This window comes from Pseudarthrobacter sp. SL88 (assembly GCF_026672455.1).
Taxonomy (GTDB): Bacteria; Actinomycetota; Actinomycetes; order Actinomycetales; family Micrococcaceae; genus Arthrobacter.
On record NZ_JAPPRD010000001.1, the window covers coordinates 2,680,240 to 2,795,582 of the forward strand.

The following is a 115,343-nucleotide window of genomic DNA, read 5'->3' on the forward strand; positions in this document are numbered from 1 at the left end:
CGTCGTTGAGCACACTGCCGAGATGCTGGGCGTGGCGCCCGAAACCCTGGACCCGGTGTACCGGCGCCGCTACTGAACGCGCAGGCGGGTCAGTAGCCCAGGGCTACAGGGACCGTTTCCTGCCCGGCGGCTGCAGGCTGGAACGGCAGCGACGAGACGTCGCTCCGGCCATCCTGTCCCACCAGGACCGCACCGTAGGCGGCATCGCCGGATGCTGACACCACGTAGCCCACAACCCCGGCACCGTCTGCCTCATTGGGGACGGTGATGGAGGCCGTCGTTCCGCCGGCGATATCGGCGGTGGCCGGTGCCTTTACCTTGCCGTCGGCGGTGATCGCGGCGTAGGTGATGGTGGCCCTGGCATCGAGGGCGCCAAATACCAGCTGGCGGGTTCCGCCCTTGGGCACGGCCACCACGTGCTGGCTGCCCAGCCGGATTCCGGATGCCGCCCAGGCGAGGTCCGAGGGTTGGTTCGCCTGCAGCCCGCGGGTGATGCGCGTTGCCGCCACAAACGAAACGTCGGACGACGCCGCTACCGTGTAGTTCCCGGCCGGCACCCCTGCCAGGGATACTTCGGTGATGGAATTGGCTTTGGCTGTGATCACGCCGCCGGACGGGAGTGCCTTTTGGCCGTCCCGTCCATAGAGCTTGACCTCGACCACGGCGTCGGACGGCCCCGGGACGGTGATCTCCAGCGCGGGCGCGGCGTCTGCGTATCCTGGCTTAGAGGTCAGCGCAGCGATGCCGGCAGCGTCCTGGATGTCAACGCCGGTCATCACCTGGCGGACAGCGGGCGCAGTGCCCGGCGTAATGAAGTCCACTCCCCCGGGTGTCAGGCCGCGCAGGACACTCTGCTGGATGGCCGCCGCAATGGGACCGCCAGTGCTGCGGACACGGACACTCAGCTGTTCCTCGCCCGGCGCCAGCCCGGCCAGCACCACTGAACGCGTGGTTCCCGGCGCCACCAGCAGGCCGCGGCTTCCCGGCGCCTGGATCTGCCCCTTCCCGCCGAACAGCTCGAGGCTGACGGTGGCCGGGCTGCTGGATGCATTGCTTAGGACCAACACCGATGTCCGGCCCACGGTGGTACTGGCTCCGGCAAGCCATTGGTCGTTGGAGGGCTGCAGGCAGTTGGCCGCGGCCGAACCCTGCAGGTCACCGTCGGTTGCCCTGAAGATCATGGCCCCCGCCGCGGAGGCCTTCTGGTTTGCCACGGCGTCGGCGCTGAGGACAGTGACCGAGTCCACCCCACGGCCTGACACCGTACCGGCCAGCAGTTCCTGCCGCGGACCTTCGGATGCCGGTGCGCCCGGAGCCTTGGCGATCTCGACGGCGGTAGCCCCTTCCAGCCGCGACAGCCGGCTTCCGGGTACTACACCCGCAGTCCCCAATACCGCGCCGGTCACGATGGTGGCGGCGGTGTCCGACTCCGGGCTGAACTGCGGATCGGTACCTGCTTCGGTACCCTCCAGCAGGCGCGCCGGGCCCGGGCACACACCCACGCTGGTTCCGGCGGGAACAGAGGCAGCAGCAGGCTGGACGCTTCGGCTGGAGGCGGCGTTGGGCAGCAGCGAGCCTGCGGCAACGACACCTCCGGTGCAGGCCAGGACAAGGATGGCTGTGGCGGCCCCTGCAAGGGCCGTCGTCCGCCGCTTCCCTCCGGCGGGGACGTCAGCCGCGCCGGAGTCCTTCCGGCCTTGAAGTCCGTTCCGGTCCTGCCCGGATGCGGCATCGGCTGCGGCGGGACGGGTGGGGTGCTCATGCATTCTGCTTTTCCTTACGCAGGGCGCCTTCGTCGCGTGACAGACCGGTCCTGGGCCTGTTGACCGGCATGGGGACGGCGAGCATGACCGTCAGGCCGATGATGGTGAACTGGGCTGCTCCTACCCACCAGGACCAGGGGTTCTCGTAGCGTACTGTCAGTTGTCCGCCGGACGCCGGCAGCGTGAACGCCTGCGCCCATCCTGACGTGGTGGATGTGAGCTTCCGGCCATCGAGCCAGGCGGTCCAGCCAGGATCGGCGCGTTCGGCCAGGACAACCAGGCGGCCTTCCGGGCCACCGGCAACGGATGCGTCGACATCGTTCAGGCCCGATGGCACCATGGCCAGCGTGGTGCCGTTGCTGTCCGTAATCCTGACGCGGTGGGCAACTTCCGCTGCCTGTGTGGCGGACTGGTTCCGGGACGTAATGCGCCAGAGCCAGCCGACGTCGGTCTGTCCCACAGCCACAAGCCCCGGGACGGCGTCCATCCGGCTTGCGGTCAGTTGAGCCGCGGTATCTGCCGAGCGCAGGACCACGAATCCGGCGCCGAGCTTCTCAAGGTCTTCGCGCGGGTCAACGCCCTGCCCGGCAACCAGTGTGGCCACTACCCTGCGGACGGACGCTGTGACGTCGTCGTCGCCGCGCACAGTCTCGGCTCCCGCAGCACCAGTGATGCTCCGGGCCGAGGCAATAGCGGACAGGCTGTCCAGGGTGGTTCCCGCACCACGCATCAGGGAAGCGTCGTAGGTGCCGTCCTCGCGGGTACCGATCAGCAGTGTCCGTGTCTGCTCAGCACCGGTTCCGCGGTCGATTGCGGTGGCTGGAAGGGTGCGGGTGCCGGCAGCCTCTATGAGCCTGGCGGTACCGAGCCCGGGTGTCCCGGACTCTTCGGGAACGGCGGGCGCCGCAGTCGCTGGGGCGGTCCGCAGCAGGTTATGGGCAGACCATGCGGCCATGCTGGCCAGCGGGCCCACAAGAAGGACCGCCATGCCCACTGCTACCGCCGCATTGGCCACCGTGGCACGGCGCGGCTCTTTGGCGGCTGCCCGGCCAGCCGCGTTCAGGAGCCGTTCCGCTCCGAGCAGTCCGGCACCCAGAAGGGCAAACGCAGCGGCGGAAACGGCCGGTCCGGTGAACGGGGTAACGAGACTGTCCGCAGTGGCACCGGTGGCCACCTGGGTGGCCAGCCATCCGCAGGCCAGCGCCACAGTGGCCGCTGCCCACAGCGTCCGCACCGTCCCGGACCCGCGTCCCGGGGCGAAAAGCGCCGAGACGGCAAGGATCAGTACCGGTGCTGCCAGGAGGACCGCCAGCACCAGGGCCCACGGCAGCGCGCCGTCTTCGAAGAGCGGCAGCCCCACCAGCCCCTTTACGGGGTCGAACGCCAGCGGCTGGCCCAGGAGCTGCTGCCAGAGCGGGGCAGCCTCGAAGGGCAGGGGCATGCCGGGGTCGGCAAGCAGGGCACGCGGCCTGTCGAGCACCGAAATGCCGAACGGAATGAACAACGCAGCGCTCGGCAGGAGGGCCCACCACACGGTCCGGCCGCGCCGGCCCATCCGAAGGCCACAGATAATGATGACCAGGGCTGCCGGGACCAGGAGGGAGGGTGCGGCAGCAACTGCGACGGCCAGGGCGAGGCCCGCCGCGGCCGCGGCAGTCCAGGAAGGCGTTCCGTTGATTCCCGGCCGGACGGCCGGTTTCTCGGCTGCGCGCTGACCCGATTGCTGTAACGCGTGCCGGCCGTGGCCCACAGCGGAACCCGTAGCCCGCAGCAGGGCCAGGACAACCAATGGAACCATCAGGTGCGCCACCAGGGCTCCGGCCCGCCCTTGGTTCAGGGCAACCTGCAGTGCTGGCGCAGCCGACCAGAACAGTGCGGCGGCCAGGCGAAGTCTCCGCCGGGTGGTCAGCCCGCCTGCGGCGAACCACGCCGTCAGTCCGGACAGTGGCGTGCCAAGGATGATAAGCCAGGCCATGGCCGCGTTCGCGTTGCCGCCGCCCAGTACCCCCAGGACCCACAGCACGTAATCGAAGGGGTCTCCGTGGCCGGGAAGTCCCGCCCCAAGATTGATCCACCAGCCGGAGGCGTTCTGCCAGATGTCCCCCAGGCCAGTGGAGATGGGGATGAGGCCACCGCCGGCCACAGCCTCCGCACGGAGAAGGCCCGCCAGGCCCAACAGCGAGGCAAGGGAAGCGATGATGAAGGCGGCCAGGGCGCCGTTGCCCACCCAGCCGCGTTTCCGGGTCGCCAGCGCGGCGAAATCGTCTGCGGAGTCACCGGTGGGCTGGTGCGCCAGGGGGTCCTGTTCAAGCTCGTCCGCGGGGTTGTCATCCGCGCCAATGGCTTCCATGAGGGAACGCCGGTGGCTCCAGACTTCCCGTCGCGGGGTCTGGAGCTTGCGGATCACGGACCGGCGGATGCGCCGGGTCTGCCGGGCCGACTTCCTGGCGCGGGCAAGGGCACGTGGCCGTGCCAGGGCGGCGAACGTGGCAGCGAGTTGCGTGATTCCATGGGCCGGGTCCTTCACCACGACGCTCAGGACCAGCCTGAAGAGGCTTCCGAGCAGGGCACCTAGGGCATGCACCGGAACCATCCACAGCGGCGAGTGTTTCAGCCGCAGGTGCACCTGGGCCTTCCTGGCTGCTGCCGGGTTTCCCAAGCCATGCGGCCTGTGCGCCACATGGAACATTCGGGCCGCCGGCACTACGACAACACGGTGCCCTGCCAGCCGGTTGCGCCAGCAAAAGTCGACGTCGTCTCCGGTGCCCGGAAGCCCGGGGTCGAATCCGCCCAGCTGATCCCACACGTCCCGCCGCACAAGCATTCCCGCCGAGTTGACGGCGAAAGTGTCGCTGCGGCCGTCGTACTGTCCCTGGTCGAGCTCGTCGGCGTCGATGAGCGTCAGCCGTTCCGCCCACCTGCTGGTGGACAGCCCGACGTCGATGAGCTTCCGTTCCTCGTGCCAGTCCAATTGCTTGCAGCCGGCAACGGTCACCGAGGGCGCACGTTCCACGGCGCCGAGCAATTCGGCCAGGGCCTCCGGGGCCGGGGCGGCGTCGTCGTGGAGCAGCCAGATCCACTCCGGCTTGCCGTCAGGCCTGGCTGCCCCGCCCGGGGCCAGTTCCGAAAGGGCTGCGGACACAGCGGCGCCCATGCCGCCCTTCCCGTGATCATGGGAGACGACATGGGCTCGGCCCAATGTGTTTTCGAGCAGGGTCCGGGAGTCGTCGCCGGACCCTGTATCGACGCCTAGTGCATAGTCGACCGGTCGGGTCTGGTCCGCTAAGCCTGCAAGCGTTCTGGGGAGATAGGCACTGCCGTTGTGGGCAACCACAACGGCAGTGACATGGACATCCTGGTGAATCAGACCGCTCGCTTCCTCAGTCGTCGGCGCTCACGCTCGGAAAGGCCTCCCCAGATGCCGAACCGTTCGTCATTGGCCAACGCGTACTCCAGGCACTGTGAGCGGACATTGCACGCACCGCAGACCTTCTTGGCATCACGGGTGGAACCGCCCTTTTCCGGAAAGAAAGCTTCAGGATCGGTTTGGGCGCACAGGGCGTCGGTCTGCCAGCCCAGTTCCCCTTCGTCGTCGAAGTCCTGCTGGAGCGGCAGGCCGATCCACACCGGCTGCACCGTTCCCGGAGCTGCCAGTTCCATGGGCGGGTCAAGTTCGTCTTCGGGTTCCGCGCCGCCATCGAGAAGGGCTTCGTGGGCTGCCAGGAATGCGGTGGCCTGGTCTTCAAGAGCAGTGCCGGTGTTGCTGTTGTAGCGGTCCGCGGCGGCAGGATCGGCGGGATCCACGTACCAATCGCTGGGCACCCCCCGGGCACGGTACCTTGCCGTAGCCTGTCCGGCCACGACGGCATCTTCCTGGATACGCTCTGCTTGCCCCACGGCGACCCTCCTGGTGTTGCAGCCACTGCCTGGATACGTGGACACTCGGTTGTGTGCCGGTATTTACGCAGTTGCCTCTAGACATCTAATTACACGTGTGTAACTAAGGCGAGTCAAGCCGCAGCCGGGATAATAATCAGTGACCTCGGCGAACCACGTGCACGCCACGCCCGGGAATTTTTACCCACTGGAGCCGCTTCCCCCTCTCCCGCCGGCCAAAAGGACGGAAAACGGACCGGAAACGCTGTCCCCGCGCGAAAGTAACGCCCTTCGCGGTAAATAGCAAGCCCGCTTACTACTTCATGTGATAAAGATCTCATGCGGCGCCGATCGCCTCTGCTGCCGCCACACCCGGGCCGGATGACCGGCACGGGTGCCAGTGGCAGGATGGAGGCATGACTACTCCGGCAATCCAGCTGATGAACAGCCTCCGCTCAGGCAACTCCACCGCACCGCGGCTGACGTGGTACGGGCCGGAGGGCGAGCGGGTGGAACTTTCCGGCCGGGTCCTGGACAACTGGGTAGCAAAGACCAGCAACCTGCTGCAGGATGAGCTCGATGCCGGGCCCGGCATGAAGATCAGGCTGGCCCTTCCCGCGCACTGGAAAACAATGGTGTGGGCACTTGCCGCCTGGCAGCTGGGCCTCGAGACCGTCCTGGATGGTGGGGGCGCCAACTTCCTCGTCACTGCCGACCCCGACCGGCTGAACGGCGGGACACCCGGGCAGGAACCGGCAGACGGAACCTACGACGCCGTGATCGCCGTCGCGCTTCCTGCCCTGGCGATGCGATGGCCGGGTGAGCTCGCCGGCGGCTGCCTCGACTACGCGGCCGAAGTGCGCCTGCATGGAGATGTTTTCCTGGCGCATGCCGATCCCGATCCCCTGGCGCGGGCCATCTCAGGATCGGATGGCCGTGAGCACCTCCAGCAGGACCTGCTGGAGGGATTCGCCGTCAGCCATGACGACGGCGTTCGGCTGCACATTCCGGCCGGGGATGGCCTGGAGGCGGCACTTGCCAATGCCCTCGGGGCATGGAAGCAGGACGGGTCCGTGGTGATCACCCACCCGGACGTCCAGCTGACCGACAGGCTGCTGGCCGCCGAACGCATCCACGGCAACTAGCACCGTCAGGCACCGCCCGGTACCCCTGCCATTCCGGAAGGGGGCGGTAACGTCCCCCTAGGACTTCGCCGGACCGTCCGCGGACGGCTGGCGCTCGTTGTCTGCCGCCACCGGCGCACCGTGGTGGTGCACTTCGATGAGCTCGTGGTCATGCGAGAACTCCGGCTCTTCGTCCAGTTCCTTGTTGAACACGAGGAAGCGGTAGGCGAAGAAGCGCACCACGGTGGCCACCAGGATGCCGACCACACCGGCCAGGAACAGCAGGTTCTTATCAGTGACGCCGAGCCCGTACTTGGCCAGCGCCGTGAATCCGGTGGAGATGCCGATGCCAATGCCGTTGATGAGGACGAACATGACGAACTCGCGCAGGACATTGTCCTGGCGGCGGTGGCGGAAGGTCCAGAAACGGTTGGCGATCCACGAGAAGACGGTGGCCACCGTGGCGCCAACGAACCGCGCCTTTGCTTCGCTGTCCGTCATGGGACCGTGCATCAGGTAGTACGTCAGGCCGTTGTCAATGACGAAGGCCACACCGCCCACCGCCCCAAATTTGGCAACCTCGCGCCAAAACAGCGACGCCAGGCCCCGGATGCGGTCTGCAAGTGCGGAAATCATGACCCTCCAAGGCCGTATAACGTGTGGGCCTTTTGGCCAGAGATCCATTTTAGCGCCTCGAACCTTGGAGCAGCCTCCCAATAATCCCCGCTGGAGGGGCCGCGTTACCTCGAATATCGCTTCCCGCCACAGCCGGAAGCCGGGTTATCGGGCGGTTTTCGGTAGGCTGGCAGATGTGACTTTTCCAGTAATAGGTGTTGTTGGCGGCGGCCAGCTTGCCCGAATGATGGCCCCAGCCGCGACTGCCCTCGGCTTCGAACTCCGAGTCCTGGCGGAAGGTGAGGACGTCTCTGCCGTCTCCGCGGTGTCCACATCCCCGGTGGGGGACTACAAGGACCTGCAGACGCTCCTGGACTTTGCCAAGGACCTCGACGTCATGACGTTCGACCATGAGCACGTCCCGGCTGCCCACCTCCGGGCACTCCAGGAGGCCGGGGTCAACATCCAGCCAGGCCCCGACGCCCTCATCCACGCCCAGGACAAACTGGTGATGCGGGCAGCCATTGACCGGCTGGAACTGCCCAACCCGGTGTGGGCCTCCGTTGACGACGTTGATGCGCTGGTGCGCTTCGGCGATGACACCGGCTGGCCCGTGGTCCTGAAGACTCCGCGCGGCGGCTACGACGGCAAGGGCGTCAGGATCGTCGGGTCGGCGGACGAGGCGGCCGGAACAGCCGACTGGTTCGCCGCAATGAGCCCGCTCTTGGCGGAGGCCAAGGTGGAGTTCACCCGGGAGCTTTCAGCGCTGGTGGCACGGACCCCGGACGGTGAGGCCCGCGCCTGGCCCGTTGTCCACACCATCCAGGTGGACGGTGTGTGCGACGAAGTCATCGCCCCCGCCCAGGACATCCCCGTGGAGGTTGCGGCAGCAGCCGAGGACGCCGCGCTGCGGATCGCCGCAGAACTTGGTGTGACCGGTGTGCTGGCGGTGGAACTCTTTGAAACTCCCGGGGCCGGGGCGGGCTTCCTGATCAATGAATTGGCGATGCGCCCGCACAACACCGGGCACTGGACCCAGGACGGCGCCGTGACCAGCCAGTTTGAGCAGCACCTGCGTGCGGTCCTGAACCTTCCGCTGGGCGCTACCGACGCGCTGGCTCCGGTAACAGTCATGAAGAACTTCCTGGGCGGCGACAACCAGGACCTGTATGCGGCATTCCCGCAGGCCCTGGCCAGCGAACCTGCGGCCAAGGTGCACTGCTACGGCAAGTCGGTGCGGCCCGGACGCAAGATCGGCCACGTCAATCTGGTGGGCGCCTCCACCACGGAAGTAGAGTCAGTGCGGCGCCGGGCCGGGATTGTGGCTGGCATCATCCGTGACGGGCGGGCACCGGCAGAAGAGCCGCCCATGACATTCGAGGAGAACGCATGAGCGCCCCCATCACCCCGGCCAACGGATCCGCGGCAAGCCCCCTGGTGGGGCTGGTTATGGGCTCCGATTCGGATTGGCCCGTCATGGAAGCGGCGGCGGAAGCACTGGCAGAGTTCGGCATCCCGTTCGAGGCCGATGTGGTGTCAGCGCACCGGATGCCCACGGAGATGATCCGGTATGGCCAGACCGCCCACGAGCGCGGGCTTCGCGTCATCATCGCCGGCGCCGGCGGCGCGGCACACCTGCCCGGCATGTTGGCCAGCGTCACTCCCCTGCCGGTCATCGGGGTGCCTGTTCCGCTGAAGACGCTGGACGGCATGGACTCCCTGCTGTCCATCGTCCAGATGCCCGCCGGCGTGCCCGTAGCCACGGTATCCATTGCCGGAGCCCGCAACGCAGGCCTGCTGGCCGTGCGCATGCTGGCTTCCGGGACCGACGAACTCGCCGCGTCCCTCCGCGCGGACCTGCTCGAGTTCGCCGCGGACCTCAACGCCGTGGCGTCCCGCAAGGGTGCCAACCTCCGGCAGAAGGTCAGCGAGGTCTTTGCCGGGGGCAGCGGAACACTGCGGGGCAACCGTTAGGACCGCCGGAATGTCCAGCAGCAAGGTCCCCCAGTCCGGGTCTGACACGTCCCTGATAGACCCCGTCCGCTACCCGGTGAGCGCGTCGCCGCCGGTGCGGACCAAGCGCGCGTTCGTCCTGATCCTGCTGACACTGTTCGTTCCGGGCAGCGCACAGCTCGTGGCGGGCGACCGTAAACTTGGGCGGACGGCGCTGCGCGTGACGCTCTGCGCCTGGGCGGCAATCGTCCTTGCACTCCTGCTGCTGCTCTTCAACCGGCCCCTGCTCATCAACGTCATCACCAACCAGTTCGCCTCGCTGGTGATCATCCTCGTCCTGGTGGCCCTCGCCGTCGGCTGGGCTGTCCTGTTCATCAATACCCTGCGCCTCATCCGGCCTGTGCTGCTGGTTCCCGGCGCGCGGCCGGGCGTCGGCATCGCCCTTGTCCTGGCACTGGTGATCAGCAGCGGATCCCTGGGCTACGCGGCCTATCTGCTCAACGTGGGGCGCAACGCCATTGGCAGCATCTTCTCCTCCGGTCCGGCCATCGATCCCGTGGACGGACGCTACAACTTCCTCATGATGGGCGGCGACGCCGGTGATGACCGCACCGGCCGTCGGCCGGACAGCCTGTCGGTGCTCAGCGTCGATGCCAAGACCGGGCAGACGGCCATCATCTCCATTCCCCGCAACTTCCAGAACGCCCAATTCAGTGAGGGCTCGCCCATGCGTTCGGTCTACCCGGACGGCTACAACTGCGGCGACGAATGCCTGATCAACGCCATCAACACCGAAGTCACCAACCAGTACGCGGACCTTTACCCGGGAGTGGCCGACCCCGGCGCCCAGGCCACCATGGAAGCGGTGTCTGGAACGCTGGGGATGCCCATCCAGGCATACGTCCTGGTGGACATGGAAGGCTTCTCCACGCTCATTGACGCCATGGGCGGGATCAGGATCAAGGCAGGCGGCTGGGTTCCCATGAGCGGATACTTCGACGAAGCCACCAAGACGCACGGCATGCCGCTCGGCTGGATCCCGGCCGGCGAGCAGACCCTGAATGGCGACCAGGCACTGTGGTACGGACGGTCCCGCGAATACGTGGACGACTACGCCCGGATCCAGCGCCAGCAGTGCGTGCAGCAGGCCATGCTCAAGCAGCTCGATCCGGCCACCCTCCTCGCCAAGTTCGAGGATATTGCCAAGGCCGGAACCAAGGTGGTGGACTCCAACATCTCCTCCTCGCAGCTGGGCAGCTTCGTGGACCTCGCCATGAAAGCCAAGGGCAAGGAGGCCAAGCGCCTCACCCTCGGCCCGCCGGACTTTGACGCGTCGTTCTCCACCGTGCCTGACTTCGACCAGATCCACGAGCGGGTGGACCAGTTGCTGGCCTCCGCATCCGGTGCCCAGTCGGCAGGAACGGCCGACGACGTCATGGCAGTACCAGCCGCAGGCGGCGGGCACGTCCAGGCATCCGGCAGCCGCTCCCCCGGAGTGCTGCAGGCCGGCGGGAGCACGGCGCAGCAGGCCACCCCTGCGCCGGCGGACTTCACCCCGGTGACCACCACGCCCGAGGGCGAACCGATCACTGCGGAGATGCTGAACCAGCTCAAGAGCGAAGGCAATGAGGAAGCCATCCGGCAGCTCGTGGCAACGAACGGCCAGTGCGCGCCGCTTTAGCGCGCGTGCCCGGAAACGTCCTGACAGCCCTACCCAAGAAACGGAACGGTTTTGTACGAGATTGACAACGTCCTCCGGGACTACGCGTGGGGATCCACCACAGCCATCGCAGCCCTCCTTGGCCGGCCGGAGTCCGGTGCCCCCGAAGCTGAACTCTGGATCGGCGCCCATCCTGACTCGCCGTCCACCGCCCATGTCCCGGAGGACCGGAGCACAACGCCGCTGGATGCGCTGATCACCTCGGACCCGGAGCATTTCCTGGGGGCGGAGTCCGTGGCACGTTTCGGGCCGCGCCTGCCGTTCCTGGCGAAGATCCTTGCCGCTGCCCAGCCGCTGTCCCTCCAGGTCCACCCCAGCCTGCAGCAGGCACAGGACGGGTTCGCCCGTGAAAACGCTGAGGGCGTGGCCCCGGACGCCCCGCACCGGAATTACCGCGACGACAACCACAAACCGGAAATGATCCTGGCGCTGACGCCGTTCGAGGCCCTCTGCGGCTTCCGGTCCTTAGCGGCCACCCGTGAGGTCCTGCAGCATGTTGCGGACGCGGTTACCCGTGAAGCGGGGTCCTCCGGGGATTCCGGGCGTGAGGGCGCTGCCCTGGTGGCGGCCCTGCTTTCGGATCTCGACGACGGAGCCCACAGTGGTGATGAAGGCGCCGGCCTGCGCAGGGCCTTCGAACGGCTCATCACCGGCGGGGAGACCGTCGCCACGGCCACGTCCCAGGTGGTTGCCGCACTGATCGGCGGCAGCCTTGCGCCTTATGAGGCCGAACTCGGCACAGTCATCAGCCTGAACGAGAAGTACCCGGGCGACCCGGGCGTGCTGATTTCCCTGCTGCTGAACCGCCTCTCGCTGCAGCCGGGCGAGGCCGTATACCTCCCCGCGGGCAACGTGCATGCCTACCTGCACGGCCTGGGGGTGGAGGTGATGGCGTCCTCAGACAACGTGCTGCGCGGTGGCCTCACGCCGAAGTACGTTGATGTTCCCGAACTGCTGCGCACCATCGACTTCAGCCCGGTGGCGGTCCCCATGCTGGGCGCCGAACGGTCGGAGCTGGGCCAGGAACTCTTCCGGCCGCCCTTCGCGGAGTTCCAGCTCCAGCGGATTGAGCTCTCCCCCGGAGACGGCCCGGTGCCGCTGGCACAGTCCGGCGCAGCAGTGGTGATCGTGGTGGCCGGAGGAATCTACCTGGACTCACCGAAGGGCGACCTGCGCCTGGACCGCGGTGCCAGCGCCTTCCTCGCCGCTGCCGAGGCTCCGGTGAACGTGCACCTGGCCTCAGACAGCGCCGAGGCGGCCCTGGCGTTCGCTGTGACGACCGGCCTTTAGCCCCGGCGCAGCAGCGTCCGTGCCCGTCCGGCGGCGGCTTTTGCCAGCCGCCGGGCCGTCTGGAGCCCGCGGCGGGCCAGCGGCATCGCTTTTGAGTAGGCCGGGTAGAACGGTGAGAGCGGTTTTTCCCACGTTCCCAGCAGCATGTTTTCGTGCTTCGCGAACTGCTTCTTGAAATCGGAGATGCCGTCGTTGAGCAGGCCGTTGAAGTCGTACCGGGAGCATCCGTCCTCCCGCATCGACTGCAGGGCGGCCCATTTGACGCCGTAGTTCACGCGCTGCTTCTGCCCTTCGGCCGAGACGCCGCCGTAGAGTTCGAACGCTGTGGTGCCGCTGCGGGCGAGCCAGACGAAGGCCAGCAGCTGCTCGCCGTCGAACGCTCCAATGACGGGTGAGCCGTCACCGAGGTTCCGGAAGATGTCGCGGTAGTACTGGTCCTCGTGGATGCCAAACCCGGCGCGCTCGGCTGTCTCGTGGTAGATGGCCAGGACCTGTTCGAGCTCGGACTCGTTCTTGATCTTGCGGAATTCGACTTCGCTGCGCATCGCCTTCCGGATGTTCGCCCGGGTCGATTTGGACATTTCGGCCATGAGCTCGTCATCGGTCCGGGTGAGGTCCAGGATCAGGGTCCTGGGAATGAGCACGGTGTTGGTGGTTTCCCGGAAGCCTGCCCCGGCCACGGCCCCGGCGTAAGCCGAGTCCCTGTCCCAGTCGGGTTCGATGCTCAGGGCCACGCCGCGGTGCCGGATGGCGGCATGGTCAGCGAGGCTGTTGAGGACGGCCTGGGTGTCCTCAACAGAGCACATCGGGCCCCTGGGGAGGTAGACCAGTGCCCGGAAAGGCAGCGGCAGCGGGCGGACCAGCAGCTGGGCGGCTCCGACAGTGGTCTCGCCGTCCTTCAGCAGCACCCGGTCCACCGACCAGCCATGCATGGCCTTGGTCTCTCCCCAGCCCCACAACTGCTGCGGATGCCCGTTGAACGTGTCGACGGATTCGTCCCAGAGGGCGCGGTCAGTACAGGGCACAACAGCAGGAATCATGGCTTAAACCCTATACCAGCCTTGAACGCCGAAGCCCCGGAGCGCCGTTGGGCACTCCGGGGCTTCCCGGGAACTGCGGTCAGCTCTTGCGGGCGTAGCCTTCCCACTTGCTGGCCTGGTGCTCGCCGTCCACGAAGCGGATGGTGCCGGACTTGGAACGCATCACGATGGACTGGGTCAGGACCTTGTCCTTGGAGTAACGCACGCCGCGCAGCAGGTCGCCGTCGGTGATGCCGGTTGCCGCAAAGTAGCAGTTGTCGCTGGAGACGAGGTCGTTGGTGGAGAGGACCCGCTCAAGGTCGTGGCCGGCGTCGATCGCCTTCTGCTTCTCTTCGTCGCTCGTGGGCCACAGGCGGCCCTGGATCACGCCGCCGAGGGACTTGATGGCGCAGGCAGCGACGATGCCTTCAGGGGTGCCGCCGATGCCCATCAGGGCGTCAACACCGGTGCCGGAACGGGCTGCGGCGATGGCGCCGGCGACGTCGCCGTCCATGATGAACTTGGTGCGGGCGCCGGCTTCGCGGATCTCCTCGACCAGCGGGCGGTGGCGGTCGCGGTCCAGGATCATCACGTTGAGCTGGTTGACCTTCACGCCCTTGGCCTTGGCGATCAGGTGCAGGTTCTGCTTTACCGGCAGGCGCAGGTCCACCATGTCGGCAGCCTCCGGCCCGGTGACGAGCTTTTCCATGTAGAAGACGGCGGAGGGGTCGAACATGGAACCGCGTTCCGCCACGGCGAGGACGGCCAGGGCGTTGTTGATGCCCAGGGCGGTCAGCCGGGTCCCGTCGATCGGGTCAACGGCAACGTCGCACTCGGGGCCGGTGCCGTCGCCGACACGTTCACCGTTGAACAGCATGGGGGCTTCGTCTTTTTCGCCTTCGCCGATGACCACTACGCCGTTGAAGTGGACGGTCTGCAGGAAGGAGCGCATGGCGTCGACGGCTGCACCGTCGGCGGTGTTCTTGTCGCCGAAGCCCACCCAGTGTCCGCCGGCGATGGCTGCTGCCTCGGTGACGCGGACGAGCTCGAGGGCAAGGTTGCGGTCCGGCTCATCGTTGCCCACAGCAAGGGACGGTGAGATCGTGGAGTACTTCTGGGTCATGGACGCTGGTGACACGTTAACCTCTTCTTCGAGTGGCGATCATTGAACCCGTCCCGCCGGAGCAGCTGGACGGTGATTCCTCTGCTTTCGATCATAGTCGCGGGAGGCCGTGCCGGACGGCGGATGACGCACACCCGCAATGTGCACGCAGTGTGCAGGACTCCCTCCGGCAGCCGCCGAATGGAAGTCCCATGCCGGCATGGGCGACTATGGAGGGGTGAATGAGATGCAGGAGAAGACCAGCCCCACCCCTGACCCGGCAGGAACCGGAGGCAGCGGCGGGGCCGGCGCCGGGGACGCAGGCGCCCCCGTAAAGCCTGTCATTCCGGCAGCAGCGGCCAAGCGGGCGAACGCTTCGGTCATCGGCATGGTCATCGCCCTGGCGGTGAGCATCGCCGCGTTCCTTCCCGTCATCCTCATGAACCCGCTGCCCAAGAGTGACGGATACCGCCCGGACATCGACGTCGCAGGCATCTCCCAGCGGGCTGCCGATGTGGCGGGATTCACACCCGCGGCGCCGGATACCGGTAACGCGTTCCGCCCCAACTATGCGCGGTGGGAGGCAGGGACGGGCAGCGGCGTTCCCACGTGGGAGGTGGGCTTCCTGACCCCCAAGGAGTCCTTCATCGCCCTGGTGCAGACGAACAAGGCCAACCCCACCTGGCTCCTGCAGCAGACAAAGAACGCCCCGGTGACCGGGACCCGCAACGCGGGCGGCCAGGAATGGGAGCTCCGGGACACCGGCAAGGGCGAGAAGTCGATGGTGCTGGATTACCGCGGCACCACCGTGATCCTCTCCGGCGCGGCGCAGCTGGACGAGTTCGGCACCTTGGCCGACGCCGTCGTTAAATCCATGGACAGCAACCCGGCCGTCACAGTTTCACCGTCGGCGCCTGCCGCACCTTAATGTAGTAAGCGTGGCTACTAATCTGACTCCTGCACTGGCCTGGCGCCGCCTGCGCGAAGGCAATGAACGATTCGTCAACGGCGAGTCCTCGCATCCGAACCAAAACGCCGACCACCGGTCGTCCCTGGTGGAGACCCAGCACCCGTTCGCTGTCATCTTTGGCTGCTCCGACTCCCGGCTCGCCGCGGAAATCATCTTCGACGTGGGCCTTGGCGACGTTTTCGTGGTGCGCACCGCCGGCCAGGTCATCGACGACGCCGTGCTGGGCTCGCTCGAGTACAGCGTCGGTGTGCTCGGGGTGCCGCTGATCGTGATCCTTGGCCACGACAGCTGCGGAGCGGTCACAGCCACCAAGTCGGCTGTCGAGACCGGCGAGATGCCCACCGGCTTCATCCGCGACCTCGTGGAGCGCATCACGCCGTCTGTCCTGACCTCGCTGCGCAACGGCCAGCCGGAGGTCAACGACATGGTGGTGGAGCACGTCAAGCAGACGTCCCAGCGCCTTGTGGACAGCTCGCGTGTGATTTCCGACGCAATCGAGGAAGGCCGCACTGCGGTCATCGGCCTTTCGTACCGGCTGGCCGAGGGCCGCGCCGACCTTGTTTCCGGAATCGGCGAGCTCTAGCAACCATTGGCGGACCCGTGAGGCGGGTCCCGGGACGGCCGGGCAGGCCGCTCCGGGGCCCGCTTCACGGTTTTCGATGGGGCGGCCGGGAGCCATAAGCTAGCCCCATGACTTCCACTGAAGAGTTCCGCATTGAACATGACACGATGGGCGAAGTCCGCGTCCCCGTGAACGCACTGTACCGCGCGCAGACGCAGCGGGCAGTAGAGAATTTCCCCATCTCCGGCAAGACCCTGGAGCGCACCCACATCGAGGCGCTGGCACAGGTCAAGAAGGCAGCTGCCCAGGCCAACGCAGAACTGGGCGTGCTCGACGGCGAGCTCGCCAAGGCGATTGCCGACGCTGCTGATGAGGTGGCAGCCGGCAAGTACGACGGCGACTTCCCCATCGACGTCTTCCAGACCGGTTCCGGCACCTCCTCGAACATGAACACCAACGAGGTCCTGGCAGAGCTGGCCACGCGCGCACTGAAGGCCGCCGGCAGTGACAAGGTGGTCCACCCCAACGACCACGTCAACGCTTCACAGTCCTCCAACGACGTGTTCCCCACGTCCGTGCACGTGGCCGCCACGTCGGCGCTGATCAACGACCTCATCCCCGCCCTCGGCTACCTGGCCGAGTCGCTGGAGCGAAAGGCCGTTGAGTTCAAGGACGTCGTCAAGTCCGGCCGCACGCACCTGATGGACGCCACCCCGGTGACCCTGGGCCAGGAGTTCGGCGGCTACGCCGCACAGGTCCGCTACGGCATCGAACGCATCAACGCCGCACTCCCCCGCGTCGCAGAGGTTCCGCTGGGCGGCACCGCTGTGGGCACCGGCATCAACACCCCCGCCGGCTTCCCGGAACGGGTTATCGAGCTGCTCGCCACGGACACCGGCCTGCCTCTGACAGAGGCCCGCGACCACTTTGAAGCACAAGCCAACCGCGACGGCCTGATCGAGGCGTCCAGCCAGCTGCGCAACATCGCGATCTCGTTCATGAAGATCAACAACGACCTCCGCTGGATGGGTTCGGGCCCCAACACCGGCCTCGGCGAAATCGCCATCCCGGACCTGCAGCCCGGCTCCTCCATCATGCCCGGCAAGGTCAACCCGGTCATCTGCGAGGCATCCATCATGGTGGCGGCCCAGGTCATCGGCAACGACACCGCCATCGCCTGGTCCGGCACCAACGGCGCTTTCGAGCTAAACGTCGGCATCCCGGTGATGGCCGCCAACCTGCTCGAGTCCATCCGCCTGCTGGCCAACACAAGCCGCGTGATGGCGGACAAGATGATTGACGGCATCACGGCCAACGTGGAGCGTGCCCGCTTCCTGGCCGAGGCCTCCCCCTCGATCGTCACGCCGCTGAACAAGTACATCGGTTACGAGAACGCAGCCAAGATCGCCAAGATCGCGGTCAAGGAGGGCCTGACCATCCGCCAGGCCACCGAGAAGCTCGGCTTCGTCGGCGAAGGCGAAGGCAAGGTCTCCGAGGCCGACCTCGACAAGGCATTGGACGTCACTACCATGACGGCTCCGGCGCACAAGGCCTAAAGAACTTAACGCCCGACGGCGGCCGCCCACCTTCCCAGCGAAGGCGGGCGGCCGCCGTCGTACTTTAAGGCCTTCCCGCCCAACCGCAGCAAAAATTTGCACCATTGCCAAATTAGTGCAAAACTTTACTCTGTGATTGATGGTGCAAATTCAGATCCGGGCCTGCGCGAACGCAAACGGGCCGCCACCCGGACCGCCATCACCGCCGCCGCCAGGGCCCTGACCTCGGCGAGGGGCCTCAATGGCTACACCGTGGAGGAAGTCTGCGAGGCGGCCGGCATTTCACGCCGGACCTTCTTCAACTATTTCCCCACCAAGGAAGACGCCATCATCGGCCACGCCGAGGACGATGTTCCGGCGGACGTCATCGAAGAATTCGTCGCCGGCGCCGAGGGCTCTCCCGCGGGCAGCATCTCCCCCACGCTGTTCCAGGACCTGGTGAGACTGTCCCTGCGGCTGGCCGAAGGCATGTCGGCCTCCGAAGAGGAAACCCGTCAACTGATCGCCGTGGTCAAGAAGGAGCCCCAACTCATCGTGCGGATCATCGGGGTGACAGAACAGCGCGAGGCGCAGTTCGCCCGCGACGTCGCACGGCGTGAAGGAGTGGCTCCGGACCACCCCGTGGTGCAGATGGCCGTTGTGCTGCTGGGCACCATCGCCCGCAAAAGCAGCATGGCCTACTTCTCCGACGGCAACACCCGCAGCTACCCGGAGCTGCTGCTGGAAAACATTTCGGCAGCGAGCCTCCTCTTCTCCCAACCATTCGACAGCACGGCCACCGCCGCAGCAGAAGGAAACGCATGAGTACCGCAACCGCCACACCGCCGGCAGGGCCCCTGCTGCTGACCCAAAAACGCATCTGGATCATCTTCTCGGCCCTGATCGCCGGGATGCTGCTGTCCAGCCTTGACCAGACCATCGTCTCCACTGCGATGCCCACCATCGTCGGCAAGCTCGGCGGTGTGGAACACCAGGCCTGGATCACCACCGCCTACCTGCTGGCCACCACCATCGTGATGCCCATCTACGGAAAATTCGGTGACATTCTGGGCCGGCGCAACCTGTTCCTTGTGGCCATCGCCCTGTTCACCCTGGCCTCCCTTGGCTGCGCCCTGGCCACGGACTTCTGGGGCTTCGTCATCTTCCGCGCCATCCAGGGGCTGGGCGGCGGCGGACTCATGATCCTCTCCCAGGCCATCATCGCCGACATCGTGCCGGCCAAGGACCGCGGCAAGTACATGGGCCCGCTGGGCGCCATCTTCGGCCTGTCCGCCGTGGCCGGTCCGCTGCTGGGCGGCTTCTTCGTGGACCACCTCACCTGGGAATGGGCCTTCTACATCAACATCCCCGTTGGCCTGGCCGCCTTCGCCATCGCCTGGTTCGCCCTGACGCTGCCGAACAAGAAGGCCGAGAAGCGGATCGATGTCCTGGGCGTTGTACTGCTCTCCGTCGCCACCACCTGCCTGATCTTCTTCACCGACTTCGGCGGCAAGAAGGATGAGGGCTGGGATTCGCCCCTCACCTGGGCCTTCGGCGCCGGCCTGCTGGTATCCGCCGCCGCGTTTGTCTTCGTGGAGCGCCGCGCGGAAGACCCCATCATCCCGCTCAGCCTGTTCCGCAACCGCATCTTCATCAACGCCACCGCCATCGGCTTCACCCTGGGCCTCGGCATGTTCTCCGCCATCGCGTTCGTTCCCACGTTCCTGCAGATGTCCTCCGGCACCTCCGCCGCCGAGTCCGGGCTGCTCATGCTCCCCATGATGGCCGGCCTGATGGGTACCTCCATCTACTCGGGCATCCGGATTTCCAAGACGGGCAAGTACAAGATGTTCCCCATCCTGGGCGCTGCGCTCACGATGGCCGCCATGCTCTGGATGACCACCCTGGCCGCGAGCACACCCATCTGGGTGATCTGCGTGCAGCTGTTCGTGTTCGGCGCCGGCCTGGGCCTGATCATGCAGGTAGTGGTCCTCGTGGTGCAGAACTCCGTCCCTGCCGAGCAGATCGGCACCGCCACCAGCACCAACAACTACTTCCGCGAGGTGGGCGCCGCCATGGGCGTGGCGATCTTCGGATCCCTGTTCACCACCCGCCTGTCCGAGTCGCTGACCAGCGCCTTCACCGGTGCGGGCGCATCGGCCGAGCAGGCATCGCAGTCCACCAGCACCCTGGACCCCCAGGCCATGAACCAGCTTCCGGAACAGCTGCGGGATGCCATCGTCAACGCCTACGCTGATTCGCTGGCCCCGGTGTTCTGGTACCTGGTGCCGTTTATCGCCATTGCCCTGCTGTTGGCCATCACGCTCAAACAGATCCCGCTGTCCGATACGGCCGGCATGGTGGCCCGCGGCGAAGCCGTCGGCGGCGAAGAAGCCGAGCGGCTGGCCGCCGGCCTGCCCGGCGTTTCCGCAGGGCAGCATGCTCCCGCCGGGGAAGCCGTGGACGCTGGCGACACGGCCATGGCGCGGGACGACGACGGCGAGCTGGTCCCGCAGGGCCGCTGACCGCCGTCGTACGCACCGCTGCCGCGCCTGGTCCGGGTGCCGCGGATGAACAACAGGGACGCCGCAATCTTTGGGGGTTGCGGCGTCCCTGTTCCTGTCGGCGGCCTGTCTGGGGTTTGCGGCCCGCGGCTCAGGGCTCGTAGTGGACGGCGTCATGGGGCGCCAGCGCCCGTTCGATGCTCTCCCGGTCCCTCGGCCGGATATCCGGCAGGCCGTCGAGGGGGAACCAGCCCACGGCAAGGGATTCGTCATCGTTGACCCGGGGCTCACCGGACACATGGCGGCACCGGAACACGATGTCCAGGAAGTCGCACACGTCCCCGTTGGGGAAGGTGACCGGGCCGGAGACACCAACAGAAACCATGCGCTCGGTCTCTGCCACCACCGCGGTCTCTTCAAAGATCTCCCGCACCAACCCGGGGCCCGGGTGCTCCCCCGGATCCAGCAGGCCGGAAATCAGGGCCCACCGGCCGTTGTCAGATCGCTGCCCCAGCAGGATGTGCCCGTCGTCATTGACCACCACTCCCCGCACTGCAGGAATCCACAGGGGATCGTGGCCGATTTTTTCACGGAGTTTAAGGATGAATTCGGGCGCTGCCATGGCTTCAGCCTAGCCGCCGCACGGCGTGGCCAGACCCTTCGGTGGCGTCAGGCGGCAGGCAGCAGGAGCATCGCGGCGGCGGATCCGGCCAGCATGAACGGGCCGAACGGAATGGCGGATTTGAGGCTGCCGCGCCGGGTGGCGAGCAGTCCGAGGCTCCACACGCCGCCCAGGAGGAAGGCTGCGAACGTTCCGGCGAACACGTGCCCCCAGCCAAGGTAGCCCAGGTACATGCCCAGCACACCGGCCAGCTTCACGTCACCGAAACCCATGCCGGGCGGATACACCAGGCGGAGGAGGAAGTAGAACAGCCACAGCACCGCTCCCCCGGCGAGGATACGGCCGCCGGGCAGGCCGAAAAGCCTGGCACCGCCGTCGGGTACGGCCGCAGAGTCCGCCCCTGCCACCAGGACCGTAGCCACCGCAGCGAGCAGGAGCACCCCGGCCACCCCATAGGAGGGGAAAACGATCCGGTTGGGCAGCAGGTGGTGGCGGACGTCGATCACCGTGAGGCGGACTGCCATCACCGCAAAATAGAGGCATGCCGCCAGCACCAGCCAGAACGCGAGGGGGGTGTCCAGCCACAGGTCGCCGAGTCGTCCGATCACCCTTCGGATGCTACTGGAATTCCCCTGCCCGCCCCACCGGGTCCGCGTAAACTGTGGATATGTCAGCCTGGGATTCCCGGCGGCGCCCGGACCCCGCCGGCGGCGCCTCCCCTTCAGATCCCCCCGCCATGTTCCGCAGCCTGTGCCGGTCCTCTCCGTGGAAGTGGCAGTCACTTCGCTTTGAGTACTGGGATGAGCCATTCGACGCAGCACCGGCTCCGGGGGCTTCCCTGGTCCGGGCGTGGCTGCGCCGGCCCGGTGCGCTGCGGCTGGAGAGCCCCGAAGGACTGGTCCTCCACAGCACCACGGGAATCAACGATTCCCGTGACGGCCTCTACGTCAGTTCCACCCGCAAGTCCTGGCTCCTCCCGCCCCACCTTGTCTCACCGGTGTACGGCGCGGCCGGACTGGTGAAACGGCGTCCGGAGGCAGCGTACGGCGAGCCCGGGTTCGGCAACGGACGGTTCTCCGCTGCACTGGACCCGGTGGAGCTTGCCGGCAGCGCCCCTGCGCCGCTGGAGTTTCCGGGCAGCAATCCGGTACTGGTGGAGGACGTGCGCACCCTGGACCACGAGGGCAGGCCTGCCGTGGAGGCCGTGGTGGTTCCCACCCCCGCATACCAACCCTGGGATCCGGCGGCTCCCCTGTGCCTTGCGGGCCGCACCCTGATACGGGTGGACCTTGGCACGGGCGTCTGTGTGGCCAGCCGTTCGCTGGAGCACGACACCGGGGGCTACGGACACTGGCTGCGGATCCTCGGCGTTGACGAATACATGCTGGACGACCTCTTCCTCGCCGAGTCGATGAACCTCACCGATGTCCGACGCCACATCAGCTGGGATGTGCCCGCCTGACGTGACAGGCAACGGTGAACGCCATCGGCTAGGCTTCGCGGATGATTAGCATGAGCTCCATCTGGCCGCTGTACGACCTGAAGCTGACCACTCCACGGCTGGAGCTGCGGCCCGTCACTGAACAGGACATCCCGGCAGCCGTCGACGCCGCCCGCAGCGGCATCCACGAACCCGGCCGGAACCCCTTCAGCACGGCATGGGCAGAGGCTCCGCTGGCGGAAATGGGGCCGCGGATGGCCCAGTGGCAGTGGCGTCTCCGCGCCGAATGCACCCCGGAGTCCTGGACTCTGCTCCTGGGTATCTGGCACGAGGGGCAGTTCATCGGCTGCCAGGACGTGGGCGCCAAGGACTTCGCACTGTTGAAGACCGTCTCCACCGGATCATGGCTCAAGCAGTCCGTGCAGGGCCGGGGCCTGGGCGCAGAGATGCGTGCCGCCGTCGTGCTCTGGTCCTTCGACTGGCTGGGCGCCGACGTGGCCGAATCCGAAGCCGCGGACTGGAACGCGGCTTCCCTCGGCGTCTCCCGCGCCCTCGGCTACAAGCCCAACGGAACCACCCGGAAGGCGTGGGGCACGCAAGTGGAGACGGTCCAGAAAGTCCGGGTCACGCCCGAAACCTTCAAGCGCCCCGACTGGACCCTCCAGGTAGAAGGCCACGAAGCAGCGGCCAAGTTCCTGCACGTCACCTGAGTGCAGGCCAGTGGTTCGGCTCGTCCGCCCCGAGTCCTTCGCCGTCGCTTAGACACCTCCCGACGCGCTGCTTCGGTCGCTGGGCGACCTGCACACCGCTCTAGTCGGCGATGCGCTCCTACACGAAGGACTCGAACCGGACGTGTGCGCGGGTGCGCCTTCCGGCAGCGTGCGTCAGAGGCGAGGAACGAGCCAGCACGCAGGGGAAGGGGCACCCGCGCACACCCAGCTACCCCTCTAGGAGTTCCGTTACCAGGGCTGCGATCGGGGACCTTTCCGAGCGGGTGAGCGTGATGTGGCCGAAGAGCGGGTGGCCTTTCAGGGTTTCGACGACGGCGGCGACTCCGTCGTGGCGGCCGACGCGGAGGTTATCCCGCTGGGCGACGTCGTGGGTGAGCACGATCTTCGAGTTCTGGCCGATGCGGCTCATGACTGTCAGCAGGACGTTCTTTTCGAGGGACTGGGCCTCGTCCACGATGACGAATGCGTCGTGCAGGGAACGGCCGCGGATGTGGGTGAGGGGCATGACCTCGAGCATTCCGCGGTCCATGACTTCCTCCACCACTTCCTGGCTGACGAGCGCGCCCAGCGTATCGAAGACGGCCTGGGCCCAGGGGTTCATCTTTTCGGACTCGGAGCCGGGCAGGTAGCCGAGTTCCTGGCCACCCACGGCGTAGAGGGGACGGAATACGATCACCTTGCGGTGCTCGCGGCGTTCCAGAACTGCTTCGAGGCCCGCACACAGGGCCAGGGCCGACTTGCCGGTGCCGGCCCGCCCGCCGATGGAGACGATGCCGACGGAAGGGTCCATCAGCATGTCGATGGCCAGCCGCTGCTCGGCGGACCTGCCATGAAGTCCAAACACGTCCCGGTCGCCCTTGACAAGGCGCACCTGCTTGTCGGCACCCACCCTGCCCAGGGCGGAGCCCCGGTTGGACAGCAGGACCAGCCCGGTGTTGACCGGCAGTTCCGCGGCCGCGGGAATGAACACCGGTTCGTGGCCGTAGAGGGTGGAAATCTCCTCCTCGTTGGCCTCGACTTCGGCAACCCCGGTCCAGCCGGAGTCCTTGACCAGCTCGTTGCGGTACTCATCCGCTGTCAACCCCATCGCTGAGGCCTTGACGCGCATCGGCAGGTCCTTGGACACCACGGTGACGTTCTTGCCTTCGTTGGCGAGGTTCTTCGCAACGGCGAGGATGCGGCTGTCGTTGTCGCCGCTGCGGAACCCGAGCGGAAGCACCTCGGCGGAGATATGGTTGAGCTCCACAGTGAGGGTCCCGCCGTCGTCCCCGATGGGGATGGGCTGGTTCAGGCCGCCGTGCTTGACCCGCAGGTCGTCGAGGAGCCGCAGGGCCGTGCGGGCGAAGTAGCCCAGTTCGGGGTCGTGGCGCTTTGCTTCGAGCTCAGTGATGACCACGATGGGGACGATGACTTCGTGTTCTGCGAACCGCAGCAGCGCCCGGGGGTCCGAGAGGAGGACGGAGGTGTCGATCACGAAGGTGTGGATCAGGGAATCCCTTCCGGAGACGGCAAAACCGGCCGCAGCATCAGTTGCTGCGCCGGTTTTTTCAGTGGCTCGCACAGTGCGAGAGGTAGCTGTTCCTGCCTGGCCTGAAAGGACCTCATGCAGTTTTTCAGAAGTAGCCACATCGACTCCAGCCCCGGGCCCCAGCCCGGCCTTGTTATTGGTGAGGCGGCTCGGCCATGAGGCCGGGTCCGGCCTCCCATACAACCGGTGCGATGTTCCGCTCCATGTACTGGCCTCCCCGATCAGCCGGCGGTTTGCCTGCTGATGGATATAACGTAAATCCACCCCCCGGCATTTCCGCAACCATTACGCGGCGATTCCTGTTGCGGTGTTGTGAACACCGGGTGAACCGGGAGTGTCAGGAGCCGAAGCGCCGTTGCCGGCCCGCGTAATCCCGCAGTGCCCGCAGGAAGTCGACCTTGCGGAACGCCGGCCAGAGGGCCTCGCAGAAATAGAACTCGCTGTAGGCGCTCTGCCACATGAGGAACCCGGAGAGCCGCTGCTCGCCGGAGGTGCGGATGACCAGGTCAGGGTCAGGCTGGCCGCGGGTATAGAGGTACCGCGAGATGTCATCAACGCTGAGTTCATCGGCAAGCTGGTTGATGTCGGCACGCTTGGCCACGGCGTCATGCAGCAGTTCACGGACTGCATCCACGATCTCCCGGCGACCGCCGTATCCCACGGCCACGTTGACATGGATCTTTTCGTGGACGGGCGTCCGTGCCGTCAGTTTGTTCAGGCGCTCGGCAAGGTAGCCGGGAAGCAGCTCCGGCGCACCCATGGCGTGAACGGAAATGTTCTCGTCCTCGTCCAGCCGGTCCAGGGTGTTGGCGATGATGCCCATGAGGAGGTCCAGTTCCTCACTGGACCTGTTCATGTTGTCCGTGGACAGCATGTACAGCGTCACCACTTTGACGCCGAGCTCCTGGCACCAGCCCAGGAACTCATGGATCTTATCCGCGCCCGCCTGATGGCCCTGGCTTGTGGGTGCATTGAACTGCTTGGCCCAGCGACGGTTCCCGTCCACCATCACACCGATGTGCCGCGGGATGCGGTCCCGGGAAAGGTCCTTGAGCAGCCGCCGCTCGTAATAGCCGTAGAGGAACCCGGGCAACTCCACGCGTCCACTCACCTGACTTCCTCGCTGTTCGTACTTGCACATCCTAGGCTACCGCCCGGGCGGCGCATGCCGGCCGAAGGGGCCCCGCGGGGGGCTGCAAGCGCAGTTACCGATGAGTAACTTACCGGAACGTAGGTTATTCTGGACTCATGAACAGCGACTCTTCCGAGGCTCCGCGCACGCCGCAACCGGAGGATGAAAAGCCCGCTCCGCCGGAAAACACTCCGATGGACGATGCCGCCGTCCGGCTGGCCGAGCTGCTGATGATCAAACCGAAGTGGCGCGGCTGGATCCACACCGTAGCGGCCCCGTTTGCCCTGGCCGCGGGTATCGTCCTGGTGATCCTGGCCCCCACCGCCGACCGAAAAATCACATCGGCCATCTACGCCGCCACTGGCGTGCTGCTGTTCGGCGTCAGCGCCGTGTATCACCGCGGCAACTGGTCACCGGTGGTGAAGCGGGTCCTGAAGCGGCTCGACCACACCAACATCATGCTGGTCATCGCCGGCAGCTACACTCCCCTGGCTTGGACCCTGTTGGAACGGCAGCAGGCCGTCCTCCTGCTCTGGATCATCTGGTCCGGCGCCATCCTGGGGGTATTGTTCCGGCTGCTGTGGACTGATGCGCCGCGCTGGCTGTACGTGCCCATCTACATTGCGCTGGGATGCGGCGCGCTGTTCTACTTGCCGCAGTTTTTCCAGGCGAGCGTTCCAGCAGCCATCCTCATCTGCGTGGGCGGCGCGCTCTACATCACGGGGGCTGTGTTCTACGCCCTGAAAAAGCCGAACTTCAGTTACAACCACTTCGGCTTCCACGAGCTTTTCCACGCCTTCACGGTCTTTGCCTTCGCCGCCCATTTCACGGCCATCGCCATAGCCGTACTGGGCTGACCGTTACGCCCCGCCAGGGTCCGTGGGGAAGCGCCTAATCCCGTGGCAGGGAGTTGCCCTGGGTGGAGCCGTTTCCATTGGTGTCCCGGGATGCCTGCGGAGCCGTGGGTTCTTCGCGGGCTTCCTCAGCCTCGATGTCCGCTTCGGCAGCAGCAGCGATGCGCTCCTCCTCCACCTGCGCCCGGTACCGGACGCGCCGGATCCGCCGGACCATGTCCACGATGAGCAGCGCCGTGGCCACAACGAAAAAGGCAGTCATGATGAAGCCCAGCAAGCCGGGCGTCACCTGGTCCTCCGTGATCCCGTCGCGCAGGGTTGGAGTGGGCATCGGCGTGGGGGTTGTGGCCAGTCTGAGGAGCAAGTTTTGCACGTGTAATACCTTCAAAGGATCGGGTTGCAGCCGGACATATGTCACGCCCGAAGCGCTGGAGGCTCACTTCTACGCGGCATAGAAATCGCTGCCGTTTCTATCTTAGCCCGGCAAACAGGTCCGTCTCGGGCAGTTCGGAGGAGACCCGCGACTTGATCAGGGAGTAGTCCTCCCATGGCCAGGTCCGCCGCTGCATGTCTGCTGACACGGCGAAGAAGAACCCCAGGGGGTCCACCTGCGTGCGGTGGGCGCGGAGGGCGTCGTCGCGCACCTCGAAAAAGTCTCCGCAATCCACCTGCGTGGTGGTGGCATGTGCTGCGGGCGGCGGAGTGTGCCCCTCCGCATCGGACTCCAGCCACGCTGCGAGGCGTTCCGCATACGGTGACTGCAGCCCGGCTTCCTCGAGCGCGAAATGTAACGCACGGAAGCGTTCCGGGCTGAACGCGCGGTCGTAGTACAGCTTTCCGGGCTCCCAGGGCTCCCCCGCTTCGGGGTACCTGCCGGCATCGCCGGCGGCATCGAACGCTTCCACTGCCACTTTGTGCGCCATGATGTGGTCCGGGTGGGGGTAGCCGCCGTTCTCATCATAGGAGAGGATGACGTGCGGCTTAAAGGACCGGACCAGCCGCACCAGAGGTGCCGCGGCATGGTGCAGCGGCAGCGTGGCGAAGGAGCCTGCCGGAAGGGGCGGAAGCGGATCGCCTTCGGGCAGGCCAGAGTCCACGAACCCCAGCCAGCGCTGCCGGATGCCAAGGATCTTTGCCGCCCGGTCCATCTCCAGGCGCCGCGTGCCCGCCATGTCCCGCTTGGGGTGCGGCTCGCCTTCCACGGCAGGGTTCTGGATGTCGCCGCGCGATCCGTCGGTGCAGGTGGCCACCATGACCTCTACGCCGGCGGCAGCGTACATGGCCATCGTGGCAGCGCCCTTGCTGGACTCGTCATCCGGATGGGCATGCACTGCGAGCAGCCGAAGCGGTGCCGGGGATGTGCTGGACGCTGTCATGGAAGGACGGCTCCTCATTCTTCGTGGTGTGTGGCGGTGCAGGGTTGTGGCGGTATGCGGGCGGACGGACAGCGCCGTCATGGCCGGTGCAATTGGCCACCACAGGATGGGCACTAAACTGGTCTGGTGACTTCCCCGGACCAGCCGGCCCCATCCGCGCCCGCAGACTCTAGCCTAGCCAATCGATATGGTGGCCAAAAGCGCAGCCTGACGCCCGGCGTCAAGCGCGCCATCGCGGGCGGGGCCCTCGCCGTCGGTATTGGTTTCCTGGCATGGGTCTCCACGTCGAATTCACTGTCGGCGGTCAGCTTCAAGGACGTCGGTTACAGCACACCTGATGCCACCGTGGCCGAGGTGGACTTCCAGGTGACACGCGAGCCCGGCACTCCCGTCAAGTGCGCCGTGAAGGCCCTCGATTCCAGGTACGCGGTAGTTGGCTGGAAGGTGGTGGACATTCCCGCCGATGCTCCTGAGGGAACACAGGGAACGGCCGACGGCGGCAGGACGGTTTCCCAGCGGGTCACGGTCCGCACGGAGTCGCTGTCCGTGTCCGGCGTTGTGGACAGCTGCTGGGCCACGAACGGATCCGGCCAGAAGGTGTGATGTGGGCCGCTTGCTTGTTGGGATAAATCCGGGGGTTTGACTACAATGGATCAATACCTTCACCCCGCTGAGCTGGTTGCTGTTCCACAAGTGGCCACCGTGGCGGGGTCTTTTGCATGTAGGACCACTAGAGGAGAAGTCCGTGTCTACCACCAACAGCGCAGCTGCAGCCTGGCTCACCCAGGAAGCTTTTGACCGCCTGAAGGCAGAGCTGGACCACCTTTCCGGCCCCGGCCGGGCGGATATTGTCCAGAAGATCGACGCTGCCCGCCAGGAGGGTGACCTCAAGGAAAACGGCGGCTACCACGCTGCCAAGGAAGAGCAGGGCAAGATCGAGGCCCGCATCCGCCAGCTGACTGTGCTGCTTCGGGACGCCCACGTGGGTGAATCTCCCGCCGATGACGGCATCGTTGAGCCCGGCATGATCGTAGTGGCCCGGATTGCCGGGGACGAAGAGACCTTCCTGCTCGGATCCCGTGAGATTGCCGGCGATTCGGATTTGGACGTCTTCAGCGAGAAGTCCCCCCTGGGTTCTGCCATCCTTGGCCACAAGGAAGGCGAGACGCTGAGTTACGTTGCGCCCAACGGCAAGGACATCAAGGTGGAAATCCTGTCCGCAAAGCCTTACGCAGCCTAGTTTTTCCTGAGCTGCCAAAGCGCCTGCCGCCCTTGGGGCGGCAGGCGCTTTTCTGTTTTCGCTGATCGGGCGGCAGCTACAGGGGAATTGCGCGGTCCCGCTGCCTGTCGGCGCCCGAACGCGGGCGGAGGATCAGTGCGGCAACCACTCCCCCGGCGGCTCCGCCAAGGTGGGCCTGCCAGGAAACGAGGCCGGACACGATGGGCAGCAGGCCGAACAGGATGCTGCCATAGCCCATGAACAGGACCACGGCCAGGAGGATCTGTTTCCAGCTGCGGTTGAAGAAGCCGCGGACCAGGAGGAAGGCAAAGAGTCCGAAGACAAGGCCTGAGGAGCCTACGGTGATTCCGCCGTCGCCGATCAGCCAGACGGTGATTCCCGATCCCAGCCAGCTGAGCGCGAGGGCAGTCAGGAAAACCCGGAGACCGGAGAGGAACACCAGGAAGCCAAAGATGATGAGCGGCAGGCTGTTGGACAGCAGGTGGTTCAGGTTGGCATGCAGCAGTGGAAACGTGAAGATGTCGAGGAGCCCGTCCGCGCTCCGGGGCCGCAGTCCGAACGTGCGCGTCAGCGACCCCAGCGTCAGCGTGTTGAACAGCTCAATGACAAAGAGGAGTGCCACGAACCCGCCCAGGACGAGCAGCCCGCCCTTGGCGCGCGCCGCCGTCGTCTGCCGCTCCCGGAAGTCCCCGCTCCGCATCAGGCCAGCCACGCGTACTCCTAGTGCACCACGATGGGCTGGAATCCTTCGGCACGGAGCGCGCTGAGGACTTGCTCACCGTGCTGGTGGCCCTTGGTCTCGAGGTTCACGGTGATGGAGACGTCGCCCATGCTGATGGAGCCACCCACGCGGGTGTGGTCCAGGCCGGTGACGTTGGCATCGTTTTCGGCGATGATCCTGGCGATGGTTGCCAGCGAGCCGGGACGGTCATCCAGCATCATGCGGACGGTCATGTATCGCCCGGCTGCGGAAAGGCCGCGCTGGATGACCTTGAGCATCAGCATGGGGTCGATATTGCCGCCGGACAGTACGACGGCGGTGGTCCCCGGGTTTTCGATCTTGCCGTCCATCAGGGCTGCTACGCCGACAGCACCGGCGGGCTCCACGACCATTTTGGCGCGTTCCAGCAGGAAGATCAGCGCACGGGCCAGCGAATCCTCGCTGACCGTCACAACGTCGTCCACGAGTTCGCGGATGATGCTGAACGGCAGCTGCCCTGGCCGGCCCACGGCGATGCCGTCAGCCATGGTGGACACCTTCTTCAGCGGAACCAGGGCGTCGGCGGCCAGGGAGGGAGGGTAGGCCGCGGCGTTTTCCGCCTGCACCCCGATGATGCGGATGTCCCGGCCGAGTTCCTTGGCCCGGGCTTTGATGGCGACGGCGACCCCGGCCAGGAGACCGCCGCCGCCAACGCCCATCAGGACGGTGTCCACGGTGGGGATCTGCTCGAGGATCTCCAGGCCAACAGTGCCCTGGCCGGCCACCACATCAACGTTGTCGAAGGGGTGGACGAAGACTGTCCCCGTTTCGTTGCTGTACCGCTGGGCCTCGGCCAGCGCCTCGTCCACGTTGTGGCCGTGCAGGATCACTTCGGCACCGTGGCTGCGGGTGGCTGCGAGCTTCGGCAGCGCAACACCGAGGGGCATGTAAATGCGGGCCTTGATCCCCAGGCTTTTCGCTGCCACGGCAACGCCCTGGGCGTGGTTACCTGCGGACGCCGCCACGACGCCGCGTTTCTTCTCTTCGGGCGACAGGCGGGCCATGCGGACGTAGGCGCCGCGGACCTTGAAGGACCCTGCGCGCTGGAGGTTCTCGCATTTGAAGTAGACCTCGCCGCCCACCTGCGCGCCCAGCGCACGGGACGATTCCACTGGAGTGCGCGCAATAATCCCGTCAAGCAGCTTCTGCGCCTCAAGGACATCGTCCAGCGTGACGGGAAGGGTTTGCAGGATGTTCACGTACTACTCTCCTCTTGGTTCGTCCCCGGCGCCCCGATGGGATGCGGAGTGGGCACCGCGGTGTTCAGCTGTGGTGCCGGCAGACGTGCCGCCTTCGCCGCCAAAGTCCTTGGGCGGTTCAACGTCTTCAATGGTGTTGTCCTCGCCAGCCGGAGCTGTCAGGGGCCTCCCGGCAATCACCGGCACCTGTTCATGTTCCCATGTTCTGGCTGCGATGTAGCGAATGGCCGAGTTTGCTACGGCCAGGATGGGTACGGAAAACAGTGCACCCGGGATGCCGGCAAGGTACGAACCGGCGGCAACGCTGAGGATAACGGCTACCGGGTGGAGCGAAACGGCCTTGCCCATGACCAGCGGCTGCAGGATGTGGCCTTCCAGCTGCTGGACCGCAAGGACGATGGCGAGCATGATCAGCGCATTCACGGGGCCGTTGGCAACCAGCGCCAGCAGGACGGCAATCACACCGGTCACCAGGGCACCCACCACCGGGATGAATGAACCCAGGAACACCAGCACGCCCAGGGGAAGAGCCAGCGGGACACCGATGATCGCGGCGCCCACGCCGATGCCGATCGCATCCACAGCGGCAACGAACATCTGGATACGTGCATAGCTGACCATGGAGGCCCAGCCCTTGCGTCCGGCGCCGAAGGTGGCGGCCCGCGCCCGCCGCGGAAGCAGCCGCACCAGGAACGCCCAGATCCGGTCTCCCTCGAGCAGGAAGAAAATGAGGATAAACAGGGCCAGGAGCAATCCGGCGGCGAAGTGTCCGGCGGTACTGCCAAAGGAGAGGGCGCCACTGAGGATGCTGCTGCTGTTGTTCTGCAGTGCGTCGCTGGCTTCCTTGACGTACTGGTCGATCTGGGCCGCCGTCAGGTGCAGCGGCCCGTCGGAGAGCCACGTCTGGACCTGCCGCACGCCTTCGAGCGCCTGCTGCCACAATTCACCGAAGCCGATGACCAACTGCCGGCCGACGAGGGCCAGCGCACCGGAGATCACGGCGATAAAGCTTAGGACCGTGACGGCGACGGCAAGGCCGGCGGGCAGTCCGCGCCGCTTCAACCAGACCGTGACCGGGCTCAGCAGCCCCGCGAGGAGCGCCGCCACCATCACCGGGATGATCAGGAAGGTGATGTGGCTCAGGAGCCAGATCAGCGTGCCGGCCATCAGGAGGATGAGGCCCAGGCGCCAGGACCAGGATGCGGCAATCCGCACACCGTACGGGATGTCCCGGTCCAGCTCACGGTCCGTCAGGACGCGGAGGGGTGCCGCCGCGGCGGGGGCTGGAGATGGCCTGGACTGGGTGGCGTCGTCCTCATTGGGCGTCATAAGGAAACTCTAACCGCCCGTGGCGGCGTGGTAGTCGATTCCCCACTCCATGGCGAAGGACTCCCCGGGTTCGAGCCAGCGCAGGCCGTCACCGGAGTTGAAGGCGTTGGCCGGACCGGTCATCGGCTCTACGGCGAGCGCCCGGCTGCGGCCGGGGTAGACCGTGCTGACGAAGACGTGGACGTACTGGCAGGATTCGTCCTGCCAGAGGCTGACGCTGCGTCCGTCCGGACCGGCCAGCACGTGGCGGGCCTTGCCATCCTCATACCCGAGGCCGGTGAGTGCGACGTCGACGCTGAGGCCGCCGATGGTGCGGCCGGCGCGGAAGTCGGTGTCGCCGTCCACGGGTGCGGAACTGCGGGGTATCAACCGCTCATCGGCGATGAGCTGGGTGTCGGCCTGGACGGTCAGTACCAGTTCCTCGGCCGGTGCGTCTCCCAGCCGCAGGTAGGGGTGCGCGCCGAGGACGAACGGCGCAGCTGCTGCGGCATGGTTGGTCAGGCTCTGGCGGACTGCGAGTCCCAGGTCTGCGGTCAGCTCGTACCGCACGAGGTGCCGCACCAGGAACGGGTACCCGTGCTGCGGAAAGACCGTGGCTTCCAGGGAAACGGAGTATGGCGATTCGTCCACCAGGGTGTAACCGACATTTCTGAGCAGGCCGTGGCTGGCGTTGTTCCGGGATACCTCAGTGATGTCCAGCTGCTGCTTCTTGCCGTCCAGGACCCAGGCGCCGTCCTCCACCCTGTTGGCCCAGGGCGCCAGGGTGATTCCTGCGCCCCCGGGCGGGATGACGTCATCGCCGTAGGTCTCGGTCAGGAGCACGCCGCCCCGGCTGTAGGAGCGGAGTCCGGCGGCGAGCTCGGTGATGACGGCAACGGCGTCGCCGCGGCGAAGTTCGTATTGGCGACCTGAGGCAAAGGCGCGCAACTGCGGACTGGTGGTGGCGTCCTGGGACGAAGACTGGGTCATGTGCCTTACCGTACCGCGCGCCACCAGTCGCGCCGAACGGTCAATGTTGCTTTTTGTTCTTAACTATTCTTTTTTGGTTGAACATGCGAAAATATTTCCCATGACAGCGATCACCAGCACCAGACTCTCCGACGGCCGGGAGCTGATCTATTTTGATGACCCGGGCACCAATGCGGCGAGGGCCACGGGGCCCACCGACCAGCGCGGCCTGCCACCCCGGGGCGAGCCCGGTGAGGTCCGCTTCGATGCCCTTACGGACGAATGGGTGGCAGTGGCGGCGCACCGCCAGACCCGTACCCACCTTCCGCCTGCGGACCAGTGCCCCATCTGCCCCACCACGCCTAACAACCCGTCCGAGATTCCTGCGGCCGACTACGACGTTGTGGTCTTCGAGAACCGTTTCCCGTCCCTCGGCCCCGCACTCGGTCCGGTTCCGGAAAACGCTGCCTGGGGAACCAAGGGCCCGGCCTATGGCCGCTGCGAAGTAGTGTCATTCACGCCCGAGCACACGGGCTCCTTCAGCACCCTCAGCGAAACCCGCTCCCGGACGGTGATTGAGGCCTGGGCCCAGCGCACGGAAGCGCTCAGCTCACTGGCGGGCATCAAGCAGGTGTTTCCTTTCGAGAACCGCGGCGCAGATATTGGCGTCACCCTCCACCACCCGCACGGCCAGATCTACGCCTACCCCTATGTCACTCCCCGGGCGGGCGTGCTGGGTTCAGCCGCCCTGCGCCATTACGGGAAGCACGATGGCCGCGAAACCCTGACCGGTTCCCTCCTCAAAGCAGAACGGCAGGACGGCAGCCGGATGGTCATGGAAGGCGAGAACTTCAGCGCCTACGTCCCCTTCGCCGCCCGCTGGCCGCTTGAAATCCACCTGGTCCCCCACCGCCACGTTCCGGACCTGGCGGCCCTGAGCGGGGAGGAGAAGGACGAGCTTGCCCAGGTCTACCTGGACCTGCTGAAGCGCGTGGATGCCCTGTACCCCACGCCCACCCCGTACATCTCCGCCTGGCACCAGGCTCCGCTGGAGCCCGAACTCCGCGCCTCCGGATACCTCCACCTTCAGCTGACCTCACCCCGGCGCGCTGCGGATAAGCTGAAATACCTTGCCGGATCCGAGGCAGCCATGGGCGCCTTCATCAACGACACCACACCGGAAAGCGTGGCCGAGCGGCTGCGCGCAACGGTTCCGGCACCTGCCACTGCGGCCGCCGAGGCCGCTCCGTCCCAAGGAGTTCCCGCTTGAGCGCCGCACCCCACCCCACCGCCGATTCAGCCGCCCCAGGTACACAGGACCTGGCTGCCCGCTTTGCCCGGGAGTTCGGCGCCTCCCCGGCAGGCATCTGGCAGGCACCGGGCAGGGTCAACCTGATCGGTGAGCACACTGACTACAACGAGGGCTTCGTGCTGCCGTTCGCCATCGACCGGACTGCCCGGGTAGCGGTGGGCATCCGCCCGGACTCCACCGTGCGGCTGCTGTCAACGTACGGTGACCAGGGCATGGTTTCCACCACGCTCAACGCCCTGGAGCCGGGCTCGGCCAAGGGCTGGACCAAGTATCCCCTCGGCGTGATGTGGGCCCTCCGCGAGCGCGGCATTGACGTTCCCGGAATCGACCTGCTGCTGGACTCGGATGTTCCGCTCGGCGCAGGCCTGTCCTCGTCGCACGCGATCGAGTGCGCGGTGGTCACCGCCCTCAACGAGCTCACCGGCGCAGGCCTGGCAGCGGAAGACATGGTCCTGGCCACGCAGCGGGCCGAAAACGACTTCGTGGGGGCTCCCACCGGCATCATGGACCAGTCCGCGTCCCTTCGGGGCGCCAAGGGCCACGCGGTCTTCCTGGATTGCCGTGACCAAAACGCCACCCTGGTGCCGTTCGAAACGGAACCTGCGGGGCTGGTCCTGCTGGTCATCGACACCAAGGTCTCGCACTCTCACGCCGACGGCGGGTACGCCTCGCGCCGCGCATCCTGCGAACTCGGCGCCGAGGTCATGGGGGTCAAGGCGCTGCGCGACGTCCAGGTCGGTGACCTTGAGGAAGCCAGCGGGCTGCTGGACGAGGTGACGTTCCGGCGCGTGCGCCACGTAGTCACGGAGAACGACCGCGTACTGCAGACGGTCGAGCGCCTGGCCGCCGAGGGGCCCGCCGCTATCGGCACCCTGCTGGATGCCAGCCACGCATCCATGCGGGATGACTTTGAAATCTCCTGTCCGGAGTTGGACCTCGCCGTGGACACCTCGCGCGCCAACGGGGCCATCGGGGCGCGGATGACCGGGGGCGGTTTCGGGGGTGCGGCGATCGCACTGACACCCGTCGCTTCCGAAGAAAAGGTGCGTGCCGCCGTCGTCCGCGCTTTCGCCGGGGCAGGCTATGCCGCACCGGACATCTTCACTGTCTCCCCTGCAGCGGGCGCCATGCGCGTCGCCTGACAACCTGACCGGCCGGCCGGCCAACGGTTAGTCCTTTAAACAGAACAGGCCCACCGCAAGGTGGGCCTGTTCTGTTTAAAGGATCGGACGACGGCGGCCGCCGCCTTCGGTGCTAGTCGTCTCCGCGGAGGATGGCCAGCAGGCGGATGATCTCCACGTAGAGCCAGACCAGCGTGACCGTCAGGCCGAAGGCCGCGGTCCAGGAGAAGCGCTGCGGGGCGCCGCTGCGGACGCCGGCTTCAATGCTGGTGAAGTCCATGATCAGCGAGAAAGCGGCGAGGCCAATGGCAAGCAGGCCGATAACAACGCCAATCACTCCGCTGCGCAGGCCGAACGGCTCCTGAGTGACGCCGGTCAGCATCATGACCAGGTTGACCACCGAGAACAGGGCGTAACCGCCAAGGGCGATCATGAAGAAACGCATGGCCTTGGGGGTCGCACGGACCTTGCCGCTCTTGAACAGCAGCAGGGTGACGGCAAACACGGAGAGCGTGCCCACCACTGCCTGCAGGCCAACGCCCGGGTACTGGGTATCAAGGATGCGGGTCAGGCCGCCAAGGAAAAGTCCCTCAAGGCCGGCGTACGCAAGGATCAACGCAGGGGAAGGCTGCTTCTTGAACGTGTTGACGAGGGCAAGGACGAAGCCGCCGAGGGCGCCGACGATCATGAGCATCGACGCGAGCCCCAAACCGACGGTCAGGGTGACTGCCGCGCCGAGGATGACAACGCCGAGGCATGCCGCCGTCTTGACGATCACGTCATCGAAGGTCATCCGCCCGGTATCCGCCGGGCCCGCCGACGGCTGGTTGTACATGTCCTGGAGCTGGTTGTCCGTCATGCCCTGCGGCTGGGTGTTCCAGGACTGCTGGCCATAGGGTGCCTGGGCGTACGGCTGCTGGCCGTAAGCCTGCTGGCCGTAAGCCTGCTGGCCGTAAGGGGCGCCGCCGTAGGCCTGCGGGGCAGGCGGTGCCTGGGTGGCTCCACGGAAGCTCTTTCCGTTGAAGATCGGGTTTCCGCCAAGTGCCATTGCGGGATTCCTCCATGCTGGGTGTGTGATGGATCTTAAGGTTTACGCTACCAATTCCCACGTAGCCGGCTCCCCTAAAGTTCCCGCCGCCCCTCCTTGCAATACAACCGTGACCTGCGGGTGGACAGGCTGCGTGCCTGGAGACACCGCTACTCAACAAAGGTTGTTTCCCACGATCCGCGCCACATCGCAGCCGCAGGCCCCGCAGTTGTTATCCGATCGCTACCAATATGGCCTGGACCACGGCATTCACCGGTTCTGATGCGCTGTAGCATAAGCCAAGCAGGGTGACGGAACTCACACTCGTGGGTGTCGGGCGTCATGGCATTTTTCCCCGCCCTGCGACCGTTCGCAGCGGCTGCAATGGCGCGGCCTAGACCGCCCCCAAGTGGAGGTTATCAATTTGAGAAGTACACCCCAAGGCCAGCGGGCCGGAAGGCGCCTCGGTTTGCTGAGACTGTTGGGAGCCATTGGCGCTTCCATCTTCGCAATCCTCCTGGTGGCCGGACCGGCGAGTCAGGCCGCTTCCCCGTCACCGACACCATCCCCGTCGAATCAGACCTTCCAGAACAACATCAGCGGGTTCCTCCGTGACGACTCCCGCGCACCCCTGGCGGATGTGACCATCACGGCAAAGAAGGGTGATTTCACCGGCACTGCCAAGTCATCGGCCAACGGTGCCTGGAACATCGGCGTGCCGGAGCAAGGCACCTACACGGTGGAACTGGATGAATCCACGCTTCCCGAGGGCATCAAGCTGGCCGACGGCCAGGATAATCCCCGCGACGTGACGTTCAGCCAGACCTCCAACCTCTCGGTGATCTTCGCCTTCGGCAAAGGCATCGTGGTGCAGCAGCAGGACTTCGGCCAGAACCTCCTCAACCGGCTGGTGGCGGGCCTGAGCTTTGGCCTGCTCCTCGCCCTGGCATCGGTTGGCCTGTCCCTGATCTTCGGCACCACCGGCCTCACCAACTTCGCCCACGGCGAGATGGTGACCCTTGGCGCGGTCCTCGTTTTCGGCTTCAACGCCATCGGGCTTCCCTTCTGGCTATCCCTGATCCTGTCGCTGGTGGGCGGCGGCCTGTTCGGTTATGCCCAGGACCGCGGGCTTTGGCGGCCACTGCGCCGCCGCGGCACGGGCCTGGTCCCCATGATGATCGTCAGCATCGGCCTGGCCCTCGCGGTCCGCTACGTGATCCAGTTCTACTTCGGCGGCGCCACCCAGCAGCTGCCTTACGCCCAAAGCCCCGAGGTTCAGATCGGCCCGGTTTCCATTTCGCCGAACAACCTGTGGTCCCTGGGCATCAGCGCGGTGGTCATTGCCCTGATCGGCATCGTGCTGCTGAAAACCAGGCTTGGCAAGGCCACCCGCGCAGTGGCGGACAACCCCGCGCTGGCTGCCGCGTCAGGCATTGACGTGGACGCTGTCATCCGGCTGGTGTGGATCACCGGCGGCATGCTCGCTTCCCTTGGCGGCATCCTCTGGGCCTACTACCGGCCGGGCGTCACTTTCGACATGGGCTCGGCCATCCTGCTGCTCATCTTCGCCGGTGTGACCCTCGGCGGCCTGGGAACCGTCTTCGGCGCCCTGATCGGTTCCATCATCGTCGGCATTTTCGTGGAGCTGACCACCGTGTTCGGCCTCGCCGCCGACCTCAAATACGTGGGAGCTTTGTTCATCATGATCGTTGTCCTCTTGTTCCGGCCACAGGGCATCCTGGGCCGCCGCGAGCGCGTGGGTTAGGAAACAGACATGGATTTTGGCTTCATTCTTTCCAGCGCCGCCGGCGAGATCTTCAGCCCCACCACGGCCGCCTACGCCATGGCTGCCCTCGGGCTCGCCGTCCACTTCGGCTATTCGGGCCTGCTGAACTTCGGCCAGGCCGGCTTCATGGCCGTGGGCGCATACGGGTTCGCGATCTCCACCCTGACCTTCGGGGTCCCGTTCTTCGTGGGACTGCTCATCGCCATTGCCGCCTCCGCGGTCTTTGCACTGCTGCTCGGTATCCCCACCCTCCGTCTCCGGGCCGACTACCTGGCCATCGTGACCATCGCCGCCGCGGAAATCGTGCGCTACATCGTCACCACCAACCAGCTCACTGCGGTCACCGGCTCGGCCAACGGCCTGGCGGCGTTTGAAGGCAGCTTCTACGCCATGAACCCGTTCCCTGAGGGCTCGTACTTCGGCATGAACAACCGCGACTTCTTCATCCGCGTGGTGGGCTGGGCCCTGGTGGCCATCTGCTGCACCCTCGTGTGGCTGCTGATGCGCAGCCCCTGGGGCCGGGTGCTGAAGGGCATCCGCGAGGACGAGAACGCCGTCCGGTCCCTGGGCAAGAACGTCTACGCCTACAAGATGCAGGCCCTCGTCATCGGAGGCATCCTCGGTGCCTTGGCGGGCATGATCTTCACGCTGCCCCGCGGTGCCGTGCAGCCTGCCAACTACGGCACGGAACTGACGTTCTTCCTCTACACCTGCCTCCTGCTGGGCGGCCTGGGCACGGTCCTTGGCCCGGTCATCGGGGCCATGATCTTCTGGGTTGTCCTCTCCCTGACACAGGGCATCCTCTACGGCCTCATTGAGTCCGGTGCCGTTACGTGGCTGAACACCGTCCAGGCCGGGCAGCTGCGCTACATCCTGGTGGGCGTGGCCCTGATGCTGTTGATGATCTTCAGGCCGCAGGGCGTCTTCGGAAACAAGAAGGAGCTGGCGTTCGCGTGAGCATGCACAATGAAATCCCTGAAACGTCCGGTGCCGCGGCGCCGGACTACATGACCGACAGCCGCCCCATCGCAGCGGGTGAAACCGGGCCGGGCTGCAAGAAGCGGGATCCGATAGTGGTGGCGGAGAACGTCACCCGCAGCTTCGGCGGCATCAACGCCGTGGATGTGGACTACCTGGAGATCCCGCGGCACAAGATCACCGCCCTGATCGGCCCGAATGGTGCCGGCAAGACCACCCTCTTCAACCTGTTGACCGGCTTTGATACCCCCAACACCGGGAAGTGGCAGTTTGAAGGCCACAGCCTCGCGGGGGTATCGCCCTACAAAGTGGCCCGCATGGGCATGGTCCGCACGTTCCAGCTCACCAAGGTAATGGGCAAACTGACAGTCATGGAAAACATGCGTCTGGGAGCGTCCAACCAGCCCGGCGAAAGCCTCGCCAAAGCCCTGTTCAAGGGCATCTGGGGCGGCCGCGAAAAGGAGATCACGGCCCAGGCGGACGTCCTGCTGGAGAAGTTCAAACTCGACGCCAAGAAGGACGACTACGCCGCGTCGCTCTCCGGCGGACAGCGCAAGCTCCTGGAGATGGCACGGTCCCTCATGGTGCGGCCCAAGCTGGTGATGCTCGACGAACCGATGGCCGGCGTCAATCCGGCACTGACGCAGTCCCTGCTGGACCACATCAAGAACCTGAAGGCCGACGGCATGACCGTCCTGTTCGTTGAACACGACATGCACATGGTCCGGCACATCGCGGACTGGGTGGTGGTCATGGCGGAGGGCAAGGTTGTCGCCGAAGGCCCGCCCGGCGACGTCATGAAAAATCCCGCCGTCATCGACGCCTACCTCGGCGCCCACCATGACGTGGACCTCGGTGACGCCGAGGGCATCAAGGAGCTCGCTGCCGAACTCGTGGCCGACGACGAGTCCATTGTTGGAACCGAAAACGCCGGGATCATCTCCCTGGACGTTGTCGGGGACGAGGCCGGCACCGCCAGCCCGGAGGAACCGTCCCCCGGTGACGGACAACGCGGCAGGCGCGCGCACAGGGACGCCGAAACCGATGGGAACGACCACACAGACAGGGACACCCAATGAGCAGCACCAGCGCGGCACCGGCCGCCCAGCCCGTGGACGACGGCGAAGCAGTCGTCAAGGTCACCGACCTCGTGGCCGGATACATTCCGGGCGTCAACATCCTGAACGGCTGCAGCATTGAAGCCCGGAAGGGCGAGCTGATCGGCATCATCGGGCCCAACGGCGCCGGCAAGTCGACCCTCCTCAAAGCCATGTTTGGCCTGGTGAAGGTCCACTCCGGCACCGTGGTGGTCCGCGGCCAGGACATTACCGGGCTGAAGGCCAACAAGCTGGTGACCCGCGGCGTCGGCTTCGTTCCGCAGACCAACAATGTCTTTGCGGCCCTCACCATCGAAGAGAACCTCCAGATGGGCATGTTCCAGCGGCCCAAGGACTTTGCCGAGCGGTTCGGCTTTGTCACCGGGCTTTTTCCGGAACTCGGCAAGCGCCGCTCCCAGCGGGCCGGTTCCCTCTCCGGCGGCGAGCGCCAGATGGTGGCCATGGGCCGCGCGCTGATGATGGATCCCGCAGTCCTGCTGCTGGACGAGCCCTCAGCCGGGCTCTCCCCCGTCAAGCAGGATGAGACCTTCCTCCGCGTTCATGAAATCAACCGTGCCGGCGTTTCCGTGATCATGGTGGAACAGAACGCCCGCCGCTGCCTGCAGATCTGCGACCGCGGCTATGTGCTGGACCAGGGCCGGGACGCGTACACCGGTACCGGCCGGGAGCTGATGAAGGACCCCAAGGTGATCCAGCTGTACCTGGGCACCCTGGCGGACACCGTCGAGTAGTTCGAAGCACAGGCACAAAGAAGCCCCCGTCCGGATGGACGGGGGCTTCTTTGTGCCTGCGAAAGGTTAGAGCTTGCCGAACTCTTCCTTGACTGCCGTGTACTTGTTGTCGTCCTGGTACTCGTAGATACCGATGTACGCCTCGGTGGGGTCACCGGCGTCGGAGAAGGTCACCGGACCGGACTGGCCGTCGTAGTCGATGTCCTTGCCCTCGCGGAGCAGGGTGACGCAGGCGGCGTAGGACGTGCACTTCTCGCCGCCCTCCGAAACTTCCTTCAGCTTCGCGGCGATGTCCGTCCCCTTGGTGCTCCTGGCAGCTTCAGCGGCCAGGGAGATCAGGTTGACGGCGTCGTAGGACTCACCGGCGTAGCTGTAGTCCTTCAGTGCCGGATCAATGGCGAGGAGCTTCTTCTTGAAGGCGTCCTGCGCGAACGTGCCGGGGATGGTGCCCCGGGCGCCCTTCAGGGTGCCGGCCTGGAAGTCCTTGCTGTAGTCGGAGGTGTTGCCGTCCACCAGGAACATCTGGGTGGGCTTGACTCCCTTGCCGGTCATCAGCGGAACGATGCTCTTGGCCTGGTCGAAGGTGATCAGGGCGATGGCGTCCGGCTTGGCGGCAAGTACCTTGTCCACCTGGCTGCTGAACTGGCTGTCACCTTCATTGAAGAGCTCCTCGGCAACAACCTGGCCGCCGGCCGCCTCGAAGGATTCCTTGATGTTCTTGGCCAGGCCGGTGCCGTAGGCATCGTTCAGGACCACCATGCCGACGGTCTGGGCGCCACACGTTGCCATGTAGTTGCCCAGGACCTTGCCTTGGAGGACATCGGACGGTGCGGTGCGCCAGTACAGGCCCTTGTCATCCCAGGTGGTGAAGTCCGGGGAAGTGTTGGCCGGCGAGAACTGGATAACGCCTGCACCGGTGATCTGGTTGATGACCGTCTTGGATACGCCCGACGATGCGGCGCCAATGACGGCGCTGACACCCTGGCCGAGCAATGCGGAGGTGGACTGGGTGGCGATGTCCGTCTTGGTGTCACCGGAGTCGCGGTGAATCACTTCCACCGGCTTGCCCAGCACGCCGCCGGCGTCATTGACTTCCTTGATGCCGAGGTTCACACCGGCGATTTCGGGCGGGCCGAGGAAGGCCAGGGATCCGGTGGTGGGCAGCAGCGAGCCGATCTTGAGCGGAGTCTCCGTGCTGCCGGTGGACGGCGGAACAGCTGCCGGCGCCGCGCTCTGCGTGGCTGCGGCACCCCCTCCGGTTTCCGGTGCGGGGCACGCGATGCCTCCGGCTGATGCGGAGGAAGCGGACTCGGACGTCGTGGGTGTGGACGAACCGCCGCACGCTGTCACCATGAAGGCGACGCCGATGCCAAGCGCTGTCAGCTTGGCAGCGCGGGTTCCCGCCTGGGGGAATAAAGTCATTTACGAGCTCCTCGATCTAAAGGTGCGAACGGCCTTTGACGCGAAAAATCAGGTGTTCCTGATTTAGCTTCAAGCTAATGCAAATCGCAGGCGAAGATAAGTGACTGAGGTCACATCCTTATAACAGTCGTTGCATATGCGAAATTAAACAAAGGAAGCCGCCCGCAGTGCGGGCGGCTTCCTTCGATTCGGTGCCGCTTGGAGGGCATCCTCTGCCCCGTACCCCAGGTGGGACTCGAACCCACAACACGCGGATTTTAAGTCCGATGCCTCTGCCAATTGGGCTACTGGGGCGCCGGATCAATGGTATCCCGTCAGAAGCGCTCGAACGGTTCGGCGTACCGGAACGTCCCGTGCACGCCGCCCGGCCACAGCGCCAGCGGCAGGAGCTGGAAGTGCCCGCCCCACGCCTCATCCGGCGGCAGCACACCGAGGGACGCCGCCGGCACGAATCCGAACCTGGGGTAGTACTCGGTGCTGCCGAGGAGCGCGATGCCGCTCTCCCCCGCAACGTTGGCCCTGGCGATGCTCTCCGTCATCAAGGCTGACCCGATGCCCTGGCGCTGGAGCCTGGGCGTCACGCTGATCGGGCCCAGTCCGAGCAGTTCATGGCTGCCCACCCAGCCCCGGGTGCTGATGACGTGGCCCACCACTTCGTCGCCCAGCACAGCCACCACGCTGAGTTCCGGAAGGTATTCATCAGCGTCGAACAGCGCCCGCAGGATCTTCACTTCGACGGGCTCCCCTACTGCAGGAAGTCCGGTTGCCGGGGAGACGGCAAATGCCTCGGCGGTCAGCGCCAGGATGGCGTCCCGGTCCGCGGGGGTTTCGGTGCGCAGCCGCAGGCCGGGCCGCGGCGCCTCCCGGCTTTCGGCGGAAAGATCGGCCAGCACCTGCAGGGCCCGCTGCGCGTCTGCCGCTGGGACCAGGAGATGGTCGTGATGGAACCCGGCCAGGACATTGCAGCTGATGCCGGCGTCCGTCAGGGCCCTTGCCACTGCGGCGGTGAGGCCTACGGCTTCCAGTGCCGAGTGGATTTCCAGCGTGATCCACGCTGCCACGAAGTCGTAGGGAAGGCCCAGCCGGTCCGCCTCCGCGCGGGGCAGGACCACAGTCAGCCCTTCGGCCTCGCGGACGGCCGCCTCAATAAGGCCCTCAAGGGGCCTGCCGTGGGGCCAGAGGACGTAGACGTACTCGCCGTCCCGCTGTACGGGGCGCATCCCCGCCAACAGGGACTGGAGGTTCTTTTCGGCTGTCATGAGGCCAGTCTAGGAGGCGGGTCCGGCCGCGCAGCACAAACGCAAACGGCGGCTGCCCCCGTTGGGGGGCAGCCGCCGTTTGCGTTTGTGGTGCGAAGCCGGTTACTTGGCCTGGGCCGCGACCGGTTCCTTCGGTTCCACCACGGAGGAGCCGGCGGCCGGGGCCGCAGGAGCAGGAGCCGCAGCGGGCTTGGGTGCCGGGGTGGCGGCAGCAACGAAGGCGCCACGCGGGTTGTCCAGGTCCAGCAGCTGCGTGGTGTCGCGGCCGGCGAAGAAGGCGATGATCCAGTTCAGGACCACGCGGAATTTGCGCTCGAACGTGGGCATGGCCATGCCGTGGTAACCGCGGTGTGCCAGCCAGGCCAGCGGGCCCTTCAGGCCGATGCGGCCCAGCAGGTTGATGTTGGCGACGCCCTTCCATTCGCCGAAGCCGGCCACAGCACCAAGGTTCTTGTGCTTGTAGTCCTTCAGCGGCTTGTCCCAGCGGGAGGCCCACAGGTTCTTCGCGAGGCGCTTGGCCTGGCGGAGTGCATGCTGGGCGTTGGGGACGCAGGTGCCGTCAGGCAGGCCCTTGCCGGTGAGGTCCGGAACGGCCGAGATGTCGCCGGCAGCCCAGGCATTCTCGACGATGCCTTCGTCGCCGCCGATGCGCAGGTCCGGGAGGACGCGGACGCGCCCGCGGGGTTCCAGCGGGAAGTCGGTGGAGCGGACCATGGGGTTGGCCTGGACGCCGGCGGTCCACACGAGGGTATCGGCTTCGAATTCCTGCGCCGGGCTCTTGTCCGGGAGGTTGATGAGCTTCAGGGCGCCTTCAGCGCTGTCCAGCGAGGTGTTGAGCAGGACCTCGATGCCGCGGCTGCGGAGGTGCTCCACAACCCACTCTGCCTGCGGGGCCGTGACCTCGGGCATGATGCGGCCCATGGCCTCAACCAGGACGAAGCGGACTTCCTCCTGCTTCACCCGGGGGTTGTTGCGGACAGCGGCGCGGGCCATGTCCTCCATCTCGGTGATGCATTCGATGCCTGCGAAACCGCCGCCGACAACGACGAAGGTGAGTGCCTTGGCCCGGGCCGCAGGATCGGTCATGGTGGAGCCGAGCTCAATGCGCTCGAGGACCTTGTTGCGCAGTGCAACGGCTTCCTCGATGGTCTTCAGGCCGATGCCCTTGTCCGCGAGGCCCTTAATGGGGAACGTGCGGGTGATGGCGCCGGCAGCCAGGACGACGTCGAAGTAGGGAACCTCGAAGGTCTCACCACCGTCGGACGGAGCCACCACGGCCGTGCGGTTGGCGTGGTCGATCGCGGTGACGCGGCCCTGGATCAGTTCGGACTGCTTGAGGTGCTTGCGGTGGGACACCACGGCATGGCGGGCCTCGATGTTGCCGCCTGCCACCTCGGGAAGGAACGGCTGGTAAGTCATGTAGGGCAGCGGATCAACGACGGTGACGATGCCACCTGCATTCGCGATCTTCTTCTGCAGTTTGAGTGCTACGTACAGGCCGACGTACCCGCCGCCGACGACGAGCACCCTGGGACGGTCCTGGAGCTGTGGGGTGGTTGCCATGCCTTCAAGGATAGCCCAGTTTGTGAAAATCTTCACTAACTGCGTCAGCCACCCGTAACGCTACGGCTTCCGTTCGGAATCCACCCTGTCCAGGACCCCCGTTTCGGTATCGTCACGCGCCAATGCGGGGTTCTTGGCCGCCCTGGTCAACTGGACGGCGGCCGCGGCGATGATCGCGAGGAATAGAACCCCGAAACCGATCACGACGGCGGCGCTGATCGCACTGTCCCGCTGCGAGGGCGCCTCGGCCGCGGGCACCGTCGCTTCGGGAAGCGTGGGCACCGCGCTGGGCACGTCCGCGGTGGGCAGCGGCGCAGGGGTGGCCAGGTTGCCGCGGCGGTGGACGCGGATCCATTCGGCCACCGAACCCAGCGGGTTGCTGGACGCCTGGGGCACGTCGTCCTTGAGCGCGGCCTCGGCGTTGAGGATCCCGTAGCCGTACAGCGGGTCTTTCCCCGGAACGCCGGCGTCCTTGGCGGTGGTGACAATGCGGTTGATGACCTGCTCGGCGCTCATGGACGGCCATTTGGACCGGATCAGCGCTGCCACGCCCGAGACGATGGGCGTGGAACCGGACGTTCCTGCCCATTCCGCGTAGCCGCCCCCCGGAAGCCCGCCCAACAGGTCCTCGGCGGGGGCTGCGACGCCGATGCTGATGCCCTGGGATGACGCGTCCACGCTGGCCGTGTTCTTGCGGTCCAGCCCGGCAACCGTCAGGACACCGGGAATGGTGGCGGGCGCGCCCACCTGGATGTTGCCGCCCACGCGGTTGCCGGCAGCCGCCACGATGACCACGTCTTTCTGTTCGGCGTAGAGGAAGGCGGCGTCCCAGCTCTGCGGCCACTGCGGGGTGGTGCTGCCGAGGGAAATGTTGATGACCTTGGCTCCGTTGTCCACGGCCCAGCGGACAGCCTCCGGGATCTGGTCCTGGTCGCTCTTGCCCGAGGGGTTGGTTGACCCCAGCCAGGTGGAGACGGAGAGGATCTCAGCCTCCGGGGCCACACCCACGATGCCGTCCGGCCCCTGGGTGCCAGCACCGGGCGACGGTTTGGGGCTGGCGGTGGCAGGCTGGTGGCCGCGTCCGGCCAGCATAGTGGCTACAAGGGTGCCGTGTTCCGGCTTGGAGCCGACGCTCTTCTGCCCGTCGGGCTGGCCGGCGCCGGAGGCGTCATAGCCTCCCACCACGGCGCCTTTGAGGTCCGGGTGCTGGGCGTCCACGCCGCTGTCGATGACGGCCACCTTGACGCCGGCTCCCTTGGACACCTCCCATGCCTTGGTGACGCCGGACTCGGCAAGCCAGTATTGCTTGTCGCGCCAGTCGTCGGCGTGGGCGGCCGGAGCGGCCACGAGGCCGGCGAAGAGGCAGCAGGCCACCAGGACAAGGGCCAGCACCGCCGACCCCGACCTCCGGAGTACGGATACAGGTGAGGAAACCATGGAATCAGCCGATGCTCAGGGCAATGCCGTCGAGGATGTCGTGTTCACTCGCCGTTGCGGTGGTGACCCGGCCGCCTGAGAGCCCGTTCACCTGTTCCAGGATGCGGCGCCACACCAGTCCCCCGGCGCCGATGACGTCCACCCGCCCGGGATGCATGTACGGCAGCGCTGCACGGTCCGCGCGGACCATGCCCAGAAGGTCCGACGACGCGTCCCGCACCTTGTCGATGGGCAGTTCGGCGCCGTGGATGGCGTCCGGCGAGTACTCGGTCAGCCCGAGCGCGTGCGCCGTGATGGTGGTGATGGAGCCTGCAACGCCGACGACGGCGGTGGCGCGTTCCAGCGGCACCTCGCGGCCGGCGAGGGCAATGGCTTCGTCCACGTCGGCTTCCGCAGCGGCTATTTGTTCGGGGGTTGGCGGATCGTCCCGCAGGTGCCGCTCGGTCAGGCGGACGCAGCCGATATCCACGGACCGGGCCGCGGTGACGCCGGCTGCGGTACCCAGCACAAACTCGGTGCTTCCACCGCCGAGGTCAACTACCAGCACCTCATGGCCGTCCAGGATGGGCAGGACGCTGCTGGCCCCGGCGAAGGACAGCGCGGCCTCCTCGTTTCCGGAGATCACCTCGGGGGCCACGCCCAGCAGGTCTCGGATGCCGTCCACGAAGACGTCCCGGTTCCGGGCGTCCCGGCTGGCGGACGTCGCCACGAACCGGATTGTCCCGGCGCCGTGCCGGCGGATGAGCGCCGCATAGTCAGCGGTGGCCGCGAAGGTGCGTTCCAGTGCGCCCTGGGTGAACTCTCCAGTAGCGTCCACGCCTTCCCCGAGCCGGACCACGCGCATTTCCCGGACGACGTCCGTGAGGCGGGGGGTGCCGGTGCTCCGGTCAATGTCGGCGATGAGCAGGCGGATGGAGTTGGTGCCGCAGTCGATGGCGGCCACACGGGTCATTCCGGGGCCTCCGCGGCTGTGGCGGATTTCCGCACCGGCGCCGGCCGGCCCACGATGCCGGGCAGGCCCTGAGGTCCATGCCGGCTGAGGTCCTTCGACGGAGCCTCCCCCGTGGAGTCCCAGGCGCCGTCGCAGTAGCAGCGGTCCGCGGTCCACCATTCCTGGATGCGGACCAGCGCCTCGTCACCGAGGGGGTTGACGCCGGGTCCTGCGGCCAGGGAGTGGCCCACCAGGACGTGGAGGCACTTGACGCGGGTGGGCATACCGCCGGCGGAGACGCCGTCGATTTCGGGGACGGCGCCGATCCCGGACCGCTCCCCGATGGCATCGCGGGCGGCCAGGTAGGCCTCATGGGCGGAACGGTAGGCGGCAGCAAGCTGGTCGTCGCTGGCCAGTTCGCCGTTCATCTCGTTCATGACGCCGGCCGCCTCAAGCCGCGAGACCGCGGACGTGATGACGGGGTGCGTCAGGTAGAACGTGGTGGGGAACGGGGTGCCGTTGCCCAGCCGAGGGGCGGTGGCCGCCACCAGCGGATTGCCGCAGACGCAGCGGGCAGGGATTTCCACCACATCGCGGACGGGTCGTCCCAGCTGCCGGCTCAATACGTCCAGGTCATGTGCGGATGGTTGGCGGGAGTTCTCCCGGGCGGCTGCCGTGCTGTTTTCCACTGTCGCGGGCCGTCCTTCCTGTTGCGTTTATTCAGTCGCCGCGCGCGTAATGGACTCCCACAGGGAATCCACCCACGGCAGGTCTGCGGGGTCTTGGGCGGCTGCGGCACCGGGCTGGCCGCCGGTTTCGTCGGCCGGCAAATCGCTGCCGAATACCCAGTAGCCGGTTTCGCCCGGCATAACCATGTTAATGCGGTCGCGGGCCTGCTGCTTCACGTAATTGGGGTCCTGCCACCGCGACACCTGCTGGCGGAGGGAGTCCCCGGCGGCCTGGCGTGCGGCGATGTCCGCGTTGAGGGCGTCGATTTCGGCTTTCTTGTCGAAGAAAACCTTAACCGTGGGCGCCAGCATGATGGTGATGGCAATCATGACCACGGCCAGGGCCAGCATCCGTCCCGAGAATGCCTTGGCCGGGACGGGCTGCTGGTCCGCTTCCGAGGACGGGGTGCCGCCCTTTGGGCCGGTCCTTCCGGCAGCTGCGCCGTTCCGTGCGGTGCCCGCCGCGGGGGTCTTGGCCGCCGCCGGTCCACTTCCGGTTCCACTGTGGGTTCCAGCCGGGCTGCCGGAGTTCCTGCCTGATAGCGGAGAGCCCGTGGCGCCGCCCGGAGCGTGCCCGGCGCCGTCCTTGCCGGAACCGAAGTGCGCCCTGATGACGTCGGCACCCTGTGCGTGCCCGGCGTCGGACGTGTCCTTGGCTGGGCGGTTGGGGGCGACCTTGGGAACTTTGGGACGGCGGGTGGCCATGACACTCCTGAAACGCGGCCTGCCTGCGGCCGCCACTGTCTGTGATGATCCTTTGTTGCCACAGCGCGGTTGATCAACAACATGCGCCGGGCAACAACCGGGCGGACGGGCTGCTGCAGAAACAGCAGCGGTGGCTATGGTCTTTCAACCATAGCCACCGCCCGTTGGATTACGCGGCTACTAGCCCTTGAAACGCGGGAACGCGCTGCGGCCGGCGTAGCGTGCGGCGTCATCGAGTTCCTCTTCGATGCGCAGCAGCTGGTTGTACTTGGCGACCCGCTCGGAGCGGGCCGGGGCGCCGGTCTTGATCTGGCCGGCGTTGGTGGCCACCGAGATGTCGGCGATGGTGGTGTCCTCGGTCTCGCCGGAGCGGTGCGAGGTGATGGTGGTGTAGCCGGCGCGCTGGGCCAGGCTGACGGCGTCCAGGGTCTCAGTCAGCGAGCCGATCTGGTTCACCTTGACCAGCAGGGAGTTTGCCGTCCGGGTGTCGATGCCGCGCTGCAGAATGGCGGGGTTGGTGACGAAAAGGTCGTCACCCACCAGCTGGACCTTGTCGCCGATGGCATCGGTAAGGGTCTTCCAGCCCTCCCAGTCGTTCTCGTCCAGCGGATCCTCGATGGAAACCAGCGGGTAGTCCGCAACGAGCTCTGCGTAGTAGGCGCTCATTTCGCTGGCGGACAAAGCCTTGCCTTCGAACTGGTAGGCGCCGTCCTTGTAGAACTCGGAAGAGGCAACGTCCAGGGCCAGGGCGATGTCCTTGCCCGGGGTGTAGCCGGCGTTCTTGATGGCTTCCTGGATCAGGTCCAGCGCAGCGCGGTTGGACGGCAGGTTGGGCGCGAAGCCGCCTTCGTCGCCAAGGCCGGTGGACAGGCCCTGCTCCTTCAGCACGGACTTGAGGTTGTGGTAGACCTCAACGCCCCAGCGCAGGCCCTCTGAGAAGGTCTCGGCGCCGATAGGGGCGATCATGAATTCCTGGATGTCGACGTCGGAATCGGCGTGCGAACCACCGTTGAGGATGTTCATCAGCGGCACGGGCAGGACGTGGGCGTTGGGGCCGCCCAGGTACTTGTAGAGCGGCAGGTCAGCAGAAGCTGCGGCAGCGTTGGCGACGGCCAGGGAAACACCCAGGATGGCGTTGGCGCCCAGCTTGCCCTTGTTCGGGGTGCCGTCCAGGTCCAGCATGGCCTGGTCGATGCTGCGCTGGTCGGTTGCGTCGAAACCGGTGAGGGCGGGAGCGATCTGGTCGATCACGGCGTCAACGGCCTTCTGGACGCCCTTGCCGAGGTAGCGGCCCTTGTCGCCGTCGCGGAGTTCGACTGCCTCGTGCTCGCCGGTGGATGCGCCGGACGGAACTGCTGCGCGGCCGATCTGGCCGTCAGAAAGCAGGACCTCAACTTCGACGGTCGGGTTGCCGCGGGAATCGAGGATCTCGCGGGCGTGGATGGCATCGATAAGCGCCATGAATTTGCTCCTTATGGGCGATTAACGGGGGGATGTTGCAGAAAAACTCGACGTCCTCGTCAGGAAACAGCGTAGTCGAGAGTGGTGGAGGTTACGGAAACCTCACCACCGGCGGACGTCATGATGGTGCAGGGTACGGCCCTTCCGGGTTCCGGCTGGCCTGCTGCTGGTACTGCCGCACGGCCCCGCGAAGGGCGCGTTCGGCGTCGAATCCGCCGGCGTGGGCGGAACGGACGACGGCGAGGAGCTGGTTTCCGAGCTCCTCCTCCGTCGCAAAGGGGCCGGCTTCGATTGCGGTGGGCCCGGCTACGCCGGCCCGCGCAGCCCGGTCGAGCGACTTCTGTGCCCTGGCGAGGGCAGGCAGAGCCTGCGGAATGCCTTCGAAGGGGTTCTTCCGCCCAGGCTTTTCGGCCCGCTTGACCGCGTCCCACTTCTGCACGATCTGGTCTATCGTGGCGGGAAAACTGTCCTGCAGGGTGCCGTCCGGGCGGAAGACATGCGGGTTGCGGCGGACCATCTTGGCACCCAGGCCGCGCGCGACGTCGTCGAACGTGAATGCGCCCCGTTCCTCCGCCAGCCGGGCGTGGAGGACCACCTGGAGCAGGACGTCGCCCAGCTCGCCAAGCAGCTCACTGTCCGGATGCCCTTCTTCAATGGTCTCGGCCACCTCGTACGCCTCCTCGAGGAGGTATTCCACAAGCGAGGCATGGGTCAGGGCGCCCATCCACGGGCAGTGCTCCCGCAGCTGGGCTATGACCCCCAGCAGCTCCCCCAGCTCCCCGGCTGGGGAGCCGTCGGGTCCGGGATGCTGATCAGCCAAGGTTGGCGTAGGCGTCGTTGATGTACTCCACCAGTGCTTCCTTTTCCTCAAGCGGCAGGAAGGCGGCTTCGGCCGCGTTCAGGGTGAGCTCCAACAGGTCGTCAAGGTCGTAGTCGAACGTCTCCACGAGCAGCTCGAACTCATCCGTCAGGGTGACCCCGCTCATGAGGCGGTTATCGGTGTTGATGGTGACGTTGAAGCCCAGCTGGTACAGCATGTCCAGGGGGTGGCTGTCGATGCCCTCGCCGAAAGCGGCGATCGCTCCGGTCTGGAGGTTGGATGAAGGGCAGATTTCCAGGGCGATGCCGCGGTCCCGGATCCAGCTGGACAGATCGCCCAGCGTAACCAGGCCCACTGTGTCCTCGGATTCGGATTCGGAGTCTTCGTCGAATTCCACCGTGACGTCCTCGGCAATCCGGACGCCGTGGCCCAGGCGGAGCGCGCGGCCGTCCACGAGGGCGGACTGGATGCTGTCCAGCCCCGCCGCTTCGCCGGCGTGGACGGTGGCCGGGAAGTTCTGCTGCGCCAGGTAGGTGAAGGCGTCCCGGAAGCGGGAAGGCAGGAAACCGTCCTCGGCCCCGGCGATGTCGAAACCGACCGCGCCCTTGTTGCGGTGGCGGACGGCCAGTTCGGCGATCTCCTGGCCGCGGTCGGCATGGCGCATCGCTGTGATGAGCTGCCCCACCTGGATTTCGCGGCCGCTGTCGCTGACTGCCTCGACGCCGGCTTCGAGGCCCTCCTGCACCGCTTCGACCGCCTCGTCGAGGGTGAGGCCCTTCTGCAGGTGCTGCTCCGGCGCCCAGCGCACCTCGCCGTACACCACGCCGTCGTCCGCCAAATCCTCGACGAACTCCTTCGCTACCCGGACCAGGCCTTCGTGCGTCTGCATCACGGCCACCGTGTGGTCGAAGGTTTCGAGGTAGCGGACCAGGGACCCGGAGTCCGCGGACTCGCGGAACCATTCGCCCAGGGCCACGGGATCGGTGGACGGGAGCTGGTGGCCCACGGCCTCCGCCAGTTCGATGATGGTGGCCGGACGGAGTCCGCCGTCCAGATGGTCGTGCAGCGACACCTTCGGCAGGCTCTTCAGGTCGAAATCGATGGCAGGGGCTTCGTCAACAATAGGCTCAGTCACGTTCCCACCTTAGGGTGGGTGCCGGTTCAATGCCAGCCGCTAGGCGGCGGTGGGTCCGCCGTCCTTGGCTGCCGGTGCGAGGAATGCCGGGCCGCCGGTTGAGCTGTCCCGGGCGCCGGAGGGGCCGCCGTCCAGCCACTCGTCCACTTCCTTGGCGTCCTTGCGGGCCAGGTGCTTGTGCCACCAGCGCAGCATGTGGTCCAGGAGGACGCCCAGGACGATGGCGAACACCACGGCGATGCCGGCGCTGAGCAGCGGGTTGTGGTGCAGCCAGGGGAACGAGCTGGCCAGCAGGCCGATGCCGATGGAGTAACCCACCCAGGTGAGGCAGGCGACGGCGTCAAGGACGAAGAAGCGGCGGTGGCCGAACCCGGTGCTGCCGGCTACATAGTTGACCGCCACCCTGCCCCAGGGAATGTAGCGTGCCGTGAAGATCAGTACCGCGCCGCGCTTATCCAGTTCGTAGCGCGCCCAGCTGAAGACCTTCCGGACCCTGGGCCTGCGCATCCACTTCCACCGGTCCAGGCCGATTTTGCGGCCGAGCATGAATGCCATGTTGTCCCCGGCGATGGCGCCGATCAGCGCGGTGGCGCCAAGGATCCACAGGTTGGGTTCTCCGCTGTGCCGGGAGAAGGCCGCCAGGGCGACGATGAGGGTCTCACTGGGGACCACCATCGCGAAGCCATCCACGAAAAAGAACATCAAGAGGACCGGGTAGATCCACCACTGGCCCGCTGCATGGAGCACGGCCTCATTAATAAACTCCACGCAGTCTTGCTCCTAGACAAAAATGCCGCTGCCATAGCGACGCAGCCAAAGCGGAAATCGTTCCTAAGTGTCCCACGGCAGAGGCGTCGTTCGCTACGCCCCCGCCCCGGGAACACCACTGCAACGCTATCCCGGCTATGCGTGCGCCGGCGTCGTCCCAGCGGCTGATCTTGGCGCCGTCCGGGCCTCCTCCCCCGGGTGGAGGCGGGGGTGCCGCGGGACGGGTTTCCGCCGCCTGGATCAGGCTTCGGGTTCGCGAATCCGGTCCACGACGTTGGGCTTGCCCCGGAGCTTGTTGATCATCAGGTCGACGATGATGCCCAGCGCCACGGCACAGACGACGGCGATGGCGGCGCCCAGGAGGTGGTTCTCCTCGAACCACTGCCCGAAAAACAGCCCGATACCCACCGAGTAGGCCGCCCACAGGACGGCGGACAGGCAGGTAAGGCCAACAAAGCGCAGGTGGTGGTAGTGGGTCGCCCCGGCCGTCAGGTTGACGGCGACGCGGCCAATGGGGACAAACCTCGCCACGAGGATCAGCGAGGCAGGCCGCTTGCGCAGTTCCGCGCCGGCCCACCGGAACGCTCCCTGCATGCGCTGGCCACGCATCCAGGCCCATCGGGTGGTGCCGACCTTCCGGCCGATCAGGTAGGCGATGTTATCCCCGGCGAACGCGCCCAGCGCAGCAACGGCCATCAGGATGTAGGGGTTGGGCACGTCCGCCGTGGCGGCCACGGCCGCGAGGCCCACCACGACGGATTCGCTGGGGATGGGAGGGAAGAAGCCGTCAATGACGCAGCAGGCCAGGACGAGGAACAGTACCCAGGGTTGTCCGGCTGCCGCGAGGATGAAGTCATTGATGGCCTGCATAGCTTTCTATGCTATTCGGTCAATGATCAACTGCTGTGCCGGCCGCGACCCCTCCGGTGCGATCACCACTGCGTGCTCCAGCGCCTCCTTTGCCCGGTCGAAACGTTCAGGGGTGTCCGTGAGCAGGGTCATCAGCGGTTCGCCGGCCCGGACCACCGCACCCGGCTTGGCATGCATGCGCACCCCTGCGCCGGCCTGAACGGCATCCTCCTTGCGGGCACGCCCGGCGCCCAGGCGCCAAGCCGCAACGCCCACGGAGAGGGCATCCAGTTCCACCAGGACGCCATCGGCGGGAGCGTAGACCACCTCCGACTCCCGGGCCACCGGCAGCTTCGCGGCGGGGTCCCCGCCCTGGGCCCGGATCATGCTGTTCCAGACGTCCATGGCGCGCCCGTCCTTGAGCGCTGCGGCCGGATCGGCGTCGCGCACTCCTGCGCAGGCGAGCATTTCCTCGGCGAACCTGACCGTCAGTTCGACGACGTCGGCCGGGCCGCCGCCCGCCAGCACCTCCACCGATTCCTCAACTTCAATCGCGTTCCCGGCGGTCAGGCCGAGCGGGGTGCCCATGTTGGTGAGCAGTGCCACCGTGTTCACGCCGGCGTCCTGGCCGAGGGCCACCATTGTTTCCGCCAGCTCGCGGGCCTTCGCCTCGTCCTTCATGAAGGCGCCGCTGCCCACCTTCACATCGAGCACGAGGGAACCGGTGCCCTCGGCGATTTTCTTGCTCATGATGGACGAGGCAATCAGCGGGATGGCCTCCACCGTGCCGGTCACGTCACGCAGCGCGTACAGCTTCTTGTCTGCCGGGGCCAGGCCTGCCCCGGCGGCGCAGATGACGGCACCCACGTCCTGGAGCTGGGCGAGTATTTCGTCGTTACTCAGGGACGCCCGCCAGCCGGGGATCGATTCCAGCTTGTCCAGGGTGCCGCCGGTATGCCCCAGGCCGCGGCCGGACAGCTGCGGGACAGCGACGCCGAACACCGCCACCAGCGGGGCCAGCGGCAGGGTGATCTTGTCTCCCACGCCACCGGTGGAGTGCTTGTCCGACGTGTATTTCAGGCCGCCGTCGGGGCGGCGAAGGCTGGAGAAGTCCATCCGTTCGCCGGATGCAATCATCGCGGCCGTCCAGCGCGCAATCTCGGTGCGGTCCATGCCGTTGAGCAGGATGGCCATGTTCAGCGCGGCCATCTGCTCATCCGCGATGACGCCGCGGGTGTAGGCATCGATGGTCCAGTCGATCTGCTCCGGGCTCAGCGTGCCTTTGTCCCGCTTGACGCGGATGATGTCGACGGCGTCAAAGGCTTCGGCAATTTTGTCCGCTGCGCGGGTCTCTGTCATCGGGTTTCCTCCAGGTGTTCGGGACCGAAGGCGTCAGGAAGGACCTGGTCCATGGTCTTGATTCCTTGGGTGGTCATGAGCTCCATGTCCGGAGCACGGAATTCGTACAGCAATTGCCGGCAACGCCCGCACGGCATCAGCACGTTGCCGGTACCGTCCACGCAATAGAAGGCACGGAGGCTGCCACCTCCGGTCATCTGGAGGTTGCCCACCAGGGCGCACTCGGCGCAGAGCGTCAGGCCGTAGCTGGCGTTCTCCACGTTGCAGCCACTGACGATCCGGCCGTCCCCGGTGAGGGCCGCAGCCCCCACCGGGAATTTGGAATAGGGCGCGTAGGCCTTGCGCATGGCGTCGACGGCGGCCGCCTCCAGCGCAGGCCAGTCAACAGTGTTCCCCACGCCGGTCAGCCCTTGACGTACGGTATGCCGCTGGCCGCCGGCCCCCGGGACCTGCCCACCAGGCCGGCAACGGCCAGGACAGTCACCAGGTACGGAAGCATGGCCATGAACTGGCTGGGAACCGGGGTGCCAATGATGGTGACGATGCTCTGCAGGTTGTCGGCGAAGCCGAACAGCAGGGCTGCGAAGAACGCTCCGATGGGGTTCCACCTGCCGAAGATGAGTGCAGCCAGGGCGATGAACCCGCGGCCGCCGGAGATCTCCTTGGTGAAGCTGTCGATGGCCACCAGGGTGAAGAACGATCCTCCGATTCCGGCTACGGCACCGCCCAGCGTGACGTTCCAGAACCGGGTGGCGTTGACGTTGATGCCCAGGGTGTCGGCGGCCTGGGGATGCTCGCCCACTGCGCGGACCCGCAGCCCCCAGCGCGTCTTGAACAGGCCCACCCAGACCACCAGGACGGCCACGTACATCAGGTACCCCACCAGCGACTGGCGGAACAGGATGGGTCCGATGATGGGAACCTCGGACAGGATGGGGATCTCGATGATGTCCAGCCCCGGCGGCGAGTTGAACCGGGCTTTGTCCTCCTGCATCACGGTGCTGAAGAGGAAGCCGGTGACGCCGGAGACGAGGACGTTCAGGACCACGCCGACGATGATCTGGTTGACCAGGTACTTGATGCTGAACAGGGCCAGCACCATGGACACCACGGCGCCGGCAACAGCCGCGGCTGCCAGGCCGATGAAGGGGTTCTGCGTCATGGTGGCAACGATGGCGGCGGTGAAGGCGCCACCGAGCAACTGGCCTTCGATGGCGATGTTGACCACGCCTACGCGTTCGCAAAGGACGCCGGAGAGCGAACCGAACACCAGCGGGACGGCCAGGGTGACCGAGCCGGCGATCAGGCCTGCCAGCGAGATGCTGGGGGTGCGGGCGCCGCCCACCACCCAGATCAGGAACGCGGCCACGAACAGGACGATGAAGGTGACGGTGAGCCAGCCGGGGGCGGGGCGTCCCTTGGTCTTGAGGTAGACGGCGTAGGCGGCGAGGGCCAGGAGCAGCACCGACAGCACGATGCCGCCGCCGAAGGCGTTGACCTCCAGGGCGGGCAACTGGAAGAAGTCGCTTCCGGTGGAGATGCCGAAGCTGGCCGTCTTGTTGGGGCCGAGGAGTCCAAAGAACACGAGGGCGATCAGCCCGAAGGCGGCCAGCAGGACGGGGGTCTTCCAGCTCACAGGCTTGGCTGAGGTGGCTGCCGCTCCGCTGTCCGCCGCGGCGTTGTCCGGCTGCGGGTTGCCCGGCCGGGATGAAACTGTTGTGCTCATGCTGCACCTCCGGTAGTGGCTGCCTTCGTGGACTTCGCGGCGCGGGCGGGCTTCTTCCGCCGCGGGTTGAGCCCGAAGACGGCGCGCACCAGCGGCGGCGCAGCGATGAAGAGGACGATGAGCGACTGGACAACCAGGACGATGTCGATGGGCGTGCCGGTCTGGATCTGCATCTGGACGGCTCCGGCGCGGAAGGCGCCGAACAGCAGCCCGGCTGCGAAGGTGCCCCACGGCGTCGAGCGTCCCAGGAGGGCGACGGTGATGGCATCGAAGCCGTAGGTGGCTGCCACGCCGTCCGTGAGGACTTTTTCGGTGCCGGCCACCTGGGCCACGCCGGACATGCCGGCCAGCCCGCCGGCGATGGCCATCACCAGGATGGTGGAGCGGGACACGTTGATGCCGGCCGTCTGGGCAGCCTTGGGGTTGGCACCCACGGCGCGGAACTCGAAGCCGACCGTGGACCGGTTCAGGAGCCACCAGACCAGGACGGTGGCACCGATGGCGAGGACGAAGCCAAGGTGGAGCCGGTACTGGCTGCCGAAAATCTGCGGGTACACGGCGGACGGATCGAGGATGGGTGAGATGGGGTTCGACTCCCCCGGCCGCTGGAAGGCCGGAGTGTTCAGCAGGTACCGCAGGAAGTAGAGGGCGATGTAGTTGAACATAATTGTGAGGATGACCTCATGGGCGCCCGTGCGGGCCTTCAGCACGCCGACGAGGCCGCCCCAGAGCGCGCCGCCGACGATGCCCGCCACCAGGACCAGCAGCAGGTGCAGGCCCAGCGGGAGGTGCAGTGCGAAGCCAACCCAGGCTGCAAGGATGCCGGCCACAATGATTTGGCCCTGGGCGCCGATGTTGAAGAGCCCTGCCCGGAAGGCAAGCGCCACTCCCAGGCCGGCGGTGATCAGCGGCGTGGCGATGGTGAGGGTCTCCATGAACGGAGCGAACTGGGCCGCCACACTGTTGCCGCGGGGGTTGAACACGGCCCCTTGGAACAGGGCGATATAGGAGCGGGTGGCGGCGTTCCAGACGGCGGTCAGGAAGTCGGCGGGGCGGGCGAAGAAGTAGCCGGCTGTGGAGGCCACCCGCGTGTCGGTGCTGGCAATGAGCAGGCCGCCGATGACGAGGGCCAGGAACACCGCCAGGACCGACACCATGCCGCTGCCGGTGAAGATCTTGCGGAGCAGCGTGTCAGGGCCGCCGGGCAGCTGCCCGCTTTGGGCGCTGGCAGGGACGGCCGAGGGCCCCATGGCGCCGCCGGCTGTGTCCACGGAGACGACGGCGGCGGTTTCCTCGGCGGCAAGGCTGGCCTGGTGCGGTTTGGCAGGCTGGGTGTCACCCTGCCCTTCGCCGGCAGTTCGTTTGGGGGGATGCTGCTCAGACATGGTCGCCTCCCTCGGCGTCGGAGGTGGGGGCCGGACGGCTGGCGGCCGGCTGGGGTTGGGCCTGTTCATCCGGGTGGATTCCGGCCATCATCAGGCCAAGGACGTCGCGGCCGGTGCCGGCGGGAACGATGCCCACCAGCTTGCCCTTGTACAGCACGGCGATGCGGTCAGCGAGTTCCATGACCTCATCGAGTTCAGTACTGATGATCATCACCGGGGTGCCCTGGTCGCGTTCGGCGACGATGCGCCGGTGCAGGAATTCGATGGAGCCGACGTCCACGCCGCGGGTGGGCTGGGAAGCGATGAACAGGCGCAGCGGGCGGGAAAGCTCCCGGGCCATCACCACCTTTTGCTGGTTGCCGCCGGACAGTGTCCCGGCGGCCGCGGCTGCGGAGGGCGTGCGGACATCGAATTCATCGATGCGGGCTTTGGCGTTTTCGAGGATCCTGGCCGGGCTCATGCTGATGCCCTTGGCGTAGGGAGGTTTGTCGTAAAGGTCCAGGACCAGGTTTTCGGCGACGGAGAAGGTTCCCACCAGGCCGTCCACCTTGCGGTCTTCGGGGACGAATCCGACGCCGGCCTTCAGGACGTCCTTGACCGACCGGCCCAGAAGTTCCTTGCCGTCGAGGGTGACGGAGCCGGACACCCGGTCCTGGAGTCCCAGGATGGCTTCGGTGAGTTCGGTCTGGCCGTTGCCCTGGACGCCGGCGACGGCCAGGATTTCACCCCGGGCGATGTCGAAGCTGAGTCCGTCCACCACGTGCTGGCCGTTGTGGGCGATAACTGTCAGGTCCCGGACCTCGAAGGTCTTCTCCTGCGGCTTGGCGGGGGCCTTTTCGAGGGTGAGGCTGACGGCGCGGCCTACCATCATCGAGGCCAGGTCCGTGGTGGAAGCCGTTGGCTCCGCGGAGCCGACGACTTTGCCGCGCCGGATCACGGTAATGGTGTCCGAGACTTCCTTGACCTCACGCAATTTGTGGGAAATGAAGACGATGGAGGTGCCGCCGGCCTTGAGCTGCCGCATGATGTCCAGGAGTTCGTCGGTTTCCTGGGGGGTGAGGACGGCGGTGGGTTCGTCAAGGATGAGGACCTTGGCATTGCGGACCAGGGCCTTAATGATCTCCACCCGCTGCTGGACGCCGACGGGGAGGTCTTCCACCAGGGCATCTGGATCGACGTCGAAGCCGTACTGGTCCGAGATTTCCCGGATCCGGCGCCTGGTTTCGTCCAGGTTGAGGAAGCCCGCCGCTTTGGTGGGTTCGGCACCCAGGGCGACGTTTTCGGCGACGGTGAATACCGGGACAAGCATGAAGTGCTGGTGCACCATGCCGATGCCGGCCGCCATGGCGTCACCTGGCCCGCGGAAGGAGACGGGTTTGCCGTCGATGAGGATTTCGCCGTCGGACGGCTCGTACAGCCCGTAGAGCACGTTCATCAGGGTGGATTTACCGGCCCCGTTTTCGCCCAGCAGGCAGTGGATCTGGCCGGACTCAACCACCACGTCGATGTGGTCGTTGGCGAGCAGGGTCCCAAAGCGTTTGGTGATGCCTCTGAGTTCAAGTTTCAAAACTCTGACCAATCTCGAAGCGTCCGGTGATCGACCGGACGGGATATGTGGCTGCAGCTCCAGCCTAGTGGGTGCAGCCGTCGGAGAGCCGGGCGGTGGCCCGAAAAAGGGATGCCAGCAAAAAGCGCCACTGCCGGCCAGTCAGGGACGGGCCGGCAGTGGCGCAATGTGCGGGATCAGGCCTTGGGGCTCGCGGCGGATTCGACCTTCAGTTTGCCGTCCACGATGTCCTTCTTGATCTGGTCCAGTTCAGACTTCAGGTCCGCGGGAACCTGGGAATCGAAGTCGTGGAACGGTGCCAGCTGCACGCCGTCGTTGGCGAGGGTGCCAACGTAGGGGGTGTTGCTGAACTTGCCGTCCTTGTCTTCCTTCACCACGGTTTCCACGGCCTCGCCCATCTGCTTCATGACCGAGGAGAGCATGATCTCCTTGTAGTCCGGGGCAGTGAGGAAGCCGTCGGAGTCAACCCAGATCAGCTTGACGTCCTTGCCGGCATTCTTGGCTTCCTGCAGGGCAGCGCCTGCACCCTTGCCCACGGGCCCGGCCACCGGCATGACGATGTCGGCGCCCTGGTCCAGGAAGTTCCGGGTGAGCTGCTTTCCGACGTCCTGCTTTTCGAAGTCGCCGGTGAAACTGCCGTCCTGGGCGTCCTTGTTCCAGCCAAGGAGCTTGACGTCCTTGCCCTTCTTTTCGTTGTAGTACTTCACGCCGTCCGCGTAGCCGTCCATGAAGATGGTGACGGTGGGGATCTTGATGCCGCCGAAGGTGGCCACGGTCCCCGTCTTGGTGGTGCCCGCGGCGAGGTATCCGGCCATGAACGCCGCCTGCGCGGTGTCGTAGATGATCGGCTTGACGTTGCTGATGGGCGTCTCGTAGCCGAAGTCGATGATGGCGAAGTGGCTGTCCGGGTTGGCCGCGGCCTGCGCCTTGGTGGCATCGCCGAGCAGGAAGCCGACGGTCACGGTGAGGTCGCAGCCGGCGGTCACCATGGCACGGAGGTTGGGTTCGAAGTCGTTGTTGGTCTTGGATTCGACCTGGTTCACCTTGATGCCCAGGTCCTTCTCCGCCTTCTTCAGGCCCTCGTAGGAGGACTGGTTAAAGGACTGGTCATCGAACCCGCCGGAGTCGGAGACGATGCAGCCGGTGTAGTCACTGGCACCGGCGGACGAGGTGCTTCCCGGTTCCGGGGCCGCGCCGCAGGCTGTCAAAAGAAGGGCCGAGGCGCTGACGGTAGCCAGGCCGGCAATTGAACCGCGCTTCAGGCGTGCACGCAGTGATGTCATCAAGATTCCTCCAGGATGCGAGAGTGGCGCTACGGCACGAATTCAATGAGTGTCCGTTTCTGCACTGAAATTCTGTTGTCACTGATGCCCGCAGCATGCGCCGGAGCGCACTGATGCCATCACTTTAGTGGCCTGCGCCACGTGCCCCTAGCACGCTGGCACCAGTTCCCGGAGATTGTTTACAAGTTGTTACCAAGCAGTAGGGGTGCCGCGGATCCGCGGCACCCCTACTGCTGGGTGAGGTTGGGGCTTCGGCCCTACAGGCGGACCAGCATCTTGCCCGTGTTGGCTCCATCCAGGAGGTCCATGAAGGCCTGCGGTGCGTTTTCCAGCCCGTCCACCACTGTCTCGTCGTAGCGGACTGTCCCATCAGAGAGCCAGCCGGCCATCTTCTCGGCGAACTCTGCAGAGTGCTGCCGCTGGCCGCCCACCAGGAAACCACGGAGGGTGAGCTGCTTGCCGATGGCCTGCATGAGGTTGTGCGGCGCGGGGGTGGGCTCGGTGGAGTTGTACTGCGCGATGGCTCCGCACATGGCCACCCGGCCGCCGACGTTCAGGACCGACAAGGCTGCTTCGAGGTGCTCGCCGCCCACGTTGTCGAAGTAGACGTCGATGCCCTGGGCTCCGGCGGCCTTTTCGAGCTGCTCGCGCACGGGGCCGTCGTGGTAGTCAAAGGCGGCATCGAAACCGAGTTCGAGGAGCCTGGCCACCTTGGCGGGTGAGCCTGCGGAGCCGATGACGCGGGAGGCGCCCATGGCCTTGGCAATCTGGCCCACCAGCGAACCGACGGCGCCGGCGGCGCCGGAAACGAAGACGGCGTCCCCTTCCTTGAATTCGGCCACTTTGAGGAGGCCTGCGTAAGCGGTAAGGCCGGTCATGCCCAACGCGCCCAGGAACGCCGATGCGGGCGCCAGGTCGGTCCGGGCCGGGGAGGCCGTGCTGCCTTCCACTACGGCGTATTCGCGCCAGCCGAGGGAATGCACCACGACGTCGCCTTCCTTGTGGGCGCCGGAACGGGACGCGATGACCTCACCCACGGCGCCGCCGTCGAGCGCTTTGTCCAGCGCGAAGGGCGCCGAGTAGGACTTGACGTCGTTCATGCGTCCGCGCATGTAGGGATCCACGGAGATGAACAGGTTCCGGACCAGGATCTGGCCGTCGGCCAGCTCCTGAAGCGGCGATTCGGCCAGCCGGAAGTTCTCCGGGACGGGCCGGCCCACGGGGCGGGACGCGAGCTGGATTTCACGGGTTGCTGCGGGAACGGTGGTGGTGCTCATGCTGCGTACTCCAAAACTTTGAGTTCGACGGTGATGTTGCCGCGGGTGGCGTTCGAGTAAGGGCAGACCTGGTGGGCCTTGGCCACCAGGGCCTCGGCCGTTGCGAGGTCGAGCGCGGGAAGGGCGATTTCCAGTTCGGCGGCCAGGCCGAATCCTGCCCCATCGTCCAGCTGGCCCAGGTGGACCTTCGCGGCGACGGCGGAGTCGGTCAGGTCGGCGCGCTCCTTGCGGCCCACCAGGCGGAGCGCCGAATGGAAGCATGCGGCGTAGCCCGCAGCGAAAAGCTGCTCAGGGTTGGTGCCCTGGCCGCTTCCGCCGAGTTCCACCGGGCTGGCGAGGCCCACTTCGAGCTTGCCGTCATTGGACCGGGCGCTGCCGTCCCGGCCCTCGCCGGAGGCAAGTGCTTCTGCTGTGTAAAGGGTCTTCACGTGGATGACCGCCCTTTCATGGTTGGTGTCTGGGTAAATTTTTGAGGCTCGCGGGAGCGTTGTGACGGGGGCGCTTCAGACCGCGCCGTGGAGGGCGGCGGTGAGTTTAGCGAGGGTTCCGCGTAACTGCTCAAGCTCTCCGGCCGTGAGTCCGGCGGCGTCGGCCAGGCGCTGGGGAATGGCTCCGGCCTTGCTGCTCAGGTCCTTCCCGGCGGGCGTCAGATGGACGGCCACGCGGCGCTCGTCATCTCCGGAGCGGCGCCGTTCCACCAGGCCCAGGGCTTCGAGCCGCTTCAGCAGCGGGGACAGCGTCCCCGAGTCGAGGCCGAGCTCGTGGCCGAGGTCCTTGACCCCGCGCGGCTCGTTTTCCCACAGAACCAGCATGACTAGGTATTGGGGGTAGGTCAGCCCCAGTTCCTCCAGCACGGGCCGGTACACGGCCGTGGCGGCACGGGATGCCGAATAGAGGGCGAAACACACTTGCCGGTCAAGGCGGGGAGCATCAGTCACAAACACAACGTTAGTCCACAATTCAATTGTGCACAACTTACATGCGCTTGCAGCTCCCCCGGTCCGCTCAAAAAGGCGCGACACCGGCACACTTTGTAAGTGCCGGTGTCGCCTTCTCGTGTGTGTGCAGGCCGAACGGTGCGGCCGGGGCTTCCCCTGCCGCTCAGCCGGGAACGGAGCCTACAGGTCGCGGATGGTGCGCAGGGCCGCACCCGTCAGCACCTGGATCCCGAGACCCAGCGCCCGTTCGTCCAGGATGTAGTCCCCTCGGTGCAGGTCGTATTCCTCGCCGCCCGGCGTCTTGGTTCCCAGGCGCATCATGGCGCCGGGAAGTTCGGCCAGGAACCAGGCGAAGTCTTCGCCGCCCATGGACTGCGGGGTGAGCACCACGGCGCTCTCGCCGATTTCAGCGCGGGCGGACGCTTCGATGAGGGCGGTCTCATGCTCGGAGTTCACCACCGGCGGCACTCCCCTGGTGTGTTCAAGCCGGACGTCCACACCGTACGGCGCCGCCACCTGGTGGACCACCTCATCGAGCAGTTCACCGGCGGCGTGCCAGGCTTCACGGTCCAGGCAGCGCATGGTGCCGGCCATGTAGCCCACCCCGGGGATGGCGTTGGGTGCGGAGCCGGCGGAAATCTGGCCCCAGACCACGGAGACGCCACTGCGGACATCAACCCGGCGGGACAGCACGGCGGGCACATTCACGGCGATCTGGGCCAGGGCAAAGACGAGGTCTTCGGTGAGGTGCGGCCGGGAGGTGTGGCCGCCGCGGCCGGACAGTTCGATCCGGATGGTGTCCGAAGCCGACGTGATGGCCCCGATGCGGGTTCCGATCTTGCCCACTTCGATCCGGGGGTCGCAGTGCAGGGCCAGGATCCGGGGAACACCGTCCAGCACGCCCTGCTCGATGCACGCGTGGGCACCGCCGGGCATCGTTTCCTCGGCCGGCTGGAAGATGATGCGGATGCTGCCGCCCAGGGGCGCTTCCTGGTGCATGCGGTGCAGGACCAGGGCGATCCCCAGCATGGTGGTGGTGTGGACGTCGTGGCCGCAGGCGTGCGTGACACCGTGGTTCCTCGACGCGAACGGCAGGCCGGTTTCTTCGATGATCGGCAAGGCGTCGATGTCCCCGCGGAGGGCCGTGGCGATGGGGCCCTCACCAACGTCCACGGTGAGCCCCGTGCCCTCCAGGCGGCGCGGCGCCAGGCCTGCAGCCTCCAGCCGCTCGGCCAGTTTGTCAGTGGTGCGGTACTCCTTGAACGAAAGCTCCGGATGCGCGTGCAGGTCCCGGCGGAATTCGATCAGTTCCGGCAGGAGCGGCTCCAGCCACGGAGCCACCAAAGCGGTGGGTTCGGCTTCAGTAGTGTAATTGCGCACTGCTTCACTCTAGCGATCGTGGCCGCAATAGCGTCCATCACGGTCGCCGCGTTACATCCCGGGCACGGCTGGTGCCCGGGATGGGGACGGCGGCGTCCTAGAGGACGTCGGTGTCGCCGCTGGCCTTGAGGGCGTCGACGGCGGCCTTGACCCGCTGGGAGTTGGCCATGGTGGTGACCAGGAGGGCATCGGGCGTATCCACGATCACCACGTCTTCAATGCCGATCAGGGCAATGACGCGCTTGGTGTCGGTGACCACCACGCCGCTGGAGTTCTCCGTGAAGACGCGGGCGCCCTCACCCAGCACCGTCACGTCATCCACTTCCTTGGCGGAGTTAAGCCGGCCCACGGAGGCAAAGTCTCCGACGTCGTCCCACCGGAAGGTCCCGGGCACGACGGCGACGTCCCCGGCTTCAGCGGCGGGTTCAGCCACGGCATAGTCGATGGCGATCTTCGGCAGCGTGGGCCATACCCGCGCCGTGACCTCATCGCGCTCCGGGGTATCCCAGGCGCGGGCGATCTCCTGCAGCCCCTGGAACAGTTCGGGCTGGTTGGCTTCCAGGTGCTTGAGCAGCAGAGCGACGGGAGCCACGAACATGCCGGCATTCCAGACATAGTTGCCGCTGTCGACGTACTGCTGGGCCACCGTTTCGTCCGGTTTTTCCACGAACTCCACCACGTCCTGGGCGCTGGGCGCTCCTTCAACATGGAGCACCTGGCCCGAACGGATGTAACCGAAGCCTGTGGACGGGTGCGTGGGCTTGATGCCGATGGTGACGATTTTCCCGGCAGCTGCGGTGTAGATGGCCTCGCGGACCGCTTCCTGGAAGAGCTGGTCCGGGCTGATCACCTGGTCCGCCGCGAAGGATCCCATGATGGTGTCGGGATCGCGTTCGTGCAGGATGGCGGCGGCGAGTCCGATCGCGGCACCGGAGTCCTTGGGCTCTGATTCAAGCACCAGGTCGGCGTCCTGGATCTCGGGAAGCTGCCTGCACACGGCATCGCGGTGTGCCTTTCCGGTGACCACCAGCATCCGGTCCCCCGCGAGCGGGTGGAGCCGGTCATAGGTGGCGCGCAGCAAGGTGCTGCCCGAACCGGTGAGGTCGTGAAGGAACTTGGGAGCTGCGGCTCGTGACAGGGGCCAGAGGCGGGTCCCCACTCCGCCGGCCGGAATCACCGCGTAAAAGCGGTCCAAAGGTGATACCGGGCTTGTCACTTTGTCTGTACTCATCAAGGCCTACTTTAGCCGAACGGGCGCGGTTGCCCGCGTAGACGGACCTGCGCCGGGGGGCCTGCCCGGAAGCAGGAGAGCCGCTTTCCGAGCAAGGCTTTGTGGCGTTTGTCTCAAAAATTCAGGAAAACCGCGCCACTGCTGGGCAGCAAGATGCTCCTAAATTGAATAAGCTGTGAGCGAAGCCTAGATTTAGGCCTGAGCTACGAGTGCTCTCGCAGCAGGCGTTCCCCCCGCGTGGATCTCATGCCAGCGCCGCTGTGTTGCAGGGAGGTTTATCAGTGCCGACAAAACCAGCTGGCACCTTGTACCGCGGCCGTGAAGGCATGTGGTCTTGGGTAGGACACCGGATTACCGGTGTAGTGATCTTTTTCTTCTTGTTGGTCCACGTCCTGGACACAAGCCTGGTGCGTGTGTCCCCGGAGGCGTACACCGCCGTCATCGGCGCCTACAAGAATCCGCTGATGGCACTGGGTGAGACGGGCCTTGTCGCTGCGATCGTGTTCCACGCCTTCAACGGCCTGCGCATCATCGCAGTGGACTTCTGGAAGAAGGGCGCCAAGTACCAGCGCCAGATGCTTTGGGTAGTCCTGGGCCTCTGGGTTGTCACCATGGTCGCCTTCTCCATCCGCCACCTGTCCCTCGCCCTCGGAGGTCACTAAGCCATGACTGCAACCATCGAGAGCCCCCGCAGCGGGCGGATCGCACCCCAGTACCGCCGCAACGGCGGAAGCCGGGGCAACTTCGAGATGATCGCCTGGCTGTTCATGCGCCTCTCCGGCGTGGTGCTGGTGGTCCTTATCTTCGGGCACCTGTTCGTCAACCTCCTGGTGGGCGAGGGCATCCACGCCATCGACTTCGGCTTCGTGGCCGGCAAGTGGGCAGATCCGTTCTGGCAGTTCTGGGACCTGGCCATGCTGTGGCTGGCCATGCTGCACGGGACCAACGGCGTGCGAACCATCATCAACGACTACGCCGAGAAGGACTCAACCCGCCGCTGGCTGAAGACGGTCCTCTACTCGGCCACCGTCGTCATCATCGTCCTGGGCACCCTGGTGATCTTCACCTTCGATCCGTGCCCCGTGGTGGACGGCGTTCCGCTGCCTGGCGGTTTCTGCCCTGCCTAGCACCAGCATCATCCCGGGCCCGCGGGCATAAACCGCGGGCCCTGTTGTGCGGGGACAGCAGCACGCCCCCGTTTGTTTTATTGCGAATTTTGAGAGAAAGAGCGTCTGGTATGCAGGTCCATAAGTACGACGTCGTCATCGTCGGTGCCGGTGGCGCTGGCATGCGCGCCGCGATCGAATCCGGTCAGCGCGCGCGCACAGCAGTACTGACCAAGCTCTACCCCACCCGCTCGCACACAGGTGCGGCGCAGGGTGGCATGTGTGCAGCCCTTGCCAATGTCGAGGAAGACAACTGGGAGTGGCACACGTTCGACACCGTCAAGGGCGGTGACTACCTGGTGGACCAGGACGCCGCCGAGGTCATGGCCAAAGAAGCCATCGACGCCGTGCTCGACCTGGAAAAGATGGGCCTGCCGTTCAACCGCACGCCCGAAGGCAGGATCGACCAGCGCCGTTTCGGCGGCCACACCCGCGACCACGGCAAGGCACCCGTCCGCCGTGCGTGCTACGCAGCGGACCGTACCGGCCACATGATCCTGCAGACCCTGTACCAAAACTGCGTCAAGCACAACGTTGAGTTCTACAACGAGTACTACGTCCTGGATCTGCTGACTGTCGAAGAGGATGCGGTCCGCGAAGACGGCACCGCCTACAAGCAGAAGCGCGTTGCCGGTGTGGTTTCCTACGACCTCGCCACCGGCGAACTGCACGTATTCCAGGCCAAGTCCGTGGTGTTCGCTTCCGGCGGCGCCGGCAAGGTCTTCAAGACCACCTCCAACGCCCACACCCTGACCGGTGACGGCATGGGTATTGCGTTCCGCCGCGGCATCCCCCTGGAGGACATGGAGTTCTTCCAGTTCCACCCGACAGGCCTTGCGGGCCTGGGCATCCTCCTGTCCGAGGCCGCCCGCGGTGAGGGCGCCATCCTGCGCAACTCGGAGGGGGAACGCTTCATGGAGCGGTACGCCCCCACCATCAAGGATCTGGCACCCCGCGACATCGTGGCCCGTTCCATGGCCAACGAAGTCCGTGAAGGCCGCGGCTGCGGCCCGAACAAGGACTACGTCCTTCTGGACCTGACCCACCTGGAACCGGCGCACATCGACGCCAAGCTCCCGGACATTACCGAGTTCGCCCGCACCTACCTCGGCGTGGAACCCTACACCGAGCCGGTGCCGGTGTTCCCCACCGCGCACTACGCCATGGGCGGCATCCCCACGAACATCGAAACCGAAGTCCTCCAGGACAACGACACCGTGATCCCGGGCCTGTACGCCGCCGGTGAGGTGGCCTGTGTGTCCGTCCACGGCTCCAACCGCCTCGGCACCAACTCCCTGCTGGACATCAACGTGTTCGGCAAGCGTGCCGGCGTCGCCGCTGCGGAATACGCCAAGACTGCCCAGTTCGTGGAGCTGCCGGAGAACCCGCTGGACTACACCACGGACCTGCTGGACATCGCCCGCAACGGCACCGGCGACGAGAAGGTGGCGCAGATCCGAAAGGAGCTGCAGGACACCATGGACGCCAACATGCAGGTGTTCCGCACCGCGGACACCCTGAACCAGGTCCTGCGCGACATCGCCTCCTTCGAGGAGCGCTACAAGCACATCAACGTGCAGGACAAGGGCAAGCGCTTCAACCTTGACCTCCTCGAAGCCGTGGAACTGGGCTTCCTGCTGGAACTGGCCAAGGTCATGACTGTTGCTGCCCTGCACCGCGAGGAATCCCGCGGCGGACACTTCCGCGAGGACTTCCCGGACCGTGACGACGAGAAATTCATGAAGCACTCCATGGCGTACAAGGATGACCACGCGCCGGCTGACGGATCGGCGGAAGCAATCGCCGGGATCCGGCTGGCCACCAAGCCGGTCGTCTTTACCCGCTACGAGCCGATGGTGAGGAAGTACTAAGATGACCGCTGAAATCGCTGAGCCAGCCTCAAAGATTGAACTGCCTGCCGGCGTCGGCGGGGGCGGCGAAATCCCCACGTTCGATGTCCACATGCGGGTCCGCCGGTACAACCCGGAGGTCTCGGAAGAGGCCACCTGGGATGACTACCACCTCACCATGTACGGTACGGACCGCGTCCTGGACGCCCTGCACAAGGTCAAATGGGAGATGGACGGCAGCCTGTCGTTCCGCCGTTCCTGCGCCCACGGCGTGTGCGGCTCCGATGCCATGCGCATCAACGGCCGCAACCGCCTCGCCTGCAAGACCCTCCTGAAGGACCTGGACACGTCCAAGCCCATCACGGTGGAACCCATCAAGGGCCTGCCGGTGGAGAAGGACCTCATCGTGGACATGGAGCCGTTCTTCCAGTCCTACCGCGAGGTTATGCCGTTCCTGATCAACAAGGGCCACGAGCCCACCAAGGAACGCCTCCAGTCCGCTGAGGACCGTGAGCGCTTCGACGACACCACCAAGTGCATCCTTTGCGCTGCGTGCACGTCTTCCTGCCCGGTCTTCTGGACCGACGGCCAGTACTTCGGCCCGGCGGCCATCGTGAACGCACACCGCTTCATCTTCGATTCCCGTGATGACGCCGGCGACATGCGCCTTGAGATCCTCAACGACAAGGAAGGCGTGTGGCGCTGCCGCACCACCTTCAACTGCTCCGAGGCATGCCCCCGCGGCATCCAGGTGACGCAGGCGATCGCCGAGGTCAAGCAGGCGATCCTGTCCCGCAAGATCTAAGGATCACCAGCGGACGACGGCGTCACTCACCCCACGTGGTGAGTGGCGCCGTCGAACGTTAAACCCCACGCCGTTCGACAGGAAGGGGACACCGTGTCCCGCTCAGAAAAGGTCACATTCGCCGCTTCCACCGGGGAGATGCTGTCCGGGATCATCGATATTCCGGAAGTCCCCGTCAAGGGCTGGGGTGTGTTCTCGCACGGATTTACCCTGGGCAAGGACAGCCCGTCCGCGTCCCGGATGTGCAAGGCCCTTGCGGACAGCGGCGTGGGCATGCTGCGGTTCGACAACCTGGGCCTGGGCGGCTCGGCCGGCGAGTGGTCTGCCGGTTCCTTCAGCCACAAGGTTGCCGACACGGTCAAGGCCGCGGAGTTCATGCGCAGCGAGGGCAAGGAAATTTCGCTGCTGGTGGGCCACTCCTTCGGCGGCGCGGCAGTCCTGGCCGCGGCCCGTGAGATCCCGGAGCTCGACGCCGTCGCAACAGTCGGCGCCCCCTTCTCGCCCAAGCATGTGGCCCACGTCTTCGACGCCGCCCTGGACCGGATCCTGAACGAAGGCAGCGCGGAAGTGGACCTGGGCGGCAAGCGGGTGGAGATCCGCAGGCACTTCGTGGAGGACCTGGAAAACGCCGACCTCACGGACTGCATCCGGCAGCTGCACAAGCCGCTGATGGTGCTCCACTCCCCCACCGACAACACCGTAGGGATCGAGAACGCCAGCACGATCTTCCAGACCGCCCGGCACCCACGGAACTTTGTCTCCCTGGAAGGCAGCGACCACCTCCTGACCGGCAAGGGCCAGGCCGCCCGGGCTGCCAGGATCATCGCGGCCTGGGCCGACCAGTACCTCGACGCCGCGCACTGACCGGCTCGAGGCTGGCCTGGCCGGCCATCTGTGCGCTGCCTACTTGCCGATGGCGGCCTTGCTCTCGCTGATCCATTGCTCGGCCGCCTTCTCAGGCGTCAGGCGTTTGAACAGCACGTCGGTGTTGATCCGCGCCGTGATCTCGGAGACCGCAGTAGAACCCGTGGGTCCGATGTAGGTGGGCGCAAAGTCCATCTTGCCGATCTCGCCGATGTAGGCGGCCTCCACTTTCCCTTGCGGCGTCAGGAGGTCCTGGATGGCCGTGCGCATTTCGGGGTTGCTCGGGACACCGCGGTCGCTTTGGATGATTTTCGCGGCGGACTGGTTGTTCACCAGGAAGTTCACCAGTTTGGCCGCGGCTTCGGTGTGCTTGCTTCGGGCGGAAATGGTGTAGAACTGCGACGACTGGAGCCAGATGCCGGGTGTGGGCTTCTCGCCGGGGAGCTTGAGGAGTTTCAGTTCGGCGCCGGAGGCCTTGCTGAGCGCTGTCAGGGAGTTGCTCCAGGTGAGCATCATGCCGGCCTGGCCCATGCCCATGAGCGTCTGTTCGGTGCTGACGCTGAGCTTTTCCACTGTCTCGGAGGCGTTGGGTGCGGCGCCGGACTCACTGAGCTTGAGGGAGAAGTCGAAGTAGTCCTGGACTGTCTCCTTGGTGAGGCCAAGCTGGCCGTCCTGGGTATAGAGGGACTCCCCCCGCTGCCGGGCGAACGCGTCCAGGGAGTCGTGGGTGAGGACCGTTGCCGTCCCGTAGGTGCCCTTGGGGCTCTTAGCCGTCACGCTCGCCGCAGTTTCGGCGAAGTCCTCCCAGCTCCAGGTGGTGTCGTCCGGGAGGGGAATGCCGGCCGCCGCAAAAACAGCGGGGTTCACCACGATGGCGAGGGCGTTGGCACCGGTGGAGATGCCGTACTGCTTGCCCTGGACCTGGCCGTTGTCCAGCGCCCCCTGGTCCAGCTTGGCAAGGTCGAGCTGACCTGAGACTTTGGAGAGATCCAGCAGCGCTCCACGGTTGGCGTATTCCGCCGGGTAGGCGCCGCCCATGGTGATGACGTCCGGTGCATCGTTAGCGGCAACCTGAGTGGCGAGTTTGTCGAAATAGCCACCGATGTCGCCGAACTCGGGCTTCACCTTAATGTCCGGGTTGGCGGCTTCGAATTCTGCAATGGCTTTGTTGGTGAGCTCTGCACGTCCCGCATTTCCCCACCAGGCGAACCGGATCTCCACCGGGCCGTCGCCGGCTCCGCCCGACGGTGCGGAGCATGCCGCGGTCAGTCCTAGCAGGCATGCTGCACTAAGCATTGCGACGGATGTGCGGAGGCCGTGGGTACTGAGGCGCATCATCGGGTCAGCTTCTTCCCTCGTCAGAAAACGGTTTCGTGAAACGTATCACAACGCGGTTGGCCGCCAACAGGCCCTGCTGGTTTCCGGGGATGCCGGGCGCGGGTTACTCAGGTTTGGGGAATGGTGTGGCGGGCGCCGAGGATCGATTTGCGCGGCTTGTCCCCCGCTGCGAGATCGGCTTCGCGGACCGCCGACCAGCCTGCCGATACGAGGTACACCTGGCTGACGAAGTTGAACCAGATGAGCAGCCCAATGATGATGGCAAACGGCGCCAGGATGGGATTGCGGCCGGCACCGCCCAACAGTTCGGTGCTGAAGATCTGCAGCACCGTGGTGCCGATGGCTGCCAGGATGGTGCCTTCCAGAAGGGCGCGGCGGGAGAGCTTGAGCCCGCCTGCCAGCCGGAACATGATGAGGGCTGTCACCCAGCTCAGGACCAGCGGAACGGCGATTTTAATGAGTGTCGTCAGTGGGCCGGCCACAGCATCGTCCAGGTTCAGGAAATCAGATACCCAGCCTGCTGCCGTCCCGAAAATAAGCGACGCGCCGGCGCTGATGACGAGGGCTACCCCGAGGAGGAGCAGGGTGCCCGCGTCCCGCAGCTTGAGGACCACCGGGTTGACCACCAGGGGCGGCAGTTCCATGACGCCCCGAAGCCCGTCCCTGAGCCCGTTAATCCAGCCCAGGGAGGTGATGATGGTGACGATGGCGGCGATGATGGCAGTGAGTCCCAGGCCCTGCGGGTTCAGGAGGTCCTGGGGGTCCACCAGGCCCGTTCCGCCGTCCACCTTCAACAGGCCCGGGGCACTTGAGGCCACGCTACTGACTATGCTGTCCAGCAGTGCAGGCTGTCCGCGAAGGACCAGCCCCGCAACGGAGAACCCGGTGGCCAGCAGGCCGGTAATGGAGAAGAACATGTTGAAGCCGATGCCGGCGCTCATCAGCGGACCGTGCTGAAGGCTGTAATGCCGGAAGGCGCGCATGGGACGGAAGGCGTTCAGCCGGGCAAGCAGCCATTGGACCATGGCCAGGAGGGATTTGATGCCCCCGCCGCCGGACCGCCGCGCCTTGCTCCAGTCCATCCGCTTCTGGCTGACGGCCAGCTGCAACTTGGCGCGCTCAGTGGGAAGAGGCTGCCCCGCCGGTTCGGGATGCCGCTTCCGCAGCACCGTCCGCGAATCGGGTGCCGGCGTCGTTGTCAGTTTCGGTCCCAAAGTCCAGCTCTTCCCGTAGCTGCCAGATGCCGTCTGCATCATGCTCGTAGAGTCCCATGCTAACCACGGGGAAGGTGGCCTTGTAGCTTTTCAACACCGTTTCCGCCTCATCGAGGCTTTCGGGGCTAACATCGTGGGCAATAGTGACGTGCGGATGGAAAGCGAAGGGCAGGTCACGCTGCAACGGACCCTGCTGGAGCTTTTCGTGCAGCTCGACGCACTGGTCGAAACCGTCCTCGACCTTGATGAACACCACTGGTGATACGGGGCGGAAGGACCCGGTCCCGGAGATGGTGACCATGAAGGGGCTCTGCCGGCGGGCCACGTCCCGGACGTGGGCCAGGGTTGCCTCCCAATCATGGGTTGGCGTGGTGGTCACCAGCGTGATGTGCGCAGGCACCACACCGGCCAGCGGATCGCCGAAGGACGCACGCCATTGCTGGAGCTCTGCTGCGATGTCAGGCGGGAACCCGAGGATGACGCCGACGCTGGAAGACATGGTGCTAGCGGACTCCTGCGAGGCTGTGGGACGGCAGGAAGCCCATGCGCTCGTACACCTGGGCCATCGTCACAGAGGCAATCTCCCGCGCCCGCTCTGCGCCAAGGGCCAGCAGCCGGTCCAGCTCGGCAGGATCGGCCATCAGTTCATTGGTCCGGTTACGCAGCGGGGTGACGAAGTCCACCACCACTTCAGCGAGGTCCACCTTGAGGTGGCCGTACATCTTGCCCTCGTACTCGGACTCAAGATCAGCCACCGGCTTCCCCGTCAGGGATGAGTAGATGGTGAGCAGGTTGGAAACGCCGGGCTTCTCCTCGGGGTCGAACCTGATCTCCGTGCCGGCATCGGTCACGGCGGACTTGATGCGCTTGGCGGCAATCTTCGGGTCCTCCAGGAGCTGGATGGCTCCGTTGGGCGACTCGCCGGTTTTGGACATCTTGGCGCTGGGGTTCTGAAGATCGTAGATCTTCGCGCTTTCCTTGAGGATGGTGGCCTCAGGGACGGTGAAGGTGTCGCCGAACTTCGTGTTGAACCGCTGGGCGAGGTTGCGGGTGAGCTCGAGGTGCTGCCGCTGGTCCTCGCCTACGGGCACCAGGTCCGTCTGGTACAGCAGGATGTCCGCCGCCATCAGCGTGGGGTAGGCAAAAAGCCCGAGGGTAGCGGTGTCCGCGCCGGACTTCTGGGTCTTGTCCTTGAACTGTGTCATCCGGGAGGCCTCGCCGAAACCGGTGATGCAGTTCAGCGCCCAGGCCAGCTGAGCGTGCTCAGGCACGTGGGACTGGACGAAAAAGATGCTCTTGTCCGGGTCGATCCCGGCCGCGATGTACTGGGCAGCCACGATCCGCGTGCGCTTGGCAAGCTCCGAGGGGTCGAAGTCCACGGTGATGGCATGCAGGTCAGGGATGAAGAACACGGCGTCGTACTCGGCCTGCATGTCCACCCAGTTGCGGACGGCTCCGATGTAGTTGCCCAGGTGCAGGGAATCGGCGGTGGGCTTGGCACCTGAGAGGATGCGCTTCTTGGCGGCCGGGGTGGGCTGGAGTGTCATGCGTAAGACTTTCGGGGCTTAGAGCTGGTAGTCCACTACCAGCGGGGCGTGGTCGGAGAAGCGGGTGTCGTACGTGGCCGCGCGGTCCACGACGGCGGAGGTTGCCGAGACTGCCAGCGCCGGCGTCGCCAGGTGGTAGTCGATGCGCCAGCCGGCGTCGTTGTCAAAGGCTTTGCCCCGCCAGGACCACCAGGTGTACGGCCCATCCATCTCCCCGGACATGGTCCGGTGGACGTCGTGCCAGCCGATTTCCTCGCCCAGGAACCGGTCAAAGTAGGCGCGTTCTTCCGGCAGGAATCCGGCCTTCTTGAGGTTTCCCTTCCAGTTCCGGATGTCCAGGGGCGTGTGGGCCACGTTGAGGTCACCCACCACCAGGGCATGGTCGCTGTGCTTGGACAGCTCCGGAAGCCTGGTGCTCATGGCGTCCAGGAAACGGTACTTGTCGTCCTGCTTGGGGGTGTCCACCTCGCCGGAGTGCACGTAGGCGCTGGCCACGGTGAGCTGCACGCGCTCCCCCGAGGCATCGGTGACGCGGAAGTCGGCTTCGACCCACCGGCCGGCGGTGGCAAAGTAGTCATCGCCGATCCCGTTGCGCGTGGCGATGGGCTCTTCGCGGGAGGCGATGGCAACGCCGGCGCGGCCCCTGGCCTCGGCTTCGGCGTGGAGGATGTGCCAGCCTTCGCCCAGCAGCTGCCGGACAATGGCGTCGGGCGCACGGACTTCCTGGAGGCAGAGGATGTCCACGTCGCGCGGCTCCAGCCAGGCGGCCATGCCGTTCTTGTAGGCAGCCCGCAAACCGTTCACGTTAACGGATGCGATGCGGAGGTGGTCCTTCTTCAATGCCGAGCTCACCCGTTCCACTCTAGTCGATGATGGTTCCGGCCACGGGCTCGCCGTTGCCGGAGGACCTGATCATGTCCCGGGCGTTGGTGGCCGTGATTTCAATCGTTTCCAGGGCCCGGTTGATGGTGTCCTGGTTGGCGGCTGCACCCTTGGCGCGCTCCTCCTCCACAACGCGGATCTGCACCTGGACGATCTTGAAGGAGTGATCCAGCTTCAGGTCGCGGACCTCATCGGCCTGGCTGCGTTCGGACACCACGGTGGTTCCGCCATGGTCTGCCGCTGACTGCATCGGACCCCGGCCGGCTGCCGTGGTGAAGGCATTCTGGGCCTCACTGAGCTTCGCCCCGGCCTTCTTGGCCGCCCTCTGGATGCTGAAGACCACGAAGCAGGCGAGCGCCAGCCAGAAGAAGGCGATGACGGCCACAACCCAGCCCACGACGTCGTTCTGGTTTGCCGCGAAGATCACGGCAACGATGAACGCGGTCACCAGGACCATCAGTCCGGGGCCGCTGATGCGGAACATCGAGAAACCGCCCTTGGCGGCGTGGGGAGCTGAATTGGGGTTGCCCAGAGATTGCATGCACCTATTCTCTCAAACGGCGCGGCATGCTCAGGCCTCCTTCCACCCCCGGCGAACACCCAGGCAGGTAGCAGCAGATGTCCCTTAGACCCCTCTAAACGACATCTGCTGCTACTTGGTTGGGAGCTACTTCAGGAACAGGGCCCGCAGGCGGAGGGTGGTCAGGAGCATGCCCGCGGCGGTCATAGCCAGGTAGTAGCCGATATGCACCGCAGTGGCCGCGGAGAAGGCACCGACACTGATCTGGCGCAGCAGTTCCACGCCGTGCCACAAGGGCATGGCCTGGATGAACCACTGGATGGGTTCCGGGTAGACGCTCAGCGGGTAGAACGTCGCGCTGAACAGGAACATCGGCAGCAGGATGAAATTGATCCAGTCCATCTGCTGGAAGGTTTTCAGGAAGCTGGTGATTCCCATGCCCAGGCTCGCGAAGCCAAAGGCGATGAGCACCGAGGCCGGGACCATCAGCAGGGCCCAGGGCGAGGTGATCAGCCCCATCATTCCCATCACGGCCGTAAAGCCGGTGGCGTAGAGCATGCCGCGCAGGAGGGCCAGGAAAATCTCTCCGAGGGCAACGTCCAGCGGCCCCAGCGATGTGTACAGCATGCCCTGGTACAGCTTGGCGAAGTTCATTTTGAAGAACACGTTCCACGTGGAGTCGTACACCGCCCCGTTCATCGCGGAGACTGCCAGCAGTGCCGGGGCAATGTAGGCCGCGTAGCTGATGGCGGTGCCATCGGGACCTTCAACCGCTCCGACGATGGCTCCCAGCCCCACCCCCATGGAGACCAGGAAGAGCACCGGTTCGAAGAACCCGGACAGCATGACCAGCCAGTTGGTGCTCCTGGTGGCCATCAGCCCGCGGGCGATAACTGCCCTGGCGTTGCGGGAATACAGCGGGCCGAAGGTCCGGTCCCGGGCTGCCGCAGCCGCCGTGCCAGCCGGGCTTCCATGGTCCATGCGGGTGCTCACTGTCCCATCCTCAGGGCGAAGCGGCGGCGGGTCAGTGTCCAGCCGAGCGCCGCCAGGCCAACGAGGACGGCGAGGTGCAGGAGCGTCAGCAGCGGCGGTTCCTGGTAGCCGTAGCTGAGGACCCGTCCCAGTTCGGTACCGTGCCAGATGGGCGATATCCAGCCGATCCAGCGCACGGCCAGCGGAAGGGTGTCCAAGGGAAAGAAGGGTTCCCGAGAACAGGAACAGCGGCATCACGATGAACCGCATCACCAGGGCGAACTGGCCTTTGTCCTCGGTGATGGAGGCGGAGTAGGCCATCAGCGGCAAACCGAATGAAAGTCCTGTCAGGGTGGCCACCAGGATGGCTGCCCAGCCCCAGCCTGACGGCGAAGCGCCGAATAGTGCCACGGCGAGGAAGTAGATGGCGGACTGGAGCAGCAGGCGCAGCGTGACGGCCATGATGTGGCCGGCCGCGATCTGCCCGGGGGTCAGCGGCGACGCGTGCGGGCCATAGTAGGTGCGGCGCCACTTGAATCCGTCCATTACCGGGAAGGTGAATTCGTTGGCTGCGGTCATCACACCGGCTGACACCAGTAGCGCGGGGGCGATGAACGCAAGGTAGCTGACTCCTCCGAAGGCTGCGCCGCCCTGCCCGTCCACCAGCGTGGCCAGTCCCACCCCCATGGCGAACAGGTAGGCCACGGGCTGGCCCACGCTGTACATTACGATGGACCAGCTGTAGCCCTTCATCACGCGCAGCACCTGCTCCGCGTAGTAGAAGGCTCCCCAGCGCCGCGCCCTGGCGGCGGCGGCTTCGGGTCCGTGGGCCTGCAGGGCACGCGGTCGTACACCGCGTGCGTCAGTCAACGAGGCTCCGTCCGGTCAGCCGGAGGAACACGTCCTCCAGCGAGGACCGCCGGACCAGCGAGGTCAGCGGCCGCAGGCCGCGGTAAGCGACCTGCTCAAGGGCTGATTCGCCGTCGTCCGCGTAAATCAGTACCCGGTCCGGCAGCACCTCAAGGCGTTCGCCGATGCCGTCCAGCTCCGCCGCGATGGTGGTGTTCCGTTCGGAGCCGAAGCGCAGCTCCACCACTTCCCGGGTGGAATTCTCACGGATCAGCCGCGCCGGCGACCCTTCAGCCATGATCCGCCCCTTGTCCACCACGATCAGCCTGTCGCACAGCTGCTCGGCCTCGTCCATGTAGTGGGTGGTGAGGATCAGCGTGACGCCCTGTTCCTTGAGCCGGAACAGCCGGTCCCACAGGATGTGCCGTGCCTGCGGATCCAGCCCGGTGGTGGGCTCGTCCAGGAGCAGGATGCGGGGTTCGTTGATGAGGGACCGGGCGATGGTCAGGCGCCGCTTCATGCCGCCGGACAGGGCGTCCACCTTGGATCTGGCTTTGTCGGTCAGCTGCGCGAATTCGAGCAACTCATCGGCCTTGGGTTTCAGGTAGCTCATGGGCAGGCCGAAGTAGCGGCCGTAGACCAGGAGGTTGTCCCGGACCCTCAGTTCCTCGTCCAGGTTGTCCTGCTGGGGCACCACGCCCAGGTGCGCGCGAACCTCCGGGCCGTGCGTGTCCGGGTCCAGGCCCATGATGTCCAGCGTGCCCGAGGTGCGCCGGGTGACCCCGCCGATCATCTTCATCGCGGTCGATTTTCCGGCGCCGTTGGGGCCCAGGAGCCCGAAGGACTCCCCCGCGGGTACCGAGAAGGAAATACCGTTGACGGCCGCGAGGTCGCCGTACTTCTTGGTCAGGTTGTCGGCTGCGATGACGATGGGGCGCGACGGCGGGCTGCCGGACCGGGTGCCGGACGGCAGGAAGGCTTCGTTGTGCACCCTCCGCACACTAGTTGAGGTGCCGGGGATGTGGAAGGGCACTCGCAGTTTGGAGTTAACGGCCGACGGCGGCGCGGAACCTTTCGCTCAAAAGGTTCCGCGCCGCCGTCGTGCGCGTTTCCCGTGGCTAGCCGGCCGATTCGACCGAGCGTTCCGCGGCTTCGACCACGTTGGTCATCAGCAGCGCAACCGTCATGGGACCCACGCCGCCGGGGTTCGGCGAGATCCAGCCGGCCACCTCTGCGGCGGTGGGCTCGATGTCGCCGTGGACGCGGCTCTTGCCGGTCTCCGGATCGGTTTCCCGGGTAACGCCGACGTCCAGCAGGGCAGCGCCCGGCTTTACGTCCGCGGCCTTGACGATGTGCTTGACGCCGGCGGCGCCCACAATGACGTCCGCCTGCTTGAGCAGCTCCGACAGGTTCTTGGTGCCCGTGTGCGTCAGCGTCACCGTGGCGTTGACAGCCCGCCTGGTGAGCAGCAGTCCGATGGACCGGCCGATCGTGACGCCGCGGCCGACCACCACCACGTGCTTGCCGGAAAGGCTGTAACCGTTGCGTTCCAAGAGCTCGATGACGCCGCGGGGTGTGCACGGCAGCGGAGTGGTGATCTCTCCGCTGACGTTGAGCACCAGGCGGCCGAGGTTTGTCGGGTGGAGCCCGTCGGCGTCCTTGGCGGGGTCGATCCGCTCGAGGATGGCGTCGGTGTCCAGGTGCTTGGGCAACGGCAGCTGCACGATGTACCCGTGGCAGGCGGGGTCCGCATTGAGTTCATCAATGAGGGCCTCAACGTCGGCCTGGGTGGCGTCAGCAGGCAGCTCGCGCTGGATCGAGTTCATCCCGATCTGCACGGACTGCTTGTGCTTCATGGAGACGTACAGCTGCGAGGCGGGGTCGGCGCCCACAAGCACAGTTGCGATGCCGGGGGTAACGCCCTTGGCCTTGAGTGCGGCCACGCGTTCGGTCAGCTCGTCCTTGATGGCAGCGGCGGTGGCCTTGCCGTCCAGGATCTGTGCGGTGGTGGTTTCAGTCATTGGTTACCACTGCTCGTGCTGGGGGTAGAGCGGGAAGTCGGCGGCGAGCTTGTCGACGCGGGACTGCAAGGCTTCAACGTCGGTGCCGGTGCCTGCCTTGAGGGCGGTGGCGATAATCTCGGCGACCTCCGTGAACTCGGCGGCACCGAAGCCACGGGTAGCCAGCGCAGGCGTACCGATGCGGAGGCCGGAGGTGACCATCGGCGGGCGGGGATCGAACGGTACCGCGTTGCGGTTGACGGTGATGCCCACGGAGTGCAGGAGGTCCTCGGCCTGCTGGCCGTCCAGCTGGGAGTTGCGCAGGTCAACGAGGACCAGGTGCACATCGGTACCGCCGGTGAGGACGGAGACGCCGGCTTCCCGGCGACGTCGGACTGGTTCAGGCGGTCGGCGATGATCTTGGCGCCTTCAAGGACGCGCTCCTGGCGCTCCTTGAATTCCTGGGTACCGGCAATCTTGAAGGCCACGGCCTTCGCTGCGATGACGTGCATGAGCGGGCCGCCCTGCTGGCCCGGGAAGACGTTGGAGTTGAGCTTCTTGGCCCACTGTTCCTTGGCCAGGATCACACCCGAGCGGGGACCGGCGAGGGTCTTGTGCACGGTGGAGGTCACGACGTCGGAGTGCGGCACCGGGCTGGGGTGCAGGCCTGCTGCCACCAGGCCGGCAAAATGTGCCATGTCCGTCCAGAGCAGCGCGCCCACTTCATCGGCGATGGAGCGGAACGCTGCGAAGTCGAGGTGGCGCGGGTAGGCGGACCAACCGGCGATGATGACCTGGGGCTTCTCGGCGATGGCCTGCTCGCGGAGCTTGTCCATGTCAACGCGGAAGCTGTCTTCCTCCACCTGGTAGGCAGCCACGTTGTACAGCTTGCCGGAGAAGTTCAGCTTCATGCCGTGCGTGAGGTGGCCGCCGTGGGCCAGGGACAGGCCCAGGATCTTGTCACCCGGGGTGATCATGGCGGACAGTGCGGCGGCGTTGGCCTGCGCACCGGAGTGGGGCTGGACGTTGGCGTACTCGGCGCCGAACAGGGCCTTGACCCGGTCGATGGCCAGCTGCTCTGCGACGTCCACGTATTCGCAGCCGCCGTAGTAGCGGCGGCCCGGGTAGCCCTCGGCGTACTTGTTGGTCAGGACGGATCCCTGGGCCTCCATGACGGCGCGCGGGGCAAAGTTCTCGGAGGCAATCATTTCCAGGGTGCCGCGCTGGCGGCCAAGCTCCTGGTCCAGGACTGCCGCGATCTCGGGGTCGAGCTCGGCCAGCGGCTGGTTGCTCACTGCTGTGGTTGAGGTGGCTGTAGTAGTCACGAAAAACTCCTGGCTAGGGAAACGGGCACTGCTAAGGTCAGGCTACCGGCTGGCGCGCTCCCGCACCGCCTCGATGACAGGGCGTGAAAGCGCCCGGCATGGTGCTGCTGCGCTGGCGCAGGGCAGCCCAATTCCGGCAAAACATGACCCTCGGCCCAGGCGTACGATCCGTGGTCTTCGTGATTGCCGCTCCCTGGTGGTTAGCCACCCAACGCCAGTTGCGACGCTCCCAGCCTACCAAAACCGGCACCTGCCGCGCGGGTAGGCTATTACGCGTGAATGAAGACCAGCTGAACCAAGCCTATGTACTGACCCTGTCCTGCCCGGACCGCCCCGGAATCGTCCACGCAGTGGCCGGCGCCCTGCTGGTGGCGGGAAGCAACATCATGGATTCGCAGCAGTACGGCAGCCCGGCCACCGGCAACTTCTTCATGCGGGTGGAGGTCACCACCGCGGCTCCTGCGTCCGAACTGCGGGCAGCCCTGGAACCGGTGGCGGCGGCCTTCTCCATGCAGTGGAGCCTCAACACCGTGGGCGACAAGGTCCGGACCCTGATCATGGCCAGCACGTCAGCCCACTGCCTCAACGACCTGCTGTTCCAGCAGCGCTCCGGCACGCTGCCCATCGAGATTCCCGCCATCGTCTCCAACCACCGGGACCTGGCCGGGCTTGCCGAGTTCTACGGCATCCCGTTCCACTACATACCAGTGACGAAGGACACGAAGGAACAGGCCGAGGACAAGCTGCGCGCCCTGATTGCGGAGCACGACATCGAGCTGACCGTCCTGGCCCGCTACATGCAGATCCTCTCTGATGAGCTCTGCACCGACCTCACCGGCAAGGCCATCAACATCCACCACTCGTTCCTGCCGTCCTTCAAGGGTGCCAAGCCCTACCACCAGGCCCACGCCCGCGGCGTGAAACTGATCGGCGCCACCGCCCATTACGTCACCGCCGCCCTGGATGAGGGCCCCATCATCGAACAGGAAGTCATCCGGGTGGACCACGCCCGGACTCCCGAGCAGTTCGTGCAGATGGGCCGTGACGTCGAGGGCCGCACCCTGGTCCAGGCCGTGCAGTGGCACGCCGAGCACCGGGTCCTGCTGGACGGCAACCGGACAGTGGTCTTCAACTAAGTAGCAGCAGATGTCGTTTTGGGGCCTCAAAACGACATCTGCTGCTACCCAGTTGGGTGCAGTGGTGGCTTAGGGTGAACCCATGGCTCCCCTATACCCTTTCGGCGGTCACTCCCCCGCCGTTCACGAATCAGCGTTCATTGCCCCGTCGGCGTCCATCATCGGCAACGCAACCCTGGGCGCGGACTCCAGCGCGTTCTACGGCGTCTCGGTCCGCGCAGATACTGCCGCCATCACCGTCGGTGCCGGCAGCAATCTGCAGGACAACGTCGTGCTGCACGCCGACCCCGGCTTCCCGTGCACGGTGGGCGAACGGGTCAGCGTGGGGCATGCCGCCGTCGTCCACGGCTGCACCGTGGAGGACGACTGCCTCATCGGGATGGGCGCCACCGTCTTGAACGGCGCCGTGATCGGCGCCGGTTCGCTGGTGGCTGCCGGCGCCGTGGTGCTGGAAGGAACAGTGGTTCCGCCCCGTTCGCTGGTGGCCGGGGTGCCCGGCAAGGTGCGCCGGGAACTAACGGAGGAAGAGTTCGACGGCGTCCGCGCCAACGCGTCACGGTACGTGGAGCTCGCGGCGAAGCACCGCGAATTGCACAGTTAGTCGAGGCTAATCGGGCCGAGCTCGTCCAGCAGGTCGCCCGGGCCCGGGTTGCCGTTTGCAGAACCGCCACCCAGGTGGTTGATGACACCCCATACCGCGTTCAGGCCGGTGGTCACGGCACCTTCGGCCCAGCCCGCGGTGAAGGAGACGTCGTCGCCCGCCAGGAAGATGCCGCGCTGGGACTCGGGCAATGAGTCCTGCTTGAAGTGCGTGAAGAGCCGCTGCTGGTACCGGTACTGGCCCGGCAGGTTTGCCTTGAAGGCGCCCATGAAGTTGGGGTCGGCCTCCCAGGAGACGGTGATGGGCTGGCCCACGATGTGGCCCGCGATGTCCACACCGGGGTAGATCTGTTCCAGCGAATGCAGCATCAGCTCCACCCGCTCATCCGCGTCGAGGGCAAGCCACTTCAGCGCGTCGTCGTTCCAGGTGTACGACAGCAGGATGACGGCAGGCTGGTCCGGGCCGTTGTCCAGCAGGTACGTGGCACGGTTCAGCCGGTCCGTCAGCGTCATGGACAGGACCTCGTTCCCGGTTTCCGGATCGATGTCCTTCCAGAACGGCCGGTCCACCATGACGAAGGTCTTGGAGGACTGCATGTAATGGGAGCGTTCGATGGCCGTCCACAGCTCCGCCGGGAACAGCGCCTCCTCGGTGTGGATCCGGGTGGACAGCAGCCACGACTGGCACGTGGTCACCACTGCCGGGTAGCTGGCCTCCCGGCCCCACCGTTCGCGGACCCGCAGGTTCCCGTCCGGGTCCCGGCTGATCTTTCCCACGGCGCCGCGGGGCGAGCCGGAGTGCAGCGACGCCAAGGACGTGCCGGCGGGCCAGTGCACCAGGTCCGACGGCGCGTGCTGCCACAGTGCCTCGGGCAGACGTTGCGCTCCCCCGCGGATGAAGCGGTGCTGGTCGTCTGCGTCCGTGTAGACCACTCGCAGGATTTCCAGGATGGAGTTGGGGAAGTCGGTGTCCCAGCCGCCGGTGCCGAACCCCACCTGCCCGAAAGCCTCCCGGTGTGCGAAGCCTGCCGCCTTGAAGGAGTCACTGGCCGCGATAAAGCCGTAGAACGTCTGTTCGTCCATCAGCGGGAGCAGTGCGTTCCAGAGTTCCTTGATCCTGGCAGTGTCACGCCGGCGGATGGCATCCTGCATCTCACCGAACTTCGCACCGTCGTTGACGGCTGCCTTCCAGGCGTCTGCGACCTCGCGGAAAAACGGCGGCAGGTCGCCCGGCTTTTCCGCGTAGTGCTTCTTGCCGGCGAGTTCGATCACAGTGCTGGACGTTGCGTCGGCCAGCGGATTGGGGAAGTCCTGGGTTTCCAGCCCCAGCAGGTCCACGTAGTGGTAGAAGGCCTTGCCCGAGACGGGGAAGCGCATGCCACCCAAATCCGCCACGACGCCCGGCGCGGCGGGGAAGGCCGCGGTGCGCAGCCTGCCGCCGATTTGGTCCGCTTCGTAGACCACCGGCCGCAGCCCCAGCTTCATCAGCTCGTAGGCGGTAACCAGGCCGGAAAGCCCGGCCCCGATGACGGCGACTTCGGTGCCCAGCAGTTCATCCGGAACCGAGCCCAGCCCGCCGGGGTGGGCCAGGTAATGGTCGTAGCTGAACGGGAAGTCCGGGTTGAGCATGGTGATGGGTGCCGCTTGCTCCTCCGGATGCCGGGGAGTGTTCTCCGTCAGCGTTGATGTGCTTGACGGATCGGAGGCGGGAAGCTCGGTAGCGGTGGTCATTGGATATCTGCCTTCAGGGTTTGCTGCGTGCTGGTTTGAATGAGTCCGGGATTGTCGCCGGGGAGCCGTGGCTCAGGACTGGCGGCTGGCCGCTGGCACGTCCAGGTGTTCGCCGCCGCGGAGGGCCGCCACTTTGGAGTTCCGGCGGCCATAGCCGAAGTAGGCAGCCACCCCCACGAGCATCCAGACCCCAAAGGTGATCCACGTGTCGGCGCCGAGGTTGGCCATCAGGTAGATGCACATGATGGCGCCAAGGATCGGGGTCACGGGGAAGAACGGCACCCGGAAGGTACGTTCGAGCTCGGGCCGGGCACGGCGGAGGTAGATGACCGCCACATTTACAAGGGCGAAGGCGAACAGTGTGCCGATGCTGGTGGCGTCGGCCAGGGCGCCAAGGGGCACCAGGCCGGCAGTGAGCGCGACGGCGGTGCCGACAATCAGGGTCCCGGCAGCGGGGGTCCCGGTCCGGCGGGAGACGCGGCTGAAGACCTGTGGCACCAGGCCGTCGCGTGACATCGAGAGCAGGATCCGGGTCTGTCCGTAGAGGACCGTCAGGACGATGCTGGCGATGGCCAGCACGGCTCCTACGGCGAAGACCAGGGCGATCCACGGCTGCCCGGTAGTTTCTTCGAGGATCTTCACCAGCGCAGCCTCCGTGCCGTCGAACCATCCCCACGGCCGGGCGCCGATGGCTGCCACGGCAACCAGGACATAGATGGAGGTGACGATGAGCATGGAGAGCATGATGGCCCGGGGCAGGTCACGCTTGGGATTGCGCGCTTCCTCGCCGGCGGTGGAAGCGGCGTCAAAGCCTATGTAGGAGAAGAACACCCGGGAAGCTGCCGCGGAGACGCCCGCGGCACCCATGGGCAGGAGGGGATCGAAGTTGCCGGCGTTGAAGGCGGTGAAGGCCACGGCGCAGAAGAACAGCAGGATGCCAACTTTGACCGCCACGATGGCGGTGTTGATCCAGGCGCTTTCCTTTGCGCCGCGGACCAGCAGGACCGTGGCGAGGAGAACGATCACCACAGCCGGAACGTTAACCATGCCGCCGTCGCCCGGGGGCTGTGAGAGCGCGTCCGGAAGGACGGACCCGAAGACTGCCAGGGCCTCGTTGACGTACTGTCCGGCGCCCACAGCGACGGCGGCCACCGAGACCGCATATTCGAGTACCAGGCACCATCCGCAGATCCACGCCATGCCTTCGCCCATGGTGGCGTAGGTGTACGAGTAGCTGGAGCCTGCAACCGGCACCAGCCCTGCCATTTCCGCATAGGAGACGGCGGACAGCAACGCGGCGAGGCCCGCAATCGCAAACGAGATCCAGATTGCCGGGCCGGCCAGGGGAACGGACTCGCCCAGGATCACCAGGATGCCGGTGCCGAGGGTGGCGCCGACGGAGATCATGGTCAGTTGCAGCACGCCGAAGCTCCGCACCAGCCGGGGTCCGCCGGTGCCGGCGTCCGCTTCAGCCGCCATAAGTGCGAGGGGCTTGCGGCGGAGCAGCTGCGCGCCGAGCGAGGGGCGGCCGTCAGTGCGGTCGGTCGCCTGGCCTGGAAGTGTGGGCACAGTCATCGTTGACGTCCGTTCATGGTCGGTGGATGGTTGGATTCCCCACCCCAGCGTAGGGGTGTGAGCGGCATCTCAATGGGGTGCAAAGTGACCTATAGTGAAAGCCCATGAGACATATTGCACCAATTTCCGGCGAGACGCCCGACGCCGTTCCAGAGCAGGACGCGGTAACACTGGGCCGATTCCTCGGAAATCTGCCCGCCGGTGTCACGGTGCTCCACGATGCCGGCAACGGCGGTGCACCCCTCCGCTGGGTGGAGCCAAGTGAGCTCGGGGATCCCACCCCGTACCTCCTGGACGGCGAGTTCGTCCTCACAGCGGGGTTGCCCTTCCTTCAGGCGGGGACGGGAAGCGGGCACGGCGGCCAGGGGCGCGAGGACGCCGCCCGCACGCGGGGGCCAGGAACGGTGGATCCGGCGTTGGCTGATGACTACGTTGCCCGGTTGGTGGCTGCGGGTGTGGCCGCCCTCGGATTCGGATTGGAGCCGTACTACGATACCGTACCCGGCGAGGTGGCAGCCGCGTGCCGGCGCCGCGGCCTGACGCTGGTGGAAGTCCCGGCCAGCATCCCCTTTGCTGCGCTTGGACTGGAATTTTCCAAGCTGCTGGAATCGGGCAACGCCCAGGCGTTCCGCCAGCTGGCCGAAACGAACCGCCACCTCATGAGGGCCGTCCTCTCGGCCCGCCCGGAGCACGAACTGCTGGCGGCCCTCACGCAAAAGGTCCCCGTATGGGCAGCCCTTTTCGGGCCGGACGGAAAGGTCCGCGCCAAGGCAGGAGCCGTCGTCGAACTTTCCACTGTGCAGCCCCTGGTCAGGAAGCTTCTTGCCGGCAGCGGACCGCGGGTGGAAACCGAGGCGCTGCCCGGGAATGGCCAGGTGCTGGCCGTGGGCCACCCCCTGCGCAGCAGCAAAGACGCTACCCTCGGCGGGCTGGTCCTGGGCACCGCCACACCGCTTACGCCTGCTCAAAACAGCGTGGTCTCCTCCGTGGTGGGGCTGCTGGAGCTTCTTGTCCGGCAGCGGACCAGCGGTTCGCTGGCGCCCAGCCAGCTGGCCACGGCGGTGTTGCTGCACCCGGAGAGCCTCGCCGGCGGCAGCACCCGGCAACTGAACAGCGTCCGGGACCTTCTGGCCCAAAGCGTCTCAGGTACCCGGACGGGCCCCCTCAGGGTGGTCCAGGGTGTCCGGCTGGAGGGCGCGGTGGCGGACGGGCCGGTCCGGGAGCTGCTCCAGTGGCGGAGGCTTTTCGACACGAAGCTGGTGGAACTTACCGATTTCGGGTTCGCTGCCATCACCCGGTTGAAGGTGGATGACCAGCTGGTAGCCGAGGTGGAGCGCCTGGGCTGGGGCCTGGTGGTTGGCGGAACAGCCGAGCTCCCCAGCCTCCCTTCCGCGTACCGTAACGCAAGTGCCCTGCGCCCCCGCGTCATAGCCACCGGGCGGACGGTACGGGAAGAGGAGCAGGCATGGACGGTGGCCGGGCTGCTCGGCGGCGGAGCCGGCAGCATGCTTGCCCGCCGGCTGCTGGCACCGGTCATGGCGCTGGATCCGGAACGCAGGGACAGCCAGCTGGGGCTGCTGCGCTCCTGGCTGGGAGCGAACGGCAACTGGGACGCAACCGCCAAGGACCTGGGCCTGCACCGTAACAGTGTCCGGCGCCAGGTCAACGCCCTGGCCGCGCTGCTGGACACGGATTTCAGCCAGGCCTCTGTCCGGGCCGAGCTATGGATTGCACTTCAGTTCGTGGACTCCGTAAGCCCGCCTGGCACCTGACTGCCGCGGCAGGCCGGTGACCGGTCAGGAGCCCCAGCTGCGGTACACATCGGGGCGGCGCTCTGCCAGATAGGGCACCCCGGCCCGCTCACGGCGGGGAGCGTCCGCGTCCAGTTCGGCGTACAGCAGCACCGGCGCCTCCCCCGCCGCGGCCAGCAGTTTTCCGTCCGGGCCGGCGATGACGCTCCCGCCGAGGAAACGGCAGCCGTCTTCCACTCCGGAATGGTTCGCGTAGGCGATGGCCAGCTGGCTTTCCAGCGCACGGGCCCTGACCAAAATCTGCGGAACGTCGTCGAACCCATGCGCCAGGGCGGTTGGCACCAGGAGGAGTTCAGCGCCACCGGCGGCGGCCGCGCGCACGGCTTCGGGGAACTCCACGTCGTAGCAGATCACCATGGAGGTGGGGATCCCCTGGAAATTTACGACGCCGGGCCGTTCCGCGGCAGGAGCAAAAGCGGCACGTTCGTCCGCGCCAAAGAGATGGACCTTGCCGTAGCCAAGCAGCGTGCTGCCGTCCGTGTCCAGCAGGGTTGCACTGATCTGCCATTCCCCCTGCTGCGTGATCCGCGGCAAGCTGTAAACGAGCCCGATGCCGTGGCTGCGGGCGATGCCGGCGAGCCGCCGGTGGAGGCCAGGCAGTTCCGCGGGATCCAGGGCAGCCCGGACCCGGCGGGGGGCGTAGCCCACCGGAAAGAGCTCAGGGGTCACCAGGACTGCCGCGCCCGCAGCCGCCGCGTCCCGCGCCGCACTGTCAATCACCGCGCAGTTCGCGTCAATATCAAGAACATCGGCATTTGCCTGCAGGAGTGCCAGCAGCACTGTTTCCACCTTCTCTACTCCGGACGGGCCCACCATGGAAACCCTGATCCCAGCGTAGCCACGGCACTGGGCCGTCCTGCGGGACCATCTGCACCGCCGCTGTGGTTTGACGGGCTAATTGACCCACCGACTCCGGCCCAGGCACCAGATGACTCATGCGTTAACTTCTTGACTACAAGAGTGCAGATAGGGCAATGTTCTTAGCATGTCCGCCACCCCGCGCTCAACGAAGAGCAAGCCCAAGAACCCCGGCTCGCAATCCGCGCTGCGCCAACTGAACCAGCAGCGGATCATCGAAAGCCTCATGGGCGGACCGTCCACCCAGGCCGAACTCGCCAGGCAGACCGGACTCTCCACTGCCACCGTGTCCAACATCGTCAAAATCATGCTGGATTCGGGGCTGGCATCCACCGAACCCATTACCAGCTCCGGCCGCCGGGCCCTTAACGTCCGGCTCAACAGCAACGGTGCGGTGGCCGTAGGCATTGACTTCGGCCGGCGGCACCTGCGGGTGGTGCTGGCATCCCTGAGCTACCACGTCATTGCCGAGGAATCGGTCATGCTGCCGCTGGGCCACCAGGCCGAGGAAGGCATCCGGGCGGCGGTTGCCCTCCTCGCCAAACTCCTCGAGGAAAGCGGAACGGAACGCTCCTCGGTGGTGGGCGCCGGCGTCGGGATCCCCGGCCCCATCGACCGCCGCACCGGCACAGTGGCACAAGGCGCCATCCTGCCGGAATGGGTGGGGATCAACATCCTCCAGCACTTGGAAGACACACTGAAAATCCCCGTCTTCATTGATAACGACGCCAATCTGGGGGCATGGTCCGAGGTCACCTGGGGCCAGCACACCGGCGTCAGCAACCTCATGTTCCTGAAGATCGGATCAGGCATCGGCGCCGGGCTTATCCTCAATGGCGCACCCTATTACGGGAACGTCGGCATCACCGGCGAAATCGGCCACGCCACCATCCACGAACAGGGCCTGGTATGCCGCTGCGGCAACCGGGGCTGCCTGGAAACCATTGCGTCCACCACCACCATGATCGAACTCCTGAGCCGGGGTGAGGACCGCCCGCTGAACCCTGCGGACATCGTCCGTAAGGCGCTTAACCGCGACCCCGCCACCCTTCGCGTGGTGGATGACGCCGGACTGTCCGTGGGCCGCGCCCTGGGCAATGTGGCCAACCTGATCAACCCGGAAGTCATTGTGGTGGGAGGGCCCCTGGCAGGCCTTGGAGACCTGCTGCTGGACCCCATCAGGCGGGGCCTCGTCCGGCACGCCGTGCCCGTCATTGGCGAAACCACCACCCTCACCATGTCATCCCTGGGCGACCGGGCAGAGGCCCTCGGTGCAGCAGCACTGGTCTTCCAGCACGCGGGCATCCGGAAAATGTAGACCGTTTCGTTATCCGGTAATTGCGTTCAAGACTTGACGACAATAGCTGTGATCCAGTTTACTTTTGGATCAGACGGCCCTGCGCTTTGCCGGCCGGACAAAGAAGTCATTGCATTGGAGGGTTAGGGCCACATGACGTCCCAGACCACGCAAGCGGAGCCGATCATCCTTGAGATGCGGTCCATCACCAAAGAATTCCCCGGCGTTAAAGCCTTGGCCAACGTGAACCTGCGGGTAAAGGCAGGGGAAATCCACGCCATCTGCGGCGAAAATGGGGCCGGCAAGTCCACCCTGATGAAAGTCCTTTCGGGCGTCTACCCCTACGGCAGCTACGACGGCGACATCGTCTACCAGGGCCAGGTGCAGCAGTTCCGGGACATCCGGGCCAGCGAGCACGCCGGCATCGTGATCATCCACCAGGAACTGGCGCTGATTCCCGAGCTGTCCATCATGGAAAACATCTTCCTGGGCAACGAACCCACCAAGCGCGGCGTTATCAACTGGGCCGAAGCCCGGCTCCGGTCCCTGGACCTGCTGGCCCGCGTAGGCCTGCGCGAGGATCCGGACACGCCCATCAAGGAAATCGGCGTCGGCAAGCAGCAGCTCGTCGAAATCGCCAAGGCGCTGAACAAGTCCGTGAAGATCCTCATCCTGGACGAACCCACGGCGGCCCTGAACGAGTCCGATTCCCAGCACCTGCTGGACCTGATGAAGGGCCTGAAGGCCAAGGGCATCACCTCCATCATCATTTCCCACAAGCTCAACGAGATTGAGCAGATCGCCGATTCGATCACCATCATCCGCGACGGCAAGTCCATCGAGACGCTGAACGTGAAAGCGGACGGCGTGGACGAGGACCGGATCATCAAAGGCATGGTGGGCCGCACCCTGGAGTCCAGGTTCCCGGACCACACCCCCAAGATCGGTGAGGTCTTCTTCGAGGTGAAGGACTGGACCGTGGGCCACCCTCAGGTCCAGGACAGGCTGGTGTGCAAGAACTCCAGCTTCTTTGTCCGCCGGGGCGAGATCGTCGGTTTCGCCGGGCTGATGGGCGCGGGCCGCACCGAACTGGCCAGGTCCGTCTTCGGCCGGTCGTACGGGCGGTTCATCGACGGGCACGTCTATAAGGAGGGCAAGGAAGTCACGCTCAAGTCCGTGCGCCAGGCCATCGATGCCGGCCTGGGCTATGTGACGGAGGACCGCAAATCCCTGGGCCTGAACCTGCTGGATGACATCAAGACCACAACGGTGGCCGCCAACCTTCGCAAAATCAGCCGCCACTCCGTGGTGGATGCGAACCAGGAATTCACCGTTGCTGAGCAGTACCGCAAGTCCCTGCGCACCAAGACTCCGTCGGTGGAAGAAGGCGTGGCCAAGCTCTCCGGCGGCAACCAGCAGAAGGTGGTCCTGGCCAAATGGATGTTCACGGACCCCGACCTGCTGATCCTGGATGAACCCACCCGCGGCATCGACGTCGGTGCCAAGTACGAGATCTACGGCATCATCCAGCAACTGGCGAACCAGGGCAAGGGAGTGATTGTCATTTCCTCCGAACTCCCCGAGCTCCTGGGCCTGTCCGACCGCATCTACACCATCTTCGAAGGCACCGTCACCGGTGTCCTGGACAAAGACGAGGCCAGCCAGGAAAACCTGATGAAACTGATGACCTCCAACCCCAACCGCAAAGCCGCCTGATCCCCTGGATCACCCCAGAAACTTCCGGACCCAAGGACTGACCATGAACGCCCTCAAAAAGCTGTTTGGCGGCAACACCCGCCAATTCGGCATGATCTTTGCCCTGGTGGCCTTGATCGTCTTCTTCCAGATCTTCACCGAAGGCCGGACCCTGACGCCCGGCAACGTCATCAACCTCTTCAACGGCAACTCCTACATCCTGATCCTTGCCATCGGCATGGTCCTGGTGATCATCGCCGGCCACATCGACCTTTCCGTCGGTTCGGTTGCGGCGTTCGTGGGTGTCACCGTTGCCCTGGCCATCCGCGACTGGGGCATCCCCTGGTGGGCGGGCGTGCTGCTCGGCCTCGTACTCGGCGCCGCCATCGGTGCCTGGCAAGGATGGTGGACGGCCTATGTGGGGATCCCCGCCTTCATCGTCACGTTGGCCGGCATGCTCCTGTTCCGCGGCTTCAACCAGTTCGTCGGCAAGTCCAACACCATCCCCGTCCCCAATGACTTCCAGTACCTGGGCTCCGGCTACCTGCCGGAAGTAGGCCCTAACACCGGGTTCAACAACCTCACCCTGCTCCTCGGCATCGCCGCCGCGGCGTTCGTGGTCTGGGGAGAACTGCGCTCCAGGTCCCGCGCCAAGGCCCTGGGTGCCGAGGTCCCGGAAATGTGGGTCACGGCCCTGAAGCTGGTCCTGGTCTGCGGTGCCATCCTGTACGCCACATACCTGTTCGCCACCGGCCGGCCCGGAACGTCGTTCCCCATCCCCGGCCTCATCCTGGCTGTCCTGGTACTGCTCTACGGCTTCATCTCCTCCCGTACCATCCTGGGCCGGCACGTATACGCAGTGGGCGGGAACCGGCACGCGGCCGAGCTCTCCGGTGTGCAGTCCAAGAAGGTCAACTTCCTGGTGATGATGAACATGTCCATCCTGGCCGGCCTGGCCGGCATGATTTTCGTTGGCCGGTCCACGGCATCAGGCCCGTTCGACGGCGTGGGCTGGGAACTGGACGCCATCGCTGCAGTCTTTATCGGCGGCGCCGCGGTGACCGGCGGCGTGGGCACCGTGGTCGGGTCCATCATCGGTGGCCTGGTCATGGCGGTACTGAACAACGGCCTCCAGCTGCTCGGCGTCGGCGCCGACCTTACCCAGATCATCAAGGGCCTGGTGCTGCTGATCGCCGTCGCCTTCGACGTCTACAACAAGAGCCAGGGCAAGACGTCCATCATCGGCCTGCTGACCAGGAACATGGGCCGGTCCGGCGGTGGCCCCAGCAGCCCCACCCAACCCGACGAAACCACCTCCACCAAGGAAGCGATTGCCAGGGAAGCCTGAGCTTTGCAACCGAATAGCGGTAATCCATCACAAAGAAAGAGAAAACCAACTATGCGAATGTTTGGTAAAGCAGGAAAGGCCGCAGCGGTAGCTGCCATCGCAGCACTGGCGCTGACGGGCTGCGGCCGCTCGGAAACCCCATCGGGCGGAGCGAGTGGCGGCGCCGGCGGATTCGAACAGAACTCCTCCATCGGCGTCGCGCTTCCCCAGAAGACCAGTGAGAACTGGGTCCTGGCCGAGAAGCTGTTCAATGACGGCCTCAACGGAGCGGGCTTCAAGGCTGACGTCCAGTTCGCCAACGGCGGCGTGTCGGAGCAGCAGAACCAGATCAGCGCGATGGTCACCAAGGGTGCCAAGGTCATCATCGTGGGCGCCATCGACGGCTCCCAGCTGGGCACCCAGCTCAAGCAGGCCAAGGACGCCGGCGCCACCATCATTGCCTATGACCGGCTGCTGCTGAACACCGAGAACGTGGACTACTACGTGGCCTACGACAACTTCAAGGTTGGCGAACTGCAGGGCCAGGCCCTGCTGGACGGACTCAAGGCCAAGAAGCCCAATGGCCCGTACAACGTCGAACTGTTCGCCGGCTCCCCTGATGATGCCAACGCCAAGGTCTTCTTCGACGGCGCCATGAGCGTCCTGAAGCCGAAGATCGACGACGGCACGCTCAAGGTGCTGTCCGGCCAGACGAACTTCGAACAGGCTGTCACCCAGGGCTGGAAGGCCGAGAACGCCCAGCGCCGCGCTGACACACTGCTGACCGGCAGCTACACCAGTGCTTCCCTGGACGGCGTCCTCTCCCCGAACGACACCCTGGCCCGCGCAGTCCTGACCTCCGTCAAGGCAGCCGGCAAGCCGCTCCCCGTGGTAACCGGCCAGGACTCCGAGGTCGAGTCGGTCAAGTCCATCATGGCCGGAGAGCAGTACTCAACCATCAACAAGGACACCCGCAAGCTCGTTGAGCACGCCATCACCATGGTGAAGGACCTCCAGGCCGGCAAGGACCTGGAAATCAACGACAAGGACTCCTACAACAACGGCGTGAAGACCGTTCCGGCCTACCTGCTGGAGCCGGTCATCGTGACCGCCGCCAACGTGAAGACCGCCTACGCCGACGATCCGGTACTGGGCCCGATCACCAAGTAGCACTTCATTCCGGAACAGCCCGGCTCCCTTGTGGGGGCCGGGCTGTTTCCGTTCCCGCCTGCTGTTGGGGCGGCCTGTTCTACGGCTTAACCTTGAGTACTCCGGGGCCTGTGAAGTTCAGCGCGTGGTTCTTCACTGCCTGCGGGGTGCTGAAGGCTTTGTAACTGTAGACATCGGCGGGGTCCCAGCCCACGTCGGTGGTGAAGTCCCAGCCCGTCCAGTCCGGAGCCGGGACGCCGCCGGCTTCTGCCTCGGCCAGTGCTTCCGCGCGGTTCTGCTCAAACGAGGCTTTGGCGATGGCGTTGAGGTCCGTGGGCTGCCCGTTGTACCAGGAGCCGGTGTCGCTGAACCGGTGGCCATTGTAGCTGCTGACCATGATCGACGGGTCAGCGCCGGGACCCGTGAATTCGAAGGCGTTGCGTTCGGAGAAGATCCGCGACTCGTAGCCGGCGCCGAGGAAATAGCTGCTGCCGCCCTGGGCCTCGCTCACCAACGGGTAGTGCGGATCGTCGGTGCTGCCGGCGAAGTAGTTATTAACCACATGGACCTGGCCAAACCGGACACGGGGTGCACGCTGCTGGAGGTTCTCGAAGTAGTTGCCGATGTAGCTGACGCGCAGCTTGCCGCCGTCCTTGTCAACGTGCTCGTCACCGGACCCCAGGAGCATGGTCTTGTCATGATTGGAGAGCCTGCTGTTGGAAATGGTCACGAAGTCGGTGCCGTCCTTCAGGTCTAGGAGGCCGTCGTGCCGGTTAGCCGGTTTGCCGTTAGGGCCTTTCGGAGCTTCGCTGTCCGGGAACCGACCGTCGGAGAGGCTGACATGGTCAATCCACAGGTGATCCGATGTCACCGAGGATACGGCGTCGAACCGCGCGTTCCAGGCGCCGTTACCGTCATCCGGTGACCAGGTGCTGAAGAAGTCCACCGGCGCTTCCACGCTGAGGTTCCGCATCACCACATTAGTGGCACTCAGGATCACGATGTTGGCACCAACGAATCCTGAGTCCTCGCCGAGGCCAACCAGTGTGGTGTTGCTGGGCAAGCTGACTTCGATCTGCCGCTTCATGTTGTTGCTGCCGGTCTGGCGAAGCTGGCGCTGCTTCTTGCAGTACTCGAAAGTCTGGTCGCTCCAGACCTTGCCGCCAGGTCCAAAGCAGGAGATGTACTGGTTGATGTCATAGCCCGGTGCGTAGTCCTGCTCACCAAGGATCCGCCCGTCCGGGGTTTGGTTGCCGTCGATGGTGCCGTTCACATAGACGATCTTGGGAGCGGTGGGATGGCCGTTGTTGGCCAGCGCGGCCTTCAGTTCCGCGAGGCTATTTACCTCGTACCGACTTTCAGCAGGTGCGCCGGCCCCGCCGTCCGTGGCACGTCCGACGGCGGCCCAACCAGTCGGTGCCGCGTCGTCGGGTTTGATGACGCCTCCACCGGTGGGTGCGGGCCCGGCCACCGCGGGGGCGGTCCCTGCCAGGCCGGCGGCGAGCGCGATGGCGGATGCCCCGGCGATCAGGGCAGATCTTCTGCGCAGTCGTTTAGGAAGGAGTTTCTTACTGCTGGGATTGGACGTCATCGGCCTGTTTTCCGGCATGCCACAGAAACCACATGCCTTGAGAGGTGCGGATAGAGGGGTGGGAAGTCATTGCTGAGAAAGCGGTTTCTGAGCAATAGCTTAATTCTTACGCGCGTCATGACAAGACTGTCAAGGGGTCTTCACAGGGCAAACACAGGTTCAGCCGGATTCCTGCACAGCATGCCCGGCGAGGGTGGATCCGACGCCGGCCTCCCGGGCCGGCACCTGAACCATAGGAGAAACGTGAGCGTCCTTGCCCGGAGCGTAGGCAACGCCTTCAGAAACAAAGTCAGGACCGCGGCCGTGGTTGCGGTCCTGGCTGTCGCCATCGGACTGGCCCTGGCCATGCTGGTGGCCAACCAGGCCGTGGGAGCAAAAGTCCAGGAGCTCAATGCCTCTGTGGGCACCGTCCTGACCGTCAACCCCGCAGGCGGCCAAGGCTTCGAAGGTGGCGGCGAGCCCCTCACCACCGGACTGGCAGCCACCGCCGCGGCCGTGCCCAACGTCAGCGCCGTCGTCGGGACCTCGTCGTTGCGCCTCCGCAACGCCACCGAGGGCGCGGCACAGACCGGAACCGGAGGCCAGGGCCCCGGCGGGCAGGGTGGACCCGGCGGGCAGGCCGCAGCAACGCTGACCACCAGCCTCACCGCTGCAGTGGACGCGGGAACGCTGGGCAACCGCAACCAGCAGTCAAATGGAACCACGGGGTCCACCGGATCCACAACCACCCAGCCCATGCGGTCGCTGCCCATAACGGCTACGGGCATCGGCGCCGAGGTGGACACCACGGGCAAGGCGCTCACCATCACCGAAGGCGCAGGGCTGGGCGACTACACCGCCGAGTCCACGAATGCCCTCCTGGGCACCACCCTGGCGGAAAAGAACAACCTCACCGTCGGCTCCACGTTCACCATCAACGACCAGACGTACACCGTTTCCGGCCTCTTCGATGCCGGAACCACTTTCGGCAACAACGCCGTTTACCTCACGCTTCCTGCCGCCCAGGCGCTTGCCGGGCTCCCTGATGAACTGTCCAGCATGATCGTCACGGTGAATTCGCTGGACAATGTCGCATCCGCCAAGACCGCCCTGCAGGACGCGCTCGGCACGGACAAGGCGGACGTCACGCAGGGACAAAACCTGGAGACAGCCGTCAGCTCCCTCGGCAGCGTCAAGAACATCTCGTTCATCGCCTTCGTCGCTGCACTCGGCACCGCCGGGCTGATCATCCTGTTGATTATGGTCATGCTGGTCCGCGAGCGCCGACGGGAAATCGGCGTCCTGAAGGCCATCGGTGCGCCCAACCGCACCATCGGCCTGCAGTTCGTCCTCGAGGCCCTGGTCCTGGCGGCGCTGGGCAGCACAGCGGGCGCCATCATCGCGGCTTTTGCCAGCAGCGGCATCGCCTCCGCGCTGATCAGCACCAACAGCACGGGAACGACGACGGCAACCACTGCCGGGCGTGGCATGCCCGGCGGAGTTCCCGGGGGCGGAGCAGGCTTTCCGGGCGGCGGCGCTGGTTTCCCGGGCGGGAATCCGTTCGGTGGCGCCTCCCAGTTGCTCACCTCCGTCACTGCCAGCGCCTCCCCCGGCGTCATCGCCGCCGGCATTGCGGCGGTGTTCGGCGTCGCGATCATTGGCGCGCTGGTTCCCGCGCTACTCACGGCACGCATCCGTCCCATCGAAGTCCTGCGAGGAGAATAGCCATGATTGAAGTCAAGAACCTGGTCCGCACCTTCAACTCGGGCGACCGCACCATCAAGCCGGTCAATGACGTCAGCTTCGTCCTCGAACAGGGCACCCTCGCCTCGATCGTCGGAAAGAGCGGAAGCGGGAAAAGCACACTGCTTTCCCTCCTTGGTGCGCTGGACAAGCCCACCAGCGGCGACGTCGCGGTCAACGGCGTGAGCCTGGCGGGGATGCCGGATGCCAAACTGACCGAATACCGCCGGCGGGACATCGGCTTCGTCTTCCAGCAGTTCAACCTGATCCCCAACCTCTCTGCAGTGGACAACGTGATGCTGCCCATGGAGTTCGCGGGAATGCGCAAGGCCGCCCGCCGGCAGCGCGCCAAGGATCTGTTGGAGCAGGTCCAGCTGGTCCAGGACAAACACGCCAGGCGCACCAACCGGCTTTCCGGCGGCGAGCAGCAGCGCGTCGCCATCGCCCGCGCCCTGGCCAACGAGCCGAAGCTGATCCTGGCCGATGAACCCACGGGCAACCTGGACGAGCAGACCGGGGACCACATCATCTCGCTCCTCAGCGCCCTCAGCCGCGACCACAACACCACCATCCTGGTGGTTACCCACGACCGTGCGCTGGCCAATAAGACCGACCGCAGGTTCCGGCTGCAGCAGGGAAAGCTGACGGAGGACCAGGCGCACCACCGGACCCCGCTCCCGGTGACGGCCTAGCAGGAATGGGGAGGGCCGGCGTCGTGCCCTCCCCATCACCCCCCGCACCCACGGGGACCAATCCCCAACGCTCCTTCAGTCCTGTGGCAGGATGACTGAATGAGTGCCCCCATCGCCACACCATGGTTGTCCAGCCAGGCCGACACGGACCCGCGTTCGGCCACCGGCGCGCCCCTCCGCTGGGGAATCATCGCCACCGGTGGAATCGCCAAATCCGTGGCGCAGGACCTGACCCTGCTGGCAGATGCCGAACTGTACGCCGTCAGTTCCCGGGGGCAGGCGACGGCGGACTCTTTCGCTGCCGCCTATGGCGTCGGCAAAGCGTACGGGGACCACGACGGCGTACACGGCTACCAGCGGTTGCTCGCCGATGATGCGGTGGACGTCGTCTACGTTGCCACCCCGCATGCGCAGCACCACCAGATCGTCTTGGCCGCACTTCAGGCGGGCAAGCACGTCCTGTGCGAAAAAGCCTTCACCATCAACGCCCGGGAAGCGGCTGAACTGATTGATGCTGCCCGCAGCCGCAACCTCTTCCTGATGGAGGCCGTCTGGAGCCGCTTCCTGCCCGGCATGCAGCGCGCTTTCGACATCGCTGCGTCCGGTGAGCTGGGAGAGATCCACTGGGTCACCGCCGATTTGGGTTTCCCCGCACCATACTCCCCCACCGCCCGGCTGTGGGCACGGCAAGATGGCGGCGGGGCGCTGCTCGATCTCACCGTCTACCCCCTGCTCTGGGCGCTGGGAACGCTCGGGTTCCCCCAAACCGTGAGCGCCACAGGGCATGTCAACGACGACGGCGTCGATACCCAGAACGCACTGACGCTCGGCTACCACCACGGCGCGCAGGTCCAACTGACCTCATCGCTTTTGGCACATGGACCGCGCACCGCGACCGTTGCCGGAAGCCTCGGCTTCCTCCAGAGTGCCGGGTCGATCAATAACCCCCGCGAACTGATCGTGGCCACGGGGTGGGACGAGCGGCGGACCGAAACGTTCGACGTCGTGGGCAAGGGCTACACCTACGAACTACGCGAAGTGACCCGCTGCATCCAGCAGGGCATTGCGGAAAGTCCGGTAATGCCGCTGGAAGATTCGCTGAATACGATGCGCCTCTTTGACGGGGTACGGGCCCAGCTGGGCGTCAGCTATCCGAATGACGGGCACCGTTGAAGCTTCGGCGGCCCGCGAAATAAACCGTCAATGACATGACAATGTCGGCCGGAAATTCTGGGGCTTATTAGCGGGCGGCAACAGTTTCCGTCACATTCTTTTATTGACCCCTGGACTTTCAACGATAAGCAGTCCTAGGATTTGGCCATCGTCGTTTTCTAACGGTACTGGGGGTGGTACTCATGGCTGATGCACATTCGCCGTGGCGTGCCATGCGTCCCGTGTTGCTTGCCGGGGCCGCGGCCATCGGCTGGTTGACGATGTCATCCACGGCTGCGTCCGCCGATACCCTTTCTGAGGCTTCTTCCCTCCTGGGCGGTGTCACCAGCTCCGTAACGTCGTCCGTTTCCGCGGTGACAGGCAAGGTTGCCGGAACTGTTCCCTTGGATTCGCAGACGTCGACTACCGTTCCGACGCCAGCCCCCGCTCCTGTACCCGCCCGGCCGACAGGGCTGCCGCAGCCGGTTGCCAGCGAGGTTTCGGCTGTGGCGGACAACTTGATCTCCTCAGTGCGCGTGGTGAACCGAGTGGTTTCAACGGGCACAGTTTCTGCCGTTGCAACGCCCATCGTTGACGTCGCGGACGGGACCACTGCGGCCCTTGTTGAGGCCGTGGTTCCACCGGTCGCCGAGGCCACCCCCGCGCTTGAACCGGTGTTGGTCCCGGTATCCGATCTTGTGACCGGCTCAGACCCGCTTCCGCTTCCCGATCTCTCCGAAACCTTGCCGCTGGAAGAACTGCCGGCCTCCGTACCGGTTCCCGCGGCCGGCACCAATGTCGTTGAGCCCATGCAGAATGCCGCCGATGCGGTACCGGCCGAGTCGTTCGGCGCGGCTGAACCGGCCCCGGCAGCCGAAGTGAACGTTGCGGCGCCGGCCCTTACCGTTTTCCCGGGCTACGGTGCGGCATTCCTTGCTGAAACCTCCGGCATCGAGCCTGCTGTGCACCCCTCGGGTGGCGGCGACGACGGCCGGGCGGCCACTGACGATCCCGCGTACCAGCCGGCTCAGTCCCCTGCCCTTCCGGGCACCGGCACTGGCAGTGGTGGGTCTGCTTCCGCCGCCTCCGGTTCCGCTGCCTGGCTAAGCGCCTACCACTTTGATCATTTCCTCTCCCGCGCCGTCCTGGCCCGGGACGACCGTGAACACACCCCTGCACCGGTGTCCTTCGACCCCGGTTCTTCGCCTGACTAGTTGAGTCCCAGCTGCCCCTTGCGGCAGCACGCGGCCATATGGGCAGCTGCATCAGCGCCCTTCATCAACTTCTTCAGGAGAAACCATCATGAGTTCCAACCTTCGCAGGGGGCTGCTTGGCACCCTCTTCGCCGGTGGACTGCTGGCATTCGGCTGCACAGCAGCGAGCGCGGCGGACACCACCAACACCACCGGATCGGATCTTTCCGCATCCGCCCTGATCTCGGCGGCGGCGTCCGCTGATACGGCGTCGTTGGGCCTGCTGGGTGGCCCAACGCCGTCAGACTCAACGGGCGTCGCCGCCGTAGTGGACGTCGCGCTGAACGCCGGAGACAGCACCGCCGGAGCCGGCAGCGGGCTTGCTGCGGCCGCCGTAGTTGGCCTGGGCCTCGGGGGCGGCAGCACTGCTCCCGAGGCAGCGACGGCCGACGTGGACGTCCAGGCAGATGTGAACGTCGGCCTGGGTACCGGTTCAGCCATGGCGGAACCGGTCCCCGCGGCCAACGCGGCCGATGTAGCTCTCGCCGCAGATGCAATCGTGGACCTCGGCGGCGTCACCGGCTCCAACGAAGGCACCAACGACGGCCTCACCGCCGTCGTCGACGCAGCCATTGACCTCGGTCTCGGCGACGCCGGAACCGACGGCACCAACGCTGACGTTGTCGTAGATGCCGATGCAGTCGTGGACCTGGGCGGGGTCACCGGCTCCAACGAAGGCACCAACGACGGCCTCACCGCCGTTGTCGACGCAGCCATTGACCTCGGTCTCGGCGGCGCCGGAAACAACGGCGGAGTGGATGCCGGAATTGACCTGGGAGTAGACCTTGGCATCGGCGGCATCGGCACGGAGACCCCGGGCACTGAAAACCCCGGCACCGGTACGCCCGGCACTGAGAACCCGGGCGACGGCGACACCGGCGGCGTTGGCACCGTGGATCCCGGAACAGGCGCATCGGGCACCGATACCCCGGGGACTGAAAACCCCGGCAGCGGCAACGGCGCAGGGTCCGGTAACGGTACGGGCACCGGCACCCCAGGCGCAGGCACAACCGGAACCAACGGCATCTCCGTAGCACCCGCCGGTTCAACAGCAGTCAGTGGGGTCATCGCCGCAGACACCACACCGCGAAGCGCTCCTGCCCAGGGCGGTGCGGCCGCACTGGCCAACACCGGCCTGGACGGCTCCCTCGTCCCGCTGGCCCTGTTGCTCCTGGCCGCCGGGATCCTGGTGCTTCGCCGGCGCAGGACTTCCTGATACACGCTCCTGCGTTGCATTCCCCCTGAACGAAGTGGGAAGGCGCCCGTGAATCGCGCCTGAAGCGGCAGCACTCCACGGGCCGCGGGGAAGGAGGACCAGGACACAGAACCGGAAAAGCACGCAAACATGTCATCAGCACGCATGTCCTTGTGGCCGATGGTTCGGCGGCGGATGCTGGAGTTCCGCCGCCGGACCCTCGGCGTGTGCGCCGCGAGACCCAAGGTCAATCGCCGGGTCTCCCCTCCGCCGGTATGATTTGAGTACGACAGTGCCGCATCGCACCGGGAGGGACGGGACATGGTGGCGGAATCGCCCAGCTCCACCACGAACGAGATTGTCGGCGGTCGCTACCGGTTGAATGAGGTCATCGGCCGCGGGGGAATGTCTTCGGTGTACAGCGCCCGGGACGAGAACCTGGGCCGTGATGTGGCCCTTAAGCTCTTCGCCCCGCAGGCCCCGGACACCGAAGAACTGAAACGCCAGGAAGCGGAAATCCAGCTGCTGGCCACGTTGAACCATCCCGGCCTCGTCACGCTTTTCGACGCCGGCATCGATACCCGGATCCCGGACGAGCCACGTCCGTTCCTCACCATGGAACTCGTGGAGGGCCAGGACCTCCGCGGCCGCATCCGCCACAGCCGTGTCCCACTGGAAGAACTGGCCGTCATCGGCGCCGGAATCGCTGACGCCCTGGCCTACGTCCATGGGCTGGGCGTAATCCACCGAGACATCAAACCTGCCAATATCCTGCTGGTCCAGATCCGGCCCGGCGAACCCCTGCGCCCCAAGCTCACCGATTTCGGCATTGCGCGAATCGCGGACTCCACCCGTCTCACCGCCACCGGAACCATGGTGGGCACTGCCGCGTACCTCAGCCCGGAACAGGCACTTGGCCAGCCGCTCTCCGCCGCCACGGACATCTATTCGTTCGGCCTCGCGCTGATTGAATGCATTAAGGGAACCGTCGAGTACCCCGGTGGCGCCGTGGAGTCCGCGGTGGCCAGGCTGCACCGGGCGCCCGAAATCCCAGAGGACCTCCCTGCAGAGTGGGCGCAGCTCCTCCGCTCGATGACTGCCATCGAACCGTTGGAACGCCCGTCCGCCGCGGACATCGAGACCGTCCTGCGCCAAGCCCTCATTTCACCCGCTTCCACACCCGGCGAACTCGCACCCGAAAGCACCAGGGTGCTGCCGGCCATGCCGTTCCACCCGCCGTCGATCACCGCGGAAGAGTCCGTGGACGAGCTGCGGGAAGCGGCTGCTTCGCCCCAGATTAACAAACCTGAGGACAGGGACCTCCATCCGAGGGCCCGCACCAAGCGATTCTGGATCGCGGTGGTCCTTACGCTCATAGTGGTAGCGGCTGTGGTTGCCGCGGTGATCATGACCCTCTCCACGCAGTCTCCCGCCGACGTCGTGCCGTATCCAACGGTCACCGGGGAACTCGGCGATCACCTGAAGGAATTGCAGAAGAGTGTTGAACCGTGACGCTTGGACAGCACGGGGCGCTGACCGTCCGCTGGTCCGCGACGCTGCTGGCCGCCGGATTGCTCGCCGGCTGCGGGACCGGCGAAACGGGGCTCCAGCGCGATGCCGCCAGGCAGTTGCAGGCACGGGTGCTTGAGGTAACGCAGGCGACGTCGCAGAACGATCCCGCCACCGCACTCAGGGCGTTGGAAGGCCTCGAAGCCGAACTCGAAGACGCTCAGTCGAGGGGCGGCATCTCGGACGAACGCCGCCGCAGCATCACCACCATTGCCGCCGCCGTCCGGGCCGACCTGACCGACGCCATGGCCAAGACCGAACAGGCCAAAGCCCGCGCCGAAGAGGAAGCCCGCCAGGCGGCCGAACAAGCAGCCGCGCAAACCCCGCCCGCCCAGGAAGCCCCCGCGCCGTCCACGGTGCAGCCCTCCGGCGAGGACAAAGGCAAGAAGGACAACCAGGGCAAGGGCAAAGACAGCGGATAACGGCCCACCGATGCAGCGTACGACGCCGGAAGGGACGTGGGCGCTGATCTCCACCTTGCAGACGGCACAAGAAAGAGGCGGCACCCCGGAACAGATCCGGGGCACCGCCTCTTTGGTGAAACTGCAGCAGCAGCCTGCCGCTAGCTCAGGCTGGCGATGACCTTGTTCAGGGTGGCGGACGGCCGCATGACTGCAGAGGCCTTGGCGTCCTCGGGGTGGTAGTAGCCTCCGACGTCCACGGGCGAGCCCTGGACCGCAGCCAACTCACCAACGATGGCCTCCTCCTGGGAGGAGAGTTCCTTGGCGACGGCGCTGAATGCGGCGGCAAGGTCGGCGTCGTCCGTCTGCTTGGCCAGTTCCTCGGCCCAGTAGCGGGCCAGGAAGTAGTGGCTGCCGCGGTTGTCCAGTTCGCCGGCGCGGCGGCTCGGCGACTTGTTCTCCAGCAGGAACGTGCCGGTGGCGCGGTCCAGCGTGTCAGCCAGGACCTGGGCGCGGGCGTTGCCGGTGGTGGTGGCCAGGTGCTCGAAGCTGACGGCCAGGGCCAGGAATTCGCCGAGGCTGTCCCAGCGAAGGTGGTTTTCCTTCAGCAGCTGCTGGACGTGCTTGGGCGCGGATCCGCCGGCACCGGTCTCGAAGAGTCCGCCGCCGTTCATCAGCGGCACCACGGAGAGCATCTTGGCGCTGGTGCCCAGTTCCAGGATGGGGAAGAGGTCCGTGAGGTAGTCGCGGAGGACGTTGCCAGTGACGGAGATGGTGTCTTCGCCCTTGCGGATCCGGTCCAGGGTGAACGCGGTGGCCTTGACGGGCGACAGGATCTGGAGATCCAGGCCCTCGGTGTCGTGGTCCTTCAGGTACTCGTTGACCTTGGCGATGAGGTTGGCGTCGTGGGCGCGCTCCTCGTCCAGCCAGAACACGGCCGGCGTCTGGGAGGCGCGGGCACGGGTGACGGCCAGTTTGACCCAGTCGCGGATGGGGGCGTCCTTGGTCTGGCAGGCGCGCCAGATATCGCCGACGGACACTTCGTGCTCGAGCAGGACGTTGCCGGATCCATCCACAACCTGGACGGTGCCGGCTTCCTGGATCTCAAAGGTCTTGTCGTGGCTGCCGTATTCTTCGGCTGCCTGTGCCATGAGGCCCACATTGGGAACGGTGCCCATGGTGGTGGGGTCGTAGGCTCCGTTGGCGCGGCAGTCGTCAAGGACCACCTGGTAGATGCCGGCGTAGGAGCTGTCCGGCAGGACGGCCAGGGTGTCGGCTTCCTTGCCGTCCGGGCCCCACATGTGGCCGGAGCTGCGGATCATTGCAGGCATGGACGCGTCCACGATGACGTCGGAGGGGACGTTCAGGGTGGTGATGCCCTTGTCCGAATCCACCATGGCCAGTGCCGGGCCGTCTTCGAGGCCCTTCTTAATGAGGTTCTGGACGCCGTCGCGGACATCCGCCGGCAGGTCCTCGAGACCGCTGACGATGGCAGCGAGGCCGTTGTTGGGGCTCAGGCCGGCGGCGGCCAGCTGCTTTCCGTAGGTGTCGAACAGCTCGGAGAAGTAAGCCTTGACCACGTGGCCGAAGATGATGGGGTCCGAAACCTTCATCATGGTGGCCTTGAGGTGTGCGGAGAACAGCACGCCCTCTTCCTTGGCGCGGGCAACCTGGGCCTTCAGGAACTCGTCCAGGGCCGCGGCACGCATGACAGTTCCGTCGATGACCTCGCCGGCCAGGACCGGGAAGGCCTTCTTGAGGACCTTGACCGAGCCGTCTTCACGGACCAGCTGGATGGCGATGGTGCCGTCCGATTCGATGACAACGGACTTCTCGTTGGACCGGAAGTCGTTCTGGCCCATGGTGGCCACGTTGGTCTTGGAGTCAGCGGTCCAGGCACCCATGGAGTGCGGGTTCTGGCGGGCGTAGTTCTTGACGGACAGCGGCGCGCGGCGGTCCGAGTTGCCTTCGCGGAGGACCGGGTTCACTGCCGAGCCCTTGATCTTGTCGTAGCGCGAGCGGACGGCCGTCTCTTCATCCGAGGAAGGGTTGTCCGGGTAGTCCGGCAGTGCGTAGCCCTGGCCCTGCAGCTCAGAGATGGCGGCCTTCAGCTGCGGAATGGAGGCGCTGATGTTGGGCAGCTTGATGATGTTGGCTTCCGGCGTCTTCGCCAGTTCACCCAGTTCAGCAAGGGCGTCACCGGTCTGCTGCTCCGGAGTGAGGTAATCGCCGAACACAGCGATGATGCGGCCGGCGAGCGAGATGTCGCGGGTCTCCACCTCCACACCTGCAGTCGAAGCAAACGCCTCGATGATCGGCAGGAACGAATAGGTAGCCAGCATCGGCGCTTCGTCGGTGTGGGTGTAGATAATCTTGGACATGCGCGGGCGTCTCCCTGAAGGTCGGCTTGGTTGTGAAACCTTTGTCTATTTCACCAAGTACAACTTACCCGAGGACACGGGTTTGAACCCTACCGGGAACGCTGGATGACCCCGCCGTGAGCAGGATTACAGCGATGGAGAAGCGTACGACGGCGGCGCCCGCCCAGGTGCCCCACCCCGCCCCGCGTCCTGCTCCTGACCTGCGGCTCCACAGCCCCCTTTCCGCTGCAGGGTAAGTCGATCCTGTTTACTTATATGTGACGCGCGCGATAAATTCTTGAAGTCGATCCGTGCCCTCTCCCCCGGGGCATTTTCCGTTCAGACAGGACAACAATGACACGCACCCGGTCCCTGGCTTCCGGCATACTGAGCTTCTCCGCCGCAGCCGTTCTGGCTCTGACCACCGCCGGCGGCGCCTCCGCCGCACCGGCCTCCCCATCGCCCTCCGAAGACTCCCTGCTCCCCTCAGTCGCCCGCCTTGCCGTTAATAGCACTGGTGCCGCGGACTACTGGACCGCGGACCGGATGGAGGGTGCCCGCCCCGGTGATGTCCTGGCCGGGAAAGCCCTGGCAACGAGCCCCCGTTCCAATCCCGCAACAGTGGCCAAAGGAAAGAACACCAAAGTTCGCGCCAGCAAGGCCAAGGCAGCAACAACCGGTTCAGTGACCCACATTGGCAAGGTTTTCTTCACCATGGGCGGCGCCAACTACGTCTGCTCCGGCAACGCCGTGACGTCCAGGAACAAGAGCACCGTATCTACAGCCGGCCACTGCGTCTTTGGCGGCCCGGGCCAGGAGGCCACGAACTTCGTCTTCGTTCCCGCCTACGAGAACGGCCAAGCGCCATATGGAAAGTGGACCGCCAGCGACCTCTACACCACCAGCGAATGGACCGCCTCCGGCGACATCTCCTACGACACGGCGTTCGCCGTGATGGACCGCCTCGACGGCGACCTGCTGACCGACGTGGTGGGCGGCTCCGGAGTGGCGTTCAACGAGGACCGCGGACTGTCCTACACGTCTTACGGCTACCCTGCAGACAAGCAGTACAACGGCGAGACCCTGAAGAGCTGTGCGGGCACTGCCACAAACGACACCGTCAACCCGGCTTTCACCACCCAGGGCATCCCATGCGACATGACCAGCGGTTCCTCCGGCGGCCCGTGGTTCATCGGCTCCGGCCCGGATGGACTGCAGAACTCGATCAACAGCTACGGCTACAGCGGCTCCAAGGTCATGTACGGCCCGTACTGGGGTGACTCGATTGAAAAGACCTACCGCGTTGCGTCACGGTCCTAGCGAAGAGCCCGATGACGGCGTGGCCCACATCGAGGTAACCCAGACGCACGAGGAAATCCTCGAGTACTGGACCGATGAACGGATGGCGGAGGCCAAGCCCCGGGAGCTTGTGCTGCGGCCAAAACCTGAAGAGCAGCACCCGGCCGACGAGGACTAAGCCAACAAAATAACGACGGCGCCTGCCCCCCTGCGAAGGGGACGGGCGCCGTCGTCAATTAAAGTCCATCCATTGCTCCGTAGATGCCCTTTTGGTGTCTCAAAACGGCATCTACGGAGCAGCCGATCAGTCGGCTCAGTGGAAGAAGTGTCGCGCTCCGGTGAAGTACATGGAGATTCCGGCGGCGTTGGCCGCAGCGATGACTTCCTCGTCGCGGACGGATCCGCCCGGCTGGACAACGGCGCGGACCCCGGCATCGATCAGGATCTGCAGGCCGTCAGCGAACGGGAAGAAGGCATCCGAAGCTGCCACCGCGCCCTGGGCACGCCGGGGTGCGCCGGCACCCGTGGCGTTGGAGGCACCGCCGGCGCCGTCGACGTCGGAATCCACCTGCAGGCCCAGCGTGTTGGCGCGTTCCACGGCCAGCTTGCAGGAGTCGAGGCGGTTGACCTGGCCCATGCCGATGCCGACTGCTGCGCCGTTGTCCGCGAGGAGGATGGCGTTGGACTTTGCTGCACGGCAGGCGGTCCAGGCGAAGGCGAGGTCCGCGAGGGTCTTCTCATCGGCGGCTTCGCCCGCGGCGAGCGTCCAGTTGGCGGGGTTGTCGCCGTCGGCGTCCACCTTGTCGCTGACCTGGACCAGCATGCCGCCGGAAACCTGGCGGAACTCCGTGGGGTAGCGGCCGTAGCCCTCGGGCAGGGCGAGCAGCCGGATGTTCTTCTTCTTGGAGAGGATCTCCACGGCCTCGGCCTCGAAACCGGGCGCGATGACAACCTCGGTGAAGATGTCCTTCACGGTGTTGGCCATGGCCGCCGTGACCGGGCGGTTGGCTGCGATGACGCCGCCGAACGCGGACACGGGGTCGCAGGCGTGGGCCTTGGCGTGGGCGTCGGCGATGGGGTCCGCGGCGTCTGCCGAACCGACGGCAACGCCGCACGGGTTGGCGTGCTTGATGATGGCCACGGCCGGCTCGCTGAAATCGAAGGCGGCGCGCAGGGCGGCGTCGGCGTCAACAAAGTTGTTGTAGCTCATGGCCTTGCCGTGCAGCTGGTCGGCCTGGGCGATGCCCACCGGGGCAGCCTTGTCCACGTAGAGCGCAGCCTGCTGGTGCGGATTCTCGCCGTAACGCAGCACCTCGGAACGTTCCAGGGACATTCCGGCGTAGGCGGGCCAGTCGATGATGCCGTCGCCGTCTTCATCAAGGAACTGGCTGGCAGTCCAGGTGGCCACGGCGTTGTCGTAGGACGCCGTGTGCGCGAAGGCCTTGGCGGCGAGGCGGCGCCGGGTCTTCAGGTCGAAACCGCCCGCGGCGGCAGCAGCCACCACCTGGCCGTAGAAGGACGGATCCACCACGATGGCGACGGCGGCATGGTTCTTCGCGGCCGAGCGCACCATGGCGGGGCCTCCGATGTCGATCTGCTCGACGACGTCGTCCTGCGCGGCACCGGACTTGACGGTCTCCACGAACGGGTAGAGGTTTACCACCACCAGGTCGAAGGCCTCGATATCCATGCTTTCGAGCGTCTCCATGTGGGCGGGGACGCGGCGGTCTGCCAGGATGCCGCCGTGGACGCGGGGGTGCAGCGTCTTGACGCGGCCGTCCAGCATTTCCGGGGAACCGGTGACTTCCTCAACCTCCTGCACGGGGATGCCCGCAGCAGCGATCTTCTTCGCGGTGGAACCGGTGGAGACCAGCTTCACACCCGCTGCGTGCAGGCCTGTGGCGAGCTCCTCCAGGCCGGTCTTGTCGTAAACCGAGATCAGGGCCCGGCGGATGGGTACACGGTCAATGGATACGCGCTCATGCTGCGTGAAGCTCACAAATGTCTCCGTCTTATCTCGCGGTTCAGTGCCGCGGTTGGTGGGGATAGGGCCAGTTTATCGCGTAGCGCACGTTGCCCCGAGTGTCCGCCGGAGTGTGAACGCCGGTGGGCGGGGCTAAAGTTTCAGAAGGAGGCGGCAATGAACACTTACACCACTGTGCCCAGCGGCGAACAGGTGGTCCAGGAACTGCCCTGGCGATGGAAAGTCCAGGGGCGGATCTTCCTGATCGGCGGCCTCGGATTCATGTTTGACGCGTGGGATGTGACGCTCAACGGCATTCTGATTCCCCTGCTGTCGAAGCATTGGGCACTGCCCCCCGGTGAGGTGGCGTGGGTGGGGACGTCGAACCTGATTGGCATGGCCTTGGGGGCCTTCATCTGGGGCACCATCGCGGACACCATCGGCCGGAAGAAGGCGTTTACCGCCACGCTGCTGCTGTTCGCCGTCTTCACCGTGGCCGGCGCCTTCGCCCCGGACTTCATCTGGTTTTGTGTCTTCAGGTTCCTGGCCGGCTTTGGCCTGGGCGGCTGCATTCCGGTGGACTATGCACTGGTGGGTGAGTTCACTCCCCGGAAGCAGCGCGGCAAAGTACTCACCGCCATGGATGGCTGGTGGCCGGTGGGCGCTGCCCTGGCGGGTTTCGTTTCCGCTGGCCTGGTGGCTCTCTACGGTGACTGGCGGCTGACCATGCTGGTCATGGTCCTGCCTGCGCTGCTGGTGTTCTGGGTCCGGCGAAGCGTGCCGGAGTCACCGCTGTTCCTCATCCGCAAGGGCCGGCGGGACGAGGCTGCAAAGGTCATCGACGGGCTGGTGGCAGCCACGGGCGCCGAAGCCCGGGCCTACAGCCTGCCGGATGCGAAGGACGTACCCCGGCTCTCCGCCGGCAGCGCCTGGACCCAGCTGCGGTCGGTGTGGCAGTTCAACTGGAAGATCACCACCGCCGCGTGGGCCCTGTTCTTCAGCATCCTGCTGGTCTACTACCTGTCGCTGACGTGGATGCCGCGGATCCTCATTGGCGCAGGCTTCGCCGAATACAAGGCGTTCGTCACCACGGCGTCGATGGCCGCCGTCGGGCTCCTGGGCGTCATCGTTGCCGCCCTGCTGGTGGAACGCGTGGGCCGCAAATGGATCCTGGCGATCACCGGACCGCTGTCCGCACTGACGCTGGTGATCGTGGCGTTCGTGGTGGACATCCCGTCTGCAGCGGTGTTCTGGCTGCTGGTGTTCGGGTTCGTGGTGCAGGTGGCCATCCCGGTGCTGTACGCCTACGTGTCGGAGCTCTACCCCACCGAGCTGCGCGGCACCGGCTTTGGCTGGGCATCCACGTTCTCGCGTCTGGGCGCCGGTTTCGGTCCGCTGATTTTCGCCAACTACTTCTGGCCTGAGCTGGGCCTGGCTACGTCCTTCGCCCTGGCCGGCGGCCTGGTGCTGCTGGCAGTGCTGTGGATGGCCTTCTTCTCCCCCGAAACCCGCCAGCGCCGCCTCGACTGACCCGCCGTCGACACTCACCTCCGCCGACCCTCACCCTCAAAATCGACAGGGTTATTCGCTGTCGCACCAGCTATCTCCGGGGCGCCATCGAATGTGCGAGTCGAATACGGCTTTGCGAGTCGGGGAGGCGTCAGCCAGCGGCGAGGCTGGCCAGGGTGGACACCAGCAGCCGGCGCTCCACCACCTTGATGCGCTCGTGCAGGGTCTCCTCGGTGTCGGCGTCCTCGATGGCCACCGCCTCCTGGGCGATGATGGGTCCGGTGTCCACGCCGGCGTCAGCCCAGTGCACCGTGCAGCCCGTGACCTTGACCCCGTAGGCCATCGCGTCACGGACACCGTGGGCACCGGGGAACGCCGGAAGCAGGGCCGGGTGGGTGTTGAGGTACTTGCCGCCGAAAGCGTCGATGAATTCCGGGCTGACGATCCGCATGAAGCCGGAGGACACCACCACGTCCGGTTGGAATGCGGCCACCTCTCTGGTCAATGCGGCGTTCCACTGGGCCCGGTCCGGGTACTCCTTGAAGTCCACCACGAAGGTGGGTATCCCGGCCGCGGCCGAACGCTCCACGCCGTAGGTGCCGGGCCGGTCCGCCCCGACGGCGGCGATGTCCACGTCCAGCTCCCCCGCTTTGACCGCGTCAATGACAGCCTGGAGGTTGGAGCCGGTACCGGAAACGAGGACTACGATGCGCATGCGTCTAGCTTATGGGCAGGCTCGCGTAGGCTGGAAAACATGAACTCCACACCGGAACCGGCCGGGCCCCAGCGGACAAAACCGCCGCTCAGCGAGGCTGCAAAAGCCTCAAGGGCCAAGACCCACACCCTGTTCCGGATGTTCATCGTGTCCGTGCTGGGGTCATTCTTCGTCTACCAGCTGGATGTCCGCTATCTCTGGCTGACGGGAATCCTGACAGCAGCCGCATTGGCCCTCGGTATCGTCCTGTTGATCAGGTGGTTCCGTTCAAGAGAGTCCCGGCTGATTCTGTTCGCCACCATCTGCGGCCTGATGGTGACCGCCGGCATGGTGCTGCTGACCCTGGCCTCGGCACTGTTCTTCAACCAGGCAGCGGAGTACCAGGCCTGCGTGAACCGGGCGCTCACAGACCAGGCACAACGGACCTGCCAGGTGCAGCTGGAGGGATCACTCCCCCGCCAGGCGCCGTAGCAGCGCCTTTGCTGACAGGTTAGGGACCTAAGGGTCCCGGCTTTCGAAGCTAGTGGACCAGTTCCGCGTCGTCATCCGCCACGGCCCGTTCACGTTCCAGCCACGGCCCGGCAGCGTAACCGATCACGACGCCGGCACCCACCTCCGCGGCCAGCCAGACACCCGTCCACAGAGGGTCCGGTCCGATGTCGGTCAGCCGGCCGATGCCGGCCGAGCCGCGGGCTAGCCAGGCCAGCCCCATGGCCAGCAGTCCCGCCGCGGCCCCGGCCAATACTCCCAGGACCAGGGTGGACGCCGTGGCAGTGAACCAGCGGGCGTGGACCTTGATGGAGAGCCACTCGTCAAAGTGGTTCTCGCCTTCCCGGAGGAACCACCATCCGGCCAGCACGCCGGCGATGACCGGCACCAGGAGGGCCACGAAGGCGTAGTCCAGGGCTCCGGCAGGAATGGCGGCCAGAACCGGGATGGATGGCAGGGGCCCAACGGCGGTACCCAGCGGGCCCACTTGGGAACCGACTCCCATGGCGAAGCCGGAACCCGAGGTCCACGCGAGGGCGAAGACCACCAGGTTGGGAAGGTAGCCGAGCTGGGCGACGGTGAGGGCCGCACCGCCGGCGGCACCGGCGTCGAGCGCTTCATAGACGGCCAGCACCAGGTTCCAGTGGACGAACAGGTCCACGGCCAGCAGCACGGCGGCCAATGCCAGGGCAGCGGCAACAGCCACAAACCCGGCCTTCACCACCGAAGCGAGGTAGGACCCCGCCCACCGTGAATGCTGGCTGGTCCGCGAAATCCAGTCGACGGCGTCCACACCGATCAGCCGGCTCCACGATCCGGCTTCGCGGCGGGCGCCGATGACCATGCCCAGGGCGAATGGAATCAGGGGCACCACCATGGCGTAACCGAGGTTGATGCCGACGTCCGGGGTGCGGCAGACGAAACCGGTGGCCACACCGAACGCCGAGTAGACCACCCATGATCCCAGCAGCGCCTGCCACAGCTGGTCCGTGTAGGAGGCCCGCGCCAGGCGCCGCCCGGCCCGCCAGGCGAGCAGGAACGGGATCAGTGTCAGGCCGAGGGGCACCAGCGTCAGCAGGCCTGAGCCGGTGTGGGACGCGGCGGTGGATCCGGCCGTTGCCAGTTCCAGCGGTACACCGTGCACCAGGAGCCACGACTGGCCGGCAAGCCGGGCCAGCGTCTCAAACCCGTCGTCCTGGAAGCCGGCCGTTGCCCAGACGGCAATGATGGGAACCAGCACGGCCAGCGCGGAAATGATCGCCGCCTGGGCTGTTTCAATAGCTCCCTGCAGCCACAAGGGCATGGGAAGGCCACGGTCTCCGGTCTGGTCAGCGCGCAGTTTCATCGTGATCCATGGTGTCACGCCGGGCCCCTGCCGCCCGCCAGCGACAGGCCCCGGGAGGTACGGACACACGAATGCCGGGAGCCCCCGAAGGGACTCCCGGCATCCGCAGTATCCGCACACCCACCCCCGGAGCCACCCGGCGGGGAGGCGTTCGATGCCGCTACGTGGCTCCGGTGGTGTGCGCTATATCAGAGACGCTTGTCGTCGCCGGTGCGGCGTTCGCCGTCCAGGCCGTCCGCGTCAATGTGCTCCTTGCGGACTTCCTCGCTCACGGTGACGTCGTCCTGGACCACTTCCTTGTCGAGCCTGACTCGCTCCACCGGGACGGTTTCCTTCTCAACCACGGGGCGCTCCTCGTGGAGGATCACCTCGTGCTCCTCCTCGCTGATATCCGGTCCGGAAAGTGCGGCGCCGCGGTTTTCGTCCGTAATCGGCTCGCGCTCCAACCGGACCTCCTCGCGCTGGACGGGCACGGTCTTTGTGACGTTCTCCGTGGTGACGTACTTCCGCAGGCGGACGCGGCCGGCTGCTTCGCGTTCGGTGCCGACGTTAAGCCGTTCCTCGGATCGCGTCATCGCGTCGTCAGTATTCGGGCCGGAGGTGTCCTGCCCAACGCCGCGGCCGCCGTCGTAGTCCCTGTCGCGGCCGGAGTCGCGGTCGCCGGTGACACCGGCGTTGGGGGTGCCGGCGTTCAGGTCGGCGTCGCCCTGCAAGTCGACGTCCCGCTGCACATCGTCCTGCGAGTCGGAGTACGTCCTGGCCCCACGGTCATAGTGCGTGTAGAGCCGGTCCTCTTCCTCGGGGGTGAGGTGGCCGTCGACGTCGACACGCGGAGCGTCCTTGACGTGGTCCTTGGTGTAAGGAACCACCAAGTCGTCGTCCTGGGTGCGCGCACCCTCTACGGGGATGAAGGACTGCGAAGTGCCGAAGAGGCCCGTCTTGACGGTAACCCAGGTGGGCTCACCCGTGTCGTCATCTGCGTACAGCTGGCCAATCGAGCCGATCTTGTCGCCGTCGGCTCCGATGACGTTGCCGCCCTTGTGGAGCAGGGTCTCAATGTTCTCCCGGTTGAGCATGACTTCTCCTT

General features: G+C 66.0%; 103 protein-coding genes, 1 tRNA gene, 2 pseudogenes and 1 riboswitch (1 of these 107 running past the window's edge). Of the genes and pseudogenes, 45 read left to right on the forward strand and 61 right to left on the reverse strand.

Translation table 11 applies throughout. From position 1 onward, the window contains the following. A protein-coding gene (locus OVA06_RS12110; RefSeq protein ID WP_268158542.1) for a metallopeptidase family protein crosses the window boundary here: on the forward strand, positions 1–76 show its 3' end. It extends 437 nt beyond the left edge of the window; 76 of the gene's 513 nt are visible here — the last part of the coding sequence; the start codon falls outside the window, past its left edge; it ends in the stop codon at positions 74–76. 13 nt (positions 77–89) lie between these two features. On the opposite strand, the gene OVA06_RS12115 is transcribed toward OVA06_RS12110, so the two are convergent. The 3 genes from OVA06_RS12115 to OVA06_RS12125 are packed head-to-tail and all read right to left on the reverse strand — an operon-like array spanning position 90 to position 5,660. Continuing rightward, positions 90–1,766 (reverse strand): DUF5719 family protein, encoded by a 1,677-nt coding sequence (locus OVA06_RS12115; RefSeq protein ID WP_268158544.1) that lies wholly within the window; start codon positions 1,764–1,766, stop codon positions 90–92. Continuing rightward, positions 1,759–5,097 (reverse strand): glycosyltransferase family 2 protein, encoded by a 3,339-nt coding sequence (locus OVA06_RS12120; protein ID WP_442793544.1) that lies wholly within the window; start codon positions 5,095–5,097, stop codon positions 1,759–1,761. Before OVA06_RS12120 ends, OVA06_RS12115 begins: the two co-directional genes overlap by 8 nt. Before the next feature lie 29 nt (positions 5,098–5,126). Next, on the reverse strand, positions 5,127–5,660 hold the full coding sequence (locus OVA06_RS12125) for a WhiB family transcriptional regulator (protein ID WP_015936477.1): 534 nt from the start codon (positions 5,658–5,660) through the stop codon (positions 5,127–5,129). A gap of 395 nt (positions 5,661–6,055) precedes the next feature. Between OVA06_RS12125 and OVA06_RS12130 the strand changes: the two genes are divergently transcribed. Beyond that, complete coding sequence (locus OVA06_RS12130) at positions 6,056–6,784, forward strand: TIGR03089 family protein (RefSeq protein ID WP_268158547.1); 729 nt, start codon at positions 6,056–6,058, stop codon at positions 6,782–6,784. A gap of 57 nt (positions 6,785–6,841) precedes the next feature. Here the strand turns inward: OVA06_RS12130 and OVA06_RS12135 are convergent, their stop codons facing one another. Continuing rightward, positions 6,842–7,399, reverse strand: coding sequence for a GtrA family protein (locus tag OVA06_RS12135; RefSeq protein WP_056081900.1), 558 nt, complete (start codon positions 7,397–7,399; stop codon positions 6,842–6,844). Between the two features lie 175 nt (positions 7,400–7,574). On the opposite strand from OVA06_RS12135, the gene OVA06_RS12140 reads away from it, so the two are divergent. From OVA06_RS12140 to manA, 4 genes are read left to right on the forward strand one after another with little or no spacing between them, the layout of a single operon-like run. Then, positions 7,575–8,771, forward strand: coding sequence for a 5-(carboxyamino)imidazole ribonucleotide synthase (locus OVA06_RS12140; protein ID WP_268158549.1), 1,197 nt, complete (start codon positions 7,575–7,577; stop codon positions 8,769–8,771). After that, on the forward strand, positions 8,768–9,352 hold the full coding sequence (gene purE, locus OVA06_RS12145; protein ID WP_056081908.1) for a 5-(carboxyamino)imidazole ribonucleotide mutase: 585 nt from the start codon (positions 8,768–8,770) through the stop codon (positions 9,350–9,352). Before OVA06_RS12140 ends, purE begins: the two co-directional genes overlap by 4 nt. Positions 9,353–9,362: 10 nt before the next feature. Further along, positions 9,363–11,012: an LCP family protein gene (locus OVA06_RS12150; protein WP_268158552.1), complete on the forward strand. Its 1,650-nt coding sequence runs from the start codon at positions 9,363–9,365 to the stop codon at positions 11,010–11,012. A 51-nt stretch (positions 11,013–11,063) separates the two neighbouring features. Then, entirely contained in the window at positions 11,064–12,341 is a 1,278-nt protein-coding gene (gene manA / locus OVA06_RS12155) for a mannose-6-phosphate isomerase, class I (protein WP_268158554.1), read from the forward strand. On the opposite strand, the gene OVA06_RS12160 is transcribed toward manA, so the two are convergent. Continuing rightward, positions 12,338–13,381 carry a lipid II:glycine glycyltransferase FemX gene (locus OVA06_RS12160; RefSeq protein WP_268158556.1) on the reverse strand — a complete coding sequence of 348 codons (1,044 nt, stop codon included), beginning with the start codon at positions 13,379–13,381 and terminating at the stop codon, positions 12,338–12,340. The two genes, manA and OVA06_RS12160, sit on opposite strands and share 4 nt — an antisense overlap. Before the next feature lie 79 nt (positions 13,382–13,460). Continuing rightward, positions 13,461–14,483, reverse strand: coding sequence for a class II fructose-bisphosphatase (gene glpX, locus OVA06_RS12165; protein ID WP_171908945.1), 1,023 nt, complete (start codon positions 14,481–14,483; stop codon positions 13,461–13,463). A 226-nt stretch (positions 14,484–14,709) separates the two neighbouring features. On the opposite strand from glpX, the gene OVA06_RS12170 reads away from it, so the two are divergent. The 5 genes from OVA06_RS12170 (at position 14,710) to OVA06_RS12190 (ending at position 20,054) form a co-directional block, all read left to right on the forward strand. Further along, positions 14,710–15,390: a DUF4245 domain-containing protein gene (locus OVA06_RS12170; protein WP_268160776.1), complete on the forward strand. Its 681-nt coding sequence runs from the start codon at positions 14,710–14,712 to the stop codon at positions 15,388–15,390. A 10-nt stretch (positions 15,391–15,400) separates the two neighbouring features. Continuing rightward, positions 15,401–16,015, forward strand: a complete 615-nt coding sequence (locus OVA06_RS12175; RefSeq protein ID WP_015936467.1) for a carbonic anhydrase — start codon at positions 15,401–15,403, stop codon at positions 16,013–16,015. Positions 16,016–16,122: 107 nt separating this feature from the next. Further along, entirely contained in the window at positions 16,123–17,550 is a 1,428-nt protein-coding gene (locus OVA06_RS12180) for a class II fumarate hydratase (protein ID WP_015936466.1), read from the forward strand. Positions 17,551–17,682: 132 nt separating this feature from the next. After that, positions 17,683–18,354, forward strand: coding sequence for a TetR/AcrR family transcriptional regulator (locus OVA06_RS12185; RefSeq protein ID WP_268158558.1), 672 nt, complete (start codon positions 17,683–17,685; stop codon positions 18,352–18,354). After that, on the forward strand, positions 18,351–20,054 hold the full coding sequence (locus tag OVA06_RS12190) for an MDR family MFS transporter (protein WP_268158560.1): 1,704 nt from the start codon (positions 18,351–18,353) through the stop codon (positions 20,052–20,054). Before OVA06_RS12185 ends, OVA06_RS12190 begins: the two co-directional genes overlap by 4 nt. Positions 20,055–20,184: 130 nt before the next feature. Here OVA06_RS12190 and OVA06_RS12195 read toward each other — a convergent pair whose 3' ends face one another. Together OVA06_RS12195 and OVA06_RS12200 are read right to left on the reverse strand one after the other, a co-directional pair. Then, entirely contained in the window at positions 20,185–20,655 is a 471-nt protein-coding gene (locus tag OVA06_RS12195; protein ID WP_261620604.1) for an NUDIX hydrolase, read from the reverse strand. 47 nt (positions 20,656–20,702) lie between these two features. Further along, positions 20,703–21,263, reverse strand: a complete 561-nt coding sequence (locus OVA06_RS12200; protein WP_268158563.1) for a prepilin peptidase — start codon at positions 21,261–21,263, stop codon at positions 20,703–20,705. Positions 21,264–21,322: 59 nt separating this feature from the next. Between OVA06_RS12200 and OVA06_RS12205 the strand changes: the two genes are divergently transcribed. Further along, positions 21,323–22,117 carry a hypothetical protein gene (locus OVA06_RS12205; protein ID WP_268158565.1) on the forward strand — a complete coding sequence of 265 codons (795 nt, stop codon included), beginning with the start codon at positions 21,323–21,325 and terminating at the stop codon, positions 22,115–22,117. 41 nt (positions 22,118–22,158) lie between these two features. Then, positions 22,159–22,806, forward strand: a complete 648-nt coding sequence (locus tag OVA06_RS12210; RefSeq protein ID WP_268158567.1) for a GNAT family N-acetyltransferase — start codon at positions 22,159–22,161, stop codon at positions 22,804–22,806. A gap of 229 nt (positions 22,807–23,035) precedes the next feature. On the opposite strand, the gene OVA06_RS12215 is transcribed toward OVA06_RS12210, so the two are convergent. Together OVA06_RS12215 and OVA06_RS12220 are read right to left on the reverse strand one after the other, a co-directional pair. Continuing rightward, positions 23,036–24,454: a PhoH family protein gene (locus tag OVA06_RS12215; RefSeq protein WP_056081945.1), complete on the reverse strand. Its 1,419-nt coding sequence runs from the start codon at positions 24,452–24,454 to the stop codon at positions 23,036–23,038. 238 nt (positions 24,455–24,692) lie between these two features. Then, positions 24,693–25,454, reverse strand: coding sequence for an isoprenyl transferase (locus OVA06_RS12220; protein ID WP_156368420.1), 762 nt, complete (start codon positions 25,452–25,454; stop codon positions 24,693–24,695). Between the two features lie 227 nt (positions 25,455–25,681). Here OVA06_RS12220 and trhA point away from each other — a divergent pair, with 227 nt between their 5' ends. Continuing rightward, positions 25,682–26,344 carry a PAQR family membrane homeostasis protein TrhA gene (trhA, locus tag OVA06_RS12225; RefSeq protein WP_261620622.1) on the forward strand — a complete coding sequence of 221 codons (663 nt, stop codon included), beginning with the start codon at positions 25,682–25,684 and terminating at the stop codon, positions 26,342–26,344. Positions 26,345–26,378: 34 nt separating this feature from the next. Here trhA and OVA06_RS12230 read toward each other — a convergent pair whose 3' ends face one another. Together OVA06_RS12230 and mca are read right to left on the reverse strand one after the other, a co-directional pair. Continuing rightward, positions 26,379–26,714 (reverse strand): hypothetical protein, encoded by a 336-nt coding sequence (locus tag OVA06_RS12230; RefSeq protein ID WP_268158569.1) that lies wholly within the window; start codon positions 26,712–26,714, stop codon positions 26,379–26,381. Positions 26,715–26,811: 97 nt separating this feature from the next. Then, entirely contained in the window at positions 26,812–27,717 is a 906-nt protein-coding gene (mca, locus tag OVA06_RS12235) for a mycothiol conjugate amidase Mca (protein ID WP_268158571.1), read from the reverse strand. A 126-nt stretch (positions 27,718–27,843) separates the two neighbouring features. Here mca and OVA06_RS12240 point away from each other — a divergent pair, with 126 nt between their 5' ends. Both OVA06_RS12240 and greA read left to right on the forward strand, forming a co-directional pair. Beyond that, a complete protein-coding gene (locus OVA06_RS12240; protein ID WP_268158573.1) occupies positions 27,844–28,320 on the forward strand; it encodes a DUF4307 domain-containing protein in 477 nt (158 codons plus the stop codon). A gap of 142 nt (positions 28,321–28,462) precedes the next feature. Next, positions 28,463–28,957: a transcription elongation factor GreA gene (gene greA / locus OVA06_RS12245; protein ID WP_056081957.1), complete on the forward strand. Its 495-nt coding sequence runs from the start codon at positions 28,463–28,465 to the stop codon at positions 28,955–28,957. A gap of 76 nt (positions 28,958–29,033) precedes the next feature. Here the strand turns inward: greA and OVA06_RS12250 are convergent, their stop codons facing one another. Genes OVA06_RS12250 through OVA06_RS12265 form a run of 4 tightly spaced genes read right to left on the reverse strand, consistent with a single transcriptional unit; the run spans position 29,034 to position 33,214 of the window. Then, complete coding sequence (locus OVA06_RS12250) at positions 29,034–29,657, reverse strand: rhomboid family intramembrane serine protease (protein WP_261620623.1); 624 nt, start codon at positions 29,655–29,657, stop codon at positions 29,034–29,036. 20 nt (positions 29,658–29,677) lie between these two features. After that, a complete protein-coding gene (gene ilvA, locus OVA06_RS12255; RefSeq protein WP_056081962.1) occupies positions 29,678–30,916 on the reverse strand; it encodes a threonine ammonia-lyase in 1,239 nt (412 codons plus the stop codon). Between the two features lie 3 nt (positions 30,917–30,919). Continuing rightward, entirely contained in the window at positions 30,920–32,245 is a 1,326-nt protein-coding gene (locus tag OVA06_RS12260) for an AI-2E family transporter (protein ID WP_268158576.1), read from the reverse strand. Positions 32,246–32,254: 9 nt separating this feature from the next. Further along, positions 32,255–33,214 (reverse strand): aldose 1-epimerase family protein, encoded by a 960-nt coding sequence (locus tag OVA06_RS12265; RefSeq protein WP_268158578.1) that lies wholly within the window; start codon positions 33,212–33,214, stop codon positions 32,255–32,257. Between the two features lie 100 nt (positions 33,215–33,314). Here OVA06_RS12265 and galT point away from each other — a divergent pair, with 100 nt between their 5' ends. Then, a complete protein-coding gene (galT, locus tag OVA06_RS12270) occupies positions 33,315–34,463 on the forward strand; it encodes a galactose-1-phosphate uridylyltransferase (RefSeq protein WP_268158580.1) in 1,149 nt (382 codons plus the stop codon). Further along, positions 34,460–35,647, forward strand: a complete 1,188-nt coding sequence (gene galK, locus OVA06_RS12275) for a galactokinase (RefSeq protein ID WP_268158582.1) — start codon at positions 34,460–34,462, stop codon at positions 35,645–35,647. The genes galT and galK overlap by 4 nt, the downstream gene beginning before the upstream one ends. Positions 35,648–35,759: 112 nt before the next feature. On the opposite strand, the gene OVA06_RS12280 is transcribed toward galK, so the two are convergent. Beyond that, on the reverse strand, positions 35,760–36,674 hold the full coding sequence (locus OVA06_RS12280) for a Bax inhibitor-1/YccA family protein (protein WP_268158584.1): 915 nt from the start codon (positions 36,672–36,674) through the stop codon (positions 35,760–35,762). A gap of 448 nt (positions 36,675–37,122) precedes the next feature. On the opposite strand from OVA06_RS12280, the gene OVA06_RS12285 reads away from it, so the two are divergent. From OVA06_RS12285 to OVA06_RS12300, 4 genes are read left to right on the forward strand one after another with little or no spacing between them, the layout of a single operon-like run. Next, positions 37,123–38,418, forward strand: a complete 1,296-nt coding sequence (locus tag OVA06_RS12285; protein ID WP_268158586.1) for a branched-chain amino acid ABC transporter permease — start codon at positions 37,123–37,125, stop codon at positions 38,416–38,418. A 9-nt stretch (positions 38,419–38,427) separates the two neighbouring features. Further along, complete coding sequence (locus OVA06_RS12290) at positions 38,428–39,396, forward strand: branched-chain amino acid ABC transporter permease (RefSeq protein ID WP_268158588.1); 969 nt, start codon at positions 38,428–38,430, stop codon at positions 39,394–39,396. A 2-nt stretch (positions 39,397–39,398) separates the two neighbouring features. Next, complete coding sequence (locus OVA06_RS12295) at positions 39,399–40,496, forward strand: ABC transporter ATP-binding protein (RefSeq protein WP_056081982.1); 1,098 nt, start codon at positions 39,399–39,401, stop codon at positions 40,494–40,496. Beyond that, a complete protein-coding gene (locus OVA06_RS12300; protein ID WP_268158590.1) occupies positions 40,493–41,266 on the forward strand; it encodes an ABC transporter ATP-binding protein in 774 nt (257 codons plus the stop codon). The genes OVA06_RS12295 and OVA06_RS12300 overlap by 4 nt, the downstream gene beginning before the upstream one ends. A 66-nt stretch (positions 41,267–41,332) precedes the next feature. Here OVA06_RS12300 and OVA06_RS12305 read toward each other — a convergent pair whose 3' ends face one another. From OVA06_RS12305 to OVA06_RS12420, 24 genes are all read right to left on the reverse strand, one after another. Beyond that, positions 41,333–42,688, reverse strand: coding sequence for an ABC transporter substrate-binding protein (locus OVA06_RS12305; RefSeq protein ID WP_268158592.1), 1,356 nt, complete (start codon positions 42,686–42,688; stop codon positions 41,333–41,335). Positions 42,689–42,908: 220 nt separating this feature from the next. Next, positions 42,909–42,982, reverse strand: a tRNA-Leu gene (locus OVA06_RS12310). Between the two features lie 20 nt (positions 42,983–43,002). Continuing rightward, entirely contained in the window at positions 43,003–43,947 is a 945-nt protein-coding gene (locus OVA06_RS12315; RefSeq protein ID WP_268158594.1) for an N-acetyltransferase, read from the reverse strand. Between the two features lie 102 nt (positions 43,948–44,049). Beyond that, positions 44,050–45,510, reverse strand: coding sequence for an NAD(P)/FAD-dependent oxidoreductase (locus tag OVA06_RS12320; protein WP_056082368.1), 1,461 nt, complete (start codon positions 45,508–45,510; stop codon positions 44,050–44,052). A gap of 60 nt (positions 45,511–45,570) precedes the next feature. Beyond that, positions 45,571–46,947, reverse strand: a complete 1,377-nt coding sequence (locus tag OVA06_RS12325) for a S8 family serine peptidase (RefSeq protein WP_268158599.1) — start codon at positions 46,945–46,947, stop codon at positions 45,571–45,573. Positions 46,948–46,951: 4 nt separating this feature from the next. Continuing rightward, positions 46,952–47,899 carry a Ppx/GppA phosphatase family protein gene (locus OVA06_RS12330; protein WP_261620612.1) on the reverse strand — a complete coding sequence of 316 codons (948 nt, stop codon included), beginning with the start codon at positions 47,897–47,899 and terminating at the stop codon, positions 46,952–46,954. Next, the gene (locus OVA06_RS12335) at positions 47,896–48,567 is read right to left on the reverse strand and encodes a DUF501 domain-containing protein (protein WP_056082001.1); all 672 of its coding nucleotides are present in this window, start codon (positions 48,565–48,567) and stop codon (positions 47,896–47,898) included. Before OVA06_RS12335 ends, OVA06_RS12330 begins: the two co-directional genes overlap by 4 nt. A gap of 27 nt (positions 48,568–48,594) precedes the next feature. After that, the gene (locus OVA06_RS12340; RefSeq protein ID WP_056082004.1) at positions 48,595–49,311 is read right to left on the reverse strand and encodes an FtsB family cell division protein; all 717 of its coding nucleotides are present in this window, start codon (positions 49,309–49,311) and stop codon (positions 48,595–48,597) included. A 180-nt stretch (positions 49,312–49,491) separates the two neighbouring features. Further along, positions 49,492–50,772, reverse strand: coding sequence for a phosphopyruvate hydratase (eno, locus tag OVA06_RS12345; protein WP_056082005.1), 1,281 nt, complete (start codon positions 50,770–50,772; stop codon positions 49,492–49,494). A gap of 118 nt (positions 50,773–50,890) precedes the next feature. Further along, positions 50,891–51,496 (reverse strand): MazG nucleotide pyrophosphohydrolase domain-containing protein, encoded by a 606-nt coding sequence (locus OVA06_RS12350; RefSeq protein WP_268160780.1) that lies wholly within the window; start codon positions 51,494–51,496, stop codon positions 50,891–50,893. 88 nt (positions 51,497–51,584) lie between these two features. After that, complete coding sequence (locus tag OVA06_RS12355; protein WP_268158604.1) at positions 51,585–52,727, reverse strand: adenosine deaminase; 1,143 nt, start codon at positions 52,725–52,727, stop codon at positions 51,585–51,587. Between the two features lie 39 nt (positions 52,728–52,766). Next, a complete protein-coding gene (locus OVA06_RS12360; protein ID WP_268158606.1) occupies positions 52,767–53,495 on the reverse strand; it encodes a DedA family protein in 729 nt (242 codons plus the stop codon). 240 nt (positions 53,496–53,735) lie between these two features. Continuing rightward, positions 53,736–54,365, reverse strand: a complete 630-nt coding sequence (locus OVA06_RS12365) for a DedA family protein (RefSeq protein ID WP_268158608.1) — start codon at positions 54,363–54,365, stop codon at positions 53,736–53,738. Between the two features lie 6 nt (positions 54,366–54,371). Beyond that, positions 54,372–55,703 (reverse strand): thymidine phosphorylase, encoded by a 1,332-nt coding sequence (locus OVA06_RS12370; protein WP_268158610.1) that lies wholly within the window; start codon positions 55,701–55,703, stop codon positions 54,372–54,374. Then, positions 55,700–56,101, reverse strand: a complete 402-nt coding sequence (locus OVA06_RS12375) for a cytidine deaminase (RefSeq protein ID WP_082497437.1) — start codon at positions 56,099–56,101, stop codon at positions 55,700–55,702. Before OVA06_RS12375 ends, OVA06_RS12370 begins: the two co-directional genes overlap by 4 nt. 5 nt (positions 56,102–56,106) lie before the next feature. Further along, positions 56,107–57,429 (reverse strand): ABC transporter permease, encoded by a 1,323-nt coding sequence (locus tag OVA06_RS12380; protein WP_056082023.1) that lies wholly within the window; start codon positions 57,427–57,429, stop codon positions 56,107–56,109. Beyond that, positions 57,426–58,814, reverse strand: coding sequence for an ABC transporter permease (locus OVA06_RS12385; protein ID WP_261620619.1), 1,389 nt, complete (start codon positions 58,812–58,814; stop codon positions 57,426–57,428). The genes OVA06_RS12380 and OVA06_RS12385 overlap by 4 nt, the downstream gene beginning before the upstream one ends. Then, entirely contained in the window at positions 58,807–60,381 is a 1,575-nt protein-coding gene (locus OVA06_RS12390; protein ID WP_268158615.1) for an ABC transporter ATP-binding protein, read from the reverse strand. The genes OVA06_RS12385 and OVA06_RS12390 overlap by 8 nt, the downstream gene beginning before the upstream one ends. 176 nt (positions 60,382–60,557) lie before the next feature. Further along, positions 60,558–61,664 carry a BMP family lipoprotein gene (locus OVA06_RS12395; RefSeq protein WP_056082031.1) on the reverse strand — a complete coding sequence of 369 codons (1,107 nt, stop codon included), beginning with the start codon at positions 61,662–61,664 and terminating at the stop codon, positions 60,558–60,560. A gap of 257 nt (positions 61,665–61,921) precedes the next feature. Continuing rightward, entirely contained in the window at positions 61,922–62,941 is a 1,020-nt protein-coding gene (locus OVA06_RS12400) for an NADP-dependent oxidoreductase (protein ID WP_268158617.1), read from the reverse strand. Further along, positions 62,938–63,369: an organic hydroperoxide resistance protein gene (locus tag OVA06_RS12405; protein ID WP_056082037.1), complete on the reverse strand. Its 432-nt coding sequence runs from the start codon at positions 63,367–63,369 to the stop codon at positions 62,938–62,940. Before OVA06_RS12405 ends, OVA06_RS12400 begins: the two co-directional genes overlap by 4 nt. A gap of 75 nt (positions 63,370–63,444) precedes the next feature. Then, positions 63,445–63,879 carry a MarR family winged helix-turn-helix transcriptional regulator gene (locus OVA06_RS12410; protein WP_056082373.1) on the reverse strand — a complete coding sequence of 145 codons (435 nt, stop codon included), beginning with the start codon at positions 63,877–63,879 and terminating at the stop codon, positions 63,445–63,447. A 180-nt stretch (positions 63,880–64,059) separates the two neighbouring features. Beyond that, on the reverse strand, positions 64,060–65,259 hold the full coding sequence (locus OVA06_RS12415; RefSeq protein WP_261620754.1) for an amidohydrolase: 1,200 nt from the start codon (positions 65,257–65,259) through the stop codon (positions 64,060–64,062). Between the two features lie 97 nt (positions 65,260–65,356). Continuing rightward, entirely contained in the window at positions 65,357–66,490 is a 1,134-nt protein-coding gene (locus OVA06_RS12420) for a mannose-1-phosphate guanylyltransferase (RefSeq protein WP_268158620.1), read from the reverse strand. 281 nt (positions 66,491–66,771) lie between these two features. Here OVA06_RS12420 and sdhC point away from each other — a divergent pair, with 281 nt between their 5' ends. The 5 genes from sdhC to OVA06_RS12445 all read left to right on the forward strand — a co-directional run bounded on the left by sdhC (position 66,772) and on the right by OVA06_RS12445 (position 71,175). Next, positions 66,772–67,152, forward strand: coding sequence for a succinate dehydrogenase, cytochrome b556 subunit (gene sdhC, locus OVA06_RS12425; RefSeq protein ID WP_082178227.1), 381 nt, complete (start codon positions 66,772–66,774; stop codon positions 67,150–67,152). Between the two features lie 3 nt (positions 67,153–67,155). Further along, on the forward strand, positions 67,156–67,617 hold the full coding sequence (locus OVA06_RS12430) for a succinate dehydrogenase hydrophobic membrane anchor subunit (RefSeq protein ID WP_056082046.1): 462 nt from the start codon (positions 67,156–67,158) through the stop codon (positions 67,615–67,617). A gap of 110 nt (positions 67,618–67,727) precedes the next feature. Continuing rightward, positions 67,728–69,527: a succinate dehydrogenase flavoprotein subunit gene (gene sdhA / locus OVA06_RS12435; RefSeq protein WP_056082049.1), complete on the forward strand. Its 1,800-nt coding sequence runs from the start codon at positions 67,728–67,730 to the stop codon at positions 69,525–69,527. A gap of 1 nt (position 69,528) precedes the next feature. Further along, complete coding sequence (locus OVA06_RS12440) at positions 69,529–70,311, forward strand: succinate dehydrogenase iron-sulfur subunit (RefSeq protein ID WP_015936415.1); 783 nt, start codon at positions 69,529–69,531, stop codon at positions 70,309–70,311. A 93-nt stretch (positions 70,312–70,404) separates the two neighbouring features. Continuing rightward, positions 70,405–71,175, forward strand: coding sequence for an alpha/beta hydrolase family protein (locus tag OVA06_RS12445; RefSeq protein ID WP_261620755.1), 771 nt, complete (start codon positions 70,405–70,407; stop codon positions 71,173–71,175). A gap of 39 nt (positions 71,176–71,214) precedes the next feature. On the opposite strand, the gene OVA06_RS12450 is transcribed toward OVA06_RS12445, so the two are convergent. From OVA06_RS12450 to glyA, 11 genes and pseudogenes are all read right to left on the reverse strand, one after another. Beyond that, positions 71,215–72,513, reverse strand: coding sequence for an ABC transporter substrate-binding protein (locus OVA06_RS12450; RefSeq protein WP_261620756.1), 1,299 nt, complete (start codon positions 72,511–72,513; stop codon positions 71,215–71,217). Positions 72,514–72,620: 107 nt separating this feature from the next. Next, positions 72,621–73,595, reverse strand: coding sequence for a YihY/virulence factor BrkB family protein (locus OVA06_RS12455; protein ID WP_200937849.1), 975 nt, complete (start codon positions 73,593–73,595; stop codon positions 72,621–72,623). A gap of 37 nt (positions 73,596–73,632) precedes the next feature. Then, the gene (locus OVA06_RS12460; RefSeq protein ID WP_261620757.1) at positions 73,633–74,226 is read right to left on the reverse strand and encodes a 2'-5' RNA ligase family protein; all 594 of its coding nucleotides are present in this window, start codon (positions 74,224–74,226) and stop codon (positions 73,633–73,635) included. Positions 74,227–74,230: 4 nt separating this feature from the next. Then, on the reverse strand, positions 74,231–75,274 hold the full coding sequence (trpS, locus tag OVA06_RS12465) for a tryptophan--tRNA ligase (RefSeq protein WP_268158630.1): 1,044 nt from the start codon (positions 75,272–75,274) through the stop codon (positions 74,231–74,233). Positions 75,275–75,292: 18 nt separating this feature from the next. Next, a complete protein-coding gene (locus OVA06_RS12470; protein WP_268158632.1) occupies positions 75,293–76,126 on the reverse strand; it encodes an exodeoxyribonuclease III in 834 nt (277 codons plus the stop codon). A 10-nt stretch (positions 76,127–76,136) separates the two neighbouring features. After that, positions 76,137–76,697: a hypothetical protein gene (locus OVA06_RS12475; protein WP_261620759.1), complete on the reverse strand. Its 561-nt coding sequence runs from the start codon at positions 76,695–76,697 to the stop codon at positions 76,137–76,139. Between the two features lie 126 nt (positions 76,698–76,823). Beyond that, positions 76,824–77,657 carry an ABC transporter permease gene (locus OVA06_RS12480; protein ID WP_056082385.1) on the reverse strand — a complete coding sequence of 278 codons (834 nt, stop codon included), beginning with the start codon at positions 77,655–77,657 and terminating at the stop codon, positions 76,824–76,826. Positions 77,658–77,665: 8 nt separating this feature from the next. Beyond that, positions 77,666–78,518: pseudogene (locus tag OVA06_RS12485) on the reverse strand (ABC transporter permease). Continuing rightward, positions 78,511–79,488, reverse strand: coding sequence for an ABC transporter ATP-binding protein (locus tag OVA06_RS12490; protein ID WP_268158634.1), 978 nt, complete (start codon positions 79,486–79,488; stop codon positions 78,511–78,513). The pseudogene OVA06_RS12485 and the gene OVA06_RS12490 overlap by 8 nt, the downstream one beginning before the upstream one ends. A gap of 127 nt (positions 79,489–79,615) precedes the next feature. After that, positions 79,616–80,518: a bifunctional methylenetetrahydrofolate dehydrogenase/methenyltetrahydrofolate cyclohydrolase gene (locus OVA06_RS12495; RefSeq protein ID WP_268158636.1), complete on the reverse strand. Its 903-nt coding sequence runs from the start codon at positions 80,516–80,518 to the stop codon at positions 79,616–79,618. Between the two features lie 3 nt (positions 80,519–80,521). Next, positions 80,522–81,822 (reverse strand): annotated as a pseudogene (gene glyA, locus OVA06_RS12500) (serine hydroxymethyltransferase). A 146-nt stretch (positions 81,823–81,968) separates the two neighbouring features. Then, a riboswitch (ZMP/ZTP riboswitch) is annotated at positions 81,969–82,054 on the reverse strand. Positions 82,055–82,097: 43 nt separating this feature from the next. Between glyA and purU the strand changes: the two are divergent. Together purU and OVA06_RS12510 are read left to right on the forward strand one after the other, a co-directional pair. Beyond that, entirely contained in the window at positions 82,098–82,958 is an 861-nt protein-coding gene (gene purU, locus OVA06_RS12505; protein ID WP_091718889.1) for a formyltetrahydrofolate deformylase, read from the forward strand. Between the two features lie 82 nt (positions 82,959–83,040). Further along, positions 83,041–83,559: a gamma carbonic anhydrase family protein gene (locus OVA06_RS12510; protein ID WP_268158641.1), complete on the forward strand. Its 519-nt coding sequence runs from the start codon at positions 83,041–83,043 to the stop codon at positions 83,557–83,559. Here the strand turns inward: OVA06_RS12510 and OVA06_RS12515 are convergent. Then, positions 83,556–85,289: a flavin monoamine oxidase family protein gene (locus tag OVA06_RS12515; protein WP_261620762.1), complete on the reverse strand. Its 1,734-nt coding sequence runs from the start codon at positions 85,287–85,289 to the stop codon at positions 83,556–83,558. The two genes, OVA06_RS12510 and OVA06_RS12515, sit on opposite strands and share 4 nt — an antisense overlap. Before the next feature lie 72 nt (positions 85,290–85,361). Beyond that, complete coding sequence (locus tag OVA06_RS12520; RefSeq protein ID WP_268158643.1) at positions 85,362–86,864, reverse strand: amino acid permease; 1,503 nt, start codon at positions 86,862–86,864, stop codon at positions 85,362–85,364. Between the two features lie 104 nt (positions 86,865–86,968). Between OVA06_RS12520 and OVA06_RS12525 the strand changes: the two genes are divergently transcribed. Then, complete coding sequence (locus OVA06_RS12525; RefSeq protein ID WP_268158645.1) at positions 86,969–88,636, forward strand: PucR family transcriptional regulator; 1,668 nt, start codon at positions 86,969–86,971, stop codon at positions 88,634–88,636. A 24-nt stretch (positions 88,637–88,660) separates the two neighbouring features. Here the strand turns inward: OVA06_RS12525 and OVA06_RS12530 are convergent, their stop codons facing one another. Then, the gene (locus OVA06_RS12530; RefSeq protein ID WP_056082085.1) at positions 88,661–89,491 is read right to left on the reverse strand and encodes a nitrilase-related carbon-nitrogen hydrolase; all 831 of its coding nucleotides are present in this window, start codon (positions 89,489–89,491) and stop codon (positions 88,661–88,663) included. A gap of 169 nt (positions 89,492–89,660) precedes the next feature. Between OVA06_RS12530 and OVA06_RS12535 the strand changes: the two genes are divergently transcribed. From OVA06_RS12535 to OVA06_RS12550, 4 genes are all read left to right on the forward strand, one after another. Continuing rightward, the gene (locus OVA06_RS12535) at positions 89,661–90,851 is read left to right on the forward strand and encodes an ROK family transcriptional regulator (protein ID WP_056082089.1); all 1,191 of its coding nucleotides are present in this window, start codon (positions 89,661–89,663) and stop codon (positions 90,849–90,851) included. A 132-nt stretch (positions 90,852–90,983) separates the two neighbouring features. Further along, entirely contained in the window at positions 90,984–92,546 is a 1,563-nt protein-coding gene (gene mmsA, locus OVA06_RS12540) for a multiple monosaccharide ABC transporter ATP-binding protein (RefSeq protein WP_261620766.1), read from the forward strand. 43 nt (positions 92,547–92,589) lie between these two features. Then, complete coding sequence (gene mmsB / locus OVA06_RS12545) at positions 92,590–93,873, forward strand: multiple monosaccharide ABC transporter permease (protein WP_261620767.1); 1,284 nt, start codon at positions 92,590–92,592, stop codon at positions 93,871–93,873. A 51-nt stretch (positions 93,874–93,924) separates the two neighbouring features. Continuing rightward, the gene (locus OVA06_RS12550; protein WP_056082098.1) at positions 93,925–95,022 is read left to right on the forward strand and encodes a substrate-binding domain-containing protein; all 1,098 of its coding nucleotides are present in this window, start codon (positions 93,925–93,927) and stop codon (positions 95,020–95,022) included. 79 nt (positions 95,023–95,101) lie between these two features. On the opposite strand, the gene OVA06_RS12555 is transcribed toward OVA06_RS12550, so the two are convergent. Beyond that, the gene (locus OVA06_RS12555; protein WP_268158649.1) at positions 95,102–96,592 is read right to left on the reverse strand and encodes a pectate lyase family protein; all 1,491 of its coding nucleotides are present in this window, start codon (positions 96,590–96,592) and stop codon (positions 95,102–95,104) included. Positions 96,593–96,835: 243 nt separating this feature from the next. Between OVA06_RS12555 and OVA06_RS12560 the strand changes: the two genes are divergently transcribed. The 7 genes from OVA06_RS12560 to OVA06_RS12590 all read left to right on the forward strand — a co-directional run bounded on the left by OVA06_RS12560 (position 96,836) and on the right by OVA06_RS12590 (position 104,597). After that, entirely contained in the window at positions 96,836–98,296 is a 1,461-nt protein-coding gene (locus tag OVA06_RS12560) for an ABC transporter permease (protein ID WP_268158651.1), read from the forward strand. Between the two features lie 2 nt (positions 98,297–98,298). Beyond that, positions 98,299–99,006, forward strand: a complete 708-nt coding sequence (locus OVA06_RS12565) for an ABC transporter ATP-binding protein (RefSeq protein ID WP_268158653.1) — start codon at positions 98,299–98,301, stop codon at positions 99,004–99,006. Positions 99,007–99,105: 99 nt separating this feature from the next. Then, the gene (locus OVA06_RS12570; protein ID WP_268158655.1) at positions 99,106–100,179 is read left to right on the forward strand and encodes a Gfo/Idh/MocA family protein; all 1,074 of its coding nucleotides are present in this window, start codon (positions 99,106–99,108) and stop codon (positions 100,177–100,179) included. A 182-nt stretch (positions 100,180–100,361) separates the two neighbouring features. Next, positions 100,362–101,372, forward strand: a complete 1,011-nt coding sequence (locus tag OVA06_RS12575; protein ID WP_268158657.1) for a hypothetical protein — start codon at positions 100,362–100,364, stop codon at positions 101,370–101,372. 88 nt (positions 101,373–101,460) lie between these two features. Continuing rightward, on the forward strand, positions 101,461–102,627 hold the full coding sequence (locus tag OVA06_RS12580; RefSeq protein WP_268158659.1) for a hypothetical protein: 1,167 nt from the start codon (positions 101,461–101,463) through the stop codon (positions 102,625–102,627). 300 nt (positions 102,628–102,927) lie between these two features. Continuing rightward, complete coding sequence (locus OVA06_RS12585; RefSeq protein WP_268158661.1) at positions 102,928–104,118, forward strand: serine/threonine-protein kinase; 1,191 nt, start codon at positions 102,928–102,930, stop codon at positions 104,116–104,118. After that, complete coding sequence (locus tag OVA06_RS12590; RefSeq protein ID WP_268158663.1) at positions 104,115–104,597, forward strand: hypothetical protein; 483 nt, start codon at positions 104,115–104,117, stop codon at positions 104,595–104,597. The genes OVA06_RS12585 and OVA06_RS12590 overlap by 4 nt, the downstream gene beginning before the upstream one ends. A gap of 140 nt (positions 104,598–104,737) precedes the next feature. On the opposite strand, the gene OVA06_RS12595 is transcribed toward OVA06_RS12590, so the two are convergent. Continuing rightward, entirely contained in the window at positions 104,738–106,957 is a 2,220-nt protein-coding gene (locus OVA06_RS12595) for an NADP-dependent isocitrate dehydrogenase (protein ID WP_268158665.1), read from the reverse strand. Between the two features lie 333 nt (positions 106,958–107,290). On the opposite strand from OVA06_RS12595, the gene OVA06_RS12600 reads away from it, so the two are divergent. Continuing rightward, complete coding sequence (locus OVA06_RS12600) at positions 107,291–108,256, forward strand: trypsin-like serine peptidase (RefSeq protein WP_268158667.1); 966 nt, start codon at positions 107,291–107,293, stop codon at positions 108,254–108,256. After that, positions 108,240–108,413, forward strand: a complete 174-nt coding sequence (locus OVA06_RS12605; RefSeq protein WP_200937854.1) for a hypothetical protein — start codon at positions 108,240–108,242, stop codon at positions 108,411–108,413. Before OVA06_RS12600 ends, OVA06_RS12605 begins: the two co-directional genes overlap by 17 nt. Positions 108,414–108,548: 135 nt before the next feature. Here OVA06_RS12605 and purH read toward each other — a convergent pair whose 3' ends face one another. Further along, positions 108,549–110,234, reverse strand: coding sequence for a bifunctional phosphoribosylaminoimidazolecarboxamide formyltransferase/IMP cyclohydrolase (gene purH / locus OVA06_RS12610; RefSeq protein ID WP_056082132.1), 1,686 nt, complete (start codon positions 110,232–110,234; stop codon positions 108,549–108,551). Between the two features lie 141 nt (positions 110,235–110,375). Here purH and OVA06_RS12615 point away from each other — a divergent pair, with 141 nt between their 5' ends. Beyond that, on the forward strand, positions 110,376–111,728 hold the full coding sequence (locus tag OVA06_RS12615) for an MFS transporter (RefSeq protein WP_268158670.1): 1,353 nt from the start codon (positions 110,376–110,378) through the stop codon (positions 111,726–111,728). Positions 111,729–111,858: 130 nt separating this feature from the next. Here the strand turns inward: OVA06_RS12615 and purN are convergent, their stop codons facing one another. Further along, a complete protein-coding gene (purN, locus tag OVA06_RS12620; protein ID WP_056082138.1) occupies positions 111,859–112,422 on the reverse strand; it encodes a phosphoribosylglycinamide formyltransferase in 564 nt (187 codons plus the stop codon). 39 nt (positions 112,423–112,461) lie between these two features. Between purN and OVA06_RS12625 the strand changes: the two genes are divergently transcribed. Further along, entirely contained in the window at positions 112,462–112,893 is a 432-nt protein-coding gene (locus tag OVA06_RS12625; protein WP_056082141.1) for a hypothetical protein, read from the forward strand. Positions 112,894–112,942: 49 nt separating this feature from the next. On the opposite strand, the gene OVA06_RS12630 is transcribed toward OVA06_RS12625, so the two are convergent. Further along, a complete protein-coding gene (locus tag OVA06_RS12630) occupies positions 112,943–114,256 on the reverse strand; it encodes a cell division protein PerM (protein WP_268158674.1) in 1,314 nt (437 codons plus the stop codon). 188 nt (positions 114,257–114,444) lie between these two features. Further along, positions 114,445–115,332 carry a PRC and DUF2382 domain-containing protein gene (locus tag OVA06_RS12635; RefSeq protein WP_268158676.1) on the reverse strand — a complete coding sequence of 296 codons (888 nt, stop codon included), beginning with the start codon at positions 115,330–115,332 and terminating at the stop codon, positions 114,445–114,447. Between the last annotated feature and the right edge of the window lie 11 nt (positions 115,333–115,343).

What these genes read in the sequence shown, in the direction of transcription:
- OVA06_RS12115 (WP_268158544.1), bottom strand. Translation starts at nt 1,766, where the DNA reads ATGCATGAGCACCCCACCCGTCCCGCCGCAGCCGATGCCGCATCCGGG.
- OVA06_RS12130 (WP_268158547.1), top strand. Translation starts at nt 6,056, where the DNA reads ATGACTACTCCGGCAATCCAGCTGATGAACAGCCTCCGCTCAGGCAAC.
- OVA06_RS12135 (WP_056081900.1), bottom strand. Translation starts at nt 7,399, where the DNA reads ATGATTTCCGCACTTGCAGACCGCATCCGGGGCCTGGCGTCGCTGTTT.
- purE (WP_056081908.1), top strand. Translation starts at nt 8,768, where the DNA reads ATGAGCGCCCCCATCACCCCGGCCAACGGATCCGCGGCAAGCCCCCTG.
- OVA06_RS12150 (WP_268158552.1), top strand. Translation starts at nt 9,363, where the DNA reads ATGTCCAGCAGCAAGGTCCCCCAGTCCGGGTCTGACACGTCCCTGATA.
- OVA06_RS12160 (WP_268158556.1), bottom strand. Translation starts at nt 13,381, where the DNA reads ATGATTCCTGCTGTTGTGCCCTGTACTGACCGCGCCCTCTGGGACGAA.
- glpX (WP_171908945.1), bottom strand. Translation starts at nt 14,483, where the DNA reads ATGACCCAGAAGTACTCCACGATCTCACCGTCCCTTGCTGTGGGCAAC.
- OVA06_RS12170 (WP_268160776.1), top strand. Translation starts at nt 14,710, where the DNA reads ATGCAGGAGAAGACCAGCCCCACCCCTGACCCGGCAGGAACCGGAGGC.
- OVA06_RS12180 (WP_015936466.1), top strand. Translation starts at nt 16,123, where the DNA reads ATGACTTCCACTGAAGAGTTCCGCATTGAACATGACACGATGGGCGAA.
- OVA06_RS12190 (WP_268158560.1), top strand. Translation starts at nt 18,351, where the DNA reads ATGAGTACCGCAACCGCCACACCGCCGGCAGGGCCCCTGCTGCTGACC.
- OVA06_RS12195 (WP_261620604.1), bottom strand. Translation starts at nt 20,655, where the DNA reads ATGGCAGCGCCCGAATTCATCCTTAAACTCCGTGAAAAAATCGGCCAC.
- OVA06_RS12205 (WP_268158565.1), top strand. Translation starts at nt 21,323, where the DNA reads ATGTCAGCCTGGGATTCCCGGCGGCGCCCGGACCCCGCCGGCGGCGCC.
- OVA06_RS12210 (WP_268158567.1), top strand. Translation starts at nt 22,159, where the DNA reads ATGATTAGCATGAGCTCCATCTGGCCGCTGTACGACCTGAAGCTGACC.
- trhA (WP_261620622.1), top strand. Translation starts at nt 25,682, where the DNA reads ATGGACGATGCCGCCGTCCGGCTGGCCGAGCTGCTGATGATCAAACCG.
- mca (WP_268158571.1), bottom strand. Translation starts at nt 27,717, where the DNA reads ATGACAGCGTCCAGCACATCCCCGGCACCGCTTCGGCTGCTCGCAGTG.
- OVA06_RS12250 (WP_261620623.1), bottom strand. Translation starts at nt 29,657, where the DNA reads ATGCGGAGCGGGGACTTCCGGGAGCGGCAGACGACGGCGGCGCGCGCC.
- OVA06_RS12260 (WP_268158576.1), bottom strand. Translation starts at nt 32,245, where the DNA reads ATGACGCCCAATGAGGACGACGCCACCCAGTCCAGGCCATCTCCAGCC.
- OVA06_RS12265 (WP_268158578.1), bottom strand. Translation starts at nt 33,214, where the DNA reads ATGACCCAGTCTTCGTCCCAGGACGCCACCACCAGTCCGCAGTTGCGC.
- galT (WP_268158580.1), top strand. Translation starts at nt 33,315, where the DNA reads ATGACAGCGATCACCAGCACCAGACTCTCCGACGGCCGGGAGCTGATC.
- OVA06_RS12280 (WP_268158584.1), bottom strand. Translation starts at nt 36,674, where the DNA reads ATGGCACTTGGCGGAAACCCGATCTTCAACGGAAAGAGCTTCCGTGGA.
- OVA06_RS12290 (WP_268158588.1), top strand. Translation starts at nt 38,428, where the DNA reads ATGGATTTTGGCTTCATTCTTTCCAGCGCCGCCGGCGAGATCTTCAGC.
- OVA06_RS12295 (WP_056081982.1), top strand. Translation starts at nt 39,399, where the DNA reads ATGCACAATGAAATCCCTGAAACGTCCGGTGCCGCGGCGCCGGACTAC.
- OVA06_RS12300 (WP_268158590.1), top strand. Translation starts at nt 40,493, where the DNA reads ATGAGCAGCACCAGCGCGGCACCGGCCGCCCAGCCCGTGGACGACGGC.
- OVA06_RS12305 (WP_268158592.1), bottom strand. Translation starts at nt 42,688, where the DNA reads ATGACTTTATTCCCCCAGGCGGGAACCCGCGCTGCCAAGCTGACAGCG.
- OVA06_RS12315 (WP_268158594.1), bottom strand. Translation starts at nt 43,947, where the DNA reads ATGACAGCCGAAAAGAACCTCCAGTCCCTGTTGGCGGGGATGCGCCCC.
- OVA06_RS12320 (WP_056082368.1), bottom strand. Translation starts at nt 45,510, where the DNA reads ATGGCAACCACCCCACAGCTCCAGGACCGTCCCAGGGTGCTCGTCGTC.
- OVA06_RS12325 (WP_268158599.1), bottom strand. Translation starts at nt 46,947, where the DNA reads ATGGTTTCCTCACCTGTATCCGTACTCCGGAGGTCGGGGTCGGCGGTG.
- OVA06_RS12330 (WP_261620612.1), bottom strand. Translation starts at nt 47,899, where the DNA reads ATGACCCGTGTGGCCGCCATCGACTGCGGCACCAACTCCATCCGCCTG.
- OVA06_RS12340 (WP_056082004.1), bottom strand. Translation starts at nt 49,311, where the DNA reads ATGGCCACCCGCCGTCCCAAAGTTCCCAAGGTCGCCCCCAACCGCCCA.
- eno (WP_056082005.1), bottom strand. Translation starts at nt 50,772, where the DNA reads ATGGCGCTTATCGATGCCATCCACGCCCGCGAGATCCTCGATTCCCGC.
- OVA06_RS12350 (WP_268160780.1), bottom strand. Translation starts at nt 51,496, where the DNA reads ATGGGCGCCCTGACCCATGCCTCGCTTGTGGAATACCTCCTCGAGGAG.
- OVA06_RS12365 (WP_268158608.1), bottom strand. Translation starts at nt 54,365, where the DNA reads ATGCAGGCCATCAATGACTTCATCCTCGCGGCAGCCGGACAACCCTGG.
- OVA06_RS12370 (WP_268158610.1), bottom strand. Translation starts at nt 55,703, where the DNA reads ATGACAGAGACCCGCGCAGCGGACAAAATTGCCGAAGCCTTTGACGCC.
- OVA06_RS12380 (WP_056082023.1), bottom strand. Translation starts at nt 57,429, where the DNA reads ATGAGCACAACAGTTTCATCCCGGCCGGGCAACCCGCAGCCGGACAAC.
- OVA06_RS12385 (WP_261620619.1), bottom strand. Translation starts at nt 58,814, where the DNA reads ATGTCTGAGCAGCATCCCCCCAAACGAACTGCCGGCGAAGGGCAGGGT.
- OVA06_RS12395 (WP_056082031.1), bottom strand. Translation starts at nt 61,664, where the DNA reads ATGACATCACTGCGTGCACGCCTGAAGCGCGGTTCAATTGCCGGCCTG.
- OVA06_RS12400 (WP_268158617.1), bottom strand. Translation starts at nt 62,941, where the DNA reads ATGAGCACCACCACCGTTCCCGCAGCAACCCGTGAAATCCAGCTCGCG.
- OVA06_RS12420 (WP_268158620.1), bottom strand. Translation starts at nt 66,490, where the DNA reads ATGAGTACAGACAAAGTGACAAGCCCGGTATCACCTTTGGACCGCTTT.
- OVA06_RS12430 (WP_056082046.1), top strand. Translation starts at nt 67,156, where the DNA reads ATGACTGCAACCATCGAGAGCCCCCGCAGCGGGCGGATCGCACCCCAG.
- sdhA (WP_056082049.1), top strand. Translation starts at nt 67,728, where the DNA reads ATGCAGGTCCATAAGTACGACGTCGTCATCGTCGGTGCCGGTGGCGCT.
- OVA06_RS12440 (WP_015936415.1), top strand. Translation starts at nt 69,529, where the DNA reads ATGACCGCTGAAATCGCTGAGCCAGCCTCAAAGATTGAACTGCCTGCC.
- OVA06_RS12450 (WP_261620756.1), bottom strand. Translation starts at nt 72,513, where the DNA reads ATGATGCGCCTCAGTACCCACGGCCTCCGCACATCCGTCGCAATGCTT.
- OVA06_RS12455 (WP_200937849.1), bottom strand. Translation starts at nt 73,595, where the DNA reads ATGGACTGGAGCAAGGCGCGGCGGTCCGGCGGCGGGGGCATCAAATCC.
- OVA06_RS12460 (WP_261620757.1), bottom strand. Translation starts at nt 74,226, where the DNA reads ATGTCTTCCAGCGTCGGCGTCATCCTCGGGTTCCCGCCTGACATCGCA.
- trpS (WP_268158630.1), bottom strand. Translation starts at nt 75,274, where the DNA reads ATGACACTCCAGCCCACCCCGGCCGCCAAGAAGCGCATCCTCTCAGGT.
- OVA06_RS12475 (WP_261620759.1), bottom strand. Translation starts at nt 76,697, where the DNA reads ATGCAATCTCTGGGCAACCCCAATTCAGCTCCCCACGCCGCCAAGGGC.
- OVA06_RS12480 (WP_056082385.1), bottom strand. Translation starts at nt 77,657, where the DNA reads ATGGACCATGGAAGCCCGGCTGGCACGGCGGCTGCGGCAGCCCGGGAC.
- OVA06_RS12495 (WP_268158636.1), bottom strand. Translation starts at nt 80,518, where the DNA reads ATGACTGAAACCACCACCGCACAGATCCTGGACGGCAAGGCCACCGCC.
- OVA06_RS12510 (WP_268158641.1), top strand. Translation starts at nt 83,041, where the DNA reads ATGGCTCCCCTATACCCTTTCGGCGGTCACTCCCCCGCCGTTCACGAA.
- OVA06_RS12515 (WP_261620762.1), bottom strand. Translation starts at nt 85,289, where the DNA reads ATGACCACCGCTACCGAGCTTCCCGCCTCCGATCCGTCAAGCACATCA.
- OVA06_RS12520 (WP_268158643.1), bottom strand. Translation starts at nt 86,864, where the DNA reads ATGACTGTGCCCACACTTCCAGGCCAGGCGACCGACCGCACTGACGGC.
- OVA06_RS12525 (WP_268158645.1), top strand. Translation starts at nt 86,969, where the DNA reads ATGAGACATATTGCACCAATTTCCGGCGAGACGCCCGACGCCGTTCCA.
- OVA06_RS12530 (WP_056082085.1), bottom strand. Translation starts at nt 89,491, where the DNA reads ATGGTGGGCCCGTCCGGAGTAGAGAAGGTGGAAACAGTGCTGCTGGCA.
- OVA06_RS12535 (WP_056082089.1), top strand. Translation starts at nt 89,661, where the DNA reads ATGTCCGCCACCCCGCGCTCAACGAAGAGCAAGCCCAAGAACCCCGGC.
- mmsA (WP_261620766.1), top strand. Translation starts at nt 90,984, where the DNA reads ATGACGTCCCAGACCACGCAAGCGGAGCCGATCATCCTTGAGATGCGG.
- mmsB (WP_261620767.1), top strand. Translation starts at nt 92,590, where the DNA reads ATGAACGCCCTCAAAAAGCTGTTTGGCGGCAACACCCGCCAATTCGGC.
- OVA06_RS12550 (WP_056082098.1), top strand. Translation starts at nt 93,925, where the DNA reads ATGCGAATGTTTGGTAAAGCAGGAAAGGCCGCAGCGGTAGCTGCCATC.
- OVA06_RS12555 (WP_268158649.1), bottom strand. Translation starts at nt 96,592, where the DNA reads ATGACGTCCAATCCCAGCAGTAAGAAACTCCTTCCTAAACGACTGCGC.
- OVA06_RS12565 (WP_268158653.1), top strand. Translation starts at nt 98,299, where the DNA reads ATGATTGAAGTCAAGAACCTGGTCCGCACCTTCAACTCGGGCGACCGC.
- OVA06_RS12570 (WP_268158655.1), top strand. Translation starts at nt 99,106, where the DNA reads ATGAGTGCCCCCATCGCCACACCATGGTTGTCCAGCCAGGCCGACACG.
- OVA06_RS12575 (WP_268158657.1), top strand. Translation starts at nt 100,362, where the DNA reads ATGGCTGATGCACATTCGCCGTGGCGTGCCATGCGTCCCGTGTTGCTT.
- OVA06_RS12580 (WP_268158659.1), top strand. Translation starts at nt 101,461, where the DNA reads ATGAGTTCCAACCTTCGCAGGGGGCTGCTTGGCACCCTCTTCGCCGGT.
- OVA06_RS12585 (WP_268158661.1), top strand. Translation starts at nt 102,928, where the DNA reads ATGGTGGCGGAATCGCCCAGCTCCACCACGAACGAGATTGTCGGCGGT.
- OVA06_RS12595 (WP_268158665.1), bottom strand. Translation starts at nt 106,957, where the DNA reads ATGTCCAAGATTATCTACACCCACACCGACGAAGCGCCGATGCTGGCT.
- OVA06_RS12600 (WP_268158667.1), top strand. Translation starts at nt 107,291, where the DNA reads ATGACACGCACCCGGTCCCTGGCTTCCGGCATACTGAGCTTCTCCGCC.
- OVA06_RS12615 (WP_268158670.1), top strand. Translation starts at nt 110,376, where the DNA reads ATGAACACTTACACCACTGTGCCCAGCGGCGAACAGGTGGTCCAGGAA.
- purN (WP_056082138.1), bottom strand. Translation starts at nt 112,422, where the DNA reads ATGCGCATCGTAGTCCTCGTTTCCGGTACCGGCTCCAACCTCCAGGCT.
- OVA06_RS12625 (WP_056082141.1), top strand. Translation starts at nt 112,462, where the DNA reads ATGAACTCCACACCGGAACCGGCCGGGCCCCAGCGGACAAAACCGCCG.
- OVA06_RS12630 (WP_268158674.1), bottom strand. Translation starts at nt 114,256, where the DNA reads ATGAAACTGCGCGCTGACCAGACCGGAGACCGTGGCCTTCCCATGCCC.
- OVA06_RS12635 (WP_268158676.1), bottom strand. Translation starts at nt 115,332, where the DNA reads ATGCTCAACCGGGAGAACATTGAGACCCTGCTCCACAAGGGCGGCAAC.